The following is an 88023-nucleotide window of genomic DNA, read 5'->3' on the forward strand; positions in this document are numbered from 1 at the left end:
TTTGATCTTTTCACAAGCTGTTTCAAAATCTGACCAAGTCTTAATATCATCAACATTAACACCAGCTTTATCCATTACGTCTTTGTTATAGACAATGCCTGCAAGGTCAACATCTGATGGTAAAACATACATTTGCCCATCCTTATCCGTAATAAGCGGTCTAATAGAATCAACAATATCTGCTGCAAAGGGTTGATCATTTATAGGTCTTAAGTACTCACTGTATCTTGCAACTGACCAGCCATGAGTATTCCAAAGATCGGGAAGGTCTTGTGATGCCATCTTGGTTTTCATAAGCTCTTCATAGTTTGCACCGGGTGCGGAATATTCAACTTGAATACCTGTTTCAGCCGTAAAATCCTTACAAGCTTGCTCAAGTGCCTCACTTGGAACCCCTACCATACTTGACATAAATGTTAGTTTAATATCAGATTTTGGAGCGGTTTCAGCCTTAGCTTCAGCAGATGCTTGAGGTGCAGCTGGTGCCCCGGCTGCTGTATCCTCCACCGGTGGTTTTGAGCACCCCGCAAATAGTGTCATACTTAAAGTGAGGCCTAAAATGATACTTGAAAACTTTTTCATAAAAATATCCCCCTTTTGTTTTTTATAACCAAAGTATATCTAAAATACCTGCCTATGTATATGTTATATTTCTACACTCAGAGCGTTCATTTTTACACTTTGCACAAAATTCATTGTAGTCAAACCCAATTATGATATAATTATAACAAAACTTATCTTGTTAGTAAAAGGCGGTGAACATTTAAGTTGAAAAGAACCTATACATTTAAACTAAAGCTCTTAGGATTATTTTTTATATGGATTGCTATTCCTTTAATACTGATGTCCTCTTTACTTTCACTTTACTTTAATAATCTTTTTATTAAACAATCTGATGAGCTTTTCTCCAACACGCTTTATTCCGTCTCTAAAAACCTTCAATTGTATCTTGATGAACTTAAACGTCTTTCACTATCGCCTCATGTATATGATGAAGTTATGGAGCCGTTAATTTATATCAATAGCGGGAATTATACTAAGGGAGAGGATCAGTTTAAAAAATTTACAATGGCAAGAGCTTATACCCAAAGTATGATGAAAGTTTTATACCTTTCAAGAAATGACGTAACAGGGGTTTTGTTTATGCCTGTTAATAACAATGATAATACCTCGTATGTTATTAAACGTATGAAAGAAGGACTTGAAGAAATCAATGATTATAACTTTAAAGCTGAGAGCTGGTATAATGAAGCCATCAAACAAAATGGTGCGGCCATATTCTCTCCTGTTCATGAGGCCACTTACTACAACTATGCATATCCTATGCATGTTTTTTCCGTTGTACGGCTTATTAAAGATACTAATAGTAAGCGTTATGTGGGCGTTATAAAGGTTGATGCAGCGGAAAATATTATAAGAGACATCTTTAATAATATCTCTTTAAGTCCCCATTCTGTTCTGGCCCTTTTAGATCAAAATAAAAAAGTTATTTATTCAACCCATGAGGTATCACAAGAACTACTTCAAAAAATCTCTGAAAACAATCAAATAATAAAGTCTCATAATGATACTTTTTACATATCTATCGAGGATATTCCCTCAACCCCGTGGCAGCTTGTCTATATGTCCTCAAGAAAAGATGTGCTTATGCAGACAAGTACAATTTATTATGTTGCTGTATTTCTGGGAATAGTTTGTTTTACCCTAGCCTTTATGATTTTTCAAATCACTTCTCAAAGAGTTGTTAACCCTGTAAAAAATATTATCTCTGCTATGAAAAAGATGGAGAAAGGTGATTTAGAGGCTAAAGTTCCTATTGATCCTAAGAGCAATGATGAGTTTACTATTATTTCAAAAGCACTTAATCGTATGACCCTTAAACTCAGCCATCATATTGACAGTGAATATCGTGCCGTCTTATGCCAACGTAATGCTGAATATATTGCGCTGCAAACACAGATAAATCCCCACTTTCTCTATAATACTTTAAACGGGTTTATTACCCTTAACCGACTGGGGGCTAAACAGACGCTGGAGGATTCAATCATACAGCTTACAGCATTATTTAGATATACCTGCAGTAATGCTTATTTAAGCACTATTGCAGAAGAATTTTCATTTCTTGATAGATATCTTTCTCTTCAAAAACTACGATTTGATGACAGGCTAAGCTATCACATAACTATTGATGAAACAGCAAGAACACATACTATCCCTAAATTACTTATACAACCCCTTGTTGAAAATGCTATTATTCATGGCATGGAGCCAAGTGATCAGCCTATATTTATTGATGTTTATGCTTTTACTACAGAGCTTCCTCCTATAGGCCTATGTACTGTTATTATTATGAAAGACGATGGGTTAGGCTTTGACATGTCCTCACTCAAAAAAGAAAGTCGGGTTGGTATTAAAAATATCGAGGAGCGTCTTCACTTATTTAGGCCCAATTCATTCTTTGAAATACAAAGTGTCCTAGATCAAGGCACATCATGCCATATTATTATTCCAGTAGAAGGAGTGTAAAAATATGATTATTTTACTTGCTGATGACGAGCGTATGGTAAGGCTTGGTCTTAAAAGTATGTTGGATGAACTCTATCCAAACAACCATACCTACATAGAAGCTAAAAATGGCAAAGAGCTTATAAACTTAGCACTCGAACATAAACCCCATATTGCTTTTGTAGATATTAATATGCCACTCATTAATGGACTCTTAGCTATTGAAGCATGTAAGTGTAAGACCTCTTTAACTCAGTGGCTGATGCTGACAGGCTATTCAGATTTTGAATATGCCAAACAGGCGATCAAACTTGGCGTATCCGATTACTTACTTAAGCCAGTCAGCATCCAAGAACTTTCTGAGGTAATGCAAAAAACCGAAAAAAACTTAGACCTCCAGCTGGCTAAACTTAATCATAGTTTTGCCTTAGAGGTTATCTCCGCCTATAATGTATCCCAAGTCAGTGATCCACTAGAACTTCATTTATCTAAATGCATATCTTCTGCACCTACATGTTTCAAAGCTTATCTTTTTTACACCGATAACTGGGATAAAAACATTAGGTATCAGTTACTGACTAAACTAAGTGAGCGTTTAAAACAACTTTTTGCCACTATGATGGATAGTGATTTTCGCTATGCTCTCTTTTATTTAAACAGCGGCGAACTTTGTGTTGTAACCAGTCATTGTAAAAATGCCATAATGCTTTATGCTGCTTTAACTGACTTTATTAATGAATCCCTCGATCCTATAACTATTTTTTCTTCCGAATTTGAATCTCTAGATGCATTTTGTTATGAATGCCCAAAAATATCTGAGATCTCTCATATACGTTCCATCTATAAACTAGGAACTATTATAGATTATAAAGAACTACTACAGCATAAAGACTTAGATCTCATGCTTCAGTTTGCTGGTGCTCTAGAAAAATTATGCCTTTCCTTTATTCAAGGTGAAGAGCTTGAATATAAAAATATAATTAAATGTCTACATCAAAATAAGGATTTTCATAGACTCTTTCAAACCGTCAACTCAAGCAATATAGCGAAGTACTTAAATGCCTCTATTGATTTAAACTTATCTGCTGCTGACTATAACTCTCTTCTTAATGAACTCTTTGAACATAGAAATGATATGTATCTTAACCTTCCTAAAAAGTCAAATATAGATATCATTTCACAAATTGAAGCGTATATCAAAGAAAACTATATGAATGAAATCGGCATTAACTCTATTGCAGAGATGTATGATATTACCCCTAATTATCTTAGTAAAATATTTCATCAAAAATCAGGTAAGAAATTTATTAACTATTTAACTGAGGTTCGTATTACCAATGCCAAAAGAATATTTAGTGAAACCCCGGAAGCAAATATTAAAGATATTTCTATTAGAGTAGGCTATTATAGCACAAGACATTTCACAAAGATGTTTTCTAAAACGGTAGGTTGCTTACCTTCTGAATATCAAAAGCAAATTTTAGGAAAACCCTTGAAAATTTTATAACTTTTAATCCCTAGTATTATTTAAGTGATTTGAGACAAAATATATCTTGTATGATGGTACTTTAAATAGATAAAAAAGGTTATCAAGTTTTAAGTTTGATAATACTCTTATAAGTCTGATAACATCATATCATGCGCTTACAGAAGGAGGTGAAAAAATGAAACACGTCTATGCTTTATTAATAAAGTTTGCTGTAATCGCTATTGTATTAGAACTTGTTCTTGGATTCTTAACTAATTTAAATTTCATGGCAATCTTATATGTCGCTTTAACAACTACCTTAGTTGCCTACGTTATTGGAGATCTTTTAGTCCTTCCTATATCTAATAATACTGTAGCAACGCTTGTTGATGCTGGCCTTGCAGTATTTATTATCTATATGTATAACTATGTATGGGTTGATAGTGTGATAACTTTTACTAGTGCTGTCATTGCTGGAGCCATTGTAGGTATCGCTGAATGGTTCTTTCATAAATATGTATATGGACATGTCCTTCCTGATCGCCGCCGTGATAGAATCTAATAACAAATATAGGCTATTTCTCTACGAAGAGAAATAGCCTATATTCTTATAATGATCTTTTTTTTGTTAAAAAGTTATCTGTCTTTATATAAAGAGCTTCTTTTAATTGTTGCAGCATTTTCTATATCTTTTGGTATTTGTATTTCTGTATGAGACTGTGAAATGTAAATAAGCTTATCTTCTTGTACATTATTTTCTCGAGTATATGCGATTGTCTCTACACTCTCATTTTTCACTGCCGTTTGTATTTCTTTTTGTATTTGGGCTGTTGTATCATTCTGCTTTGTCTTTATTACTGAGGGCATTTGAACTAAGCCTTCTGATGTAAGTTGCTCAAGCTCTCTTTTAAGACTAGCCACTTCTTCTATCAATTCTTCCTTAGTAGGTATTTCTTTGTCTGTTTCTTTTATATTTAACTTTATAATAGATTGTTCTATAGTATCTAACTCTTCTATAATAAAGTTATATCTTTCTTTTTCTTCGTCTTTAAGTGAACTAGAAAGATATCTATCAAATAGTGATTCTTTTTCCTTATTAAGATTATCTTTTATAGCTAGTATTTCTTTTGCATCATCTTTTTTATAAATCTGTTTACCATCAAAATAGGCCCCCTCTGAGATCTCTTCAAATAGCTGCTTATGAAAAGCCATTTCTTCTTCTGGGATAATAAGCTCCGCCAAACCTTTGTTATTATGTTTTTTATCATGAATTTTACAAATCTTATTTTCATTTCTCATAAGCATACAATATGGAGAAACATTTTTTGGTGTTTTTAACTTTAAAATAAATCCTATACACATAATAATGGCAATAATAAGCACTGCTATAATTATAATAACTACTGCTAATTTTTTCTTATTACTAAGTCTTAATACATCTTCATCACTTGTTGGCTCTGTATCAACCGGTAAATCACATAAAAATAGCATAGTAACCCCCTTTTGCATATAGCTTTAGTTCATTCTAGTATACTTAAATATTATGTTATAACTAAGTATCTGTCAAATATATTGTCTTAAAGTATTAAAAAATATCAAAAAATGTCATTTATGTAATGTATTACAATCTAATATGCATTTACATTCAGTATCTTCACACTGTAAGACACAAATAACCGACTCATTATAGGCCTCGTTAAGTTTTCTTGTTTCTTCAATCATTATATTAATCTCTGATATACTTTTCTCTTTACTGTTTAAGGCATTAAGAATGATTATTTGCTTATCTCTAATTTCTTTAAATAAAGTATTTATATCATTAAGACATATTTCATCATTAAAAGCTCTTATATTTTCTAACTCTGTTATATAGTGACTATCTATATAACACTTTTCATTATATTGTTTAAGTGCAATATTATAAATCATATTTGCTTCATCATTTTTTTCAACATGCATCAATAATCCTTGAGATAATTCTTTGTTGTTTTTGTCTGATAGCTTAGGAATCTCATAATAGGTGACTTGTTGCTGTGATACATTGATGTTAAACCATCTTTCGCCACCATACTTTAAAAAAATTATAGTTCCTATTAGTACTAATACAATAAAAAAAGCGATAATCTTCTGCTTTCTGGCTATATCCATTTTTCTTATGCTTTTCATAAGTATCTCATACTGTTCTTTTTCCTCTAAGCTAAGCTTCCCCAAACTTGCTTGATCAATAAGTCTTTTTTTATAGTCTTCTTCTGGTTGTTTAAATTTTTTCCTTTTTGTATCCCCCACAACTTATAATCCCCCTATAATACGCTTTTCTTGGCTATATCATATCATAAATCAAAAAGTATTTGAAATATAAATTCTACAATATTTTCTATTATTTGAGGATTAAAAAAATATTTCAACTTTATTCATCTGATTTTTATTTATGTCCTATACATCTCTTGATATTTATGCTAACTCTCTATATGATAGATTTATACTTTTTTAGGTAAGGAGCGTTTATATTTATGCAGGCAGAAGAAACTTTAATCTTAAATACTTTAGATAAACTTAATATTTCATATGAAATCATTTCACATCCCCCAGCCTTTACAGTCAGTGAACTTAAAACTTTTTGTGAATGTGATGCTAGTGTTTGCAAAAATTTGTTTTTATATGATAAACGGGCAGACAAACATTACTTAGTGGTTATGCTTGAAGAAAAAAAAGCTCATTCCAATACTATTCGTAAACAAGTAAAAGCTGCCAGCTTAGTTTTCGGGGAAGAAAACAAACTTTTTGAGCTGCTTGGTGTAACACCAGGTTCTATAAGTCCCTTAGGTCTTATTTATGATGCAAACCAAGAAATAACAATACTTATTGATCAAGATCTACCTAATCACCCAAAACTCGGATTTCACCCTAATATCAATACAGCTACTGTTATTATAAGTTATACAGACTTTAAAAAATTTATAGACTGGCGGGGAAATCCTTATCAACTTATTTGTGTAACTAAAGAAGAATAATTTTTATAGAGAAACAACTTAATAGTTGGCTCTATTTTTTATGACAAATTCCCCTTATCGCACATATTTATTTGCATGCTTCGAATATATATGTAGAAGATATTTTATAGATAGGCGAGGATTATATATGAATAGGTTAGTCAATCTCAACATGTCTTATCTTCAAGAAGAAATACGCAGCATCAAAAAACTCCTTTCAACGCTCAGTGATACTCCTGCTATTGCAGCTTACGAACAACAGATTATGGACCTAGAAGAAGCTTTTTTACAACTTAGAGCCTCTACGCGTAATACTAATAAATTAAGATACCCTGTTCGTCGACAGCTTCCCCCAAATAATCAACTGCCTATAGCGCCTCCAGGTAACATACCGCCTCCAAGTCCTACACCTACGGTTCCATCTCTAACGCCGCCGGCTGTTCCTAGTGATGTTATTATTCCAGATAGGATTTTTACACCGGAGGAGTTAGCAACTAGTTACAATGGATTAGGGGGCAACCCTAGTTACGTAGCTTTTAATGGCATTGTTTTTGATGTCAGTGATATTGCCACTTGGGGAGGTGGGACTCATTTTGGATTATTGGCTGGGACTGATGTAACTCCAGGAGCTAGAGCATGTGGTTATCACAACCCCGCTGACTTAATGCGTATATTGCCGCCTGTAGGTTCCTTAGAATCATCTCCTGATGAATCATTTGAGCCATTACCTATTCCTATGGATCCGACCTCTCCCTTAAGTCCTACGGTTCCTGGAATGCCTACAATCCCGGGGGCTCCTATGACCCCTGTACCTCCTACACCTCCGCTAATCCCTACAAGTCCTAGTATGCCTGCAATCCCTGGTGCTCCTATGACCCCTGGTGCTCCTACAATCCCTGGCGCTCCTATGACCCCTGGTACGCCTTCGATCCCCGGTGCTCCTATGACCCCTGGTACACCTTCGACTCCTATAAGTCCACTAACTCCTGGCCCTATGATCCCAGACACTCCTACAACTCCTATGATCCCTGATGTTATTCCTGAAACGCCACTGACTCCCGGAAGCCCTATACTACCAGGCCCTATGACTCCTGGTACGCCTTCGATCCCTGGTGCTCCTATGACTCCTGGTTCGCCTTCGATCCCTGGTGCTCCTACGACGCCTGGTTCGCCTTCAATCCCTGGTGCTCCTATGACTCCTAGTTCACCTACAATCCCTGGTGCTCCTACGACTCCTGGTAATTCTATAAGTCCAACGATCCCAGGCAGCCCACTGATTCCTGGAAGTCCTATATCTCCTGGCGGTCCTGCGATTCCTGGAAGTTCTATAATTCCCGGCATCCCTGCAATTCCTGGAAGTCCTGGCATTCCTGTCAGTCCTGTAATTCCTGGGAGTCCTACGATTCCTGGCTCTCCTACGACTCCTGGCAGTCCTATGGCACCTACAACGGATACTACGATACCGCTAGATAATGCACTTCCTTTTTCTATACCGAATAGATTTTTTACTTTCTACGAACTTGAAAACTACTATAATGGTAAGAACGGTCATCCGACCTATATACCCATTTATGGTATAGTCTTTGATGCAACAAAGAATCCTTCCTGGCTACGCAACAATCACTTTGGATTGTATGTAGGTGAAGATCTCACATATAAGCTGCCTAATAACCGCAGCAGCATCTTAAGCCATATTGCTAAAGTATTTCCTGTTGTAGGCAGAATGAGCCAGATTTAAAGGAAGGTGCATTGTGAATAATATAAATTGTCCTTTACCTAGCAGTAAACCACATATTCCAATGAATTATATTAATATGGCTATAGACAATATAAGACAAGGCATTTCCCAGAAACTTAACTGTATTTGGCTTGAAACCTCTGGATGTTTTGGAGAAATTATTGCTCTTTTAGATGGGGAAAATCCAGGACTCGTAGACCTCTTAACCGATATGGTTAATATGACTTTTTTTAATAGTATTATGGCTGATTCAGGTGAAGCTGCCTATCAGCGTATATTAGATACAATCAATACTGATGAACCCTATTTGTTTATTGTCAGTGGCGCTATACCTCTTAGGTCTGATGGGCGCTACGCCGTCATTGCTAATTATAATGGCGAAATAGTAACTGCTCTTGATGCTGTTAGAACAATTGTTCCAAGAGCCAGTTATATTATAGCCGCTGGAACTTGTACATCTTTTGGAGGTCCCACTTCTGCAAGGCCTAATATATCTCAAGCTGTCCGCTTAGACCAGCTTATAGACCTGCCTATTATAAATGTACCTGGCTGCCCTGTTAATCCCATCTGGATACTAGGGACCATTGCACACATTATAAACTTTGGAATGCCAGAACTTGATACGCTAAATAGGCCTGAAACTTTTTATGGTATTACAATCCACGAGCGTTGTCCAAGAAGATCATTCTTTGATTATGGTATTTTTGCTACTGAATATGGCCAGCCCGAATGTATGTTTAAACTAGGATGTCGTGGTCCTATTACAAGAACAACTTGTCCTCTTACAAGATGGAATGAAAGTGATAATTGGCCTATAGGAACTAATACTAATTGTATCGGATGTGCAGGCTTTGGATTTCCCGATCTTATGGAACCTTTTATAAGGTATTAAAGGGGGTGAAAAAATGGCAAGAACAGAAATTAAAATTGATCCGATCTCTAGAGTAAGCGGCCTTCTAGAAATTAGTGTAGAAATAGAAAATAATGTAGTTGTGGATGCTAGAAGCAGTGGTATGCAATTTAGAGGTTTTGAGGATATGTTTAGAGGAAGACCACCTTTAGATATGCCCTATCTTACAGCTAGAACATGTGGTATATGCTCGACTCATCATACCCTTGCCTCTACTCTAGCGTTGGAAGCTGCGTTAGGCGTTACCCCTTCTGTTAATGGCATCATAGTGCGAGAGCTTGCCAATGGCTTCGAGCTTTTACAAAATCATATTCGGCATATGTACCAATTTGTTTTACCTGACTATGTTAATTTAGAAGGTGTAAATCCTTTGCAAAAAACAAGTCCTGCTACCTCAGACTTTAGGCTTCCAAGAGAAGTTAACACCAGACTAGCTGCTAATTATTATGCTTCTCTTCCTTTTAGTCGAAAGGCCCATACCGCGATTGCTGTATTAGCAGGTAAAGCGCCTCATCCTCACGGCATTTTTGTTGGGGGTACTACGACAAATATTTCTATTATGCAATATAATGATGTAAGGTCTATCCTAAATGAAATCTCAGTTTTTGTTGATGAAGTCCTTATACCTAATATGTTTACTATCGCTGACTACTATAATGACTACTATCAACTTGGTGATAGTTATAAGAACTTTCTATCTGAAAGACTTTTTGCAGAAGATAATTTTCCTATTACATATACCTTGGGCGGCGTACTTATTGACGATGAGCTTGAGCCCTTAGATACGGCTAATATCTTAGAAAGTCTTAGATATACATGGCTTGACGCACCTAATGATATTATTCCTCCTGGCAACGATGCATTTACACCTAATGCTGATAAACCCGACGCATACTCTTGGGTAACTGCACCAAGATATAGGGGATATGCTATGGAGGTAGGGCCTCTAGCACGAATGTATATTAGCGGAATCTATACACGTGGTACCTCTGCTATGGATCGTAATATTGCAAGAGCTCTCGAAACGCAAAAAATTTGTGAAGTTATGAAAGGGCTTCTTGAAATCTTAAGACTTGAACCGGCCATGCAAAGACGCTGGGAAATCCCTCAAACGGCAAGTGGCATGAGCATAGTGGCGGCTGCCAGGGGTACTCTTATGCACTTTGTTGAAATCGAAGATGCACTTATTAAAAGCTATAAACTTATCCCCCCATCTAATTGGAATATGTCTCCGAAGGATAATAATAACATACGGGGTGCTGCTGAAGAGGCGCTTATGGGTACCCCTATTGCAGACCCACTTAACCCCGTTGAAATAGGAAGAATTGTTAGAAGCTTCGATCCTTGTCTAAACTGTGCAGCTCATGTTACAAGTGATCGTCATGCTCCTTTAACAATTCAGATTATCTAGATGATTAAAGTATTCGGAATAGGAAACATATTACTTTGTGATGATGCCATAGGGGTAAAAGTGTTAGAAAAACTTCTTCCTAGTATAAAAATGTTATCTCCTCATATAGATGGCATTATAGGTGAAATGGATTACCTCTATTGTTTAGATTGTATTGATACAAGTGATTTTGTCATTATTATTGACAGTACTTATTTAAATATAACGCCTGGCACTGTAAGTTATATTCCTTTTTCAGACTGTGAATGTTTTATAACCCATTCGCAGTCCTCTCACGAAATAACATTACTGAAAACGCTTAGGCTCGAATATCCTTATATAGATGGCTGTCTCATAGGTATTGAGATTGATAAAATAGACTTTTCACTTGAATTATCTCCTGTATTACAAAATCATTTTGAAAGTATTTGCAAAGAGATTTTAGAATTTCTAAAGAAAGTTGTGAAAACCTATGCATGAGGTATCAATTGTCTATAATATTCTTGAAATCGCCAAAGAATATGCTGCAAATAATGCTATGAGCCGTATTAAAAAAATTATTATTAATGTTGGTGAATTCTGTGCTTTACAAGAAGATTCTCTTGACTTTGCCTTTGAAGCATTAAGTAAAGGGTCACTTTGTGAAGGCTCGCAGCTTATTACCGAGAAAACTGAAGCTAAAGCTTATTGTAGAAATTGTGCCAAGGAGTTTAACATCACTTTTACCAATAAACTTTGTCCTGTCTGCAAAACGTTCAGCTATCAAATTACAACGGGTTATGAGCTATTAGTTACAAAGATCGAGGGGGAATAGCATGAAACAAATTCTTGTTGAAAAAAGTGTATTTGAAAGTAATAACAAAATCGCTGCCTTGAACAAAGCATTCTTTAATGAACAAAGCATTTTTACTATTAATCTACTCGGGTCACCAGGCTCTGGTAAAACATCAATTCTCGAAAATATTATAGCTGCTATTAGCTCTAAATGGCATATGGCTATTATAGAAGGTGATCTTTATACTGCTAAAGATGCAGAAAGAATCGCATGCTTTAATACAAATGTTGTGCAGGTTAACACAGGGGGTGCTTGTCACTTAGATGCACCTATGATCCGCAAATCACTATCACATATTAATACACAGGACTTAGATTTTCTAGTCATCGAAAATATAGGGAATCTAGTCTGCCCAGCCTCCTATGATTTAGGCGAAGATATGAAAATTGTTATAATGAGTACAACAGAGGGCAATGATAAACCGCTTAAATATCCTTCTATGTTTCAGCGCGCAAGTGCCGTGGTCCTTAATAAAATGGATATCCTGCCTTTTACGGATTTTAATAAGCAAGAATTTTATCAGGATATCTACTCACTTAATGAAACAATTAAAGTATTTGAAGTCTCCTGTCGAGAGGGTACTGGTCTAAATGATTTTATTACCTTCTTAACGGATGCTATTAAAAAGAAGAAGGATTTATAGCCTATGCCTGCTGTCGATATCATTATAAAAGGTATAGTGCAAGGTGTAGGTTTCAGGCCATTTGTCTATCAACTTGCACATCTTTACACCCTCACTGGAAATGTTAAGAATAGCTCTATGGGGGTTTATATTCATTTAGAAGGTGCTTCTCAAAACATTAATTTATTTTTAGAAGCCCTCCCTGAAAAAGCTCCTAGCTTATCTAAAATAGAGGAAATACTAACAAGACCTGCTCAAATAGAGGGTTATACCACATTTACAATATTGGCTAGTACTTTTGAAGAGGGTGCTTTAACACTTTTATCGCCTGATATTGCTATTTGTCCTGATTGCTTATCCGATATAAATAACTCAAAAAATCAAAGACGTTATCAGTATGCCTTTACTAATTGCACAAACTGCGGACCTCGTTTTTCCATTATTAAAGCATTACCTTATGATAGGCCCTTTACTACAATGCAGGATTTTAATATGTGTCCTGACTGCAAAGAAGAATATGAAAATCCTTTAGACAGACGTTTCCACGCACAGCCTACTTGCTGCAAAATCTGTGGCCCACAACTTAAGTTATTAGACCATCAAGGTAATCCACTATTGGATACCGATCTATTTCAAAAAGCACGTTCACTTATTAAATCAGGTTATATCATAGCTGTAAAAGGTATCGGCGGCTTTCATCTTATCTGTGATGCAACTTCCCAAGAGACTATAAAGACGCTCCGAACACGCAAAAACCGCCTCTCTAAGCCCCTCGCCCTAATGATGAAAGATTTGGGGACAGTTCTCCAATATTGCAGCTTAGATGCCAAAGAAAAAGACATTTTATGCGGTAGTAAAAAACCTATTTTACTTTTAAGAAAGCGAAATGATGAACTTCCTTATAATATTTCTTTTGACAATCCCACTTTGGGTATAATGCTTCCTTACGCCCCTTTGCATCACATGTTATTTGATGAAGAACTACGCGTACTAGTGGCAACCAGTGCCAATCATTCTGGAATGCCTATGCTATTTAGAAATGAACAGGCTTTAGAAGAACTTAGAGATATTGCTGATTATTTTTTGGTACACAATCGTGATATCCACATTCCTGTTGACGATTCAGTAGTTAAAGTAACATTAGGTGAAGAAAGGGTTATACGTGGCGCCCGTGGCTATGCCCCCTCTTTTTTTCATTTTGCTTCAAGCAATGTCCTGGCTTTTGGCAGTGAACTTAAGAATACTTTTTGTCTTTCTAGTAATGATCACTGTTTTATGAGCCAATATATAGGGGACTTAGATACCGTAGAAACGATGGCGCACTATACCCTTAACGTTAACCACTTTAAGCAAATATACAACATTAACCCCAAACTAATAGCTTATGATTATCATCCTAACTTTGCTTATAAAAATGACATTAAAGTTTATACGGGACAAAAAGTCGGTATCTATCATCATCATGCACATATTGCAAGCTGTATGGCTGAAAACAATGTTAACCAGCCAGTAATAGGGGTTGCCTTTGATGGCGTAGGTTATGGTGATGACGGAGCTAGTTGGGGAAGTGAGTTTTTGGTCTGTGATTTTAAAGAATTTAAAAGATGCGGACATCTTTCTTACTTTAAGATACCTGGTGGGGATATGGCAACTTTATGGCCATGGCGCTTAGCCCTCAGCTTATTATATGAAGCTTTTGATGAAGATCTTGTAAATGTCTTGCCTTCTTATTTAAGTGATAAACCGATATCCTCTATTTTATCTATGCTTAAAAATAATATTTCTTGTCCGCTAACTTGCAGTATGGGCAGGCTCTTTGACGGTGTTGCCGCACTTCTTGGTTTTACCCATAAGATAAGTTATGAGGCTGAAGCCTGTATTTATCTCGAAAATCTTGCGCTTGCTGCCCCTGATACCGACAGCGCTTATCACTATGTTGTTCAAGAAATAGATTATGTATGGCTTATTGACACTGTAACTATTATTCAAGAGATTGTTTACGACTTGCAAACTGACTGCTCTCATGCCATTATTTCCCGGAAATTTCACAACACAATGGTTTTAGCAGCTTTTGATATCTGCCAAAAACTTAGAACATCCTCAGGTATTCATCAAGTAGCACTTAGTGGCGGTGTATTTCAAAATGACTTGATCTTTACAAACCTTTATGATTTACTTAATCAACATGATTTTGAGGTGCTTACACATAAACTTGTTCCCTGTAACGATAGCGGACTATCTCTTGGACAGTTAGTGATTGCCTCAGAACTAATAAGGAAGTGACCTTTATGTGTATTGCCATCCCTGGAAAAGTTATAGAAATATATCCCTATGAAGCCTTAGTAGACTTTGGGAAAGTCCAAAAAAGAGTGAGTACTCATCTTATAGACGATATTAAAATAAATGATTATATTTTAGTACATGCAGGTTATGGTGTTGTAAAAATAGATGAACAAGAAGCATTAGATACACTTGAAGTATTTAAGATGCTCTGTTCCGACCTTTAAACAGGTATACTTATGAACCCTGCCATCCCCAATCAATGTATTTGTATTATAAAAGGTGATTATCAATAAGCCAAATTCTCCTAAGCATTGACAAATTGCATTTTTTGTCATAATATAGTATTTTTTATCAATAAATGTTGAATTTCCATATCCTTCATGCTATTATTAAAATAAAATGACTGTAGCACGAAAGGATGTTAATGATGGATATGAGTCTTATGAAAAACTATGTGCGAAAGGTAAATAAAACGATAGCCTTTTTTTTGATATTAATAGCTTCTATTTTATTTTATTTTGGCATTTCTTCACAATTGCCATTTTTATTCTTAAATGCTTTAGTCTATGTAGTAGTAGCCGCAATCGTAGGTATTTTTTACTATCAAAAAAAGTTCGAAATATTTTCAGCTTATCTGATTTCATTTACAATGTGTATTGCTTTTTTTCCTGTTGTTCAAGGTATAGGATCTATGTATCTTATGCTTTTGCCTCTTAGTGTAGCAGCCCTATACTTTGATAAGAAATTATTTATCTCATGTACTATTTTTTTAAACACTGGCTTAATCATTAGAGAACTTGTTATTAACCAAACCGGCATCTCTTTATTTCAGCCATTACTCTTTGTTAATTTAATTGTACTTATTTTATTTTTTATGTCTAAAGGTGGCACAGATCTTATTTTGTTAGCTGTAGCAGAAGGTCAGAAATCTAATGACTTACTGAATCAATTAAAAAATACAATCGATGTTATACAAACAAACTCTCAAGTATTAAATAATAATATTTCAAACTGTAACACCCATTTACAAACAGCAAAAGTTAATACTGATGATCTATCAAATAGTATTCATGAAATATCTACGGGAGTCATGGGGCAAACTGAAAGTGTTTCTAGTATAAATGATATGATGCATCAAGCAAGCGACAAATTTTCTAAACTAAATAATCTTTCTGTACAACTTTCAGATATTTCATCTCAGGCAAGTAGTATAGTTTTATTAAGTTCAGAAAAAATAAATAAGATGGATCAACAAATGAATATCATAAACCAAGCTGTTGTAAAATCTTTTTCTACAGTACAAGAATTAGATAATGATATGGATCAGGTCAATACTTTTCTTTCTGGTATAACACAAATTGCAACACAAACTAATTTATTGGCTCTTAATGCAGCAATAGAAGCTGCAAGGGCTGGAGAAGCTGGTAAAGGTTTTGCTGTAGTCGCTGATGAGGTCAGAAATCTTGCCGAACAAAGTGCAAACACCGTTAAACAGATTAATGAAATTATTGAGAACATAAAAAATAAAACTAAAAATGTTTTGGCAGATGTACATAACGGTAACGTAGCCACACAAGATGGTGAATTAATTGTAAAACAAGTAAGTCAAAGTTTCGAGAACATCCAATCATCATTTAAAAAAATTGATCAATATATATCTAATGAACATATTCAAATCGAAAATACTATGGAGTTATTCTTGGATATAGAGCATGAAACTGAAAGTATAGCCAGCATTTCTCAAGAACATGCGGCCGCAACAGAAGAACTTACCGCTACGATTCAACTTCATAGTGAAAATATTGAAAGTATTTCTGTTCTAATGGAAGAAATCAAAAGCGCCAGCGATAATTTACATGCTATTATTAAAGAATAAACTATTTTTGTTTACAAGAATTTAGCCTATTTTATAGTCAATTCTTCTTATCGTACATAATCCTATAAAGCCCTTGAATATATATATAAGATATTATATATATTCAAGGGCTTTATAGGATTTTTTTGAATGTATCACTGTATCTTTTCTTCAAAAATAAATACATGTTCTAAAAACGTCTTGCCACCCCCAATAATTTTTGTGTTATTACAACGTATTTAAAATTCTCCATTCCTACTATATAAGCAGGTGAATTTATGACATCTATCCATCAATTTAAAGATTCAATACTCGCTCAAAGGTTACTGGATAAAACCCATCAATTAAATAACAGTCCCCAAAACACTGGTCAAAAACCATTGCATATTATGGAAGTCTGTGGCAGCCATACCTTGAGTATTTATAAGTATGGCATAGATAAACTTTTGCCTTCTTATATCAGCCTTCTATCTGGCCCTGGCTGCCCTGTGTGTGTAACAGACACCAGTTATATCGATCTGGCTGTCCACTTGGCTAGAGACCACAATATAATTATCGCTACTTTTGGTGATATGCTAAGAGTGCCTGGTACGCAGATATCATTAAGTACCACCCGAGCCCATGGCGCGGATATCAGAGTGGTCTATACGCCTCTTGACTGTATCTCTCTTGCTAAACTCTATCCTGATAAAGAAATCGTCTTTCTTGGAATAGGATTTGAAACAACGGCTCCTGCCATTGCCCTTACCCTTAAGGAGGCAATAGCACAATCGCTCAACAACTTAAGTATGCTATTTAGCTTAAAAACAATGCCTTATGCAATGGAAAGTCTTATCTTTGATGAAACCCTATGTATAGATGGTTTTATATGCCCTGGGCATGTAGCTGCTGTAATAGGCTCAGAACCATTTGAATACTTAGCCCAAAAATATCATATCCCCATGGTGATCGCAGGTTTTGAATGTGTGGATTTGATTGGAGCCATCTACAAGCTTATGCTAATGATCAATAGCAAAGATTATAGCTGCCAAAACCTTTATAAACGGGTTGTTGAATCAAAGGGCAATACAAACGCCCTCACCCTTTTAGATGAAATATTTGAAATAGTGGATAGCTCTTGGCGTGGACTTGGTATTATTTCTAAAACAGGCTTATCCTTAAAGCCTGAGTTTAATGCTTTTAATGCACTCTTAAAGTTTAACTTAACTTTACCTGATGTTAAAGTAACACCAGGCTGTATATGTGGCTCAATCTTAAAGGGGATCAAAAAACCTATAGAGTGCCCACACTATAAAACTAAGTGTACGCCCGAATCTCCCATAGGTGCATGTATGGTATCTAGCGAGGGAACATGTATGAATTTTTATAAATATAATAATTGAGGTGATCGTATGGAGCTAGTAACTTTGGCACATGGAAGCGGCGGAACTGAATCCTATAAACTTATTCATGATTTATTTTTCTCCTATTTTAGCAATGATATTTTATGCAGGCAAAATGATGCTAGCTTAGTTGAGCCTATAGACGGCAAAATAGCCATTACAACAGATAGCTTTGTTATAAATCCTCTGTTTTTTCCTGGGGGAGATATTGGCAAACTTGCTGTATGTGGCACTATCAATGATTTAAGTGTAAGTGGTGCAAGGCCCCTTTATATCACAGCAGGTTTTATTATTGAAGAAGGCTTTAATATGTGTCCTCTAGAAAAAATAGTCTATTCTATGGCAAAAGCTGCAAAGGCTGCAAAAGTTAAGATCATCGCTGGAGATACTAAAGTTGTAGAAAAAGGAAAGTGTGATGGGATCTATATTAATACTACAGGAGTAGGGGTCATAGATCATTATGAGTTACGCCACGAACTGCAAGTTGGGGATCAGATCATCGTAAGCGGCTCTTTAGGTGACCATGGTGCATGCATTATGAGTAAACGGGAAATGTTAGGCTTTAATAGCCTGCTTAAAAGTGATTGTGCATCTTTACACGAAGTTACAGAGACTATCCTAAATGTAAGCCCTCATGTACGTATCATGCGTGATCCTACCCGTGGAGGCCTTGCAACAACTTTAAATGAGCTTATCTTAAATACAACCAAAAGTATAATGGTTTATGAAAAAGACTTACCTATTAAAGAAGAAGTTCAAAACTTCTGTGACCTTCTGGGCCTTGACCCCCTATACGTTGCAAACGAAGGTAAACTTATTTGCATAGTATCTAAAGAAGACAGTTACAAAGTAGTAAATGCTATGCAAAATCATTCTTTAAGTCAGGATGCACGGATTATAGGTGAGGTTATATCTGATACCTCTAATAAAGTCTATCTTAAAACCTTTCTTGGGAGTACTAAGCTGCTACCTATGTCAACTGGTGAGCTACTGCCTCGCATTTGTTAAGAAAGATCCTCATATGAAGCATCATATGGGGATCTTTTAAGCTGCAGATATTTGTACCACAACAGAGCCCATACGATCTGTTGTCATCTAAGCACAAGAGAAACTACACTCAATAGAACTACTAGTTGATATACAAAACGCTTGACGATCATTAATAATAATTATATAATTACTTGAGAATGATTATTAAATTCACCTGTTAACTAGACTCAACTATTGTATTCTAAATTATAGTAATTATATCGAAAGGACTTATCATGAAACTCAAACTATTAAACTCAATCCTATCAGTATCGCTTGCATACTCACTCCTCTTAACAGGATGTGCAAACTCAAACGCCTATTCCGATGCCGCTCAAGCTGCTACAACACCAATAGTAACAGAAATAGCCACTACAGAATCTGAGGCAATCTATCCTATTTCAATTAAGCATGCTTTCGGTGAAACGGTTATTCAAACTAAACCCGAACGTGTCGCTACGATAGCGTGGGGAAATCACGATCTTCCACTAGCATTAGGGGTGATTCCCGTAGGGATTTCCAAAGCTAACTACGGCGTGATAGATGAAAGCGGTATGTTACCTTGGACCGCTGCAAAATTTAAAGAATTAGGGGTTGATACGCCTATTCTCTTCGATGATGTCGCTGGCTTAAACTTTGAAGCCATTGCTGATGTTCAGCCAGATGTTATTTTAGCTGCATACTCAGGGATCACCAAGGAAGAGTATGATTTGTTAAGTGAAATTGCACCTGTAGTCGCTTATCCATCTCTTCCATGGCAGACATTCTGGCGTGATCAAATTATTTATGATGCAACAGGCATGGGCATGCAAACCGAAGGTGAAGCACTTATCCAGGAACTTGAACAATTAATCACAGCCAAAACAAGTGAATACCCTCAAATCCAAGGAAAAACTGCTGCATTCTTTTATTTTAATCCTGCAGACTTAGGTAACTTCTATGTTTACTTGCCTAATGACCCCCGTGCTGCATACCTCTTAGACTTAGGCATGGCAGTTCCTGAAAGTGTCTCTGAACTTGCTAAAGAAGCAACAAGCTTTGCAGTTCCACTAAGTTCAGAAAATGCGGATCTGCTTTATGATATTGATATGATCATAACTTATGGTAATGATGCTTTACTTACTGCTTTACAGGCAGATCCACTGCTTGGTACGATTCCTGCCGTTAAGAGAGGCTCTGTAGCCCTTATAGAAGATGGCACACCACTTGCAGCTTCTGGAACACCAAGTGCGCTCTCCATCCCTGCTACAATTGATGAATATCTTAAAGTTTTAGGAGAGGCAGTGAATAAAGTAGAATGAAGACCCGAAAATTAATCCTCATTTTGATTGGAAGTCTGCTGATTCTATCATTATGCACTTTAGCTTCTTTAGCTTTGGGATCGAAATACATAGGTTTTAATGAAGTCATTGACACTTTGATCCATTCTAGAAAAACAACCCTGAATGAACTCATTGTCCATGAAAGAATTCCAAGAACAGTTTTTGGCATCCTTGCCGGAGCTGCTCTTGGCGTTTCTGGAGCACTTATGCAAGCCATTACCCGTAATCCTATTGCAGATCCCAGTATATTAGGGGTCAATACTGGCGCCTCTTTATCTGTAGTGAGCGGCATAGCATTTTTTAACATTCATGCAGCACATCAATATATCTGGTTTGCTCTAATTGGAGCGGCTGTAACCGCACTATTTGTATTTACAATCGGCTCAATGGGCTCTGGAGGAGCTACACCCATTAAACTCGCTTTAGCAGGAGCAGCAACCAGTGCCGCCTTATCGTCTATAGTCAGTGCTGTCATTTTACCTCGTACAGACGTTATGAATGTTTTTCGATTCTGGCAAGTAGGAAGCATTAGCGGGGCAACTTGGGAAGGTATAACAACCGTTCTCCCCTTTCTTTTAGTCGGAATGATATTAGGTATCCTTTCCAGTCCATCATTAGATGCACTAGCCTTAGGTGATGATGTTGCCACGGGGCTCGGAATCCGTACAGGGCTAGTTCGGTTCATCGGGGCTTTTTCAGGCGTTCTATTATGCGGTGCTGCAACAGCCCTTGCTGGACCCATTGGTTTTGTCGGACTTATGGTTCCACATACGATGCGTATCATCTGTGGACCTAATTTACGTCTCATTATTCCTATGTCTGCTGTTGGGGGAGCAATCCTCTTAACCGTTTCAGATGTAGTTGGAAGGCTTATTGGCAGCCCAAGTGAATTAGAAGCAGGTATTGTCACCGCTTTTCTTGGTGCGCCAATATTGATCATTATAGCTATGAGAGCGAAGGTGCGCGCATTATGAGAGAAAAAACCGCTAATAAAATCTTATCAGGTTACCATCAAAGGCGATTGCGTTGGGTGGTAGTGACCCTTATTCTAAGTATTCTCACTTTATCTCTTTGTGTGGCAGCCCTCTTGCTTGGAAATACTTTTTATCCTATTGATGTTGTCTTTCGTGTTCTTCTCGGTGACCAAATACAAGGGGCATCCTTTACAATTAATACCCTTAGATTGCCAAGGATGATTTCAGGACTATTGGTTGGCCTAGCTTTTGGCATAGCCGGCAGCACATTTCAGACCATGTTAAGAAATCCCTTAGCAAGTCCTGACATCATAGGTATTACATCTGGTTCAAGTGCTGCCGCCGTTTTCTGTATTCTTGTTCTTAATGCCAGTGGGAGTGTGGTTTCCATAACAGCTGTTCTCTCAGGGCTGATAGTAGCTGCATTAATCTATTTGCTTTCAAGAGGCGGAAGTTTTTCTGGTGGACGTTTAATCCTCATTGGGATTGGTATTCAAGCCATGCTGAATGCCACGATCTCATTTCTAATGCTTAGAGCTTCCCAATATGATGTTCCTGCAGCTCTTAGATGGTTAAGCGGCAGCCTTAACGGTATCCGAATGTCACAAATACCAAGTCTTGCATGTATTGTCATTCTCTTTGGCATACTTATTCTTCTATTAGGGAGATATCTAAAAATACTTGAACTCGGTGAGCAATCTGCCCTCACCTTAGGAGTCAGAACAGATAGCATACGTCTCATGCTTGTCTTAAGTTCAGTCTTCTTGATTGCTTTTGCAACTGCTGTTACAGGCCCAGTTTCATTTGTTGCTTTTCTTGCGGGTCCGATTGCCACACGTCTTGTAGGCACTGGATCTGCGAACCAATTCCCTGCTGGTCTTGTAGGGGCAAGTTTGGTAATTGGGGCCGACTTGATCGGTCAATTTGCCTTTAATACAAGATTCCCTGTCGGAATCATTACAGGTATTCTTGGCGCACCTTATCTTCTCTATCTGCTTATCCGCATGAATCAAACAGGAGGTTCTGCATGAAAAAAACACCTATACTTAAAACCAACCATATCGTTGCAGGGTATGATAAAAAGATTATTATTGATGGTATCGATATTACCATCCCGAACAATAAAATCAGTGTGATTATCGGTGCAAATGCCTGCGGTAAATCTACCCTGCTTAAAACATTGGCGAGGCTGATTCAGCCTATGTCAGGCGAAATTTGTCTTAATAACACTCAACTAAAAGATATATCCCCTAAAAAATTGGCTCGTGTATTAGGCCTGCTCCCGCAGTCCCCTATTGTACCAGAAGGCATCGCTGTAGCTGACCTAGTTGCCAGAGGCCGTTTTCCTTACCAATCTTTTTTTAAGGGACTAGGACATAAGGACTATGAGGCTGTTGCTGAAGCTTTAGACATAATGGGCATCTCAGACCTTGCCAACCGAAGTGTAGATGAACTTTCCGGCGGTCAGCGCCAAAGAGTGTGGATAGCCATGGCACTGGCCCAACAGACAGATATCCTGCTTTTGGATGAACCTACGACTTTCTTAGATATCACCTACCAAGTTGAGATTCTAGACCTACTAACAGACTTAAATAGAAAACGGGGTACCACCATTGTCATGGTACTCCATGATATCAATCTATCAGCACGATATGCTGATTATATCTTTGCCCTTCACAAAGGAAAATTAATTGCAGAAGGAGCTCCTTCCGCAATCCTAAGTGAAGCATTAATTAAACAAGTCTTTGATCTTGACTGCTCTGTAATTAGCGATCCTGTATCTGGCACACCCTTTATCGTACCCAAGGGACGACACCATGTGAAGGGTGCTGCTACTTCTATTCCAGTAGTCCAGATTGCTCGTTGAACATACTTTGAGGGAGTGCAGTTTGAAACTAGTTACTTAGTTTTAAACTGCACTCCCTCTATTTTGTGTCTATACTTTAAAATGCAGGATTATTAAAGATACCTAATTCCACATTTTATAATAATTGTATAAAATCATACGCCTTAGGATAACCTGACTAGCTCTTCACACTATAATCTAATCTCATATATTGTCGAAACAATAAGCATTTTTTTTATAGCACATAAAAAGTATATAAAGTAAAATTAAGATGTATATGTCATAATTGTAAATTTTATGGGAGCAGGTGATTTTATATGTTGCGTATTGCTATTTGTGATGATGAAAAAGCTATTTGTGCACAGTTAGAATATATATTAGAAGAAATCAGTAGCTCCTGTTTAGAAGAAGTCGAAATAGAGGTGTTTTTCTCTGGCGAGGAATTATATAGTTATCTTATGAAAAATACTTATTTTGATATGATCTTTCTAGATATTGAGTTAAAATTTATGAATGGAATAGATGTAGGTAAAAAAATCAGAGAAGAAATGCTAAATGAAACAACCCAAATTATCTATATTTCTGCCAAAGACAGCTATGCCATGGAACTTTTTGAGGTCAGGCCTCTTAACTTTTTAATTAAACCTCTTAAAGCAGAAAAAATAAAGGATGTTTTTACAACAGCACTAAGACTTATAAAAAAGAATGAACAATTCTTTACTTATCAAGTTGGCCAAACTTCTTATAAAATATCTATAAAGGATATTTTATATTTTGAAAGTAATGATAGAAAAGTTAATATTATCACCACAAGGGGAGTAGATACATTTTATGGTTCCTTAGTTGAAATATTTAAAGAACTTGAGAAATATAAGTTTCTTAATATACATAAATCTTATTTAGTCAACTATACTCACATTATTAGGTTTGAGTACAGTCAAGTAACCCTCTCAAATAATAAAGTTCTGCCTATAAGTCAATCGCGGAGGAAAACTATGCGCTCATTACAATTTCAATTAGAAAGGAATGGTTAAGCAGTGACATTAACCAGTTATAATTCAATATACCTGATAACGAATGTTTTTGGCACTTATATTATCTATAAGTTCATGGATGTATTCTTCAAACGTGATAAAACTAAAAGATTCGTTGAACTTATAAGCTATACGCTTTATTTTTTTATAATAAGTTTATTATATTTATTAGTTAATATCCCTATTATTATGTTGTTAGCTAATATAGCAGCCTTTTTTGCACTTTCTTTTAATTATAAGGCATTACTAAAAAGCCGGATCATTGCAGTATCATTGATGTATATGATCTTAATGTCTATCGAGAGTATCGTTGGACTACTGACAGGCTATTTTAATTTCCCTATTTTTTTAACTAATAGCTACTCTTCTATTTTAGGTTTAGTAAGTGTAAAATTTATATCCTATATCGTTGTCTTATTGATGGGTCATTATAAAAATATAAAAAAGTGGGTGTCTATTCCTAACAGCTATTGGCTATCTATTATTCTCATCCCTTTAAGCGCTTTGTATATCATGCTTGTTCTATTTCAAGTAAACACAGTAAATATACACCAGATAACTATTTGTATTACATTATTACTATTTATCAACTTTATTATATTTCATTTATATGATGTGCTTAGCACTGCTTTTGAAGAAAGAGTTGAGAAGATCTTATTAAAACAGCAAACGCAATATTACACTAAACAATTTAAGCTGCTTAAAAATTCTACTGAAAATATTAAATCTATTCGCCATGATTTAAAAAATCATTTATCTGTTTTAGAATCTTTTATTAAAAAAGATCAAAAAGATAAGGCCTTAGAACACATCTCTCAAATTATCTCCAGTTCCTACGCCGAAAAAGAGTATGCGAGTTCTGGCAACATCGATATCGACAGCATTTTAAATTTTAAACTTCAAGAAGCCAAAGATAAAGCCATAGATATAGCTTTAGAATTAGTGATTCCTATTGAAATAAATGTTACAGCTTTTGATATGGTTGTTGTTTTAGGTAACTTATTAGATAATGCGCTATATGCTGCCGATAGACTAGAAAAAAATAAACAAATCACTATAAAAATTACCTATAAAAAAGGTATTTTATTTATTCACATAGATAATACATTTGATGGCCAGGTGCATTATCAAGGCGAACAAATCGTAACTCTACATACAGACTCAGAAAATCATGGCATAGGATTGAATAATATCAGAGATGTACTTCAAAAATATAACGGGACAATAGAGATACACCATACAGAAAATAAATTCTATGTAGATGTTTTAATGTATGTTTAGTAAGATTATAATTTTTTTCCATTTTAATGGAAAAAAATTTAGTTTTCTACAAAAACATATATCAATTTCAGCAACTCGCTGCATAGATCTATTTTTTATAGTAAGCTTGAATTACCAAAAGCAACTATAAAATTATTGAGGAGGAGATAGAAATGAAAAAGCTTATGCTTAAATTCGGAGGGGTGATCGCAAGTTTGGCCTTAATGGTAACTACACTTAATATGAATACAAACTGTATGTTTATCATGCACCAGCCAAAGCTGCCTAAAAATGCCAAGAAACTACGTAAATTTTAATTATGACGCACCTGTTCGAGAGAATTACAGATCTATTTATTCATAATGGCATAATCAGCAGTGAAGATAAAGAGCTTTATACCTATGGATTACAGCAAGGATTAATTATAATTGCAAATATCCTTACAACGCTATTTATTGGATTGCTACTTGGAATGGTTTGGCAAAGTATAGTATTTATGCTATCCTACATTCCACTTCGTTCTTTTGCAGGGGGATACCATGCTAAAACACAGTTTAAATGCTATATGCTATCTATAGTGCTAACCACAGCAGTGCTTTTGGTCATAAAACTTATCCCTTGGACGAATTTTATGATATGGAGTTTAGCATTAGCAGCAGGAACTATTATCTTAGTTTTTGCTCCCGTAGCAAATAGTAACAAACCTTTAAATGAGTTAGAAGTAAATGTATACAAAAAATGGACAATTATTATTCTTTTAGTAGAATTGTTCTTTATATTGTTAACGATGATATTTGAAATGTATGAAATTGGAGCTTGTATAGCGATCTCACTTTTTGTACTAAGTAATATGCTTATAATTGCTAAATCCAACCTATAAATAGTTGATAAAGTAATAAATTAACAACTAGTAGGGCAATTTCATTACCAGCAAATTGTAATTCAGCTAGACCTTCTTGAACTACTAAGTATTCTCTACTTATTACTAAAGTTAACACTTGTTATAACTATATAGCCCAATATAATAGCAGATACATCTATACTAAACACATTGTAAATACTCCCCATTATTCTAATCAGTGATCCTCCGAAAGGCGAAAGCATCATAACTACATTGGGAATCCCTAGTATAAGTAACTTAGATAAATTTATCTTATTAAAATTTAAAAAAGTAAATTTTTTCGTGAGAATACTATCTATTGCTAGAGTAATACCTATCATTCCTAACAAAAAATATCTAAGAAAATATAGCATATAATTTGGAGTAAATGTTCTAGATATAATTAGCCGAGAGTATGCCTCGACTGTATTAGTTAAATAAACTAATGCAAATAAAGCTATTAAGGTTGTAAAATAATACATTAATCTTTTCATTATAACACCTCATCCAACAATAATTAAATTTGTAAAAGCAAATTATTTAATATAGTTCAATATTGAACTCTACATAATATTATATCATTTTATTAATCTTTTTCAATAATTAAAATTTTCAATTATTTATTTGTTTGTATTTATGACTAATATCGTAAAATTTGTAAAAATAATGATAAGGAGGAGTTTTATGAGAGCATTAAAAAAATCAATCAAGTTAGGTGTTGTTAGTATAATAGTTTTTGGGAGTATTGTTGGAAGCCTTTCCGCTCAAAATATTTCTCAAATACCATCTACTTCTGTAGAACAATCCGTTCAAATATTAGATTCTGTGCAATTTAATAAATATGATTCTGCATTTAAAGAAATGGAAAAAGAACTAAAATCTAAATTAAAAACAAGTTCTATAGCCGCCGAATCAGAAAATCTCAAAACAAATTTGGAGGATACAAAGGTTTATACAAAAACTTTTGAAGAAGGTAATAGTGCTGTTACTTTAGGTTTAGTATATAGTACTGCATCTAAATACGTTGGCACTGACGACTATATTACTTTTGGAAGAGTCTCTTTGCGCACTTATTACGATGATTCACAGAACCAAACCGGTACTACGATGCCCGGAATAACATTGAAAAGTATAGAGGGAAGTATATTAGCTATATACGACGGAGCTCAATATGTTAGAACAAGAGTAGTAGCAGGTCAAGGCACCCTGTATGATCCTGTAAATAGCAGGGGAGATAATTTTACAATAACATCTAAATCTTATTCTAAACCTTATAGTTATCCATACATACTTAATCAACAAGTTCAAGTAGGGCAATCAGCTACATTCTACTTTATATCTAAATATGGTGATTCTGTACAAAACACTGTTGACTGCCAATATTATTAGAATCTAATTAAATACAAAAGTTTATATTATTACATTTAAACCCTCTTAATAAATTAATCTAATATGCTAGTTTAAATATCTTTAACAGTTAGATAAATATGGCATCTATTAAGAGTATATCTATCCCAAATTACCTATACTGTAAGTTTATTTATTAAAAGATTAATTCTTTAATCTTTCCAACCCCTATGGTCTTACCAAGAGATTTATTGATGGAATAGCTAAGATTATTGGTAAGTAACTTAGTAGCTATTCTGCTTTTAAAACCAGTCATAGACTTTGCCAAGACCTTATTTATTGAAAGTTGAGTAGCTAACTGAGAAAGCGAATTTCATATAGAGATTGCTCCCTTTCCGAAGCTAAAAAGCCACTTTGCATTTATTGGAATCTTAACTTGATAACATTGATGGAACTCTGCCACTACATACTGTAAATAATTACCTCTATAGTATCGACTTCGAAAAAAATTACCAAAAGCAACTATAAAATTATTGAGGAGGAGATAGAAATGAAAAAACTTATGCTTAAATTCGGAGGCGTAATCGCAAGTCTGGCCTTAATGGTAACTACACTTAATATGAATACAAATTGTATGTTTATCATGCACCAGCCAAAGATGCCGAAAAATGCCAAGAAACTACGTAAATTTTAATTATGACGCACCTGTTCGAGAGAATTACAGATCTATTTATTCATAACGGCATAATCAACAGTGAAGATAAAGAGCTTTATACCTATGGATTACAGCAAGGATTAATTATAATTGCAAATATCCTTACAACGCTATTTATTGGATTGCTACTTGGAATGGTTTGGCAAAGTATAGTGTTTATGCTATCCTACATTCCACTTCGTTCTTTTGCAGGGGGATACCATGCTAAAACACAGTTTAAATGCTATATGCTATCTATAGTGCTAACCACAGCAGTGCTTTTGGTCATAAAACTTATCCCTTGGACGAATTTTATGATATGGGGTTTAGCATTATCAGCCGGAATGCTCATCTTAATATTTTCACCGCTGGGGGATAGTAATAAGCCTTTAGATAAAATAGAAATCAGTATATATAAAAGATGGACAATTATTATTCTCTTAGTAGAAGTATGTATTGTACTCTTAACAGTAATATTGAGCTTGTATCAAATAGGCGCTTGTATAGCAATTTCACTTTTTGTTCTAAGCAATATGCTTATAATCGCTAAACTTAACCTATAAATAAAACTAGAAGAGAGTGATTTGAAATGAATTTTTTTATTGAGTAGTTTAATATTAATTAATTTTATATTACTTTTCTCTACACTGATATTTTTTTTAACACCTATAACATTCAATTATATTATAGTAGTCATATGGGGCATTATTATAATTACAAATTACATATTGATAAAAAAATATATTAAATAAATAGGTCTAGATTTTAGAAACCCAGAATTACGATGATTTCTAAAATGATTAGATATTAATCAACTAAAAGCACTGCTGAGGCTACCCTCTCAGTGCTTTTGGGCTTTCTAAATAAAATTTTTAATCTATCCCTCAATCTCAATACCAGCCAGTCTCATAAGGTACTTTACATTACTGGAATAACACCTTCCGCCTTTTAAATGTATAATCAAATCGAATTTCATTATTTATATAATGCTCCGTAAAGTGGAAGTTTCTGATTTTTGTTGGATAAGATTCCTTCATATTACATAATTCATAATCATGAGTAGATACAAGGCCAATAATCCACTCTTTGTTTAGATTACTGATCACACTTTTAGCTCCAATAATCCTGTCTTTTGAGTTGGTTCCTCTAAATATTTCATCTAATAAGAAAATCATTGGCTTTTTTAATACTGAAAATGCATCAATTGTTTTTATCTAATTCAAAAACACAGTGATAGTCCCATAATAAAATAACATTAAGCATAAGATAAAGTACTGAAGAAAATTTCACTTCTGTGTTACTTTTTATATTTGAGCTCACTTACTTATATACTTCAGCTATATTAAAACCCTCTTTCAAAATTTCTTCTTTCTGGAGATGTTGATCCAAATGCATGCAGTAGACCTTTTCTCTATAAGGTTTACCTATTAATTGCTTAAGCGTATTAAAAGACAAATGTGGATTAGCTTCATAATCCAATCCGCAAGTATCCTGATAGAAGCTATCTATTTCTCCTTGTTCAAGCTTGTTAAGTACTTGTAAGCTTATATTATTAGAGTCTCCGCTATAGTAGATTATTTTCCCTTCTAATTGCAACATAAAACTATAGGCTTCTATTGTATCAGTATGGGAAACCGGTCCATATTCTATACTAAACTTCCTGAATTGTTCATCTTCAACCTCTATTTCAGCACCGCTAATCAGACGGTACATTTCTCCTCTCACACCTATACTTAGTAAAAACTGTTCCATATGCTCTTTGTTTGGATAAATGAGATTGACCTTGTTTTTTAAAATATAGTGATTATAGAATATAACATCTCCAAGGCTGCCTACATGGTCAGGGTGCATATGTGTAATGATAATATATAAGTTTTTTATGACCTCTAATAACTTTAATTGTTGCAACCTATGAAAAACTGTTCCTCCGCAGTCAATCAAAATAAGACTGGTTTCTTTTTTTACAAAGGCACTATTGTTTCCTAGTTCCGTGTTAAAAGCACTACCTGTTCCAAGAAAATTAAGCATACGTCCTCCTGTTCAATACTCTTTTTTCTAAACTAATAAGTTTTCTCTTAAAATAATTAACAGTAGTTTATGTATTAAACGACTAAAATATTATCTTCTCCATTATTTTGTTTCTATTTTACTTATCATGTGTGGCTGTCCCACTTCCGCTTACAGGAATTGCTTCTCCTAGATAAGTTGGTTTGGGTTTAATAATATTAACCAACATAAAATCTTTTACTCTCGCCGCCACTTCTCGCGTTTTAAACTTTGCCATCCCGCTATATTCAAAGTGTTCTGCTGGAACGCCTTGCGCCTCTATCCCCATTTTTTCTGCTATATATAACGCCCTAGGCAGATGATACGCTTGTGTAACAATAATAACTTTATTAGCTTCAAAGATATCTCTTGTTCTATAAAGGCTCTCATAAGTACTAAAGCCTGCATGATCTAAAAAAATGAGTTCTTTATCTACACCCTTTGCTTCTATAAAATCCCTCATACTATTCACTTCATCATAAAATTTTTGTCCATGATCGCCACTTAATAAAAACTTTGGCGCCTTTTTTGCACTAAAAACTTCATATCCTTTTACTAATCTATCCTTTAACATCTCACTTGGAGCACCGGTGGGTCTTACATAGGCTCCTAAAATTAAGATACAATCAGCTTTTTCTGCCTCGTTAATAGCCACTATCTTTTGCTTTGTACTTTGCACAACTATAAAACTAATACCGATAATACTTGTCCCTATTAAAGCTGCTGCTAAAACGCCTATACTAAATAGCCTGATCACTAATTTCTTTGGAATTCTTTTCATCCTCTAACGCCCTCCTCAGTCTCTATATGCTCTTTACCTAATTGTATAGTCTTTTCTCATCTTTTTCCATCCTATATTTCATCTTTATATTTATATTGTATTTAAAGATCACATTACTACTTAATATGAAAATTCACTTTATAAGTCTACTTATAAAATCCATTCATAAAATATATATAGAATGATTAAGAAAGGTCATTTAGTGATGATACGTCAAGATGTTTTTAATAACCCTACCAATGAACAAAGGCATCAATTGCTGCAAGATGCTTTAACACGTGCTGGACGTCCGGAAGATTATGAAAATGTTTTAGAACTATTAAGCCCACCTTCTGATATCTATGACTTTGCACGTCCAGGCACATTAAAAAATACTCGAATAGGTATTATCGGCGGAGGACTTGCCGGCCTGTCTGCTGCCTATGAGCTTAGAAAACTTGGTGCAAATATTACAATTTTTGATGCTGAAGCTGATAGAATAGGCGGTCGAGTCTATACTTACTATTTTGATAAATCGAAGAAATACTTTGGGGAATTTGGCGCTTTAAGAATCCCTGTATCCCATGAAACCACCTGGCACTATATCAACTTATTTCAACTAAATACTCAGTCTCTTGCATCCCCTGCGTCCAATAATTTTATTTATGCACATCAGACTAGAATAAGACGGGACCTAAGCGGTGATAGCATTACAGAAGCGCTTTATCCTAAATATGACTTAACCGAGACAGAGGCAAAAACCCCTTGGCCTGAATTAAGAGATTATGCATTCAGCACCATGTTAAACAGCCTCTCTCCGAAGATGCGTACAGAAATCTTAAAAATCCTACCAGAGTATTCTAATCAATACGCTGGCATTACTAAACTGAGTAATCGTCAAGTCTTTGAAATGCTGGAACTTAGTCAAGGTGCCATCAGTCTCATTTCAGCAGTAGAACCTTTAACGGGGGCATTATTAAACAGAAGCCATGATCAGCTTATGAGTAGCCTTTATTCCCTTGATTTTGCCAATGTTTATAAAATAGATGGCGGCATGGTACTTCTTCCTATGGCGTTTTATAAATCGCTCATGAAAGAGAATCCACCGGAATATCAGCTTTCATCCAATTTAGTAGGCAGAGTAACTATTAAACTCGGGCATATAGTAAATGGTCTTTCAAAATCCTTACATACAGATAAAATAACTTTACGCTATAGCAATCTTAAAGGCAAAGCATTTACAGATACTTTTGATTATGTCGTATGCACTATTCCATACTCAACTCTCAGAGAAATGAAGATAACACCTCTTTTCAGCGATCAAAAAATGCAGGCCATCAAGGAATTATGGTATCTTGATGCACAAAAAACGCTCTTCTTATGCAGACAACGGTTCTGGGAAGAAGACACGGACTATGGGCGCATTAATGGTGGTATTTCTTTTACGGATCTTCCGATTCAGTCCATCCTTTATCCTTCTGACCATATACGTTGCGAAGAGCCAAAAACTTGCTCATTTAAGGATCCAGGTGTATTAACAGCCTCCTATAACTTAGGTCAGGATCCTGCACGGGTTAGTAATCAAAGTCCACAGCGTCGTTTTGAACTTATCAAGCAGAATGTAGAAGCAGTCCATGGGCTGCCTGCTAAATATTTAGATACTCTGGTTAATAGCCATAAAACTGTTCACTGGAGTACACAGCAATGGGCAAGAGGTGGTTTTGCCCTAAGTGGTCCGGGACAAAAAGTCAACTTCTCCTATGCGATGCTGCAGCCTGAATATAATAATCGCGTATTCTTTGCAGGTGAACATGTCTCAACTAAGCAAGGCTGGATGCAGGGCTCATTATATACTGGTAAAGCCGCTGCAAATGGTATTGCCCTGCAAGCGTCGACTCCATAATCATTAAATCAGAAACTTAAAAACCTAATGAACCATTAATATATATTTTTATATACCAAAAAGCCGAACACATATGCGTTCGGCTTTTTGGTATATAAAGCGGAGAGAGTGGGATTCGAACCCACGGAACGCTCTCACGTTCGCCGGTTTTCAAGACCGGTGCCTTAAACCAACTCGACCATCTCTCCATAATTTTATTTAATTGATATGCCCGAGACCGGAATCGAACCGGTACGAGGGTTAGCTCGCAGGATTTTAAGTCCTGTGCGTCTGCCAGTTCCGCCACTCGGGCATATATGCTAATTCATTGACTAGCATATTTATTATAATGTTCTTTTTGACACAAGTCAATACTTGACTTATAAATTACATGTCTAAATTACTACTTTTATTTCATATAATTTTTTCAATAGCCGCTTCTGTTAATACTTCACGGAAAAATCATAAATTATCATTTTATTTTCTGTCTTATTACCGTTCGAAGAAGCGTATGCCCCAAGTATATTACCTACGAAACCACCCGCAACTTCTGTACTCATTTCGTAGATATCAGCATGGCTTAGTATTACAATTTCTTTATTAGAACCGCAAAGTGTGAACGTTGCTTTCTGATTGATTGCATTTATTTTTAATCGAACTACGGATTCCTTTTCCTTTTGCGTATAATCAAATAGCTCCAACTCTTTTTCTGCAAGAGTTTGCTCTTGGCTTGCCGTGCACTTTACTACTTGCACCACTTCCTTGGATGCCACCTTTTTCAAACAGAATTGAATATAGTATTCATTACTCTGTAAAATTACAAAGCCTGCTTCTTCCTCTTCGTTTGGGCAAAAAGCAAACTCCATACTTGCCTCATACTTATATTCAAGCTGTCTCAAACCTAAGAGCGCCGGGCTTTTCAACTCTTTTAAGGTACAAGGAGATACATTCAGGCTAAGTTCACCCTTACTGCGCTGGAAGAAATCTAAATCAGAATTTCTTAACACAACTGCGTCAAACATATCTTTATTGCTATCCATTAGCGTCTGATAGCGTACTGGTTCAGGACTAACTCCTTCAAATGGCAATTCAACTACATCTTCCAATTTGCCAATACCGGGGTTTACAATTGGCCATCCGTCTTCCCAAACAACTTTGGCAAGGAAGGTTTCTCTGCCGAGCCCCACATAGCCTTCACAGCGTCTGCTGGCTAACATAACCATGTACCAATTACCGTTTAAGTCATCCACTAAATCGCCATGGCCTACATAAATAATGGGATACTCTTTTCCTAAATGCCTATGGGTAAGAATCGGATTGTTCGGATTGTTTTCATATGGTCCGAATATGTTCTTACTTCTTGCTATGGTAACTGCGTGGTTTGGACCAGTCCCGCCTTCTGCATTCATAATGTAATAATAACCATCTTTTCGGTATAAATGTGGCCCCTCTGGCCAAATAGCATCTTTTAATGCACCTTTCCATACGTAATGACTTTCTCCCACTAATTTCATGGTTGTTAAATCCAATTCCTGTACATAAATTTCCCAATCCCCATTATAGCGTACCCCTTCTGGCTTTGGTCTGGTCCCGATATAATAGCAAGTTCCATCTTCATCAAAAAATAAACTTGGATCAATACCTGGTGCATCTTCACCTAATAGGTAAGGTTCTGACCAGGGTCCCGCTGGATTGGTTGCTGTTACGATAAAATTACCGCCACCGGAAACATTGGTTGTAATCATATAATAAGTACCTTCATGATAACGAATTGTGGGCGCAAAAATACCCTGGGAATGTCTGCAGCCCGTTAAGGGTATCTGAGAGTTTCTGTCTAGAACATTGCCTATCTGTCTCCATTTGGCCAGATCTTTGCTATGCCAAATGGGTACCCCTGGAAAATAAGAAAAACTTGAGTTAACAATATAAAAATCCTCTCCAACTCTGCAAATAGATGGATCTGGGAAAAAACCATTTAAAATTGGATTTGTTACCTTTATCATTTTTATCCCCCTTGCATATCGCAAGCTTTGCTTGTGATACTGCCACAAATAAACAGTTGAAATTGTTTTTCTTTCAACCTAAGCCCTTACCTTATAGAAATCTATTTTAATAATTTTATCAGCGCCTGATACGCAATGGTATAAGCTGCCTCTCCATCGGTTAGAGCGCGCTTAGCCGCATTTTTTTCCAATGAGTGGAGTGCATCAAATTCAGCCAAATGAGGTTCTAAGCTTAAAAACCCAGAGTAATCCTCACTATCTAATTTTTGTAAGATTTCTTTTACCTTGCCGTCCCCTTCACCTGATGGGGTCACCTTGCCATCAGCTAATAAAGCATCTTTAATATGAATATATTCAATATAAGGTTTTAACATTTCATAAGCTTCCAGCGTGTCTTGTTCACATTGTACAAAATTGGCAAAATCAAAAATACATTTAAAATGATCTCCATAAAATCTTTTAAATAAATCGAGGCATCGCATTGCCATGTCTCCATAGATATCTTTTTCATTTTCATGAAGAAGTACCACGCTTTGTGCTTTTGCATACTCCACAAAACGCTCCATTCTAGCAAATACTTCATCTTTGTATTGATCTATTTCTTCTCCTTCTGGCATAAAAAAGCTAAATATTCTAATATAAGGGGTTTCCATGATTTTTGCAATTTCCACAATCCGTTTATATGTGTCAAAGTGTGGTTCAAAATCATCTGTAATCTGAATTTTACCAATGGGCGAGCCGATTGCTGAAACTTTAATTTGATTATCTGATAAATAGTTTTTTAACTCTTTTGCTTCTTCAAGAGTAAACTCAGAAATGTTTTTTCCATTTGCACTGCGTAATTCTAAATGTGAAATGCCTAGTTCCTTCAGCAGTTTTACCTGAACTTCTATATCTCTATGAATTTCGTCAGCAAAACCCGTAATAATCGTATTCTCTAACATAATACATCCTCCTTAAAATAAGTGATGGCAATTTCTTGCCCTGTTTTTGCAGATTCATACATGCCAAGCATTAGAAGTATGGTTTCCTTTATATTTGGTAGATCTAATGCAAAGGGAACCTTTCTCTCAATACTTTGATAAAAATCTTCAATACAGTCTTGATGACCACCCCCCCAATAATCTTTGCCCAATCCTTCTTTGCTTTTGATAGGTGGCCTTTCAACCTTAGCATCTTTATAATAATAAGTGACATTCAGATCCTCTATGCGAATTGTTCTATCTTCGCAAGCAATTTCAATAATAGGAGGCATATTGTCCACATAAGCTGTCGTTGCATAAAAACATGCCCTTCTTTCTCCCTTAAAGCGAATGTATGCTTCCATGGTGTCTTCTACTTCAATCACATTTTTTAAATGGTGATTTGCCATCATTGCATCAACACTAAGGGGAGTCCCCAGAAAATAGGCAATTAAATCCATAGTATGTACGGATTGGTTGATTAAAACGCCTCCACCCTCTGTACTAAGCCTGCCACGCCATTCGCTATTTGTATAATAAGAATCGGGGCGGCTCCAGTTAACGATTCCTCTTGCCCCGTAGATTTTCCCTGCTTCTCCAGATTCTAGAAGTTTTTTAACCTGTAAAATACTTGGGTTATAACGATTCTGAAAACAAAAACCCAAATACCTATCCGACTGAACAGCTTCTAATTGTTGTAACTGCTCCAATGATATAACTGGAGGTTTTTCCATAAAAACATGCACCCCATGTTCTAAAGCATAAATAGCCATTGGAACATGAAGATCATGAGGAGTGCAAATATGAAGAACATCAATCGCTTCTCTTTCTAGCATTTCTTCCAAGGATTCGTAGGCAGTCCCTTGATATCTGGTAGCAAATTGCTCTGCCCTCTCTTTGATCCTATCTGCAAATGCAACTAACCTGTGGCCTGCTGATTTTTCTACAGAGTCCCCATGTACTTTGGCAATGGCCCCGCATCCCACAATTGCTATATTCATAATTGCCCCCCATTCTTGGGCAGATATTATATTATCCTCATCATACTGCCCATTATCTTTTACTCATCATTGTTTTTATTAATATGTTCCTTCTGTATTAAAGGTAACTTCTTTTACCGTTTTCTTAAATTTAGAATTGGTACGAAGTTTTGTAAGCTCCTCTAAAAATATTTTTTCGTCAAAGGGAAATTCTATAGGTTTTTGAAGCCAACTGGATAGATGCATTGCATTGGATAATAAAAGGCCGTTGACCCCCTCTATCCCTTCCGCTACCAAAGGGGTTCCATTAAGAATTCTTTGTGCAAATGCTTTCAGTACACCCATATGCTGAGGATTTAATCCGTCAGTCTCTATCTCTACAAAATGCCCCTTTGGCTGAGCAAAACCTTCTTCTGCAGTAAAACAATGTTCCCTTTCACTGACCTCTAATTGATATAAGGTTAACTTGTCGTTTTCGCATACCAATTTACCTTTTTCTAGGGTAATCTCAAAACGGTTAGTTCCTGGAGCATCCGCGGTTGTGGTTACAAATACACCTGTAGCACCATTAGAATATTCTAGATAGGCAGTCACATCATCTTCCACTTCAATGTTGTGCCATTTTCCATTATGACAAAAAGCCATAACTTTGGAAGGCATACCACAAATCCATTGTAATAAATCGAGATTATGCGGACACTGATTTAATAAAACACCTCCCCCTTCTCCATCCCAAGTAGCTCTCCAGCCTCCGGAATCATAATAGGACTGGGTACGATACCAATCAGTAACAATCCAGTTTACACGTTTAATCTTACCTAAGGTCCCTCCATGTACCAATTCATGCATTTTTCTATAGACATGATTAGTTCTTTGATTAAACATCATAGCAAATACACGATCCTGCTTTTGTGCCACTTCATTCATTTCACGGACCTGTAAGGTATAAACACCAGCAGGCTTTTCAGATAATACATGAAGACCATGTTCTAGTGCTTTAATGACTAGTCTAGGATGCTCATAATGTTGGGTAGCAATTAAAACTGCCTCACAAACTCCAGATTCTATCAACTTATCCCCATCTTCAAATATTACAATGCTACTTGGAAAGTTTTCTTTAGCAAAAGTTCTTCTTGCTTCTTTCGTATCTGCCACTGCGCAAAGCTCAAGCTCCTCTACTTTGCCTTCCAAAAGATTTTTTGCATGTCCTGTACCCATATTCCCGATGCCTATAATACCAATTTTTACTTTATCCATCATTTCCCTCCATTCATGTACCAATCATGATACATTTTATTTTGATTCAAAATACTACCTCGTAAAATAGCCAATTTTGCAACACCTAAAAATAGTTTTATCTCTTTAGATTAAACTATTAAAATTGCGACTCATTCTTAAAACCCTTTTATTTGTTTAGCTTTTCCACTCTTTTATATACTCTATTATAAGAAATTCCAACAATAATAACCATTGTAAATGGTCTTAAATATATTGCAAATATAGCGATTAAATTTTATAATATAGACTAACACCACTACAAGATTAAGGAGATTTTTATGGAAATTCTTGCAGAAATTAAAAGCGATATGCTTTTTTTTACCCATTCCGTGAGCGAGGAAGCCAGCAAAGATTTTTATCTGCACTGCCATAATTATTACGAGGTTTATTATTTTATTGACGGTGATGCCGATTATATGGTGGAAGATCGGGGATACCTCTTAACGCCCCATAGTTTGCTGCTTCTATCTCCCAATGTATTTCACGGCATAAAAGTTAATAGTAAAAAACCCTACCGTAGGTTTGCCTTGCATTTTTATCCTGAGCTTCTGTCTGTAGAACGAAGACATCTATTACTTTCAGCTTTTCCATCTATGGGGAAATACTCAGGAAATGAAGTTTTCTATCAAAACTGTGAACAATACCGCATTTTTTCGTTTTTGCAATCTCTCGTAGAATGTGCCTCCTTGGAACCTAGTTTACAACAAACCCTGTTTCCCATATATATGGAAGCTCTTTTAACACAGATCATGGTAATGAGCCTTTCTAAGACCGCCGCTCTGGCTGATTACAACAGTTCCAAAACCATCACCGATATCATTTCATATCTTAATAAGCATTTAACAGAACCTTTTAGCTTGGATCAAATTGCAGAGCACTTTTTTATCAGCAAACACCATTTAAATAAAGTATTCCGCAAAGTAACAGGGACAACCATCTATGATTATTTGCTCTATAAACGGGTTATTTTTGCACAACAGTTATTAATAGACGGAAAAAATGCTGGTGAAGCAGCACTAGAATCGGGTTTTAAAGACTACTCTTCTTTTTATCGTGCCTATACAAAATTTATAGGACACGCCCCCACCAAAGATCGCACAGCGCCCTTTTTGCTGCCGGAATATCCCTAGTTTTGTAGATCCCAGCGCAGTCCGCTGCTACTCCATATTCTAATTATTTTTATTTTTATATTTTATCTTCTTTTGGCACACCTTATTAACATAATCGATATTAAAAACAGGGAAACAAATTGTTTCCCTGTCTCTTATTTAGCCTCCTATATAGACTAATAGAACTGCCGACAACAACATATGAAATAAATTAATCATTATTGAACTATTTTTATTTATTGTAAAAGTCAGTACGTTCTTTTACAACGTCATCATAACCAGCACTCTTTAACTTGTCTTTGAAAGCCTGTAAGTTTGCATCGAATTTATCAGGCGTACCAGTAATTATTTTCACGAAATTTTCTTCTACTATTACACTGATTTCCGTATTTTTTTCTGTATAGGTTGGAGCTGTATAGGTTGTATCACTTCTACAGATTCCTAGAGTGGCATTCTTATAGTTATCAAGAACGTATTGTTCAAATCCTGGAGATTCTTTGGAAGTAGCTGCTGCGAAATCTTCTTCTGTCTTATAGTAACCTTGATTTCCAACTAAGAACAAGTCATGTCTAGTCCAGTCTTTGTCTTTTGCATTGTAGTCTGCATCAATTACAGAAGGAACACCATTTTCATCATATTTAAAGTGTTCTCCTTCGAAACCATGGAATAAAGTAAATCCACCTTCTTGAGTACTTAACCAATCTAAATATGTAAGAGCTGCCTCTACATTTTGAGAGGTCTTAGGGATAAACGTGAAAGCTCCATTAACTGGATAAGTTCTGTTATAAATTTGACCGTCATGAATATTTTTTAAAGGTGGAATACTAATAATGTCCGCTTTAGGATCTTTTTCTCTAAGAACCTTGAGTAAACTTCCACGAAGACTGTCAACATTGTAATTTACGTTACTTTCAAAAACGCCAAGTTTACCGTTAACAAAGTCCTCTTTCATAGCATTTTCATTTCCTGCATTTACATAGTATTCAGGATCCATTAACCCTTCATTATAAATCTGATTCATCCATTTGAAATAATCACCAAAGCCTTCATCTCCATAAATCAAGTCAGCTGTTGAACCAGCTTGAATATTATAAGTTTTTTCATCACCAATATTTTTTAAGAATGCTAAAGATATTGTGCCCTGAGGGTGATTTGCTCTTGTATTTGTAGTAAACCCTGCTGGATAAGCCTTTGGGTACTTCTCTTTAAATACCTTAAGCACTGTATATAACTCATCTACTGTTGTAGGAACCTGTAAACCTGCTTCATCTAACCAGTCTTTACGAATAAAGATATTAGTTGTAGCTGTAGTAGCACGCCTTGCAGCAACACCCCATATAGCGCCGTCTGCATTACGTCCAATATTTAAGCAATCTTCTCCGATATAATCTTTTAAATTCTTTGCTTGATCCGCACCGTCAATATAGGGTGCTAAATCATAAGTCCCTCCATCATTATAAAATCCTTCAACCAAAGAAGCTGTATAGGATAACATAATATCTGGACCCGTACCTGATGCCATCATAATTTGAACTTTATTCACTTCTTCAGATCTAGGTACAGCAACAAATTTAACATTAATTCCCACTTTATTCATTTCTTGATTGATATACTGGGTCCATTTGTTATCAATTACAGATACGCCTTCTGGTGCATTACTGCGGTCAAAAACTTCCACCGAAATCGTTACATTATCAAATTGCTTTGAGCCATAAGTTGTCTGATACTCACTTGCACCCTCGGAAGCCTTTGTCTCGGAAGCCTTTGCCTCTGAGCTTTTGGTTGATGATGCACTAGTTTCCCCCTTGGTATCATTACTCTTTGTACAGCCAAAGGTACCCATAGCTGTTGTTAAAGCGAGTAACAATACCATAATTTTCTTTTTCATATACGATCCTCCTAAAAATAATTTTAGTGTATATAATTGCCCATTCCATTAACCTTTAACAGAACCAAGCATTACACCCTTCACAAAATATTTTTGTAGCCAAGGATACACAACAAGAATCGGAAGTGTACTCACTACAATACATGCCATTTTTAATGATTCAGCCATAACTTGATTTCCTATGCCTTCTGTTGCCCCTGCTGCTCCAAGTTCATCAGCAAAAAGCAGACTTCTTAGTCTAAGTTGAAGTGTATATTTATCAGGTGATTGAATATAGATTAATGAATTAAAATAATCATTCCAATATGTCACTGCATAGAAAAGGCCTATGGTAGCAATAATCGGTAGAGATAGTGGAAGTACAATCTTCGTAAGGATTTGTACATCCGTTGCACCATCCAGATAAGCTGCTTCCTCTAAGCTTTCTGGAAGCTGTCTAAAGAAAGTTCTCATTACAATAAAGTTAAATACGTTCATTGCCGTCGGAATATAAAGTGCTGTTAAGCTGTCATACATACCTAAATCCTTTACAACTAGAAACGTTGGAATGAGACCGCCACTAAAATACATAGTAAAAAGAATAAATCCGTTTATCCATGTACGTCCCTTTAATTTTTTCTTCGATAGCGCGTACGCTGCAAGTATAGTAAGAATGAGTCCAATCCCAGTTCCCATTGCAGTTACCCATACAGTTACTTGCATTGCAACCCAAATCTGACTCCGCTTTAAAATTTCCTGATAGGCTGCTAATTGGGGTTCAATAGGAAAAAAAGTAACCTCACCTGCCATAACCGCTCGGTTGCCGCTAAAGGAGTAAGCAATCACATTTAAAAAAGGATAAAAGCAAATAAAAACTAGTAATGAAAGCATTGTATAATTTAATACTGTTCCAAAAGTAACTGCATTAGGTTTTTTAGTTTCTTTGTTATTCTTCATATCATTTTAATTCCTTTCTATATAATACCTTCTTCACCGATCAGTTTTGCAAAACGATCTGCAAGAAGAAGAATGATTATATTAACTACAGATTGAAATAACCCAATTACAGTAGATAAACTGTACTGTGCCTTTAAAATACCTAGACGATAAATATAAGTACTCAGTACTTCCGATACATTAATAACCTTCGTATTACCAAGCAGTAACGGTGCATCTAAGCCAATGCTCATCATTTTACTAATAGAAAGAATCAGCATAACAATGATTACAGATTTAATCATCGGTAGAGTAACATAGACAATACGTTGGAATTTTGTAGCTCCGTCAATATACGCCGCTTCATATAAAGATTCATCAATTCCTGTAATGGCAGCTAAGTAAATAATAGTTCCCCATCCAATTTCTTTCCAAACATTAGTTATAACATATGTAAATATCCACCAATTATTTTCATTCAGAAATGGAACCCTATTTAATCCCATATGAGCAAGCATATTATTAATGCTTCCATCCGTCTGGGCAAATAGATTAGTAGCGATCCCTGCTACAACTACCCAAGATATAAAATGTGGAAGATATAAAAAGGATTGTGAAACCTTTCTGAACATTTTAGAACGAACTTCATTTAACATTAAAGAAACAAGAATAGTAAGGGGGAAACTTACCAAAAGCGTTGATACATTAAGTAGTAATGTGTTTCTTGTCGCAAGCCAAAACAACTCCGTTGAAAATACTTTTCGAAAGTTATCCAGACCATTCCAAGCACTACCACTTATTCCCTTAAATACATTAAAATCTTTAAAGGCAATAACTAGACCATACATCGGAACATACTTAAATATAAAATAGTATAATATAGCTGGCAACACCATAGCATATAACCATTTGTCTTGCCATAGATAGAACCATATACTTTTCTGGGAAGTTCGAGCCCTTGTTTCATATAACTGAATTGACTTTATTTTCATGTTTACCTCCGAAATTAATATGTTGATAGGGTAAGCATAATCGCTTACCCCAAAAATAACAACGGTACGATTCAATTTATGACTATGAAAAACTATCCCTAACTATCAAAATCTATTTTTCTTATGTACGATTCTAGCTTAACTTGAAAGCACCTGTATATTATGATATCCTTGAATTAATTATGTTCAAAAGTTTAAAGCTAAAAAACTAAAAGAGAGACAGCATATGGGGGCTATTTACATGAGGAGAGGTGTAAAATTCAAAAGCAATATAATTAGCTGGAGAGGCTTTCAGCGTTACCTATATAAAATAATTTTATCAAATATTTTTCTCATTCTAATTCCCATTTGTATATTGGGAATTTTCTGGTATGCGATGATGTTTAATCAGGCTGAAAATAAGTTTTATGAACAAAAATCTATCGCATTAAATGAAATTGTATCTTCTATTAATCATAGAATAAATGCCGTAAAACTAGAATTATCTGCGGAAATACTGGATAGAAAATATAGCACTTATACTTTTTCTACTGATGACTATAGTACGAATTTGTCAATGTTGATAAGAAAGCTATATACTGTAAAAGAGAAATATCATATAATAGACTCTGTTTCTTTTTATGATATAACTACTGGGAAAATTTATAATTCAAAGAGTGGAAGATATGCATTTGATGATTTTTACGATAAAAAATGGTTAGATGAAATAGACAAAAATATTTATAGTATTCAACAGCTGCCATTGCGTTATGCATTTGATAATGAAGAGCTATTAGATACTCCTAATAATATCTATAGTGAGTTTAATAAATTGGTCCTATCAATAGTACTAAAAGGAAGACCCCATTATTATCTGATGGCCAATGTAAGTATCGATAGACTCTATAATGAAATTGCTGATACCTATAACGTGCCTCACTATAATGAAGAATTTTTCTTGTTGAATTCTGATGGACAATTAGTGGTGGGAAAATGTAATTATTCAAATCCTGAAACCCTTCTGGCTTCATTAACAAGCTTAAAGGAAAAAGAAGTAACCTATATCAAAGAAAACAACCGAATTTATTTTTTAAAATTACTTGATTTTGGTATTTATTGTGTGGCCTCCTATCCTGCACCTGAAGCTTATCAGGAGTCCCATTATTTAGGCAAATATATCTTAGTAGTTTGTTTGAGTTTAATTTTTTTCCTATTGATAATATCAGTCTATATGGCAAAGAGGCTTTACCAGCCTATTAACACCTTATACTCTGATATATCCGAAAATACAAAGAGTCTGCACAAGAGCAATATATACGATGAAATTGATATGCTGAAGCTTGCTTTTTCTGAATTAAGTACCTTTAATGCCAATGCCAAATTAAAATTAGTTCAGTTTGATGAAATAAATAAAGCTTTTAATTTCAGAAGCTTCTTAGAAAATTCCCGAGACAAAGAGCAGTTTGTGCGTGATCATCCTTATCTATTTGATGAAGATGGCAATTGCCTTTGTGAAATGTTGATACTAAAATTTGATATTACAGACATGCTCATGTCAGTGGAGGAAGAAACGTTATTTCTCTTAAATTTACAAGAAGTCTTACGAACCTATTTACAGACCTCTATGAAAGGCGTTTTAACCAAAATTGAAGATGATAATCTGATACTGTTATATCATAGTAATGAAAGAGAAGATCTTGAACAAACCAGGAAAATTTTGACAAACACGATTATTAAACTAACTCATGAAAATGCCTATTTCGGATTGAGTCAGCCTATTCAAAATGTGGGAGAAATAATCACCCAATATCAAATCTGCTGTGATTTAATTAAAGCTTCCTATTTCTTCAGTTGGAAAAACGAGATCATAACTGAGGAAATGATTGAAAATCCTAAAGATATGAATGATATTTACAATATGCTGATAAATATTAATGCCTCTTTTATTCGTTGTATTGTTTCACAAGACGAATCTGGTATTACTGAACTTTTCAAAAAACTAGAAGTGGAATTACGGAAAATTAAAAATTATTCTCAAGTTAAAGATATCTATAATCGGATTTTAGTTGAACTAGATCACGAATTTCATTTTAGCAGTTTCATTGAAACAAATCTTTTACAGGCTTTAAACGATAATAAAACATTAGTAGATATGATGAATTTTATAAAAAACCTACTTATGCAAGTAAGCCAACAATATGGAAATAATGATGCAAAAGAAAATAACTACTGTGAACTCGCAATGCATTATTTGGATAATCATTATATGAAGGATATGAATATTACAGATACGGCAGATGACTTAAAGATTAGTTATTCCTATCTAAGTAAGATATTTAGAGCACGAACCGGCATGACTTTAACTGATTATCTGAACAATACCCGCATCGAAAAAAGCAAAGAATATCTGACCAATACTTTTTTAACTTTAAGTGAAATTTCAAAAAAAGTGGGGTACAATAATGTACAAAGCTATCAGAGATTCTTTAAAAAATATGTAAATCTAACCCCAGGAGACTATCGAAAATTACATGAAAACAAGAAATAAAGAAGCTGTGGCTCATTGAGTGCACAGCTTCTTTAGTATGAATTTTTTAAATGTTATTTTAGTTTAACAGCCTGCATTTGTGCTTTTACACATAATTCAGCTGCTTTAAAAGCATGCTCCTGAGTCATTGCATTCTCTGTTCGGTTAAGACAATCTAAAATCAACTGTCCAAAATACGGATAGCCTACTTTCCCGGCAATATTATACATAATTTCTTCTTTTTGATTAGCCAAAAAAACTTTTCCACCTTCTGGTGCAACACCTATATTCACATATTTTCGCAATTCAATATAACCTTCCGTTCCTAAAATAAAGGTTCTTCCATCTCCCCAACTGGAAAGTCCATCTGGTGTAAACCAGTCAACTCTAAAATATCCGCTTGCCCCGTTATCGGCCACTAAGGTTGCATCGCCGAAATCATCCAATTCTGGATAATCCGGATGGGCGTAGTTTGCAATCTGGCTGCGAACAACAGCCGCATCTTTAGCTCCTGTATAATATAAGAATTGTTCGATCTGATGGCTGCCAATATCACATAAAATTCCGCCGTATTTATCTTTTTGGAAAAACCAATCCGGTCTTGCCGGAGCACTTAAACGATGTGGTCCCATACCGATCGTTTGAATAACTTTACCAATAGCTCCCTTTTCAATGAGCTGTCCTGCAAATATGGCATCTTCCACATGAAGACGTTCACTGTAATAAACCGCGTACTTTTTCCCGGTTTCTTTTACTTTTGCTTTTGCCTGCTCTAGCTGTTCTAATGTAGTAAGAGGCGCTTTATCCGTAAAATAATCTTTCCCCGCATCCATAACACGTAGTCCTAGTGCGCATCGTTCAGATGTTACTGCTGCTCCTGCTACCAATCGAACTTCCGGATCACTTAAGACCTCCTCTTCACTTCTGGCACGTTTTGCCTGAGGATATTTTTCGCAATATACATCCAATTTTTTAGGATCTGGATCATAAATCCATTTTAATGTACCACCTGCTTCCAAAAGTCCATTGCTCATCCCACCGATGTGCCCGTGATCTAGCCCTATAGCTGCAAAGATAAATTCCCCTTCTTTTACTACCGGATTGGGTTTCCCTTCTGGCATAAAATTATACCCATCTTTCATTTTTATCTTCATTTTTCTCTCTCCTCACTATCATAGTCGCTACCAACTGTTATTTTATCATTTGCAAAATTTGTAACCGAACCAGTCTTTTCATAAAAATGAATGGCATGATCCTGAATGCCTTTGGCGGTATAATAAGGATCGCCTTTTTCAATCGGCAAAGAGATTGTTCTTTGTTCAAAACCAGCTTTATATATGGCTGTAATAAGTTCTATAGTCAAGCGTCCGCTTTCTCCTGTAATGAGCGGCTGACCTCCTGTTTCAAGCGCAGTTAATACATCGTCGATTTCACCCTCATGACCGGTATGAGCTAGTGTCGGCATATTTTCAATATCTTGCGTCAATTCTTCTTCTAAGCTTTCTGCTTTTTCTGGAAATCCATTTGATGTGGAAACAGATGCCCTTACCTTCCACGGTGCGGATATTCTAGCTTTTTCACCTTGAAAGATAATCTGCTGCTCTTCGCCATGATGGATAACAGAGCTGGTAACCTGTGCAACAGCGCCTTTTTCATACTGCAAAGCGGCTATAGAGATATCTTCTACTTCTGCATTATCATGGGCTGCATTACTAAGTAGCGCCTGAACTTTCTGCGGCATACCAAGCATCCATCCTAACATATCGATATGGTGAACTGCATGATTTAAGGTACATCCACCGCCTTCTTTTTCCCAAAGACCTCTCCACCACAAATCATAATAGCAGTGACCTCTCCACCAATGAGAATCGATTTGTGCATGAAGAATTCTTCCAATTTTACCACTGTCTAATATCTTCTTTAAATGCCATATAGGATCCTTAAATCGGTTTTGCGCAATGATAGCTAAAACTTTATTGCTTTGTTTTTGTGCTGCAATCATCTTATCACATTCTTCTAAAGAGGCTGCCATGGGTTTCTCTACAATGACATTTTTCCCAGCATTTAAGCAGTCAACAGCTATCTCTGCATGACAAAATGGCGGGGTACAAATGCTAACCAGATCAAAATCCGCCTTCTCTAATAATTCTTTATGAGAATTAAAGATTTCTACCTTCAATCCAAACTCTTTAGCTTTTGCCTCGCACTTTTCGGGATAAATATCACATAATGCAACAATTTTACATCTGTCTGTGAATGCCAGATAGGCATTAATATGAGCTGGTGATATACCACCAGTTCCAATTACTGCTACTTTAATCATAGTTATACCCCCATTGATTAACCTATAAATTGAGTTACTGATACTTATATCTTACTAATCAGCTGTCCTATTGACCATAAACAGAGTATATTTTTTTTATAAAAATTAAAGAATTATAATACTACTATTCTAAAAATATGTTATTCTATAACGGTATACTATTTATATACTAAGGGAGATCACAGATGGAATTCTCAAATTATCCAACCATGATATATTTTGTTCAAAAAGAATGCTCCACAAACTGGAAACTGAACGCGGCAAATATTAATTTCTGTGATTTAGTCTTTGTTCAAAGCGGCAGCGCCGATTATATCATCGATAAAAACCCCTACCACGTCGTGGCAGGGGATGTAGTCTGTATTCAATCTGGAAGCAGCCGCATTGCCAGCACAACTGGAATGACCTGCGTTTCTATTGACTTTTTAGTTGAAGATAATGATCTACCCATTCCACTCCCTCATGTGACCTCCAATGTGGATTTAACTGAATTTGAACCTTTATTTACATCTATTAAGTATGAATGGCTTCAACAAACCCAGGGTTACCGATTAAAATGTCAAGCTCTCTTTGGTCTGATCTTGTACAAACTTTTGTATAAACAAAATAATATAGAAAAATCCCCTTATATCAAAGCCATAAAAAAATATGTTATTGAACATTATCAGGAGAATATTACTGTAACCAAACTTGCCAAACTGTTAAAATTAAATCCTGTTTATTGCGGTTCTCTCTTTAAAAAATCTGAGAATCAGACTATACAAGAATTTATTACCCAGGTACGTATCAATAAAGCAGCAAATCTATTGCAATTAAGAGAACATAACGTTAGTGAAGTAGCTGCTCTTACCGGATTTAATGATATTTATTATTTTAGTAATACCTTTAAACGCATTATGAAAGTATCACCCTCCGAATATAAAAATAGCCATCTAAATACTGTTTTGTAATCTGTGAGTTATTAGTTCTAGGCATTCTAAGCTACCTAAGTATTATTTTTATATCTGCTGTTAGTCCTGGTTTTAATAAGGCCTTACCTTTTTCTATTTCTATAATAGCTTCTATAATGGTATCTCCATCTTTTTCTATAGCACGCTCAGATACTCTAGAAATACTTCCTATTATCTCCTCTTTTATTTCATCAGCAAGGGTAATACGTGCTGACTGCCCTGTTCTCACAGATCTTATTGATTCCTCAGGAATATCTGCTGTAACATAGATTGTGTCTTGATACATGGCTTTTAAAACTGCTCCCATCCCGCTATTTATCTCTGTCCCTTTCATACAATTGATATCATATATAATGAGATTATCTTCTGGTGCTATAATAGCATTATCTTTTAGGTATGGTTTATCAAGCTTGTTTTTCATAGATGTAAGCATTAACTTAGAAGTTGCAATCTTTAACTTGAGGGCCTCTATACTTGAAACCTTTTGCTGATCAGCATTATTAAACTGTATCTCAGTACTTTTAAGTTGGGTATTAAGGGAACTTATTTCAAGCTTCCTATTAGTTTTAACTTTTTCTATAGCTGTAAGGGTATCTTCTTTTTCTTTCTGTCTGTTTTTTAGTTTTTGCTCACTCAATTTAAGCGTTTCTTCAGATATGTAGTCTACTTCAAAAAGCTGCTTATTAGCTTCATATTCGTTACTTGCAAGTAAAATAGATTGTTCTATAATCTCTAAACTATTTTGTAAGGGTTTTAAATCTGGGTCCTCACCACTTATCACATAATTTTGCTTAACCTTTAATTCTTCTCTTATACGACTAGCCTCTAACATTTGTGGATTATTATTAGCCTCTAATTCTTTTAGTTTTATTTCATCCATATGTATTTCATTTTCTTTTGTCTTAATCTGAAGCTTGTAGTCTTCAAAATCTAAGCTAAGTAATTTATCTCCTTTATTAACTATTTCCCCATCTTTTATATAAACTTCCTTAACTATAGCTTGAAAATCAATAATAATTTCTTGATTTTTAGCCACATTAACATTCCCATATACATCGAGTTCCTGTTTATCACTATCTATGTACTCAGTATAAGTTACGTTATTGGCTGGTTCACTTTCTCTTCCACCGCATGCTGTTAATAAACTTACTATGCAGCATATACTTATTATTTTAACGCCATTGCCTAGTTTTAAAGTTTTCATGCCTTGCCCTCCTCATTTCATTTACTCTATGTCTTAAGAATCCTTATAAATACTATCTTAACTTTAGAAGTATATATGGTTAATCATTTTGTATATCCATACTGATTCTGCCATCTTTTATCTCCACAATACGATCAGTTTTTTCTGCAATCCTTTTATCATGCGTAATAATAACAAAAGTTGTTTGGAACTTTTCATTAATATCTCTCAAAATTTTGTAAATATTTTCTGTTGACTCTGAATCAAGATTACCTGTTGGTTCATCAGCTAAGATAATCTTAGGGTTGTTCATTAAAGATCTTGCAATGGCTGTTCTTTGCTGCTGACCACCAGACATATTATTCGCCATATTATTTCTAATATTTGATAACCCTACTATATGTAACAATTCCTCAGCTCTTTCAATGGCTTCTTTGGAAGGCTTTTGTTTTTGAATAAGATAGGGCATCAGAACATTTTCGAGTGCTGTGAATTCTGGCAGTAAGTAATGAAATTGAAAAATAAACCCTATACTCTTATTCCTAAGCTCTGCTAATTCATCTTTATTCATCAGATCAGTTCTATTCCCATTTATATAAACTTCTCCACTAGTGGGTTGATCTAGTGTCCCCATAATATTTAAGATAGTGCTTTTTCCACTCCCAGAAGCACCTATAATAGCATTAAAAGATTTAGCCTGAAATGATAGGTTAACATCATACAAAACTTGTGTATTAATAGTCTTTCCATATATTTTATTTATTCTTTTAAGTTCAATAACCTTATCCATTTTTAATCACCTCTATAGGACTTATCTTCGCTGATCTCCTAGCTGGTACTAAAGCTGCCAACGTAGCAGCTAGCAGTGCAAGGATTGCTGAAAATGTAACAAATGCATAATCTATATATAAAGCGATAATAGGCGTCCCATCTGTATTAACAGCAAACTTTGTAAAAGTATATGCAAGCACGAGTCCAAAGCATACGCCTAAAACAGCTCCCATTCCCCCTAATATAAATCCTTCAAATAAAAAAATCTGACTTGCAGTACTATCTTTAATACCCATCGCCTTAAGAATACCTAATTGCCTTGATTTTTGAAGAACTGTTATGGCAAGTACACTAGCTATCCCCAGAATAACCGATACCATAACAAAAACCTGGATTAAATAACTAGACATACTTTGACCTTTAAGTCCACTAAGAAGCTGTTCATTTTGAGCTTTCCAATTATCTATTGTAAAATCAGAGTTGTTTAAAGTATCTTTTAAGGACTCAGCTAGGGTATCTGCCTTAAATACTTGGTTTATTTGAATTTCAACCGATGTTATGGAATCTCCGAATGAAAAAGTATCTTGGGCAGTTTTAAGATCCGTAATAAGCCACGACTCATTAATACTTGCTACCTTAAAATCATACACGCCTGTAATAGTCACTTTAGTTTTTGATCCTTGAGGGGTAATAATAGTAATACGATCTCCTAGAGCTATTTGTAGTTCATTTTTTAAATCTATGCCTATAAGTACTTCCCTCGCTCTCTTAGGCTTTTGCCCCTCTATAAGACTTGTATTCAACTGATAAATCTTATCTGCATCTTCATATATAAATCCTCGCACAAAAACAGGAAGTGTTTTAGTACCAGATTTAATAAAAGCTGGAAAATCTGCTGCTACTGATACTGCTTTAAAATCAACGTTTTGATTTTTAATAAACTCAAAAAGCGTTTCCCACTTCTTAATTTTTCTGTCATCATTTTCTGAACTAATCGTAATATGAGATGACCTGCCTATAGTTGTATCTATCAGGCTTTTTTGAAGTCCTTGTATAAGTGAACCAATAAATACTTGGACAGATACACCTACTGCAATGCCTAGCACAATTAATAATGTTTGTGCCTTACTTGAGTGTAAGAACCGCGCAGCTATTTTAAATGCCAGCCTCATATTTTCACCCCCTCACAAAGTATTAAATTTATTTATATTAGTTATTACATTTATATATAATGTTTATCATATAGTAATTATTATTATATGATAAACATTATATGATAATCAAGTGTTTTACCAATGATAGATATAAATAACTAATACTTATTCTAAATCTCTTATTAAAATAAAATATATTCTTAACATACATCCTTAGAATCAAAAAATCGCCCCAAATAACTATTTAAATATTAGTTATTTAAGGCGATTTTATTAAAATTATACTTACTAAATCACTATTCTATTTTAACTTTAACTACTTAACAAGTCCTTTCGACTCTAAGAATCCTTTAGCAACTTCTTCTACAGACTTTTTCTCAACATCTACTTGATAATTAAGAGCTGTCATATCTTCATCACTAATTTTTCCACCGAGCTTATTAAGTACTGCTATAAGCTCTGGGTACTTCTTTAATGTTTCATTACGTATAATTGGGGCTGCATAATAAGGCGGGAAAAATCCAAGATCATCTTCAAGGATCTTAAGATTATATTCAACGATTTGTCCATCTGTTGCAAAAACATCTGTCACATCCATTTGACCGCTTCCTATGGCTTGGTACTTAAGTGCAGTATTCATTTTAGCAACATCTTTAAAGCTATCAATACCATAGGCTTCTAAAAATCCTTCAAATCCATCTTGCCTGTCAAAAAACTCATGCTCTGCTCCAAATACTAATTCACTCGCTACATCAATAAGGTCACTATTTTTCTCAAGATTGTATTTTTCTGCAATCTCAGCTGTAACGCCCATGGCATAAGTATTATTAAACCCTAAAGGGTCTAGCCACGTCACACCAAATTGAGAGTCAAACTCAGATTTAACAATCTCATATACTTGATCTGCATCATTAATAACATCCATCTTTAATTGAGCTGTAAGTCCCGTCCCAGTATACTCTGGATAAATATCAATGCCTCCGTTTTTAATGGCTTCAAAATTTACAAAAGTACCACCCATATTCAGTTTACGTTCTACTTGAATAGTTGTATCATTTTCAATAAGTTGTGCCATAATCTCTGCAAGCACAATATTTTCACTAAAATCTTTAGAACCTATTACAACTTTTTTTGAATTACTACATCCAGTAAGTACACTGCTTATTAGTAGTCCTCCACATAATCCTAGTGTGAGTAATTTTTTAATTGTTTTCATTTTTTTCTTCCTTTCCTATCTTTTATTTGTGGCCTTTGTACATTTTTATTTCTATTCGAGTCATTACAAAATCAAATAACAAAGCAAGTATAACAACCGGTATAGCACCTGATAAAATAAGTTTAAAATTATTGGACTGTATGCCTCTATAAATGGGATAACCGAGTCCCCCAGCGCCTATAAGCACGCCTATTACTGATATGCCTATTGCCGTTACCATAGCAATTTTAATACCTGAAAAAATCATAGGAAATGCCAGAGGAAGTTCTACTCTAAAAAGCCTTTGCCATTTAGACATACCCATCCCTATAGCAGCTTCTTTAATATAAGGACTAATCGATTGCATACCAGTATAAGTATTACGAATAATAGGTAAAAGTGAGTAAAGAATAAGCCCTGCTATAAGTGTTGTATTCCCTAGGCCAAATATAAGCATAAGCATTGCAAGAAGTGCAAGAGATGGAATAGTCTGAACAACGTCAGCTATACTTAAAATAATTGTATCTACATATTTCACCCAATAAGCAATTACACCTAACATAACCCCTATCACAGCTGAAAAAATACACGCTATGAAAACAATATATAAATGCTGTATTGTATAATTTAAAATACTTCCCATTATTTTCCCCCCCTTACCTTTAATCCGCGAGGAGTCACGAGTCTTTGTAAGCCGCCAATAACGCTACCTATTAAAACAGCCATAATAGCCGCAGGAATAGCCCCTGCAATAATATAGTAATTGTTTGTTGTAGAAAGTCCCGTCCAGATCAAGTCACCAAGACCTCCAGCACCTATTAGAGCAGCAAGTGTCGCCCAGCTAACAATATATACTGTAGAAATCTTAATACCGCTCACAATAGTAGGCAGTGCTATAGGAATTTCTACTTTAAAAAGAATCTGCATGCTCGTCATACCTATCCCTTTAGCTGCCTCTTTGTAGTGCTTATCAACTTCTGCAATACCTACGTAAGTATTCGTTAAGATAGGAAGTATTGCATATAGGGCTAAAACAACGATAGCTGGCATTTTTCCTATACCAAACAGCATCAGTGCAAAGCCTAGCATCACGAGTCCCGGTATTGTTTGTATGATTCCTGCAAATCCTAATGTTAATTTAGCTGCCTTTTGATATCTAGATAGTATGATACCTGCTGGTATAGCGATTAAAGCGCCTATAAATACTGCTGTTATAACAAGTTCTGTATGAACCATAAGTGACTGTGAAATCATTTTTTGATTCTTAATAAGAAATTCTATAAATTGATACATTCAAGCTCACCCCACAATGCATCAGCTAGTGCCTTAACCATGCTTGTTTTATTAATAATACCTATCACTTGATTATGATCATCAACCACGACGAGATAATCTCTCTTAGATTCAATAAGTATGTCAAAAGCTTCTTTGGCTCCCATATCTTTATGAATAAGTTGTGCTTCTCTATTAACAATCTCGCTAATCGGCACACCGACTTTACCATGATTTTTTAAATCCTCAATAGTAACGATCCCTTTAAATACTGCATCTTTATCTGTAACTATAATAGAATTAACTTTTTTACGCTTCATGAGTTCCAGGCACTCTAAAGTTTGCTTTTTCTCTATCGTTTTTACAACATTTACATTCATGAAATCTACAGCTCTTAAATCTTGGTTATTATTATAAACGCTGCGTTTTCCCATAAACTCTCGAATGATATCATCTGCTGGATTTCTAAGCATTTCTTCTGGTGATGCCATTTGAAGTATTTTGCCTTTATCCATAAATACAATTGTATCTGCCATTTTTAAAGCTTCATCCATATCATGGGTAACAAAAATAATTGTTTTACCTAGTTTTTGCTGAAGTGTTTTAACCTCATCTTGAAGTGCATCTCTTGTTAGAGGATCTAGTGCTCCAAAAGGTTCATCCATAAGTACAATAGGTGGTGAAGCAGCAAGTGCTCTTAAAACACCTACCCTTTGCTGCTGACCACCACTAAGTTCTGTAGGGTACTTTTTGGCATATTGTTCATAAGGCATACTTACAAGTTCTAAAAGTTCTTTAGTACGCTCTGCGCATTTTTCTTTATCCCATTTAAGCAGTTTAGGGACTACACAAATATTTTCTTCAACTGTCATATTAGGAAATAGCCCTATTTGCTGTATAACATATCCAATTTTTCTTCTTAAGGTTACGGTATCTACACTGGCAATATCCGTTCCATCAATAATGATTGAGCCACTTTCTGGTTCAATCAACCTATTAATCATTTTCAGCGTAGTCGTTTTGCCACATCCACTGGGGCCAATAAGTACTATAAATTCTCCTTCATTTACTTCAAAGCTAAGGTTATCAATTATCTTAGTTTTTCCAAAGCTCTTACTTATGCCACTAAATTTAATCATCATTTCACTCCCTTACTTCTAATTTATTCGACTCGATCTGACAACTTCATTTTTTACGCATGGTTGTCAGTTTACCTTCATATTATAATAGAAACTTACAACTTTGTCAAACTTGACTAAATATACAATTATTTTTATACGTTTTAAACAAGAGTGATTATAGTGTTAAGTTTACTTTGACCTGCAAAAAAAGCATACTATCATAAGCCCTTTGGCTATTTATGATAGTATGCTTTTAAATAACAAACCTATATATTCCTTATACGTAATTGTTTTATACATGAAAGTCTTTTATAAATTCTTCTACTCTTCTATAAGATGCTACATCTCCAATAATAATAATACTATCTTCTTCTTCAAAAATAGCATACGGTCCTGGCGATAAAAAGATTTGCTCCCCACGCCTAATACCCACTATTGTAGCCCCAGTGTTTTGCCAAAACTTTGTATCTGTAATCGTCTTATTAATAATAAATGAGTTTTTTGGAATTTTTATTTCATACTGATTAATCGCTTCAATTTCCTTTGACTTCTCATTTAAACTAAACATCTTATCAATCATATTTAAGATACGATCATTGATTTCATCTCTTTGCTTAATGAGATCCTTTAACTCATGTTTAAGCTCTCGATAGGTTTTACCTCTATTAAACTTTTCCATATATTTGTTAGCATTTTCTTTTGATAGTATGATAGCTCCGCTATTAGGCTGCACGAGCACAATATCCATATCTGATAGAAGTCTTAGAGATCTGCGTATTGTTTCAGGTGAAACCCCGTATTCAGAGGACATAAGCGATCGGCCTGATATTTTACTATTTTCCTTTAATTCACCTCTTGCAATTCTAGATGCTATATCAAATGCTATCTGTGCATAAATAGGTGGTGCTACAGAGTTATTCATACAAAATGCCTCCTCATAATCAATAAACTTCTGTCATTATAGCTACTTATTATAATAAAGTCAACGTTTAATACTAAGCTTATATGTTATAATAAAGTGTAAACAGATTAAGCGCTAGGAGTGACTGCTATAAATACTATTATTATTACACTGCTCGTCGCAATACTCGGAGCAATCATTGCCCCCAAATTAAAAATTCCTGCTGGCACCATGATAGGTGCTATGTTTGCTGTAGCACTATTAAATATTATAACTGGTATGGCTTCAATGCCTGCTGGTTCAAAAACCTTTACACAAATTATAGCAGGCTTATTTATTGGCAGCAATGTCACCCGTCGTGATGTTCTTGCACTTCGTTCAATGATTAAGCCTGCCATACTGACCGTTGTTTCAATGTTATGCTTTAGCTTAACAGTAGGATTCATTATTTATAAAATAACACCATACGATCCTGTGACTGCCATGTTAGCATCTGCGCCTGGCGGTATAGTTGATATGTCTCTTATAGGCGATGATATGGGTGCTGATACAGCTGTTATTTCTATGCTTCAGCTTGTACGACTTATATCTGTAATGGGATTATTTCCAGCTCTAATCCGCCATGTTATACCCCTTCTAGAATCTTCAAAACATCCAAAGGCTCCACTTAATGCTGCCAGCTTAAAAAATACAGCCTGTACTACTACGCTGTCTATATCCAATAAACCAAAAGCTATTATATGTACGGCTTTTATAAGTATTGTCTCTGGACTTATTGGGTATGTCTTAAAAATCCCCGCAGGTGCTATTGTATTTTCAATGGTTGGCGTTGCCCTTCAGAATATATTTTGGGGCAATGTCTATATGCCCCCAGCTGTTAAAAGCTTTGCTCAAGTGTGTGCTGGGACACTTATTGGGGTTAATGTAACGCTTACATCTATCCTTCATTTGCGTTCTGCTATTATTCCAGCTATTATACTCATAGCAGGTTTCGCTATGATGACGCTATTAACGAGTATGGTGCTTTATAAAAATAGCAAGTTAGATATGATAACCTGTTTTTTTGCCTGTGTTCCAGGCGGTGCAACAGATATTTGTCTTATGGCAAGTGATTTTGGGGCAGAACCACCCAAAATAATTGTTATACAACTCCTTAGACTTGTATGTGTCATTGCTTTTTATCCAATAATTATCAGTTTAATTATTTAGAATCATAAGTTTGATTCACTTATGACTATAATATAACTTATATACCTAATAAAAAAGACATCCTGCTTAGTATTTTTAATACTAAACTAGGATGCCTTTATGACTGAGCTGGAAGGATTCGAACCTTCGAAGTGCTGGAGTCAGAGTCCAGTGCCTTACCGCTTGGCGACAACTCATCAATCCCAAAAGATTGTTTTACCTTTATCATTATATAATCATTAATGTATTTTTTCAAGCCATTTCTTCTGCTATTTCTGATGTTTCTAACGCTAGTTCTTATGCTGCTGGTTTAAATCCATTTGTACCTTCTTAGGCAAAGCTTTAAATATAAGATGATACGACCGGTCAATCATATCCTTTAATACTTCATCAGGTACTTCACCCTCTAGATATAAAGAGTTCCAATGGTCTTTATTCATATAATAACCTGCTATGATATCTTTATATTGCTGTCTTAAAAATTGTCCATGAGGCGGCTCCAGTTTAAGCGTTATAATTTGTTTTCCTTCTTTATCCCCACCTCTTAGGGCAAACATCTTACCACCTAACATATATCTTGTTGCTTGCCACTCTTCTTTAAAATCTTTTTCTGCACCTATCTTTGATAGACAATATGCATCTAACCACTCATATTTCATTTTTCATTCCTCCACATCTCACACTGATTAATACGCGCTCCATCATCACCTTGCGCTTTATCATACGCAAACTCTAAAAGCTGATCACAGGGAAAAATATCATCTGCACATTCTCCGCAATGTTTAAGCTGCTTTGATTCAGCACAAGACTTAATCTTACAATCCTCTCCCCAAAAAGGCTTTGTGATACAAGTACACCCTTTACAATTCATACTAACCCTAAACTCACATTCTGAACAAACGATGCCACATCTTGATTCAACCATATTAACGCCCCCACCTTGTATACTCTAATCTATTAAATGTTTCTATATGATCATATCAAAGTAAACAGGACATCTATATGTCTTGTTCAAAAAATTATTTATACTTTTTAAGCATTTTTCTTACCTGCTCCTTAATTTCATCTTTTAAATCTTTTGGAAAAATAACCTGAGCTCTATCCCCAAAACCTAGAAGCCACCTGATAATATAATCCCGATTAGTATACCCTCTCTCAAAACGCAGCTTACCATCTTCTGTTTGTTTATAACAGTCTGGTCCATATTCTTCAATTAATAAATATTCCTCACTTTTATCAAATAAAACGATCATTTTATGATTATCTGTTAGATGTCTATCTAGATCCTGCTTCTCTACCGGAACTTCTCTTGGTTTAAAAACTTCTAAGCTTAACGCAAGCTCCCATAAGCGGTTCAGCTTAAACAGACGAAAATCTTCACTTTTCATACAAAAACCAAATACATACCACGCCGACCACTTAAAGACTATGAAGTAAGGTTCAACTAACCTCCCTTCAACCCCTTTAGGGGAATAATAATCAAATGAGATTCTATGGTTTTCTTTTATAGCCCCTTGGAGCAGATTAATTTTTGCAGAAAGACTTTCCTTATAATGTGATGCTAAATCAATAACCATACTATCCTTTAAGGCTATTACCTCCTCTTGATTTGGAGAAAGTTTTTTTAAAAGATTCTCAAGGCCGCTCGTATGGTAAGCCGAACTTAAACTTCTAAGACCAATAAGAATATTCTGCAGTTCTTCTCTTGTTAGTACACTTCTATCAAGATTATAGCCTTCGGCAATTGAAATTCCTCCACCTCCACCCTGCCAGGTTATTATAGGTATACCTGCTTTGCACAAATCATCAATATCCCGTCCAATAGTTCGTCTAGAAACCTCTAGTTTTTGTGCCAGCTCAGGTGCTGTTATTCTTTCTCTTTGAAGTAAAATAGTAATAATAGCAATCAATCTATCGATTTTCATATGCCGCTCCAGATATATAAATTAGAATTTGCTAATAACGCTAAACGCTATATGCCTTTATAATATAATGACTCTTATCAAGTAGACTATCTGATCTAACAGTCTACCAGGACCAATCGCTCATAAAACGTCCTACTTTTTCTACAAGACTCGTGCTCTTTCCTTTAATACGTTCATTGACTGCTGCAATACTAATAAGTATAATCCCAGCTCCAAGCAGATAAATCCACCACGCCAGCGACATCCAGAAACTTTTAGACATATAGAGTGCTAAAACTACCAAGGTTACTGCCGAGAGTACAAACCACCTTTTCCGCTTAAGATAAAAAGAAACTAACAATATCCCTAAAGCACTTAAAGCAATAATAAGTGTGTCTATGTCATTTTCATAAATAACTGCATCTACGCCTAATCTTATCAAACAAAAGATGCCAACAGCTAATGAAATAATGCTTGTTACCCTTTCTTGGCCTTTCCATATCACCTTTTGTACTAGAAAAGCAATTAAAATAAGCGGCAGTAAATTAAGTTCTGTCTCAATTCTTTCATGAAAGACAATAAATGGCTGCATCCAATAGGCAAAAGCTACACAAATACTTGCTGCTGTAAAAATAATTTTATTTGCATGATTGGCCTTAAATCTACTATAAAAGGAAAGTATATAAAGCCCCATAAGTATACAACCTGCAAACCGCCAGTACTGATCTCCTTTAAATAGGAGATAGAAAGGTGCTGTAATATTGATAACTGCCAACCAGTCAACCTCAATCTTTCGCTTCCCCCCCCACTCATGTAATGCATAAAACTGTTTACAAAGCATCCGGCTAAATAGGGTTAAAAAGATAAATAACGCAAGCGTCATTGTCATGTATATCACTTCTTCATCATATCCGAGTCTCGAAAGCGTAGTATAAAGTACTGGATAAATGAGTGTAAGCGGCAGAATACTCCATAGGGTATTTTTTTGAAGATAAAGTGCTCCAAAACTTAAGACTATGAGCACCAAACTCACTATGACGTATAAAGATGAAATATCCTGATCCAATATATAAAGTCCTGTATTAATACATGCCAATAAATAGAGACTTATCGCTGATAAATAATATAAATTCTTAATACCTTCTGTCTCCGTCTCTTCTTGGCTGCTGCCTAAGAGATACACACCAAATAAAATAATAGACAACGCTGCCGGCGCACAAAGCATATAAGCAATATGACTATTGGTAAATAGGCTTCTTGCAGTAAAAAACACTGCCATAAATAGTCCCGTGCCCGCTACATAATACATACTATTTATACCAATTAGACCTATCCCCTTCTCTTTCTTCTGTTCTATCCTATACCTTACACCCCAATAAAGTGTAAAGAGCCACAAATAGGCAGGATAATGTCCTCTGTTTAGTAATAGTACGGTCACAATAAAAGCGGCTATAGTATAAAGTGTTACAGCTGCCCCAAAAGGATTTTCATAACGAGATAACCGACTGTATTTATGCTGCAAAATCAAAATGCATACGGCTGATAGTGTAAGTAGCATCACATAAGCTAAAAATAGATACTTGCCTGCGTCTCTATTAAAGCTATTTACAACCATTTCTCTAATAGGAAGCAGCATCAATATAAGTGTATGAGGTAATATAAGTGCATAAAATTTACACCACAAATCTTTTTCCTTCTGCGCAGATAATATCCCAATTAAAACGCAAACTATCATGAAGGAACTTAACACAAATACATTCTTGTAACTCCAAAAGCTTGAAGCATACTGATAAGAAAAGTCATATAAGCCTCCCCATAATGAGGTTATTACAAAGAGCCCATCAGATAACCTAGTTCTAAAAGAAATATGTGCCTTAGATACTTTAAGAAAATAATAAATACCAAAAAATAGCACTGTTGCTAAAGATAGGATTATTCCTTTTGGAAACCCAGGGGGTAATAAAATTTCTACACTTCCCCATAATAATGTAATAAGTACAACAGGCTGCATATAGAGCAGTGGTTTATTTTTATACTTTAAAATACCCCATGTCATATTAAATAGAACAATTGCTGCTGCAGCTAACCTATATAGTGTCCATGTTTCTTCAATAATTACTGCTGCCCCACCAACGCCTAGACAAATAATGCCTATCAGTACTGCGGCAATATTCAAAGCTCTTTTTACATAGTTATTTAATAAATTCATTAAGCTAAAAATAAAAATCATAACGCCAGCAAGGGACATCATCAAAAACAGTTTGTCTATTTCATAAGATGCACCAAGCTTTACAAACCCAACCATCAATGTCACCGTAAAGGGATAAATCCCATACACTTTTGCCTCGGAATAAAAAGTCCCATTTAGAAAAATCCCGGCAAAAATAATCATCGCAATCCCAGAGAGTATCCCCATACCTGATATAACTGCCCCAAAGACTGCCAAAACTAGAAGATTGATCATCGAAAAAGGCCTCATAAATTTTAGAAATAAAGTATATGTCTTTTCTTGTTGCTCTTCATTAATGGTTAATCTTTGGCTTAGTATAATAAGTGCCGAAGAATAAATCGCAAGTCCTAATGCTAAAAGATCCATTGCATCAAACACTATACGTATCAAACTCATAAAAGATAAGGTCACACAGCCAAATGTCGTCCATACAAAATAATAGGATTGATACTTCATCCCCCCTATAAAAGCTGCTAAAGCCAGTAATAAAAATGCCGTTAATGCAAGTAAATACCGGCCTTCTCCATACAGAGTAAACCAGTCTCCAAGTAACCTAAAATAACCTACAGCTATCATTGTAATAGGTAAAAAGATACTACCTAGTGTATAAAACGCAACACTAGTTTGCTTAAGCTTCAGTTTATTTTCTGCAATCCATGAAGAGGTGAAAAATACTATAACAAGTGAAAATACAATCATCGTCCTTGCAAGACTAGGCAATGTCTTCCATGTGGTTGTAGCAAAAATAAGCCCCGAAAGAATAATAAAGAGTACGCCAATAATAAGTACAATATTGATGGTACTTATAGGTTTTTTAGATTTTTTAGAAGGCTGATAAGATGGTATAGAATTTTGAACCCTATCACCATTATATAGCGGCTCTAACTTAGTGCCCTGCTGTATCTCATCTGTTTTTGGTATGTTACAGCTTGGATAATCCCCATAGCTATCTCGCCTTTGTATTATATTATGATACACTTCCTTTGAAATCTTTTCTTCTTCATAAAGTCTCCGTAAATAAGCTGTAAGCATCTGCATCTGCCTATTAAGCTTGGATTTTTGACTTGCTGTAATGATAAGCCATATGCCAAGGATAATAGGTGATATCATCCATAGTACAAAAATTACCATATAAACTTTCCTCCCGATCAGTATTATAGGAACCTATCCATAAATTTCTTATGAATAAACTTTTACACCTTTACCCCCATTGCATATCACAAATGAAAAATTGAAAGTGTTTTTATTTCAACCTTACACTTATATAATAAAAAATATTCTATATTTTTAATATATCATACCATAAAACTAATAATATAATAATTTAAATTGACAACTTTATTTTTTTCTCATATCATTGAATACATATAATATTACTATGAAATAAAGCTCAAAATTAATTATATAAAAATAATACTATATGTCTTAATAAATCAATATAAAAAACATCAAACTAATCAAAAGTTTATTTTTTACTAAGATGGGAGATATGACTATGGATTTTAATACACTTTGTATACATGGTAATGATGACAAATATGACCGTACCGGTGCTGTAAGTGTACCTATTTTTCAGTCTGCAACTTTTGCACACCCTGGTGTTGGTCAAAGCACAGGTTATGATTACTCACGTCTTCAAAACCCAACGCGTGAACATCTTGAAAAAACAGTCGCTCAACTTGAAGGAGGTATTGATGCAATAGCTTTTTCAACAGGGATGGCAGCTGTTTCTGCGCTCCTAGAGCTTTTCTCACCGGGCGATCATATTATTGCTTCTGATGATCTCTATGGGGGTTCCCATAGACTCTTTCATAATATATCTATGAAAAATGGCATTACCTTCGACTTTGTAAACACTTCTAATCTTTCGCTGATTGCATCTCACATTAACCCCCAAACTAAAGCAATTTTTATCGAGACGCCAAGCAATCCTATGATGCAGGTCACAGATATTGCCGCTGTATCACAACTTGCAAAAAACAAGAATCTTTTGCTGATTGTTGATAATACATTTTTAACGCCCTACTTCCAACAGCCTATTAAACTTGGTGCAGATATCGTCATACACAGTGGCACAAAATATCTGGGCGGTCACAATGACACCCTTGCAGGTTTTTTAGTTGTCTGTGATAATCAGATCTTAGAACAACTAAGATTTATTTATAGGACAACGGGTGCGTGTCTTTCACCATTTGACAGCTGGCTTTTGATTCGTGGTATTAAAACCCTTGCTATTCGTATGGAAAAGCAACAGGAAAATGCCACCAAGCTCGCTGGATGGCTTTGTACACAAGAAAAAGTTAAAGCAGTACATTATGTTGGACTTTCGACGCATCCTGACTATGAGGTTTCAAAAAAACAATCAACTGGCTTTGGCGCCATGATTTCCTTCGAGGTAGATTGTGAACAAACTGCAAAAAAAATATTGGAATGTGTATCTGTCATACAGTACGCAGAGAGCTTGGGTGGCGTAGAAACACTGATCACTTATCCCATGATGCAAACGCATGCTGATGTTCCCAAAGAAGAACGGGATGCAAAAGGTATTAATGAATGTCTGCTCCGTCTGTCAGTTGGTCTTGAAAGTATCCAGGATTTAACGCGCGACCTTGCAGATGCCTTAAAGGAGGAATAGAGAATGGATTATAATTTTGATAAAATAATAGACCGCCGAAATACCGATTCGATTAAATATGATTTTGCCCTCCGCCGTGGTAAACCTGATGGCATCTTGCCACTTTGGGTTGCAGATATGGATTTTCAAGCACCGCCTGCTGTAATAGATGCACTTACAGATAAAAGTCTTCATGGTATTTTTGGTTATTCTGAAAACAGAGAGGACTATATTGAAGTATTACAAAACTGGTTTGCTTCCCAGTTTGATTGGCATATAGAGCCCAATTGGCTTGTAAAGACACCCAGTGTTGTCTATGCTATTTGTACCGCTATTCGCGCACTCACCAATAAAGGTGATGCCGTCCTCATCCAACAACCTGTTTACTACCCTTTCGCCGAGTCAGTTCTAATCAATGAGCGTATGCTTGTGATTAATGAGCTTGTTTACTCTAATGGCAGATATTTCATAGATTTTGAGGACTTTGAAAATAAAATTAAACAAAATAATGTCAAGCTGTTCATCTTATGCAGCCCCCATAATCCAGTAGGCCGGGTATGGACACAAGATGAACTGATTCGTATGGGAGATATTTGTACAAAACATGGTGTTATAGTCGTTTCAGATGAGATACATGCCGACTTTATATATGAAAACCATATACATTCTGTATTCGCCAATCTAAAACCAGAGTTTTCCGATATAACGGTTACCTGTACTGCACCTACTAAGACGTTCAATCTGGCTGCTCTGCAGATCTCCAATATTTTTATAGAAAATAGAGCTATCCGACATAAATTTAAAAAAGAGGTTTCTAAAAGTGGTTATAGTCAACTTAATATTATGGGGATCACTGCCTGCAAAGCTGCTTACTCTAACGGACTTGAGTGGCTCATGGCATTAAGAACATATCTTGTGGGAAATTTAGAGTTCGCTCGAACCTTTCTTAGTGAAAAACTTCCTCAAATCAAGCTTGTCGAACCAGAAGGCACCTATCTTATTTGGCTTGATTTTAAAGAGCTGGGTCTAAGTGAAGCACAGCTTGAAGATCTTATCGTAAATAAAGCAAAACTATGGCTGGATGCCGGTGAGATGTTCGGTGCCGGTGGTGCCGGTTTTCAGCGTATTAATATCGCTTGTCCTCGATCTATTCTTGAGCAAGCCTTTATTCAGCTCGAAGAAGCTGTTTCCCAATTATAATATTCAAAAGTAGCCTATAGGATAAAATAAATTTATCTCATAGGCTATTTTTTCTTTATCAGTTTTTTCAATATAGCTTTATTTATTGCTAAGTTCTTCTTGTGACTGCTGTGCTGTAAAAGCAAAGTAATAATTACGTACTTGATTTGAATGAATAAAACCCTTTTCTAAAAGTATGTTATTTATTTTGGGATATACTTCACCTAAAGCAGTTGTAATAATCTGTCCATCATCTTTTACCATATCCGCCAGATCTATAAAAAATTGTTCCAGATCATCAAGTTTATTGGTTTCGCTTTCAACAACGATCACATCATACTGTCTGCTGCCAAAGTATTGTTTTACATTTTGAGCTGATGCATAAATGCACTCCCTACAAATCGTATAAAGATCTGTCATACTCTGTTCAGCTTCTGAAAGGTAAAAAAGCTCTGTATCCCAAACACCGTTTTTTCTAAATATATTTTTCATCTGCAGCAGTGTTGATGCACATGACTTACCTATACCAAGAATACGAACTGATCCCCCTTTAGTATAGTCTGCTATATTGACAATATTAAAATCAATCATACAGGCATTCCACGAGTACAAGCCGAACTTTTTCTTAAATAACTCATTATTTCTAGCAGCAAGGTTATTCTTCGTATATTCCGCATTAAAAGTAACTGATCCAAAATGATGAACATAAGTATCCATTGCAAGAATCAATTTGTAGCCTGCCCGGCGTATACGAAAACTGATTGCATCATCATCATAAGCCCCCGGGTTAAATGCTTCATCAAATCCGCCTATCGCTTTCTGCAGGTCGGTTCTAAAAAGACATGTATAAGTTACCAGTTTAAGTCTTTCTTCCCATAGATTTGGATTGCTCTTATTATACTTTCTAGCCATGTGCTGCATCTCATCCAGTGAGTTATAGGGCAGTACAACCTGCTGATTGTTAGACGAAGCACCGCATACCGGAACTACCATACCGACTTTTACATCTGATTCCATACACGTTATCAGGTTACTCAGCCAATTACTTGTCACTACAATATCATTACTCAAGTTAAGCGTGTATTTGCCTTCTGCTATTTTAAAGCCGTAATTAATGGCTTTATCTACGCCGATATTCTCAGGAAAACTAATTTTCTTAGTATGAGTAAGGCTCTCAAAATACGCCTCTGTCCCATCCGTTGAACCATTATTAATGGTAATAAGCTCAAAATTTACATCTGATGTATACTTATATAAGCTTTCAATGCACATCTTCGTATAATTAAGGTGATTGTAGGCTAAAACTACAATACTTACAAGTGGTGTATGTACCTCACTTGTAATTAAACTTTTATGATCCATCATATCTTAACCCCCTGATTAATTAATACCCCTGTGGTTAAATACCTTCTATAAAATGATCGATTCTTTCAACCATGTACGCTAACTTTTCTTGAGTCATCCCTGGATATACGCCTATAAAAAACGTATGATGCAGTACTTTTTCTGTCTGCTCAAGACTTCCGCTTATACGATACTGTATATTGCGATAAGCCGGATGTTTTAATATATTGCCTGTAAAAAGCATCCGTGTTTCAATATGCTCATTTTCCAAATACATCACGATATCCTTTCGCGAAAAAGCGCTATCACTGCGCAAAGTGAGTGGCATCGCAAACCAGGAAGGATTAGATTTCGGAAGTGCCTTTGGCAATATAAAATAATTTTCATGTTTATTTAGTGCATGATAGAGTATGCTAAAGTTCTTTCTTCTAGCCTCGCCAAAACCCGGAAGTTTTTTTAACTGTTCAATCCCCATAGCACATTGAATATCAAGAGGTTTTAAATTATACCCTATATTACTGTAAACATATTTATGATCATAACCATCAGGAAGCCCTTCAAATATGTGATCGAACCTGTGTCTGCACGCTCCATTTGGATTTTTCTCCCCAGTCTGACAGTAACAGGCTCTACCCCAATCGCGGATAGAAAGTGCCTGTCTATACAACCCCATATTATTTGTAAGCACAGCGCCACATTCTCCCATTGTCATATGATGGGCTGCATAAAAGCTATAGGTTGACATATCCCCAAATGTACCACAAAGTTTACCATCATAATAGGATCCCAGTGCATCGCAAGTATCTTCGATTACATAAAGCCCATGGGTTTTTGCAAAATCCATAATGACATCCATCTCAGCAGGATTTCCCAAAGTATGTGCGAACATTATGGCACGGGTCTTATCAGATAATGCCTGCTCAAGCTTAGAGGCATCGATATTATAAGTTCCCTCCTCCACATCTACAAAAACTGGCACAAGGCCATTTTGTAGAATAGGGTTAAGGGTTGTAGGAAATGTAAGGGCCGTAGTAATAACTTCATCTCCAGGCTTCATGGGCTGCGCTATATTCGGCGAGCATAAAGCACTTATAGCCACTAGGTTTGCTGAGGATCCTGAGTTGAGCATCAGGCCATATCTCATACCCATATAAGCAGAAAAATCTTTTATAAACGCATTGCCCTTTTCCCCTAAGGTAAGCCAAAAATCTAATACGCTATCTACCATTGCTTGCATTTCCTTCTCATCGAATACACGACCAGCATAGTTTACCTTGGATGTTCCCGGAATAAATACCTCTTTTTGTTTACGAAGTTCATAAATTTCTTTTGTACGCTCAATAATCTCTGCTCTAAGCTGTTGTTCCGACTTCATGCCTTTCTCACCTCACTCATTCACTCTTAAAGAAAACTTAGCAAACTTTTGCATACAAAATCTACGTCTTCTTCTGTCATATTCGCAGCAGAAGGCAGGGAGATACCTCGCTCTTCTACCATCCTGGCAACAGGATTTTCGAACCTCTGCTCAAATTCAGGAAAACGACTCATCTGAGGAAAGCCCGGTCTTGCATGAATATTTAAAGCCTTTAATTTATCTAAAATACTATCTCTTTGATTTTTAGAATATCCTTCAAGAAGCAGAGAAGGATAACAATAATTGCTCATATATCCCTCTTTTTCTTTTATCATTTTAATACCTTTTATAGTTTTAAGTTGATTATAATAAAAACTAAATAGCTGCCTTTTTTTATCTAGAAGTTCATCTACCCTTTCAATTTGTGCCAGTGCGAGAGAAGCCGTAATATTATTCATAGTATACTGATAACCAAGCTTATCTGACCAAAAAGCGGCTTGACTGTCCGTTCTTCCCATAGATGATAGCAGCTTCGCTTTTTCATAAAGTGTTTCGTTATCTGTTAACAAGATGCCTCCTTCTCCGCTTACAGTCATCTTACCGCCTTGAAAACTAAAACATGAAAGATCACCAAATGAACCCACACGTCTGCCCTTATATTGTGCGGCAATAGAAGGGGCCGCATCTTCAATAACGTAAAGGCCATATTCCTGTGCAATTTTAAGGATTTCTTCCATGTCGGCAGGGTGTCCAAAGGTATGAACAAGCATAATGGCCTTTGTCTTTGATGTAATAGCTTTTCTGATACAACTTGGGTCAATCGTCCAAGTATCCGGATCAATATCTACAAAAACACATTTTGCTCCTGTATACTTAATCGCATAAGCTGTAGCAACCCAGCTAAAATCCGTAACAATCACCTCATCTTGATCACATAAACCTAAAGATGCAGCTGCGAGATGCAAAGCTACGGTACAGCAATGGGTTGCAATAGCATATCTTACGCCTATATAATCTGCAAAGGTTTTTTCAAGTTTTTTAACATAGTTATCATAGTTTTCATACCATCCATTCCAAACTGCATCAAGCACGTAAGATGCCTCTTTTTCAGTAATAGATGGTCCTGCAAAGCTGATTTTTTTATTCAAAAGATTTCCCCCCTGACTAGTGATTACATGACACTTTTGCAGTGTTATGTTATTTTAACTTAAGCCTTTGTAGTCTCTCACAGGCCTCTTCCAGCACCTTATCCTCTTTTGCAAAACAAAGTCTAATAAGATTATTTCCGCCTTCATCATGATAAAAGGCACTGCCAGGTACAACAGCCACACCGGTTTTTTCAAGCAGATACATTGCTTTCTCTTTACTGCTTGTTCCAGGTATCGCACTTACATCTGCTAAAACATAATAAGCGCCCTGGGGTATATAAGGCATAATAGAAGCTTCTTTGAGGGCACTGCATATCAGATTTCTTTTGTGCTCATATTGCTTACTTAATGAAGTATAAAAACTGTCTGGTAATGTGATGATGGCCTTACTTACTCCAGCCTGTAAGGGTGCAGGTGCACATACGTACACCAGATCACTGGCACAGCCTATGGGGTTTGCAAGACTTTCATGACACGCGCTGTAACCAATACGCCATCCAGTAATACTAAAGGTCTTAGAATACCCAGAGATTGTAATAACCCGGTCCTTGATAGATGAAAGAGAGCCAGGGCTAATATGTTGCATACCATCATACACAATATACTCATAAATTTCATCTGTAAAGATGAGAAGATCATGCCGGATACATATCTCTGCTAGCTGATTAATCTCTTCTTGCGAGAATATTTTTCCCGATGGGTTTGAAGGTGTATTAATAACAATTCCCCGTGTCCGTTTGGTAATCAAACTTTCAACTGCTTCTGGATCAAAATGCCAATCTGGCGGCGTTAGCTTCGCATAAACAGGTACGATATCCAGTGCCAGCATAGTATATTCATGGTAACCATAATAAGGCTCAAAAAGGATCATCTCGTCGCCAGGATTTAAAAGTGCAAGACATGCACAGTAGAAAGCACCTGTCGATCCCGATGTAATAACGATGTCAGTATCAGGTTGAGTCTGTATCCCGTTATAATTTAAAAGCTTGTAAGCTACCGCATCTCTAAGCTCTGTAATACCATCAAATCTTGTATAATGATTCTCTCCCTTTTGAATAGCATCTTTTGCTGCGTCCGCAAGTATAGGTGGCAGCGGCATATCACAAATGCCTTGAGATAAATTAATACCACCGCTTTTTTCACACTCTATAGCCATAATTCTTATTTCTGAACGTGTAAGATTTTGCACTCTATTACTTATTATATTTTTCAAAAAAAGCTTCCTCCCTCTTTTCTTTATTAGCTATCAGACTGAAGCCGCATCACTGTATAAGTTTTGCTTGACCCTTGCCCCACCGGATGGTTTTCCGCCTCAATATAAAAGTTATTTCTTTTATAGAATGCAACGGCCCTTGTATTATCTGAAAAGACACGAAGACGAATAATAAGAAGTTTTAAATCTTTAAGTCCCCAACTAGTTAATGCACCTAGGGCAAATGTCATCATACCTGGATGCACTGATTTTTCACCTCTTAATACCGCATCTACTTCACAACTCTGTTCTTCATAATTAAAAGATGAATATCCGATATGCCCAACTTTTTCACCATCTACCGTAACAATAAGAAAAAGTATCCTATCATCTCGTTGAATAATCAGCTCATCCAACCATTTCTCAGTCCCCTGGGAAGTTGCTGTAAATTGGTCTGCTGACATAGATGGATTTTCATTGCGCCATCTGGCCAGAAGCTTGCCGCATACGGGCATCACAATGCGGTATGCCTTTATAACAGGTACAAGATAACCACAAAGTGTATCTTGCTGATTATAAATAGGCACACATTTTAGCAAGTCTCCTTTATCTTTACATTTAAAACTATCAAATATCTTTTTTATAAATAACTGATAATCATTCAGATGATTTCCCCCTTACTTAATATCATTTTTCAATACCTATTTCATTATAAGCCGGTTCTATAATCATATTTTCCAAGAATTCCTCACGGCTAAGAAGTGGTTCCTGCTCCTCTATTGGACGATTGAGTGCAAGTTTAGGATAGACATAGGTTTTTTTGGGCAGTACAATTTCTATAACCATAGGTTCGTTATTGTGTAAGATCTCTTCTAATGTATCAAAATCATTACTCTTTTCCAGCCTGGCACTCTTAATACCATACGCATTGGCCAGCTTACAAAAATCCGGCACCTCATAATCCGTAACAGTTGCACAATAACGCCCCTCAAAATACATCTCCTGAAAGTGTCTGATCATCCCTAGGCTCTCATTATTCATAATTATTATCTTAATAGGTATTCGATTTCTCTTAATAAGTGCGAGTTCCTGTATATTCATCTGTATGCCGCCATCACCTGCAAAGGCAAATACACTGCCACAAACACCGCTATAATACGCACCTATGGCACAAGGCAGCGAAAATCCCATAGCCCCCATTCCTCCTGAGGTTAAAAGGCGCTGTCCGTTCTTTAGACATAGTGATTGTGCAGCCCACATCTGATTCTGTCCTACATCTAAACAGATGATATCGCTTGGCCTTAGGCTTTTTGAAATATATGCCATAACATAATTGGGATCTTTGAAATTTTCTTGCAAAAATGTAGGATATTTTCTTTTATATTCTTTAGTTTTTTCTAGCCATTTCCCTCTTGAAATACAAATACGCTCTATGCTTTCGTAAAGTTTTTCAACAAATACACGAAGCTCTGCTTTTATACTAACTTCATCATGCTTAATCTTTTTATCTAATTCACCAGGATCGATATCCACCCTTATAAGCTTTGCACCTCTTGCAAAATTTTCTGGCTTTGTGCCAGTCTGTCTTGTATCAAGCCTTGTTCCTAAGGCAATAATAAGGTCACTATTTGCAATTGTGAAATTAGCACTTCTGTTTCCGTATGCACCAATCATACCAATATAATTTTCATGGTTGTTATCGACTGTGTCTCTTCCCATGAGTGAGCTTACAACTGGTATTTTAAGTTTGCTTACCACTTGATTTAACACCTCAGATGCGTTGGATATTCTCACGCCTCCCCCTACTAGTATTACCGGTCGCTTAGAACTATTAAGATATTGTATGACTGTTTCAAAATCAAAATCCAAGTCATAACAATCCTTTTGCTCAAAGCCATGTAATGTTTCTTCTAAAACATCAGCACACTGAATATTCATAGGAATATCCAGCAGTACGGGACCTTTTCTTCCGACATTTGCAGTATATACAGCCTTTTCTAATTCATATCTTATAGATTGAGGATCTGTTATACGTACAGCATATTTTGTGATGGGCATAGCGATACTTACAATATCGGTTTCCTGAAAGCCCAGCTGCCTTATTGCTAAATCATTTTTATATTCATAGGTATTGACTTGACCTGTTAAATAAAGACAGGGAACAGAATCAAAGTAGGCACTGCCAACACCTGTAATAAGATTGGTTGCCCCTGGCCCACTTGTAGCTACGGCTACTCCTATGCTATTTTTTATGCGTGCATACCCTTCTGCTGCAAAGGCTGCCGCTTGTTCATGATACGTGCTTATAAACTTAATCTGCTTGTATTTATATAGGGAATCGACCAAATGTGTAACGGCTCCACCCTGATAACCAAAAACGTGGGTACAACCGTTTTTAATCAGAAACTCTGCAATATAATCCGATAATTTCATAACCTGCGCCAGCCTTTCTTAATAATTTATAACTTATTTCCTGTATTTTATAGAGAGCCTCTTAAGCAATAATCTGCTATCTGCCTTTCACAAAGGCTAAAAACATCCTCACTCTCATAAGATTTATACCAATGTAGCGTCTGTTCTATTGCCTCGTATAAGGTAAGCTTTGGCCTAAACCCAATAAGTGTCTTAGACTTAGTACAGTCAAGATTTAATAAGCCTGCCTCATGCACAGCTTGAGGGTCTGATATATCCTCCCAGCTTCCATCTCCCCAAAGTTTAATGACCAAACTAACAATTTCACTGACAGGTACAACAGAGTTAAAATCTGGACCAAAATTCCACGCTCCGCTGTATTTATCTGCATCCTGCATCATCTTTGATGCAATAAGCAGATAGCCATATAAAGGTTCTAATACAAACTGCCATGGTCTTACAGCATGGGGCTTTCTAATGGGTATAGCTTTTTTGCTTTTAAGTGCTCTGATACAGTCAGGAATAATCCGGTCTGGCGACCAGTCTCCCCCGCCTATCACATTCCCTGCTCTTACTGATGAAATAGCTTTTTTATATAATGTATTAGTATCTGATAGTATAAAAGATCTTCTGTATGCATGGGTGATGATCTCAGCGCAGCCTTTACTGGCACTATAGGGATCAAAACCGCCTAATGCATCATCTTCACGATATCCCCAAATCTGATCTTTATTTTCATAACACTTATCAGAAGTAATCATTACACCTGCTTTAACATCATCTGACAGCCTTATATTTTCAAGTATATTAGCTGTTCCTATAATATTAGTTTCTAGCGTTTCGATAGGCTTTTTATAAGAAAGAGAAACAATAGGCTGTGCAGCAAGGTGAAAGACAATCTCAGGTTTATAAAACTCAAATACTTCTCGTAGCTTCTTTTTGTTACAAATATCTCCTCGTATATCAATCATTTTATCTTTCATTTTACATAATACAAAATTATCAAGATTCGATGCAGGATCAAGTGCATATCCTATTACTTTGGCACCCATTAAATAAAGCCACACAGAAAGCCACGAGCCTTTAAACCCTGTATGACCTGTTACAAGAACCCGTTTACCATAAAATATACTATTAAAGGATTTTGAAAAATCTACTCCCAAACTTTCCATGCAGCCTCTCCTTTTTTCCACAGTTTATTAACTCTTTCACTATCTTTACAAGTATCAATTGCCGTCCAAAAACCATCATGTTTAAAAATAGATATTTCTGAATCAAGGGCAAGCTTATGAAGCGGCTCTTGTTCAAATGCACAATCGGTATCAGGTATATAGTCAAACACTTTTTTATTTAAAACCATATAGCCTGCATTAATACAGTCTTCTAATACTGGTTTTTCTCTAAAAGCAGTTACTACACCGTTATGTGTTTGAAATACACCAAAAGGTGACGTAGGATTAACTCCGGTAAGCGTTGCAATTTTACCCTTTTGTTTATGAGTTTCATAGAGTTTGAGTATATTTACATTGCTAAGCCCATCCCCGTAAGTCAGCATAAAATCATCCGTATCAATGTATTTCTGAACTTGTTTAATACGCCTGCCGGTTTGTTCTTCCGCCCCAGTATCAATGATTGTAACATTCCATATCTCGTCATTTTTCGTATGAAATTTCACATTAGGGTGTGTCCCTGTAGTAATTGAAATATCATTGTTCAGCCAGCACATTTCAATAAAATATCTTTTGAGCATATCTCCTTTGTATCCTGCACATAATATGAAGTCACGAAAACCGTAATAAGAGTAGGTTTTCATAATATGCCAAATAATCGGTCTTTCACCAATAAGTACCATTGGTTTTGGACGAAATTCAGTCTCTTCACGCATACGAGTGCCTTTTCCACCGCAAAAAATAACTGTCTTCATGGCAACAGCACCAACTTTCTTCTAGAATATTCAATGAATAAAACACTATTAAGTCTTATATACTATATGCTGTCTAAAGCCTACTTGTTAATATTTTCATCTTTTCTAAAAGAAGCATATTTCTTCCAGTTCTTTACTTGCACCGTAAAACCTATCTATTGATTCTTCTATAGTTCAATAAACGCTATTTTTAAGCAAAAAAATAAGAGCCCGCCATCTTTTGGCGAGTCTCTTATTGCGTGGAGACTATGGGATTTGAACCCACAACTTCTACAATGCCATTGTAGCACTCTCCCCTTGAGTTAAGCCCCCATATTGTCTGATGCCTCAGATATAATGAAGTTTTTAACAGAGACGGTGGGATTCGAACCCACGTGCCCATTTCTGGACAAAACGATTTCGAGTCGTTCTCGTTATGACCACTTCGATACGTCTCCTTATTCATAGTACAATGCAGCAAAAATATGATTTCTTTAGAATATTATATTCCCCTGCTGCCTATGAATCAAGTATTTCCTTGTTTTATTGGTTAGCCCTACTCACTCTTCTGAGTCTTCCTTTTATAGGTGTTGTTTGAAGCGTTTTTAATACCATATCCCCTTTATTATTTAATATCTCTACAAAGGTAGAAACGTCTTGTACGTTAATAATGCCAATATCCTCTGCACTCATACCCTGAAGATTGCTAAGAGTCCCTACTATATCTACTGGTCTCATCTTACTTTTCTTACCGGATGCAATATGCAGCTTCATAATCCCTTCACTTAAACTTATACCCTTATCTTGTTTCACCTTTGGCCTTATAGTCATCTTTTCTTCGAACGCGGCTCTTAAACTCCTGACCTGTTCATGATCTGGCAGTTCCTTTCTTGGTATTTTAAATGCTATATAATTTTCTATCTCTAAAAGAAACTTTTCTTCGTAAGGCGTAAGAAATGTAATGGCCTTTCCTTCTTTGCCTGCACGTCCGGTTCTTCCTATTCTATGCACATAACTTTCTTTATTTTGTGGTATATCATAGTTAATAATCAGTTCTATATTCTCTATATCAATTCCTCTTGCTGCAACATCTGTAGCTATAAGATAGCGAAAATAGCCTCGTTTAAAGTCATTCATTACTTTTGAACGGTCTTCTTGCTCCATCCCTCCATGGATCTTCTCACAGGTATAATTAAGTTGTGTCATTCTGTCAAACAGTTCATCTACTGCTTGTTTGGTATTGCAAAAAATAATACAACTTTCTGCATTTTCTACAATAGTAATATCTAGTAAAGCTTCCGGTTTAGCCTCTTGTCTCACTTCATAAAGCGTGTGTTCTATTTTATCCGATATCTTCTCGTCCCTTTGGATCGTTATATATGCAGGATTTTGCATATATTTTTTTGAAAGTTTTTCTATATCTTCTGGTAGGGTAGCTGAAAAAAGCATAGTGATGCGTTTTTTAGGCAATGCACTTATAATGCTTTCTACTTGCTCTATAAATCCCATATTAAGCATTTCATCAGCTTCATCTATTACAAGATAGGATATCCCATCAAGTATAAGTGTTCCTCTTTCTATATGATCTAAAACTCTTCCAGGGGTACCTACTACTACATGCGTTTTTTGTTTTAAGTCTTTTTGTTCTGTTGTAAAAGAGTGTTTCCCATAAACTGTTACTGTTTTCAGTCTCTTAAATCTTCCAATATTAAAAAAATCTTGACCTACCTGCATTGCAAGTTCTCTCGTTGGTGTAAGTACCAATGCTTGAGGTCTATTTTCTTCCCATACTATTTTTTCACAAATTGGAATAGCAAAGGCTGCGCTTTTACCACTTCCGGTTTGTGACTTTACAACGATATCCTTATCTTCAAGTACTGTGGGAATTACAGCTTGTTGAACCTGTGTCGGATTTTTATAATTTAACATAGTAATAGCCTTAAGTAATTCCGTACTTAGTGTATAATCCTTAAATTGATTCATAGTCATACCTCGATCTTATTTATTATTTTTATCTTAATCTATGTAATTTTGAGCCTCGTAAATTTTATAGGCTCATGTTTCCTTAACTATAATACCTAGTAGTTTACTGAACTCTAATGCTTGTAATGGTGTTAGAATAACCCCTCTTAAATTCTCAATTTTTATAGTCACTTCACTTATAATACAAGTAGTGAAGTCTGTCCCTTTAAGTCTAGTTCCTGCTAGATCTGCACGCAGAAGCTCACACATTGTAAACTTAACTTGATTAAACTTACAATTTGAAAAACTGCTATAATTCATTTTACACTCTATAAAACAAACTTCTTTTAAATGACTTGAACTAAATATAGCATACTCACTATTACAGTTATTAAATGTAACTATTTGCATAGATGTATCTGTTAAGTAAGTACCCATCAGCTTACAATCTAAAAATTGCGTATTATGAACAATAGCTTGATCTAAATTAATATTAGATAAATCGCAATGCTCAAATTGTACGTTAATGAATTCTGCTCCGCTTAAATCACAATCTATAAATACAACATTTTTAAATAATACATCCCTAAAAATAACATTTCTAGCTGCCTGATCCTCAATAATCTCATCTAGAAATATACATTCATTAAATTCTTCTTCATCTCTAATGAAATACGCCATCTAAGTTCCCCCCATTACTCCCCCTTCTAAATCTCAACATCTGCAATAACAGGATAATGATCAGAAGGATATTTACCCTCTTTATTATACCTTAAAATCTCTACATCATTAATAGTAAACTCCTCAGATACAAATATATAATCTATATGCATGCCCTTTTGATTCCCTTTAAACATACCCATTGTTGTTTTTTTATAAAGATTCTTATCAGTTTCTTGTACAGCAATAAACTTTTTATTCATATAGCTGCCTCTTGAAAACTCTTGTATCACTTTACTATTAGGTGTCGCATTAAAATCTCCCATTAATATACAAGGTAGCTTTTCTTTAGCATGGTGTTTTTCAATAAATTCTCCGATCTTTTTTAAACCATATTCTCTTGCATGAGGCAATAAAACGTCTAAATGTGTATTATACACCCGCACCTTTAACTTACTCTCACACTGTACAATAGCAGTAGTACAGATCCGTGGAAATAATGAATACCATATAGTACTCCCTGCTTTTTTAGGTGTTTTTGAAAGCCAGAAAGTTTCATGTTCGACGATGGAATGTTTTTTTGATATAAGTAAACTATTTTTCTCTGCGAATAACTTTCTTGTTCTTCCCATACCTATTATTTCATAATCCTGTACATTTTCTTCAATATCCTTATGCATGCTGTTAGATACTTCCTGCATACCTAATATGTCACAAGGGTATTCTTCAAGTAAGTCATAAACAATGTCTTCTCTATCTTGCCATCTATTTTTCATATCTAATATATTATCTGATCTCACGTTAAAAGTCATTATCTTCATTGTATTATCTCCCGTTTAAGTATAGATATTAAAATGCTTTTTATAATCCTAAATAGTATTCCCATAATATATTTTAAAAACAACTTTCTATATTGAATATTTATTTGTTTTTTGGTTATACTTTTATATTACTGTAGCATATTGGTGATATTTCCTGAATATCTATAATAATAGGGATTCCCCCCTCATATATCATTTACCTTTAAAAGGAGGCAATATATAGTTATGAATAAAAAACAAGAACTATTAGACTTTCTACAAGCAGAGTTATTTAATCCTATAATTGACTCTCCTTATATATCTCCTGAGATTAAATATGATTTTTTAACTATATTGGATACCTTAAAGAATTTTTCTGCCGAGGGCATTTTATCATACTTTTGGAATATGATGGCTAATGATGAAGTTCAAATGATTTTTTCTAATCGTTTGATGGAAGAAGGCTTTTATAACTATCCTGAATTAGTAGATACTTTTAAGAGTCATTTTACTTATGAATGGTTATTATCTTAATCATTCTAAATCTAATTAATACTATCTTTAATTGATACTTTAGGTATATTTAAGTATAATAAGATTATTGAATCTTACAAATGCAAATGACAAGGAGTTTACTACTTTATGAGAAAATACTGCGCGTTATCAAATATACCCTCAAATACTTTAAAAGAAACTTTTACCTACCTATTTAATATATGTGATAAAGTAAATATCTATTTCCCTAATGAGGCCTCTTTAGAAATAATGAATTTTAAAGATACATTCTTAAAAGCTGCTCATATTGCTAATCTTTCTAATGAATTATTATCTACTGAAGATGCTTTAGAAGAAAAAGAAGGTTATGCAATGATTATTGCTTCACTAACAGATGAAATTAAAGAACTTATACTTAATATTAATGCTCATTTCAGCTTAAGTCTTGGTCTTATAAATGGAGATAAGGTAATATTTTATATTGGTGATGCAGGGGAATGTATTATAGAGGATGCTGAGGACTCTGATATTTTTTCTTCTCCACTTTTTAATACTTTTAAAACAATCTAACAAGAAGCAACCAAAAAACTTTTCTATTTACAAAATAAAACAGTAGGCTTGATGCCTACTGTTTTATTTTGAGCAGAAATTATTTAAAATAAAGAGCTCATGGCTATTAACCATGTAAAAGTGCATAGATCTCTCTTTTACCTACGCCCCGATCTTTTGCTATTTGCTTCATAGCACTTTTCTCGTCCATACCTTTATCTAAATATATCTTCATATGTTCTTCAATAGAAAGGCTTGTCCATTCTTTTTGGATCTCAGCCTGAAGTTCTTTGATATCTCTTCCTGCTATAATAAGTACATACTCTCCTCTTGGATCTTCCAAAGTATATTTTTGAGTAGCATCTTTAAGGGTTGTTTTAAGTACCATTTCATATTTTTTAGTCAGCTCTTTAGTAACTGTAATACTTCTGTCTCCTAAAGTTTCATATAAACTCTCCAGCGTTTTTAGTAAACGATGAGGCGCTTCATATAGTATTATCGTTCTCGTTTCGTCTTTAAGCGCCGTAAGCACCTGTGCTTTTTCTTTTTTAGAAGAGGGTAAAAAACCTTCAAATACAAATCTTCTAGTAGATTGTCCTGATATAATAAGAGCTGTTATGCCAGCTACTGCTCCTGGAGCCGAAGTTACATTGATCCCTTCTTCTAAAGCAAGTTTAACTAAATCCTCTCCCGGGTCCGAAATGCCTGGTGTGCCTGCATCCGTAACAAGTACTATGTTTTTGCCCTCTTTGAGACGTTCTATAATTTGCTTACCTTTTTCTATTTTATTATGCTCATGATAACTTATTAAAGATGTATTTATCTCAAAATGATTTAATAGCTGTTTTGTATGTCTTGTATCTTCTGCTGCAATAAAATCAGCTTCTTTTAGTAACCTGATCGCTCTATAAGTAATATCTTCTAAATTACCTATAGGAGTTGCACATAAGGTAAGTATGCCATAACTACTCATAACTTTGCTCCTTTATCTTGCCATAAATGTCATAGATCTCATCTGTATAAACACCCTGCTCATTATAAACCATAAGCGGAGGTTCTACCCTAAGTTCAGGGCCCCCATTTCTAACAGCTTCTATCAACACCATTGTAGGCGCTTTACCTGGTTTAGGATGTACAAACCGCATTCTTTTAGGTTCAAGTTTATAATTTCTCATATGACTCATGATATCAATTAGCCTATGGGGCCTATGTATCATATAAAGCTTGCCTCTGTTTTTTAACATGAAGCTGCTTGCAACAATAATATCTTCGAGCGTACATGAGACTTCATGCCTTGCCATTCGAATAGACGGATGCTCATTTTTAAGACCTGCTTCTCCCTTCATATAGGGAGGATTAGTTGTGATAATATCAAATTGTTCCCATTTAAAGTTATCTTTATATTGCTTGATATCAATATTTAAGAACTTAACACTCTCTTCAATCTGATTAAGTTTTGAAGACCTATTTGCCATTTCAACCATATCTGGCTGAATATCTATACCAATATAACTTCCTTTTTGGTAAGCTGCATGCATTAATATCGGAATAATTCCTGTACCTGTACCTATATCTAATATTTTTTGAGACGCTTTTGTTACCTTGGCAAAGTGCGCCAAAAGTATAGCATCAATCCCGAAGCAAAATACTTCGGGATTTTGTATAATTTTATATCCATTTCTCTCTAAGTCATCTATTCTCTCATTCGAGCGAGCTAAAGTCAAATCCTTCAAATTCATTCTCAACATGTCCTTCGCAGCATTTTTTCTTCCTATTAACAATCTTTATATCTTTACTTGAGAAAATAATTGCTTCTTTTTCCTCTTTATCTTTATCTTTTTTCTTAACAGCTACTTTTATTTGCTCTCTTAAGAGATTTACAGATAGGACTTCACCTTTGCCCTCTGGCGTAATAACCATGTCTCCGACTTCAGGTAACCTGCCTCTTATCTCTACATAACAATCTTGTTCATATTTTAAGCAGCACATAAGTCTGCCGCATATGCCTGATATTTTAATAGGATTAAGTGATAAGCTTTGTTCTTTTGCCATCTTAATAGACACTGGCTGAAAATCACCTAAAAATGTATTACAACAAAGTCCACGGCCACAAATCCCCATGCCTCCGCACATTTTCGTTTCATCTCTTACACCTATCTGTCTAAGCTCTATGCGGGTTTTAAAGATAGATGCAAGCTCTTTTACCAGTTCTCTAAAATCTACTCTTTCATAAGAGGTAAAGTAAAATAGTACCTTATTATTATCAAAAGTATACTCGACATCTATAAGCTTCATATCTAGACCATGTTTAATAATTTTTTCCTTACATATACTAAAAGCTTCTTTTTCTTTAGCCTTGTTTTGCTGATATTTTTCATCATCTTCACTTGTAGCGAGTCTGATAACTTTTTTAAGTGGCTGTATAACTTCTTCTGTCTTAACTTCTCTATTTGAAATAACAACTTCTCCATATTCAACGCCTCTGGCAGTTTCAACTATAACATGCTGTCCTTGCTCGTAGGCTGCGTCTTCTGGGTCAAAATAATATATCTTGCCCGCACGCCTAAACCTTATACCTATTACGGTTATCATTTTTTTCTCTCCTTCAGCTTCAGTAATAAGTTCTCTATTACAAATGTATTATATATATTTTGCTTAATATCTAATAATGCTGTCTTAATATTATCAATATTATTACTCACTTTATTATACGTTAATTTATACGCCATGTCCAACAAGTGTTTTTCTTGATCAATATAATATAAATCACTTGTCCCTGTTTTTTTCACTACCGCAATATCTCTATACCATAGGAGCCAAAATTCTAAGATACGTTCTATCAGATCTTTTTGATCTGTTAATTCTTTTACTAGATCATATACGCCTATTAGGTCCGCTTTATCAAGCCTCTCTAGATAAAAAATACTTTGTTTTCTTAATTCTAAATATTGATCATCCTCTAATATGTCATTAATGACTCCAATACTTCCATGCGATAGCTTAGAAAGCAGTTCTCTCCTAGTTCCTTGTATATTTTTAAGATTTAGATAGGCTGCTAAGTCTTCTCTATTTAGAGGATTAAATCTAATAGTGATACATCTTGATTTAATAGTCGGCAAGAGTTTTGCAGTGTTTTCACACACAAGTATAATAATGCCATATTTAGGGGGCTCCTCTATTGTTTTTAACATAGCATTTTGCCCTTCTATAGTAATTGAATCCGCAGCTTTTACAATAACTATTTTATATTTAGAATGATAGGGCTTTGTATCCATTTCTCTTATAATATTATGTCTTATATTTTCTATTTTAGTAACCTTGGTATCTTTTTCTATAGTAATTACATCTGGATGGGTATTCGCTTGTATCATATGACATGAAGGACATGTACCACATGGGATATTCTCTTTCTTATTTTCACATAAAATATACTTTGTAAGCTCCATTGCAAAAGTATTTTTGCCTACCCCATAAGGACCTTCAAATATATAGCTATGTGATAATTTGTTTTTATCAAGCGTTTTTAGAAAATATGCCTTTGCATCTTCATTGCCTATAATATTTTTAAATTCTTCCATTTTATCTCCTTGCCCCCAAGATGAAACTTCCTATTTCATAACAAAAATGTTCGTGTATTCACGAACATCTAAGTAACAATATCTAGAAGTAATCCTTGTATTTCTCCAACTCTATCTAATAGATCTATTTGATTTTTTTCTGAGCTTATAAGCTCCTTCGCAAGAGCATCCAGCTTTTCATTAATCACTCTAACAATACCATAAACTCTATGTCTGCCTCTTTTATCTAAGAAATTATCTCTTGAAAACTTATGAGAGTTTACAACTACCTCATTAATAAAGTTTGATATCATACTTCTATATGTCTTTAAATCTCTGATATCCATATGCTCAGATAATTTATTGCCTTGAGCTGTAATGCCTTCTATCATTTCTTTTATTTTATCATGAAGATCAGATTCTTCAATTTGACTAAGCAGCGTAAACTTAAATCCTTTATCTACCTTAATATCTTGGGAACCAGGCAATTCTCTTAAAGTAGGCATTTGTATATTATTTACTTGTATATTCGCCATAAAAATCCCCCAATTATACTATGTTTATTATTATTTACCATATCCGTATATCTTTAAACCATTTAAGACCATTATCTTTATTTTAAAGTAATCTGGTACTTATTGCAAGAAAGAGTATATGACTATATTATCCATTTAGAGCACGTAACACATGTTTATAAATTTCTTCATGTATTGCATCTATACTTCTAAGTTTATCAGATGCTGTACAAGGTACTGTTATCCAATTATACTTATTAGCCACCTCTAAGGCATTATTATATGAACTTTTAAGATAGTCTATATCACTTTCATGAATATCTTTTTCCTTAGTTCCTGTAAACTTATTTTTTCTATTATTCATCAACTCTATACTATATGAAACAGGCATATCTAAAAATACTACACAATCTGGTATAGGCAGTTTATATAAACTAAATTCATATCCCCATAACCATTCTAAAAAAGTATTTCTTTCTTTTTCATCTTGTAATTTACAGGCTTGATGAACCATATTAGACGTAGTATATCTATCTGCAATAACTATCCCACCCTCTTCATAAAATGCTTCCCATTCTGTTTTATAAGAAGCATATCTATCTGCTGCAAAAAATGTAGATGCAATATACGGATCTACATCATTTGCATTCTTTCCAAATTTACCGCTTAAATACATTTTTACAAGAGCAGCTGAATCTGAATTATAATTAGGATACTCCACTTTTTTTATACAGTATCCATCCCTAAGAAGCCTTTCATATAATTTTTTTGTCTGTGTAGCCTTGCCACTGGCATCTGAGCCACTTTCGATTGTAATAACTTTTCCTGCCATTTTATCCTCCACAAGTCATGCCTATCTTTCTGTTTCTTAATTTAGTTATTTTAATTATAGCATAATTTATCTGATTTAATTTGATTTAGTTGATTTAACAACTTGTACTAAAATATTTTTATCTATCAACCTAATACCTTGGAGTTTTTCTTTAAATGCATAAACGAGTTTAATATGTTCTCTCATTAATACTTCTCCAATACAAACCATAGGAACGCCAGGTGGGTAAAGCATAATAGCTTTGGTAATAATCTTCCCCTCACACTGATCAATAATCATCCATTCTTTATCTGCATAATAAACTTTTCTTAAACTTATACCTTCTGCTATATCTTGCATAAAAAAGGAATCTTCTATCAATTTATTATTACAATGATTAATACTATTATCAATAGCTCTAAGTGCCTTTTCTACTCTTTGTAGTGTTATTTTATTATCTGCCATTGTAGTTATTAAAATGATATAAGTACTCAGGGCTGCTTCTACCGTAATATTATACGCATCATTTAATATTTCAGCTAGTTTATAGCCATCTATATTTGTATAAGCCGTAGAAATAACTATTTTGCTGATATCATATTGTTTATTAGGCAGTTCTATAAGTTTTAGATATTTTAATGCTTTTAAATTATTTCTCACCTCTATAAGGCTATCGATATAATGCCGTCTTATCTCATCTTTATTATCTAAAATATAGCATCGTATATAATCCATAAGACCCATCATCATATAAGATGGACTGCTTGTTTGGATCATTCTTAGTGCTGATAATATATCACTATATGGCACTCTCTCGGAGCATATATGAAGCAGTGCACTTTGAGTAAGCGCTGGTAATGTTTTATGCATACTGTTTATAACTATATCGGCTTCTTGATGTATACTGCTTAGCGGAAAATCCTCACCTATCACAAAATGAGCACCGTGCGCTTCATCAACTATAAGTATTTTTTCGTATTCATGAACTACATCCGCTACTGCTTGAACATCAGATACAATGCCTTCGTATGTAGGACTTACTATGATAACGCCTTTTGCATCTGGATAGGTCTCTAAAGCTGTTCTAATATCCTGAGGCGTTATTTCTCCTAACAAATGACTCTCTTGTAAATATTGAGGGTTTATATAAATAGGAATAGCACCTGATAAAATTAAAGCACTTTCTACACTATGATGACAATTTCTAGCTACAATTATTTTTTCATTATCCTTACATAAGGCTATAATACTAGCAAGTACTCCTGCTGTAGCCCCATTAGTAAGAAATATTGTATTTTGAGCACCATAAAAATCTGCCATAAGTTCCATAGCTTGTTTTATAATACCATCAGCCTCATACAGATTATCCATTCCTACAACTTCAGTATTATCTAATAGTGATAAATTAATTTTATGGATATCTGCTATTGTTCCAAATTTATGACCTGGCATATGAAAAGATAATTTAGTAGCACTAAAATCTATAAGTTTATTATATAAAGGTGAAATCACCTTATCACTCTTTTCTTTAATAAATTCTATTTTGTATACTCTAAGTGTACAAGATTAAACTATCTAATTCAAATGGTTTTCTAAACTAAAAAAAAGGTCGAAATATTCAACCTTTTAAAATTTTATATTATTACACGTGTTCTGAATCTATTTCAGATGACACTATAATCTGCTTAGCTGTATTATAAAACGCGTTTGTAAGTTCTGCTTCATTTTGAGTATGGTATTCACATAGTCTATTAAATTCTCGCTCTAGTCTTTCTTTACTTTCTTCATATAAACTTTTAGTAATACATTCTCTACTATATTCTTTAATAATATCAGAATATCTATCAGGGTTTGCCTTAAAATCCTGAATATTAATTGATCTACTCTGTAAGAAATTGTAAATTTTATCTGCTTCTCTTGCCTCATGCTTAGCTCTTTTAAGTATATTGTATTCTATATGCTGCATGTACTTTATCACTCCTTTCATATTCCTATCTATTATATTCATACTATTTTCTACTTATTCTCTTTAGTTTTCATCATTTTATCTAAAATAATACATCAATAAAAAAAAGTAGGATAATCTCCTACTTATAAATGTTAATTAATTAATATTTTCTCTATGCGTATTGTATAATTACCATCTGGAGAATCTACTATTACTTCATCTCCTACTTTTTTCTTATAAATTGCTTTACCAAGAGGGGATTCTATACTTATTTTATTGTTAATAGCATCAGTTTCTACAGTTGTAACAATCATATAATCAACAGTAAATTGATCTTCCATAAATTGAACTGTTACAATTTTACCTAATCCAACTTCTTCAGGACGTGCCGTATCCGTAATAATTTTACCTGTTTTTATCATTCTTTCAAGATAGCGTATTCTTCCTTCATTTTTGCCACGTTCTCTTTTTGCAGCTTTATACTCATAGTTTTCACTTAAATCTCCATGAGCTCTTGCTTCTTTAATATCTTCATTAATTTCCTTACGTGTAACTACTTTACGATATTCAATTTCTTCTTTTAATTTTTTTACATCTTGTTCTGTAAGAAAATTATTCATTATTCTTCACTCCCACTTTACTTATAGTTAATTATATTCTAATATTTTTAAATATATTTTATTTAATATTATGATAAATTTAAAATTTTTTAAACAATTAAGTTAAAAAAATATCCTACAACCAATGTTTTCATTAGTCATAGGATATTTTGTTAATGAGCCACCCGGGATTCGAACCCGGGACCACTTGATTAAAAGTCAAGTGCTCTACCAACTGAGCTAGTGACCCATAATAAATGCCCAGAGCCGGAATCGAACCAGCGACACGAGGATTTTCAGTCCTCTGCTCTACCGACTGAGCTATCTGGGCATAATGGTTGCGGAGGCAGGATTTGAACCTACGACCTTCGGGTTATGAGCCCGACGAGCTACCTAGCTGCTCCACTCCGCGTTATTAAGTTACACAAATTAAAATGATGGAGGGAGAAGGATTCGAACCTTCGAAACTATCGTAACAGATTTACAGTCTGCCCCCTTTGGCCACTCGGGAATCCCTCCATATAAGCCGACGATCGGACTCGAACCGATAACCTGCTGATTACAAGTCAGCTGCTCTGCCAATTGAGCCACGTCGGCATATTAAATTAGACAAGTTTGCCTTGGTGGCTCACTTGGCAGAGTACCTCTGCCTCTCAGACCAAAGTACGGTCTTCGTATGAATTGAGCCACGTCGGCATATGGTCGCTATAGGGCTCGAACCTATGACCCTCTGCTTGTAAGGCAGATGCTCTCCCAGCTGAGCTAAGCGACCACATTTACAGTGAATAGACCTAATATTTAATATTATTTATTCACTAACGACCCAGAAGGGACTCGAACCCTCGACCTCCGCCGTGACAGGGCGGCGTGCTAACCAACTGTACCACTGGGCCAAACACTTAAGAAAGCATTATACTTTCAAAACTAAACATAATCATTTTATTTTTCATTTAACCGTTTTAAGTGATTTATTGTCACTTGTTTTTTTAGGTCAAACCCTCGAACCGTTAGTATTGGTCACCTACATGTATTACTACACTTACAGCTCCAACCTATCAACCTCATAGTCTCTAAGGGGTCTTACTCCATTTCTGGATGGGAAGT

Annotated in this window: 84 protein-coding genes, 12 tRNA genes and 1 rRNA gene (1 of these 97 only partly in view); 35 read left to right on the top strand and 62 right to left on the bottom strand. The window is 35.1% G+C overall.

Features of this window, described 5'->3' with window-relative positions:
- On the bottom strand, window positions 1–582 hold the beginning of the coding sequence (locus BN3326_RS08095) for an ABC transporter substrate-binding protein (RefSeq protein WP_069998680.1). Its footprint begins 735 nt before the window's first position; the window shows 582 of its 1317 coding nt (coding positions 1–582); the start codon lies at window positions 580–582; the stop codon falls past the left edge of the window.
- Between the two features lie 186 nt (window positions 583–768).
- On the opposite strand from BN3326_RS08095, the gene BN3326_RS08100 reads away from it, so the two are divergent.
- The 3 genes from BN3326_RS08100 to BN3326_RS08110 all read left to right on the top strand — a co-directional run bounded on the left by BN3326_RS08100 (window position 769) and on the right by BN3326_RS08110 (window position 4535).
- Entirely contained in the window at window positions 769–2526 is a 1758-nt protein-coding gene (locus BN3326_RS08100) for a sensor histidine kinase (protein WP_069998681.1), read from the top strand.
- Window positions 2527–2530: 4 nt separating this feature from the next.
- Complete coding sequence (locus tag BN3326_RS08105) at window positions 2531–4012, top strand: response regulator (RefSeq protein WP_069998682.1); 1482 nt, start codon at window positions 2531–2533, stop codon at window positions 4010–4012.
- A 157-nt stretch (window positions 4013–4169) separates the two neighbouring features.
- Window positions 4170–4535 (top strand): DUF2512 family protein, encoded by a 366-nt coding sequence (locus BN3326_RS08110; RefSeq protein WP_069998683.1) that lies wholly within the window; start codon window positions 4170–4172, stop codon window positions 4533–4535.
- A gap of 74 nt (window positions 4536–4609) precedes the next feature.
- On the opposite strand, the gene BN3326_RS08115 is transcribed toward BN3326_RS08110, so the two are convergent.
- Together BN3326_RS08115 and BN3326_RS08120 are read right to left on the bottom strand one after the other, a co-directional pair.
- The gene (locus BN3326_RS08115; RefSeq protein ID WP_069998684.1) at window positions 4610–5464 is read right to left on the bottom strand and encodes a hypothetical protein; all 855 of its coding nucleotides are present in this window, start codon (window positions 5462–5464) and stop codon (window positions 4610–4612) included.
- 114 nt (window positions 5465–5578) lie between these two features.
- The gene (locus BN3326_RS08120) at window positions 5579–6259 is read right to left on the bottom strand and encodes a hypothetical protein (protein WP_069998685.1); all 681 of its coding nucleotides are present in this window, start codon (window positions 6257–6259) and stop codon (window positions 5579–5581) included.
- Between the two features lie 224 nt (window positions 6260–6483).
- Between BN3326_RS08120 and BN3326_RS08125 the strand changes: the two genes are divergently transcribed.
- Window positions 6484–6984 (top strand): prolyl-tRNA synthetase associated domain-containing protein, encoded by a 501-nt coding sequence (locus BN3326_RS08125; protein ID WP_069998686.1) that lies wholly within the window; start codon window positions 6484–6486, stop codon window positions 6982–6984.
- A gap of 624 nt (window positions 6985–7608) precedes the next feature.
- Here the strand turns inward: BN3326_RS08125 and BN3326_RS22355 are convergent.
- Window positions 7609–8331 carry a hypothetical protein gene (locus BN3326_RS22355; RefSeq protein WP_069998687.1) on the bottom strand — a complete coding sequence of 241 codons (723 nt, stop codon included), beginning with the start codon at window positions 8329–8331 and terminating at the stop codon, window positions 7609–7611.
- Between the two features lie 67 nt (window positions 8332–8398).
- On the opposite strand from BN3326_RS22355, the gene BN3326_RS22360 reads away from it, so the two are divergent.
- From BN3326_RS22360 to BN3326_RS08220, 19 genes are all read left to right on the top strand, one after another.
- Window positions 8399–8701 (top strand): cytochrome b5-like heme/steroid binding domain-containing protein, encoded by a 303-nt coding sequence (locus BN3326_RS22360; RefSeq protein ID WP_242875967.1) that lies wholly within the window; start codon window positions 8399–8401, stop codon window positions 8699–8701.
- Window positions 8702–8714: 13 nt separating this feature from the next.
- Window positions 8715–9593 carry a hydrogenase small subunit gene (locus BN3326_RS08140; protein ID WP_242875968.1) on the top strand — a complete coding sequence of 293 codons (879 nt, stop codon included), beginning with the start codon at window positions 8715–8717 and terminating at the stop codon, window positions 9591–9593.
- A 13-nt stretch (window positions 9594–9606) separates the two neighbouring features.
- Entirely contained in the window at window positions 9607–11022 is a 1416-nt protein-coding gene (locus BN3326_RS08145) for a nickel-dependent hydrogenase large subunit (protein ID WP_069998688.1), read from the top strand.
- A complete protein-coding gene (locus BN3326_RS08150; protein WP_069998689.1) occupies window positions 11023–11481 on the top strand; it encodes a hydrogenase maturation protease in 459 nt (152 codons plus the stop codon).
- Window positions 11474–11815 (top strand): hydrogenase maturation nickel metallochaperone HypA, encoded by a 342-nt coding sequence (gene hypA / locus BN3326_RS08155; protein WP_069998690.1) that lies wholly within the window; start codon window positions 11474–11476, stop codon window positions 11813–11815. The genes BN3326_RS08150 and hypA overlap by 8 nt, the downstream gene beginning before the upstream one ends.
- A 1-nt stretch (window position 11816) precedes the next feature.
- Window positions 11817–12479 (top strand): hydrogenase nickel incorporation protein HypB, encoded by a 663-nt coding sequence (gene hypB / locus BN3326_RS08160; RefSeq protein ID WP_069998691.1) that lies wholly within the window; start codon window positions 11817–11819, stop codon window positions 12477–12479.
- 3 nt (window positions 12480–12482) lie between these two features.
- Complete coding sequence (gene hypF / locus BN3326_RS08165; protein ID WP_069998692.1) at window positions 12483–14741, top strand: carbamoyltransferase HypF; 2259 nt, start codon at window positions 12483–12485, stop codon at window positions 14739–14741.
- 5 nt (window positions 14742–14746) lie between these two features.
- Entirely contained in the window at window positions 14747–14965 is a 219-nt protein-coding gene (locus tag BN3326_RS08170; RefSeq protein WP_069998693.1) for a HypC/HybG/HupF family hydrogenase formation chaperone, read from the top strand.
- Between the two features lie 203 nt (window positions 14966–15168).
- Complete coding sequence (locus BN3326_RS08175) at window positions 15169–16617, top strand: methyl-accepting chemotaxis protein (RefSeq protein ID WP_171903798.1); 1449 nt, start codon at window positions 15169–15171, stop codon at window positions 16615–16617.
- Window positions 16618–16874: 257 nt separating this feature from the next.
- Window positions 16875–17978 (top strand): hydrogenase formation protein HypD, encoded by a 1104-nt coding sequence (hypD, locus tag BN3326_RS08180; RefSeq protein WP_069998695.1) that lies wholly within the window; start codon window positions 16875–16877, stop codon window positions 17976–17978.
- Window positions 17979–17987: 9 nt separating this feature from the next.
- A complete protein-coding gene (gene hypE, locus BN3326_RS08185) occupies window positions 17988–18986 on the top strand; it encodes a hydrogenase expression/formation protein HypE (protein ID WP_069998696.1) in 999 nt (332 codons plus the stop codon).
- Between the two features lie 257 nt (window positions 18987–19243).
- Window positions 19244–20308, top strand: a complete 1065-nt coding sequence (locus tag BN3326_RS08190) for an iron-siderophore ABC transporter substrate-binding protein (RefSeq protein ID WP_069998697.1) — start codon at window positions 19244–19246, stop codon at window positions 20306–20308.
- A complete protein-coding gene (locus BN3326_RS08195; RefSeq protein WP_069998698.1) occupies window positions 20305–21303 on the top strand; it encodes a FecCD family ABC transporter permease in 999 nt (332 codons plus the stop codon). Before BN3326_RS08190 ends, BN3326_RS08195 begins: the two co-directional genes overlap by 4 nt.
- On the top strand, window positions 21300–22334 hold the full coding sequence (locus BN3326_RS08200; RefSeq protein ID WP_069998699.1) for a FecCD family ABC transporter permease: 1035 nt from the start codon (window positions 21300–21302) through the stop codon (window positions 22332–22334). Before BN3326_RS08195 ends, BN3326_RS08200 begins: the two co-directional genes overlap by 4 nt.
- Window positions 22331–23170, top strand: a complete 840-nt coding sequence (locus BN3326_RS08205) for an ABC transporter ATP-binding protein (RefSeq protein WP_069998700.1) — start codon at window positions 22331–22333, stop codon at window positions 23168–23170. The genes BN3326_RS08200 and BN3326_RS08205 overlap by 4 nt, the downstream gene beginning before the upstream one ends.
- 296 nt (window positions 23171–23466) lie before the next feature.
- Entirely contained in the window at window positions 23467–24183 is a 717-nt protein-coding gene (locus BN3326_RS08210; RefSeq protein ID WP_069998701.1) for a LytR/AlgR family response regulator transcription factor, read from the top strand.
- A 75-nt stretch (window positions 24184–24258) separates the two neighbouring features.
- Window positions 24259–25464 carry a sensor histidine kinase gene (locus BN3326_RS08215; RefSeq protein ID WP_141722882.1) on the top strand — a complete coding sequence of 402 codons (1206 nt, stop codon included), beginning with the start codon at window positions 24259–24261 and terminating at the stop codon, window positions 25462–25464.
- Between the two features lie 152 nt (window positions 25465–25616).
- Window positions 25617–25760, top strand: coding sequence for a cyclic lactone autoinducer peptide (locus tag BN3326_RS21195; RefSeq protein WP_074463600.1), 144 nt, complete (start codon window positions 25617–25619; stop codon window positions 25758–25760).
- Window positions 25761–25762: 2 nt separating this feature from the next.
- Window positions 25763–26323 carry an accessory gene regulator ArgB-like protein gene (locus BN3326_RS08220; protein ID WP_069998703.1) on the top strand — a complete coding sequence of 187 codons (561 nt, stop codon included), beginning with the start codon at window positions 25763–25765 and terminating at the stop codon, window positions 26321–26323.
- Between the two features lie 95 nt (window positions 26324–26418).
- On the opposite strand, the gene BN3326_RS08225 is transcribed toward BN3326_RS08220, so the two are convergent.
- Window positions 26419–26817, bottom strand: coding sequence for a hypothetical protein (locus BN3326_RS08225; protein WP_069998704.1), 399 nt, complete (start codon window positions 26815–26817; stop codon window positions 26419–26421).
- A 190-nt stretch (window positions 26818–27007) separates the two neighbouring features.
- Here BN3326_RS08225 and BN3326_RS08230 point away from each other — a divergent pair, with 190 nt between their 5' ends.
- The 3 genes from BN3326_RS08230 (at window position 27008) to BN3326_RS08235 (ending at window position 28927) form a co-directional block, all read left to right on the top strand.
- On the top strand, window positions 27008–27712 hold the full coding sequence (locus BN3326_RS08230; RefSeq protein WP_069998705.1) for a hypothetical protein: 705 nt from the start codon (window positions 27008–27010) through the stop codon (window positions 27710–27712).
- Window positions 27713–28220: 508 nt separating this feature from the next.
- A complete protein-coding gene (locus BN3326_RS21200; RefSeq protein ID WP_074463601.1) occupies window positions 28221–28364 on the top strand; it encodes a cyclic lactone autoinducer peptide in 144 nt (47 codons plus the stop codon).
- A gap of 2 nt (window positions 28365–28366) precedes the next feature.
- Window positions 28367–28927: an accessory gene regulator ArgB-like protein gene (locus BN3326_RS08235; RefSeq protein WP_069998706.1), complete on the top strand. Its 561-nt coding sequence runs from the start codon at window positions 28367–28369 to the stop codon at window positions 28925–28927.
- Window positions 28928–29287: 360 nt separating this feature from the next.
- Here BN3326_RS08235 and BN3326_RS21205 read toward each other — a convergent pair whose 3' ends face one another.
- The 3 genes from BN3326_RS21205 to BN3326_RS08245 all read right to left on the bottom strand — a co-directional run bounded on the left by BN3326_RS21205 (window position 29288) and on the right by BN3326_RS08245 (window position 31191).
- Window positions 29288–29539 (bottom strand): MutS-related protein, encoded by a 252-nt coding sequence (locus BN3326_RS21205; protein WP_074463602.1) that lies wholly within the window; start codon window positions 29537–29539, stop codon window positions 29288–29290.
- A 145-nt stretch (window positions 29540–29684) separates the two neighbouring features.
- A complete protein-coding gene (locus BN3326_RS08240; RefSeq protein WP_069998707.1) occupies window positions 29685–30392 on the bottom strand; it encodes an MBL fold metallo-hydrolase in 708 nt (235 codons plus the stop codon).
- Between the two features lie 118 nt (window positions 30393–30510).
- Entirely contained in the window at window positions 30511–31191 is a 681-nt protein-coding gene (locus BN3326_RS08245) for a SanA/YdcF family protein (RefSeq protein ID WP_141722883.1), read from the bottom strand.
- A 181-nt stretch (window positions 31192–31372) separates the two neighbouring features.
- On the opposite strand from BN3326_RS08245, the gene BN3326_RS08250 reads away from it, so the two are divergent.
- Window positions 31373–33073 carry a flavin monoamine oxidase family protein gene (locus BN3326_RS08250; protein WP_242875969.1) on the top strand — a complete coding sequence of 567 codons (1701 nt, stop codon included), beginning with the start codon at window positions 31373–31375 and terminating at the stop codon, window positions 33071–33073.
- Window positions 33074–33173: 100 nt separating this feature from the next.
- Here the strand turns inward: BN3326_RS08250 and BN3326_RS08255 are convergent.
- The 6 genes from BN3326_RS08255 to BN3326_RS08280 all read right to left on the bottom strand — a co-directional run bounded on the left by BN3326_RS08255 (window position 33174) and on the right by BN3326_RS08280 (window position 38254).
- A tRNA-Ser gene (locus BN3326_RS08255) sits at window positions 33174–33261 on the bottom strand.
- Between the two features lie 20 nt (window positions 33262–33281).
- A tRNA-Leu gene (locus BN3326_RS08260) sits at window positions 33282–33365 on the bottom strand.
- A 130-nt stretch (window positions 33366–33495) separates the two neighbouring features.
- A complete protein-coding gene (locus tag BN3326_RS08265) occupies window positions 33496–35055 on the bottom strand; it encodes a glycoside hydrolase family 43 protein (RefSeq protein WP_069998708.1) in 1560 nt (519 codons plus the stop codon).
- 101 nt (window positions 35056–35156) lie between these two features.
- Entirely contained in the window at window positions 35157–35999 is an 843-nt protein-coding gene (locus BN3326_RS08270; protein ID WP_069998709.1) for a sugar phosphate isomerase/epimerase family protein, read from the bottom strand.
- A complete protein-coding gene (locus tag BN3326_RS08275) occupies window positions 35993–37018 on the bottom strand; it encodes a Gfo/Idh/MocA family protein (RefSeq protein ID WP_069998710.1) in 1026 nt (341 codons plus the stop codon). Before BN3326_RS08275 ends, BN3326_RS08270 begins: the two co-directional genes overlap by 7 nt.
- A 78-nt stretch (window positions 37019–37096) precedes the next feature.
- The gene (locus BN3326_RS08280; protein ID WP_069998711.1) at window positions 37097–38254 is read right to left on the bottom strand and encodes a Gfo/Idh/MocA family protein; all 1158 of its coding nucleotides are present in this window, start codon (window positions 38252–38254) and stop codon (window positions 37097–37099) included.
- 299 nt (window positions 38255–38553) lie between these two features.
- Here BN3326_RS08280 and BN3326_RS08285 point away from each other — a divergent pair, with 299 nt between their 5' ends.
- Complete coding sequence (locus BN3326_RS08285) at window positions 38554–39405, top strand: helix-turn-helix transcriptional regulator (RefSeq protein ID WP_069998712.1); 852 nt, start codon at window positions 38554–38556, stop codon at window positions 39403–39405.
- A gap of 211 nt (window positions 39406–39616) precedes the next feature.
- On the opposite strand, the gene BN3326_RS08290 is transcribed toward BN3326_RS08285, so the two are convergent.
- The 3 genes from BN3326_RS08290 to BN3326_RS08300 are packed head-to-tail and all read right to left on the bottom strand — an operon-like array spanning window position 39617 to window position 43179.
- Window positions 39617–41272: an extracellular solute-binding protein gene (locus tag BN3326_RS08290; protein WP_069998713.1), complete on the bottom strand. Its 1656-nt coding sequence runs from the start codon at window positions 41270–41272 to the stop codon at window positions 39617–39619.
- Between the two features lie 48 nt (window positions 41273–41320).
- Complete coding sequence (locus BN3326_RS08295; protein WP_069998714.1) at window positions 41321–42208, bottom strand: carbohydrate ABC transporter permease; 888 nt, start codon at window positions 42206–42208, stop codon at window positions 41321–41323.
- Between the two features lie 17 nt (window positions 42209–42225).
- Complete coding sequence (locus BN3326_RS08300) at window positions 42226–43179, bottom strand: ABC transporter permease (RefSeq protein ID WP_083258599.1); 954 nt, start codon at window positions 43177–43179, stop codon at window positions 42226–42228.
- Window positions 43180–43420: 241 nt separating this feature from the next.
- Between BN3326_RS08300 and BN3326_RS08305 the strand changes: the two genes are divergently transcribed.
- Window positions 43421–45706, top strand: coding sequence for a helix-turn-helix domain-containing protein (locus tag BN3326_RS08305; protein WP_069998715.1), 2286 nt, complete (start codon window positions 43421–43423; stop codon window positions 45704–45706).
- Window positions 45707–45759: 53 nt separating this feature from the next.
- Here BN3326_RS08305 and BN3326_RS08310 read toward each other — a convergent pair whose 3' ends face one another.
- Window positions 45760–46839, bottom strand: coding sequence for a Gfo/Idh/MocA family protein (locus tag BN3326_RS08310; protein WP_330389666.1), 1080 nt, complete (start codon window positions 46837–46839; stop codon window positions 45760–45762).
- Entirely contained in the window at window positions 46836–48008 is a 1173-nt protein-coding gene (locus tag BN3326_RS08315) for a Gfo/Idh/MocA family protein (protein ID WP_069998716.1), read from the bottom strand. Before BN3326_RS08315 ends, BN3326_RS08310 begins: the two co-directional genes overlap by 4 nt.
- A 185-nt stretch (window positions 48009–48193) precedes the next feature.
- On the opposite strand from BN3326_RS08315, the gene BN3326_RS08320 reads away from it, so the two are divergent.
- Window positions 48194–48958: an AraC family transcriptional regulator gene (locus tag BN3326_RS08320; protein WP_069998717.1), complete on the top strand. Its 765-nt coding sequence runs from the start codon at window positions 48194–48196 to the stop codon at window positions 48956–48958.
- A gap of 31 nt (window positions 48959–48989) precedes the next feature.
- Here the strand turns inward: BN3326_RS08320 and BN3326_RS08325 are convergent, their stop codons facing one another.
- The 8 genes from BN3326_RS08325 to BN3326_RS08360 all read right to left on the bottom strand — a co-directional run bounded on the left by BN3326_RS08325 (window position 48990) and on the right by BN3326_RS08360 (window position 56576).
- Window positions 48990–50162 (bottom strand): HlyD family secretion protein, encoded by a 1173-nt coding sequence (locus BN3326_RS08325; protein ID WP_069998718.1) that lies wholly within the window; start codon window positions 50160–50162, stop codon window positions 48990–48992.
- Window positions 50163–50241: 79 nt separating this feature from the next.
- Window positions 50242–50931 carry an ABC transporter ATP-binding protein gene (locus BN3326_RS08330; RefSeq protein ID WP_069998719.1) on the bottom strand — a complete coding sequence of 230 codons (690 nt, stop codon included), beginning with the start codon at window positions 50929–50931 and terminating at the stop codon, window positions 50242–50244.
- Window positions 50924–52084, bottom strand: a complete 1161-nt coding sequence (locus BN3326_RS08335; protein ID WP_069998720.1) for an ABC transporter permease — start codon at window positions 52082–52084, stop codon at window positions 50924–50926. Before BN3326_RS08335 ends, BN3326_RS08330 begins: the two co-directional genes overlap by 8 nt.
- Before the next feature lie 298 nt (window positions 52085–52382).
- Window positions 52383–53282, bottom strand: coding sequence for a glycine betaine ABC transporter substrate-binding protein (locus BN3326_RS08340; RefSeq protein ID WP_141722884.1), 900 nt, complete (start codon window positions 53280–53282; stop codon window positions 52383–52385).
- 22 nt (window positions 53283–53304) lie between these two features.
- Window positions 53305–53904 carry an ABC transporter permease gene (locus BN3326_RS08345; protein ID WP_069998721.1) on the bottom strand — a complete coding sequence of 200 codons (600 nt, stop codon included), beginning with the start codon at window positions 53902–53904 and terminating at the stop codon, window positions 53305–53307.
- Window positions 53904–54554 (bottom strand): ABC transporter permease, encoded by a 651-nt coding sequence (locus tag BN3326_RS08350; protein ID WP_069998722.1) that lies wholly within the window; start codon window positions 54552–54554, stop codon window positions 53904–53906. The genes BN3326_RS08345 and BN3326_RS08350 overlap by 1 nt, the downstream gene beginning before the upstream one ends.
- Entirely contained in the window at window positions 54539–55672 is a 1134-nt protein-coding gene (locus BN3326_RS08355) for an ABC transporter ATP-binding protein (protein WP_069998723.1), read from the bottom strand. The genes BN3326_RS08350 and BN3326_RS08355 overlap by 16 nt, the downstream gene beginning before the upstream one ends.
- Window positions 55673–55946: 274 nt before the next feature.
- Window positions 55947–56576: a GntR family transcriptional regulator gene (locus BN3326_RS08360; protein ID WP_069998724.1), complete on the bottom strand. Its 630-nt coding sequence runs from the start codon at window positions 56574–56576 to the stop codon at window positions 55947–55949.
- 120 nt (window positions 56577–56696) lie between these two features.
- Here BN3326_RS08360 and BN3326_RS08365 point away from each other — a divergent pair, with 120 nt between their 5' ends.
- Window positions 56697–57764 carry an AbrB family transcriptional regulator gene (locus BN3326_RS08365; protein WP_083258601.1) on the top strand — a complete coding sequence of 356 codons (1068 nt, stop codon included), beginning with the start codon at window positions 56697–56699 and terminating at the stop codon, window positions 57762–57764.
- Window positions 57765–57867: 103 nt separating this feature from the next.
- On the opposite strand, the gene BN3326_RS08370 is transcribed toward BN3326_RS08365, so the two are convergent.
- The 5 genes from BN3326_RS08370 to BN3326_RS08390 all read right to left on the bottom strand — a co-directional run bounded on the left by BN3326_RS08370 (window position 57868) and on the right by BN3326_RS08390 (window position 63008).
- Window positions 57868–57940: transfer RNA gene (locus BN3326_RS08370), tRNA-Gln, on the bottom strand.
- Between the two features lie 93 nt (window positions 57941–58033).
- On the bottom strand, window positions 58034–58402 hold the full coding sequence (locus BN3326_RS08375; RefSeq protein ID WP_069998725.1) for an MmcQ/YjbR family DNA-binding protein: 369 nt from the start codon (window positions 58400–58402) through the stop codon (window positions 58034–58036).
- The gene (locus BN3326_RS08380) at window positions 58399–58668 is read right to left on the bottom strand and encodes a DUF3795 domain-containing protein (RefSeq protein ID WP_069998726.1); all 270 of its coding nucleotides are present in this window, start codon (window positions 58666–58668) and stop codon (window positions 58399–58401) included. Before BN3326_RS08380 ends, BN3326_RS08375 begins: the two co-directional genes overlap by 4 nt.
- Before the next feature lie 94 nt (window positions 58669–58762).
- Window positions 58763–59668 (bottom strand): helix-turn-helix transcriptional regulator, encoded by a 906-nt coding sequence (locus BN3326_RS08385; RefSeq protein ID WP_069998727.1) that lies wholly within the window; start codon window positions 59666–59668, stop codon window positions 58763–58765.
- 103 nt (window positions 59669–59771) lie between these two features.
- Window positions 59772–63008: a DUF2157 domain-containing protein gene (locus tag BN3326_RS08390; RefSeq protein WP_069998728.1), complete on the bottom strand. Its 3237-nt coding sequence runs from the start codon at window positions 63006–63008 to the stop codon at window positions 59772–59774.
- Between the two features lie 364 nt (window positions 63009–63372).
- Between BN3326_RS08390 and BN3326_RS08395 the strand changes: the two genes are divergently transcribed.
- Window positions 63373–64512: a trans-sulfuration enzyme family protein gene (locus BN3326_RS08395; protein WP_069998729.1), complete on the top strand. Its 1140-nt coding sequence runs from the start codon at window positions 63373–63375 to the stop codon at window positions 64510–64512.
- A 3-nt stretch (window positions 64513–64515) separates the two neighbouring features.
- A complete protein-coding gene (locus BN3326_RS08400; protein ID WP_069998730.1) occupies window positions 64516–65691 on the top strand; it encodes a MalY/PatB family protein in 1176 nt (391 codons plus the stop codon).
- A 78-nt stretch (window positions 65692–65769) separates the two neighbouring features.
- Here BN3326_RS08400 and BN3326_RS08405 read toward each other — a convergent pair whose 3' ends face one another.
- From BN3326_RS08405 to BN3326_RS08465, 13 genes are all read right to left on the bottom strand, one after another.
- Window positions 65770–67035, bottom strand: a complete 1266-nt coding sequence (locus tag BN3326_RS08405; protein WP_069998731.1) for a glycosyltransferase family 2 protein — start codon at window positions 67033–67035, stop codon at window positions 65770–65772.
- Window positions 67036–67069: 34 nt separating this feature from the next.
- Window positions 67070–68389 carry a lipopolysaccharide biosynthesis protein RfbH gene (gene rfbH / locus BN3326_RS08410; RefSeq protein WP_069998732.1) on the bottom strand — a complete coding sequence of 440 codons (1320 nt, stop codon included), beginning with the start codon at window positions 68387–68389 and terminating at the stop codon, window positions 67070–67072.
- A gap of 26 nt (window positions 68390–68415) precedes the next feature.
- Window positions 68416–69516 carry a DegT/DnrJ/EryC1/StrS family aminotransferase gene (locus tag BN3326_RS08415; protein ID WP_069998733.1) on the bottom strand — a complete coding sequence of 367 codons (1101 nt, stop codon included), beginning with the start codon at window positions 69514–69516 and terminating at the stop codon, window positions 68416–68418.
- A gap of 49 nt (window positions 69517–69565) precedes the next feature.
- Window positions 69566–70729, bottom strand: coding sequence for a pyridoxal phosphate-dependent aminotransferase (locus tag BN3326_RS08420; protein ID WP_207646325.1), 1164 nt, complete (start codon window positions 70727–70729; stop codon window positions 69566–69568).
- Between the two features lie 26 nt (window positions 70730–70755).
- The gene (locus BN3326_RS08425; protein WP_069998734.1) at window positions 70756–71295 is read right to left on the bottom strand and encodes a GNAT family N-acetyltransferase; all 540 of its coding nucleotides are present in this window, start codon (window positions 71293–71295) and stop codon (window positions 70756–70758) included.
- Window positions 71296–71395: 100 nt separating this feature from the next.
- A complete protein-coding gene (locus BN3326_RS08430; RefSeq protein WP_069998735.1) occupies window positions 71396–73141 on the bottom strand; it encodes a thiamine pyrophosphate-binding protein in 1746 nt (581 codons plus the stop codon).
- A 47-nt stretch (window positions 73142–73188) separates the two neighbouring features.
- Window positions 73189–74292, bottom strand: a complete 1104-nt coding sequence (rfbG, locus tag BN3326_RS08435) for a CDP-glucose 4,6-dehydratase (RefSeq protein WP_069998736.1) — start codon at window positions 74290–74292, stop codon at window positions 73189–73191.
- A complete protein-coding gene (gene rfbF, locus BN3326_RS08440; RefSeq protein ID WP_069998737.1) occupies window positions 74274–75044 on the bottom strand; it encodes a glucose-1-phosphate cytidylyltransferase in 771 nt (256 codons plus the stop codon). The genes rfbG and rfbF overlap by 19 nt, the downstream gene beginning before the upstream one ends.
- A gap of 240 nt (window positions 75045–75284) precedes the next feature.
- Window positions 75285–75356, bottom strand: a tRNA-Ala gene (locus tag BN3326_RS08445).
- A 37-nt stretch (window positions 75357–75393) separates the two neighbouring features.
- Window positions 75394–75481: transfer RNA gene (locus BN3326_RS08450), tRNA-Ser, on the bottom strand.
- An 85-nt stretch (window positions 75482–75566) separates the two neighbouring features.
- The gene (locus BN3326_RS08455; protein ID WP_171903799.1) at window positions 75567–77006 is read right to left on the bottom strand and encodes a DEAD/DEAH box helicase; all 1440 of its coding nucleotides are present in this window, start codon (window positions 77004–77006) and stop codon (window positions 75567–75569) included.
- A gap of 72 nt (window positions 77007–77078) precedes the next feature.
- Entirely contained in the window at window positions 77079–77666 is a 588-nt protein-coding gene (locus tag BN3326_RS08460; RefSeq protein WP_069998739.1) for a pentapeptide repeat-containing protein, read from the bottom strand.
- Window positions 77667–77692: 26 nt separating this feature from the next.
- Window positions 77693–78466, bottom strand: a complete 774-nt coding sequence (locus tag BN3326_RS08465; protein ID WP_069998740.1) for an endonuclease/exonuclease/phosphatase family protein — start codon at window positions 78464–78466, stop codon at window positions 77693–77695.
- Between the two features lie 225 nt (window positions 78467–78691).
- Here BN3326_RS08465 and BN3326_RS08470 point away from each other — a divergent pair, with 225 nt between their 5' ends.
- Window positions 78692–78979, top strand: coding sequence for a hypothetical protein (locus tag BN3326_RS08470; protein ID WP_069998741.1), 288 nt, complete (start codon window positions 78692–78694; stop codon window positions 78977–78979).
- A gap of 108 nt (window positions 78980–79087) precedes the next feature.
- Entirely contained in the window at window positions 79088–79510 is a 423-nt protein-coding gene (locus BN3326_RS08475) for a hypothetical protein (RefSeq protein WP_069998742.1), read from the top strand.
- 106 nt (window positions 79511–79616) lie between these two features.
- Here the strand turns inward: BN3326_RS08475 and rsmI are convergent, their stop codons facing one another.
- The 17 genes from rsmI to BN3326_RS22220 all read right to left on the bottom strand — a co-directional run.
- Entirely contained in the window at window positions 79617–80462 is an 846-nt protein-coding gene (rsmI, locus tag BN3326_RS08480; protein ID WP_069998743.1) for a 16S rRNA (cytidine(1402)-2'-O)-methyltransferase, read from the bottom strand.
- The gene (locus BN3326_RS08485; protein ID WP_069998744.1) at window positions 80455–81228 is read right to left on the bottom strand and encodes a tRNA1(Val) (adenine(37)-N6)-methyltransferase; all 774 of its coding nucleotides are present in this window, start codon (window positions 81226–81228) and stop codon (window positions 80455–80457) included. Before BN3326_RS08485 ends, rsmI begins: the two co-directional genes overlap by 8 nt.
- The gene (locus BN3326_RS08490; protein WP_069998745.1) at window positions 81191–82081 is read right to left on the bottom strand and encodes a PSP1 domain-containing protein; all 891 of its coding nucleotides are present in this window, start codon (window positions 82079–82081) and stop codon (window positions 81191–81193) included. The genes BN3326_RS08485 and BN3326_RS08490 overlap by 38 nt, the downstream gene beginning before the upstream one ends.
- The gene (holB, locus tag BN3326_RS08495; RefSeq protein WP_069998746.1) at window positions 82078–83067 is read right to left on the bottom strand and encodes a DNA polymerase III subunit delta'; all 990 of its coding nucleotides are present in this window, start codon (window positions 83065–83067) and stop codon (window positions 82078–82080) included. Before holB ends, BN3326_RS08490 begins: the two co-directional genes overlap by 4 nt.
- A 68-nt stretch (window positions 83068–83135) precedes the next feature.
- Window positions 83136–83582, bottom strand: a complete 447-nt coding sequence (locus BN3326_RS08500; RefSeq protein WP_069998747.1) for a YaaR family protein — start codon at window positions 83580–83582, stop codon at window positions 83136–83138.
- 127 nt (window positions 83583–83709) lie between these two features.
- Window positions 83710–84393 carry a dTMP kinase gene (locus BN3326_RS08505; protein WP_069998748.1) on the bottom strand — a complete coding sequence of 228 codons (684 nt, stop codon included), beginning with the start codon at window positions 84391–84393 and terminating at the stop codon, window positions 83710–83712.
- A 75-nt stretch (window positions 84394–84468) separates the two neighbouring features.
- Window positions 84469–85884 (bottom strand): aminotransferase class I/II-fold pyridoxal phosphate-dependent enzyme, encoded by a 1416-nt coding sequence (locus tag BN3326_RS08510; protein WP_069998749.1) that lies wholly within the window; start codon window positions 85882–85884, stop codon window positions 84469–84471.
- 130 nt (window positions 85885–86014) lie between these two features.
- On the bottom strand, window positions 86015–86338 hold the full coding sequence (locus BN3326_RS08515) for a hypothetical protein (RefSeq protein ID WP_069998750.1): 324 nt from the start codon (window positions 86336–86338) through the stop codon (window positions 86015–86017).
- Window positions 86339–86472: 134 nt separating this feature from the next.
- A complete protein-coding gene (gene greA / locus BN3326_RS08520; RefSeq protein ID WP_069998751.1) occupies window positions 86473–86940 on the bottom strand; it encodes a transcription elongation factor GreA in 468 nt (155 codons plus the stop codon).
- Between the two features lie 156 nt (window positions 86941–87096).
- Window positions 87097–87169: transfer RNA gene (locus BN3326_RS08525), tRNA-Lys, on the bottom strand.
- Window positions 87170–87177: 8 nt separating this feature from the next.
- Window positions 87178–87250: transfer RNA gene (locus BN3326_RS08530), tRNA-Phe, on the bottom strand.
- Between the two features lie 4 nt (window positions 87251–87254).
- Window positions 87255–87331 (bottom strand) — tRNA-Met (locus tag BN3326_RS08535).
- Window positions 87332–87357: 26 nt separating this feature from the next.
- Window positions 87358–87438: transfer RNA gene (locus BN3326_RS08540), tRNA-Tyr, on the bottom strand.
- Between the two features lie 5 nt (window positions 87439–87443).
- A tRNA-Thr gene (locus BN3326_RS08545) sits at window positions 87444–87516 on the bottom strand.
- Between the two features lie 102 nt (window positions 87517–87618).
- Window positions 87619–87691, bottom strand: a tRNA-Val gene (locus BN3326_RS08550).
- 47 nt (window positions 87692–87738) lie between these two features.
- Window positions 87739–87812: transfer RNA gene (locus tag BN3326_RS08555), tRNA-Asp, on the bottom strand.
- 94 nt (window positions 87813–87906) lie between these two features.
- Window positions 87907–88023: ribosomal RNA gene (locus BN3326_RS22220) — 23S ribosomal RNA — on the bottom strand; the annotation flags it as partial.

The organism is Cellulosilyticum sp. I15G10I2 (assembly GCF_900095725.1).
Lineage (GTDB): Bacteria > Bacillota > Clostridia > Lachnospirales > Cellulosilyticaceae > FMMP01.

Excerpts from the sequence above, each read along its gene's own strand:
- BN3326_RS08225 (WP_069998704.1), bottom strand. The coding sequence starts at position 26,817 with ATGAAAAGATTAATGTATTATTTTACAACCTTAATAGCTTTATTTGCA.
- BN3326_RS08505 (WP_069998748.1), bottom strand. The coding sequence starts at position 84,393 with ATGGCAGGAAAAGTTATTACAATCGAAAGTGGCTCAGATGCCAGTGGC.
- BN3326_RS08325 (WP_069998718.1), bottom strand. The coding sequence starts at position 50,162 with ATGAAAACTTTAAAACTAGGCAATGGCGTTAAAATAATAAGTATATGC.
- BN3326_RS08235 (WP_069998706.1), top strand. The coding sequence starts at position 28,367 with ATGACGCACCTGTTCGAGAGAATTACAGATCTATTTATTCATAACGGC.
- holB (WP_069998746.1), bottom strand. The coding sequence starts at position 83,067 with ATGGAAGAATTTAAAAATATTATAGGCAATGAAGATGCAAAGGCATAT.
- BN3326_RS08470 (WP_069998741.1), top strand. The coding sequence starts at position 78,692 with ATGAATAAAAAACAAGAACTATTAGACTTTCTACAAGCAGAGTTATTT.
- BN3326_RS08115 (WP_069998684.1), bottom strand. The coding sequence starts at position 5,464 with ATGCTATTTTTATGTGATTTACCGGTTGATACAGAGCCAACAAGTGAT.
- rsmI (WP_069998743.1), bottom strand. The coding sequence starts at position 80,462 with ATGAGTAGTTATGGCATACTTACCTTATGTGCAACTCCTATAGGTAAT.
- BN3326_RS08310 (WP_330389666.1), bottom strand. The coding sequence starts at position 46,839 with ATGAAGATAAAAATGAAAGATGGGTATAATTTTATGCCAGAAGGGAAA.
- BN3326_RS08290 (WP_069998713.1), bottom strand. The coding sequence starts at position 41,272 with ATGAAAAAGAAAATTATGGTATTGTTACTCGCTTTAACAACAGCTATG.
- BN3326_RS08275 (WP_069998710.1), bottom strand. The coding sequence starts at position 37,018 with ATGAATATAGCAATTGTGGGATGCGGGGCCATTGCCAAAGTACATGGG.
- BN3326_RS08280 (WP_069998711.1), bottom strand. The coding sequence starts at position 38,254 with ATGGATAAAGTAAAAATTGGTATTATAGGCATCGGGAATATGGGTACA.
- BN3326_RS08340 (WP_141722884.1), bottom strand. The coding sequence starts at position 53,282 with ATGAAAACAATTAAAAAATTACTCACACTAGGATTATGTGGAGGACTA.
- BN3326_RS08475 (WP_069998742.1), top strand. The coding sequence starts at position 79,088 with ATGAGAAAATACTGCGCGTTATCAAATATACCCTCAAATACTTTAAAA.
- BN3326_RS08380 (WP_069998726.1), bottom strand. The coding sequence starts at position 58,668 with ATGGTTGAATCAAGATGTGGCATCGTTTGTTCAGAATGTGAGTTTAGG.
- BN3326_RS08220 (WP_069998703.1), top strand. The coding sequence starts at position 25,763 with ATGACGCACCTGTTCGAGAGAATTACAGATCTATTTATTCATAATGGC.
- BN3326_RS08460 (WP_069998739.1), bottom strand. The coding sequence starts at position 77,666 with ATGGCGTATTTCATTAGAGATGAAGAAGAATTTAATGAATGTATATTT.
- BN3326_RS08195 (WP_069998698.1), top strand. The coding sequence starts at position 20,305 with ATGAAGACCCGAAAATTAATCCTCATTTTGATTGGAAGTCTGCTGATT.
- BN3326_RS08345 (WP_069998721.1), bottom strand. The coding sequence starts at position 53,904 with ATGGGAAGTATTTTAAATTATACAATACAGCATTTATATATTGTTTTC.
- BN3326_RS08110 (WP_069998683.1), top strand. The coding sequence starts at position 4,170 with ATGAAACACGTCTATGCTTTATTAATAAAGTTTGCTGTAATCGCTATT.
- BN3326_RS08490 (WP_069998745.1), bottom strand. The coding sequence starts at position 82,081 with ATGATAACCGTAATAGGTATAAGGTTTAGGCGTGCGGGCAAGATATAT.
- BN3326_RS08215 (WP_141722882.1), top strand. The coding sequence starts at position 24,259 with ATGGATGTATTCTTCAAACGTGATAAAACTAAAAGATTCGTTGAACTT.
- BN3326_RS08320 (WP_069998717.1), top strand. The coding sequence starts at position 48,194 with ATGGAATTCTCAAATTATCCAACCATGATATATTTTGTTCAAAAAGAA.
- rfbG (WP_069998736.1), bottom strand. The coding sequence starts at position 74,292 with ATGGAAAGTTTGGGAGTAGATTTTTCAAAATCCTTTAATAGTATATTT.
- BN3326_RS08240 (WP_069998707.1), bottom strand. The coding sequence starts at position 30,392 with ATGCTTAATTTTCTTGGAACAGGTAGTGCTTTTAACACGGAACTAGGA.
- BN3326_RS08350 (WP_069998722.1), bottom strand. The coding sequence starts at position 54,554 with ATGTATCAATTTATAGAATTTCTTATTAAGAATCAAAAAATGATTTCA.
- BN3326_RS08455 (WP_171903799.1), bottom strand. The coding sequence starts at position 77,006 with ATGAATCAATTTAAGGATTATACACTAAGTACGGAATTACTTAAGGCT.
- BN3326_RS08485 (WP_069998744.1), bottom strand. The coding sequence starts at position 81,228 with ATGAATTTGAAGGATTTGACTTTAGCTCGCTCGAATGAGAGAATAGAT.
- BN3326_RS08200 (WP_069998699.1), top strand. The coding sequence starts at position 21,300 with ATGAGAGAAAAAACCGCTAATAAAATCTTATCAGGTTACCATCAAAGG.
- BN3326_RS08285 (WP_069998712.1), top strand. The coding sequence starts at position 38,554 with ATGGAAATTCTTGCAGAAATTAAAAGCGATATGCTTTTTTTTACCCAT.
- BN3326_RS08125 (WP_069998686.1), top strand. The coding sequence starts at position 6,484 with ATGCAGGCAGAAGAAACTTTAATCTTAAATACTTTAGATAAACTTAAT.
- BN3326_RS08465 (WP_069998740.1), bottom strand. The coding sequence starts at position 78,466 with ATGAAGATAATGACTTTTAACGTGAGATCAGATAATATATTAGATATG.
- BN3326_RS08335 (WP_069998720.1), bottom strand. The coding sequence starts at position 52,084 with ATGAGGCTGGCATTTAAAATAGCTGCGCGGTTCTTACACTCAAGTAAG.
- BN3326_RS08430 (WP_069998735.1), bottom strand. The coding sequence starts at position 73,141 with ATGAAATTATCGGATTATATTGCAGAGTTTCTGATTAAAAACGGTTGT.
- BN3326_RS08360 (WP_069998724.1), bottom strand. The coding sequence starts at position 56,576 with ATGAATAACTCTGTAGCACCACCTATTTATGCACAGATAGCATTTGAT.
- BN3326_RS08395 (WP_069998729.1), top strand. The coding sequence starts at position 63,373 with ATGGATTTTAATACACTTTGTATACATGGTAATGATGACAAATATGAC.
- BN3326_RS08175 (WP_171903798.1), top strand. The coding sequence starts at position 15,169 with ATGGATATGAGTCTTATGAAAAACTATGTGCGAAAGGTAAATAAAACG.
- BN3326_RS08205 (WP_069998700.1), top strand. The coding sequence starts at position 22,331 with ATGAAAAAAACACCTATACTTAAAACCAACCATATCGTTGCAGGGTAT.
- BN3326_RS08330 (WP_069998719.1), bottom strand. The coding sequence starts at position 50,931 with ATGGATAAGGTTATTGAACTTAAAAGAATAAATAAAATATATGGAAAG.
- BN3326_RS08515 (WP_069998750.1), bottom strand. The coding sequence starts at position 86,338 with ATGCAGCATATAGAATACAATATACTTAAAAGAGCTAAGCATGAGGCA.
- BN3326_RS08170 (WP_069998693.1), top strand. The coding sequence starts at position 14,747 with ATGTGTATTGCCATCCCTGGAAAAGTTATAGAAATATATCCCTATGAA.
- BN3326_RS21205 (WP_074463602.1), bottom strand. The coding sequence starts at position 29,539 with ATGATTTTCTTATTAGATGAAATATTTAGAGGAACCAACTCAAAAGAC.
- BN3326_RS08385 (WP_069998727.1), bottom strand. The coding sequence starts at position 59,668 with ATGAAAATCGATAGATTGATTGCTATTATTACTATTTTACTTCAAAGA.
- BN3326_RS22355 (WP_069998687.1), bottom strand. The coding sequence starts at position 8,331 with ATGCCAGGACTTCCAGGAATTGCAGGGATGCCGGGAATTATAGAACTT.
- BN3326_RS08375 (WP_069998725.1), bottom strand. The coding sequence starts at position 58,402 with ATGAAATATGAGTGGTTAGATGCATATTGTCTATCAAAGATAGGTGCA.
- rfbH (WP_069998732.1), bottom strand. The coding sequence starts at position 68,389 with ATGAAGTCGGAACAACAGCTTAGAGCAGAGATTATTGAGCGTACAAAA.
- hypA (WP_069998690.1), top strand. The coding sequence starts at position 11,474 with ATGCATGAGGTATCAATTGTCTATAATATTCTTGAAATCGCCAAAGAA.
- BN3326_RS08230 (WP_069998705.1), top strand. The coding sequence starts at position 27,008 with ATGAGAGCATTAAAAAAATCAATCAAGTTAGGTGTTGTTAGTATAATA.
- BN3326_RS21200 (WP_074463601.1), top strand. The coding sequence starts at position 28,221 with ATGAAAAAACTTATGCTTAAATTCGGAGGCGTAATCGCAAGTCTGGCC.
- BN3326_RS08295 (WP_069998714.1), bottom strand. The coding sequence starts at position 42,208 with ATGAAGAATAACAAAGAAACTAAAAAACCTAATGCAGTTACTTTTGGA.
- BN3326_RS08210 (WP_069998701.1), top strand. The coding sequence starts at position 23,467 with ATGTTGCGTATTGCTATTTGTGATGATGAAAAAGCTATTTGTGCACAG.
- BN3326_RS08190 (WP_069998697.1), top strand. The coding sequence starts at position 19,244 with ATGAAACTCAAACTATTAAACTCAATCCTATCAGTATCGCTTGCATAC.
- BN3326_RS08265 (WP_069998708.1), bottom strand. The coding sequence starts at position 35,055 with ATGATAAAGGTAACAAATCCAATTTTAAATGGTTTTTTCCCAGATCCA.
- BN3326_RS08145 (WP_069998688.1), top strand. The coding sequence starts at position 9,607 with ATGGCAAGAACAGAAATTAAAATTGATCCGATCTCTAGAGTAAGCGGC.
- BN3326_RS08500 (WP_069998747.1), bottom strand. The coding sequence starts at position 83,582 with ATGGCGAATATACAAGTAAATAATATACAAATGCCTACTTTAAGAGAA.
- hypB (WP_069998691.1), top strand. The coding sequence starts at position 11,817 with ATGAAACAAATTCTTGTTGAAAAAAGTGTATTTGAAAGTAATAACAAA.
- BN3326_RS08105 (WP_069998682.1), top strand. The coding sequence starts at position 2,531 with ATGATTATTTTACTTGCTGATGACGAGCGTATGGTAAGGCTTGGTCTT.
- BN3326_RS08250 (WP_242875969.1), top strand. The coding sequence starts at position 31,373 with ATGATTAAGAAAGGTCATTTAGTGATGATACGTCAAGATGTTTTTAAT.
- BN3326_RS22360 (WP_242875967.1), top strand. The coding sequence starts at position 8,399 with ATGGCACCTACAACGGATACTACGATACCGCTAGATAATGCACTTCCT.
- BN3326_RS08300 (WP_083258599.1), bottom strand. The coding sequence starts at position 43,179 with ATGAAAATAAAGTCAATTCAGTTATATGAAACAAGGGCTCGAACTTCC.
- BN3326_RS08245 (WP_141722883.1), bottom strand. The coding sequence starts at position 31,191 with ATGAAAAGAATTCCAAAGAAATTAGTGATCAGGCTATTTAGTATAGGC.
- hypF (WP_069998692.1), top strand. The coding sequence starts at position 12,483 with ATGCCTGCTGTCGATATCATTATAAAAGGTATAGTGCAAGGTGTAGGT.
- BN3326_RS21195 (WP_074463600.1), top strand. The coding sequence starts at position 25,617 with ATGAAAAAGCTTATGCTTAAATTCGGAGGGGTGATCGCAAGTTTGGCC.
- greA (WP_069998751.1), bottom strand. The coding sequence starts at position 86,940 with ATGAATAATTTTCTTACAGAACAAGATGTAAAAAAATTAAAAGAAGAA.
- hypE (WP_069998696.1), top strand. The coding sequence starts at position 17,988 with ATGGAGCTAGTAACTTTGGCACATGGAAGCGGCGGAACTGAATCCTAT.
- BN3326_RS08405 (WP_069998731.1), bottom strand. The coding sequence starts at position 67,035 with ATGATGGATCATAAAAGTTTAATTACAAGTGAGGTACATACACCACTT.
- BN3326_RS08270 (WP_069998709.1), bottom strand. The coding sequence starts at position 35,999 with ATGTTAGAGAATACGATTATTACGGGTTTTGCTGACGAAATTCATAGA.
- BN3326_RS08315 (WP_069998716.1), bottom strand. The coding sequence starts at position 48,008 with ATGATTAAAGTAGCAGTAATTGGAACTGGTGGTATATCACCAGCTCAT.
- rfbF (WP_069998737.1), bottom strand. The coding sequence starts at position 75,044 with ATGAAGACAGTTATTTTTTGCGGTGGAAAAGGCACTCGTATGCGTGAA.
- hypD (WP_069998695.1), top strand. The coding sequence starts at position 16,875 with ATGACATCTATCCATCAATTTAAAGATTCAATACTCGCTCAAAGGTTA.
- BN3326_RS08400 (WP_069998730.1), top strand. The coding sequence starts at position 64,516 with ATGGATTATAATTTTGATAAAATAATAGACCGCCGAAATACCGATTCG.
- BN3326_RS08355 (WP_069998723.1), bottom strand. The coding sequence starts at position 55,672 with ATGATTAAATTTAGTGGCATAAGTAAGAGCTTTGGAAAAACTAAGATA.
- BN3326_RS08390 (WP_069998728.1), bottom strand. The coding sequence starts at position 63,008 with ATGGTAATTTTTGTACTATGGATGATATCACCTATTATCCTTGGCATA.
- BN3326_RS08305 (WP_069998715.1), top strand. The coding sequence starts at position 43,421 with ATGAGGAGAGGTGTAAAATTCAAAAGCAATATAATTAGCTGGAGAGGC.
- BN3326_RS08150 (WP_069998689.1), top strand. The coding sequence starts at position 11,023 with ATGATTAAAGTATTCGGAATAGGAAACATATTACTTTGTGATGATGCC.